This window comes from Micromonospora sp. NPDC048947 (genome assembly GCF_040649495.1).
GTDB classification, from domain to species: domain Bacteria; phylum Actinomycetota; class Actinomycetes; order Mycobacteriales; family Micromonosporaceae; genus Micromonospora; species Micromonospora alfalfae.
In genome coordinates, this window is sequence record NZ_JBEZFO010000015.1 from 111,696 (window position 1) to 193,670 (window position 81,975).

The window sequence follows — 81,975 nt, forward strand, 5'->3', positions numbered from 1 at the left end:
GAAGAAGAGCGGAGTGGTCGGGTCGTCGGCCAGCTCGGCGACCCGGCGGGCCAGGGTGCGGCCGAGCGTCTCGGCCGCGTACGCGTCGCCGGCCACCTGGTCACCGGTGGCGAAAAGCGACTCGGCCCGCTCCCGCATCCGAGCCAGCGCCGCCCGCGAGGTGGTGAGGTGTGCGCGTTCGGCGGCCAGGTCCGCGTCGAGGTCGGTTTCGGTGCTGAGCTGGGTGTCGAGGTCAAGTGCGGGCATGCTGACGTCCCATCGTTCACATCTGCTGCGCGCTCGCGTGTCCGGGGGCGGATGGCCGGCCGCCCGGCGCGAAGACGTCCGTTCCGGTGCAGCTCACCTCGGCCGTCAAGCGGGCTGCAACCCTACGCCCCCCAACCCGACGTATCCAGCGAATTACCGACGCGACCACCTGTCCGAGACGGCGTGTTGCCTGGCCGGCTTTCGCCGGGCGATCACGCCCCGCCATGCCCCGCCACGCGCCGTGCCGTGCCGTGAGGGCTGCGTCTCCGGTTGATCGACTCGGCTTTCAGGAAGTCGCGGTGTCTGGGTTGGTGAGACGCCGCGGTTTCCAGGAAGTCGAGTCGATCACCGGGAGCTGCCCGCTCGCCGTGCCCCGCTTGCCCGTCCGCCCAGGCCGTCCGCCGAGGCCGTCCGCTAAGGCCGCCCGCTAAGGCCGTCCGCCGAGGCCGTCCGCCAAGCCCGCGCTGGCCGCGCGGTCGGGCCGCGCCGCGGGGGTGATGGCAGGTTGGGGTGGGCTGGCGGGATCATGGGCATATGACCGAGGCCCGCTCCGAATCGCGCCGGATGACGATCAGCGACCCCCAGGTGATGCGGGCGATGGCCCATCCGGCCCGGATAGCGATCATGGAGTACCTGAACAGCCGCGAGAGTGGTGGGACTGCCACCGAGTGTGCCGAGATCGTCGGGCTGTCGCCGAGCGCAACCAGTTACCACCTGCGGGCGCTGGCGAAGTTCGGTCTGGTTGAGCAGGCGCCGAGTCGGGGGGACGCGCGCGAGCGGTTGTGGCGTGTGCCGAGTGTGAGTGTGCTGGTCGAGGCGGGTCGTGATGCCGGGCCTGAGGCGCGTGCGGCCGAGCAGGCGCTGGTGGAGGCGCATGCGGTCCGGGCCATGGAGCGGACCCGGGACTGGTTGCGCCGCGCCGGGGACGAGCCGGCCGAGTGGTACGACACGGCCCTGTTCAGCGACACGCTGCTGCTCCTCACCGCCGAGGAGTTGGTCGAGTTGAACGAGGCGGTGCTGGCGCTGCTCCGGCCGTATCACCCGCGGCGACGGCAGGGTGAACCGCCGGAGGGGGCGCGCACTGTCGCTGTGCAGTACCGGACGGTGCCGCTGGCATAGCCAGGCTTGCATGAAGTAGTTGTGAAGGATTATTTTCGAAGTATGTCTTTCACAACTGACGAGTCGCGCTGGTCCGACGTCTGGCTCGCCGCCGCCGCTCGAGGCATCACGATCTGCGGCGACTTCCTCGCCGCGACCGCCCTGGCGCTGGCGCTACAGGGTGCCGGCGCCGGCGGGCTGGCCGTGTCGGGGCTGCTGCTGGCCGCCACCCTGCCCCTTGTGGTCCTCGCCCCACTCGCGGGCAGACTCGCCGACCGGACTGACAGCCGTACCCTGCTGGTGACCATCGGGTTCGGGCAGGCCGCAATCTGCGCGCTGCTCGCCGTCGTCGAGCAACCGGTGCTGGTGGTGGGCCTCGTCGCCCTGCTGGCCTGCGGGCTCGCGGTCACCCAACCCTGTCTCGCCGCGCTGCTGCCGGCGATGGTCCGTCCGGCCGACCTGCCGCGGGCCAGCGCGATCAGCCAGACCGCTGTCTCGCTCGGTGCGCTCGGAGGCCCGGTGCTGGCCGGCCTGCTGGTGGGACAGTTCGGCACGCGCGTACCGCTGCTCCTCGATGCCGCGACCTACCTGGCGCTCGTGGTCGCGGGCCTGCTGCTGCGGACCCGACGCGGCGGCCGGTCCCCCGCCGCCGTGAGCAGCGAGGCCGCCGCCAGCCCGACCACGGCGGTGAGCGGCCCGGCCGTTTCGGGCGGCGTGGCAACCCCTGGGGGTACGGAGATCGGCTGGCGACTGCGCCGCGATCCGCTGATGCTCGTCATGGTGGTGAGTACCGCTGTGGTGATCGCGGCGATCGGCGGCATCAACGTGATCGAGGTCTTCTTCATCAGGGAGACGTTGGAGGGTTCGGCGACCACGTACGGCCTGGTGAGTGCCGCGTGGATGGCCGGCATGCTGCCGGGAACCTGGCTCGCCGTACGACTTGCCAGGCGGCTTGACGACGACGGCGCGTTGGTACGGGGAGTGCTTGCCACTCTGGCCGTGTGCAGCCTGATGGTGTTGCTGGCGTCGATGGTGCCGGCGGCGGGTGTGCTGGTGCCGCTCTGGTTGGTGGGTGGTGCCGCCAACGGTGGCGAGAACGTCTTCGCCAACCTGCTCACCGCTCGGCGGGTACCGGAGGCGATGCGCGCCCGGGCGTACGCCAGCTACGGCGCGGCGGTGCAGGGCGGCTCGATGGCGGGCTTTCTGATCGGCGGGGCGTTGCTCGCTGTCGTTCCGCCTCGGCCGCTGATCGCCGGTGTCGGTGTGGTCGGGCTGCTGGTGGTGCTGGTCTTCGTGCCATTCGTGACCGGGGCGGCACGACGGTCGTCAAGTGCGGGCTTGGCCACTCCGGGCCGACCCGCCGAGCCGGAGCCAGCCGCCGGGGATACGGTCGGGCCATGGCTGAGCGCATCGCACGCCCGCGGGTCGGGCACATCCAGTTCCTGAACTGCCTGCCGATCTACTGGGGTCTGATGCGCTCCGGTGCACTGCTCGACGTCGACCTGCACAAGGACTCGCCGGACCGGTTGAGCGCGGCGCTGGTCGCCGGCGACCTCGACATCGGCCCGATCACGCTGTTGGAGTATCTGAAGCACGCCGACGAGCTGCTGCTCCTGCCGGACCTGGCGGTGGGCAGCGACGGGCCGGTGCTCTCCGTCAACATGGTCTCCACCCGGCCGCTCGGCGAGCTGGACGGCGCGCGGGTGGCGCTCGGCTCCACCTCGCGGACCGGGGTCATGCTGGCTCAGCTGCTGCTCGCCGAGCAGTACAACGTGCGGCCCGAGTACTTCCGCTGCCCGCCGGATCTGACCCAGATGCTGTTGGAGGCCGACGCCGCCGTGCTGATCGGGGACGTGGCGCTGCGGGCGTACTACGAGGCGCCGCGGAAGGGCCTCACTGTCACCGACCTCGGGCAGGCGTGGCGGGAGTGGACGGGGCTGCCGATGGTCTTCGCCGTCTGGGCGGTCCGCCGCGACTTCGCCGCCGCCCATCCGGGCCTGGTGAAGGAGGTGCACGAGGCCTTCCTGCGCTCCCGGGATCTCTGCCTGGCCGAGTTGGACCAGGTCGCCGAGGCGGCTGCCCGCTGGGAGACCTTCGACGCGGAGACGCTTGCCACGTACTTCCGAACCCTCGACTTCTCCCTCGGCGACCGGCAGGTCGCCGGGCTGCGCGAGTGGGCTCGGCGGGCCGCCGCCATCGGCGAGGCCCCGGCGCTGCCGGAGGGCGGCCCGGAGTTCTTCGCCGGCTGACCGCTGCCAAGCGGGCCCGGCGAAGCGCCGAGCCGCCAGATCTCGGTTCGGAGCCCCCGGGTCGGTGCGGCCGGCGTCAGCCTGAGCGACTCAGGTGCCGGGGCGGAGCAGCGCCTCGGTGATCTTCTCGCAGTTCTTCATGCCGTAGTCGTAGCCCATGTTGATCGGGTACTTGACCATCACGCCCATCGTCCAGGTGTCGCCGATGGCCAGGCAGTTGATGTGCATCTCCTGCTCCCTGGTCCGGTCGATCCACCCGTTCTTGATGGCGATCTTCTTCTGCTCGGCGGCCGGGAAGGCCTTGCGGATACCGAAGTCACCGGCACCGCGAACCAGTTTCATCTCGTTGAGCAGCCACTTGGTCCACTTCGGCCCGGCGGCGGTGCCGGTGACGATGCAGTTGCCCATCCGGGCGGTGTCCCGGGGGGAGAGCGCCGTCCGGCTCCAGCCGCGGTCGGGGGCGACACTGCTGTCGGTCAGTTTGCACATGGAGATGAGCCGCTTGATCGAGGCGTCCCGGTCGACCTGGTTGTAGAACTGTTCGGCCCGGGTGTTGTCGCTGTCCCGGATGATCCGCGTCGCGTCGGCGAGCTTCGCGTCGCTCGGCGTCTGGCCGGCATCGGCGGCGCGACGCAGGTAGTCGGCAACGATCCAGGCCTTGATCATCGAGGCGGTCGTGCTGGTCTCGCCCATGTTCTTCGAACCGATGATCTTTCCGGTTCGGCGGTCGAGGACGCTCCAGGAGTACCAGCCCTCGATGTCCAGATCGAGGTTCTTGGCCACGAAGGGCAGCGGCTCCAGCGACGGGCTGGGGCTCGGTGACGGCGAGGACGGCTGGCGGGCGCTGCGGTCGGTGCCGGCGCCGGTGGGGCGGTCGCTGGTGCCGGAGCCGGCGTCACCCCACTTGGCCGCTGCGGACGACTCGAACGGCGACCCGGGTAGTAGCCGCAACGACACCAGGACCAGCCCGACGAGGATGACCGCGACGGCGATCAGCCGAATCGGGGAGGTCTCGCCGCCGCGATCGACCCGACGGTTGCCGGCCATCAGAGCTTCCCGACCGGCTGCTGCGGCACCTTGAGCGCGGCGCCCGGCTGCGGGGTGACCAGCTGGGTGGCCACACTGGCGCAGACCTTCGCGCCGTAGTCCAGACCGGTTCTGATCGGGTAGCGCAGCATCACCGCGAGGCTCCACTTGCTGGTGACGGCGAGGCAGTTGACGTGCCAGTTGCCGTCGCCATAGATCGGGGTCCAGCCGTTCTTGATGCTGACCGGGCCCTGGGCGGTGATCGACTTCGGTAGACCGTCGATGATCCCCCAGCGGCCACCACCGTACGAGGCCTTCTGGTCCTTGGCCGCGGTGGTGCCCTTGACCTTGCTCATCTGGTCAAGCACCCACTTGGTCCACTTCGGGCCGGCAGCCTTACCGTCGGCGATGCAGTCGCCGACCCGGACCGCGTCCCGGGGAGACATGCGGGTATAGCTCCAGAAGCCGGTGTACGGCTGCGTGTTGCCGCGCTTGGTGTCGGTCAGCCCGCAGATCTTGATCGCCCGTTGGATCACCGCGTCCGGAACGCTGCTCGACGAGGGCTTGTAGGAGCCACCCGCGGCAGCGTGGACCTTGTTGGCGGCTTTGTCGTTGCTGTCGACGATGGCGAGTCGAGCCGCCTCCTTCATCGCTGCGGGCGGTTCCCTGTCGCCGAGCTGTCGCAGGTAGTCGGAGACGATCCACGCCTTGATCATCGATTCGGTGGAGCTGGTCGCGGTCATGTTCGACGACCCGGAGATCTTGCCCGTCTTGCGATCCATCAGGGCCCATGAGAAGAACTCACCCTTGAAGCTCACCGACACCGGGCCGGCCGCCAGGGTGGGCGGCGGTGGTGGGGCGGGCGCGGGCGCGGCGACGGTCGACGTACCTCCGCCGCCGCCTCCGCCGCTGTCGTCACTGGCGAGTCGGGCGTACGCGGTGGGGACCAGTAGGACGCCGCCGAGCACGACTGCCGTGATGGCGAGCACCAGGGTCACGCGAGATCGCATGAGTGGGTGAACTCCAGGTGTCAGGGCCGGGGGGACCGGCTTGTCGTCGGGACGAATCGGATGCGATCGCCGGGGCCGGGGGAGGTGGCCTCAGTAGATATGTCGATGTCGGCAGCCCGATCGGTTGTCCGGCAGAAGTCTACGTCCGGACCGGCGGACCGCCAGGGTTCGACACTAGGCAACCTGCGATAAAGGCGGGATATGGGGCCGGTATGAGGTTTTTGCAGGGATTCACCTTTGTTTCGTGGCCTAGGTCACGACGAGATGACGGTGTCCAAGTAGCGCAAAGCGCTCATGCGCTCACAGATGGGATGCGCGGATTCCTGTTACACCCCCTGGTGCAACGCGGCGCAAGCTGTAACACTTAGCCTCATGTATGGCAACGACTTCTCCGCCCCGAACGGCGCCACCGACGAGGCATCCGGCGGCCTGCTGGGCGAGGTCGAGGCCGCCGAGGCCGAGCTGCGGGCAGCGGCCGCGCGCGGGCGGCGTGGCGGGCCCGCGCCGGACGAGGACCTGGCGGCGTACTTCGCCGAGGTCGTCGACGCCGAGCAGAAGATCGAGCCCCGCGACTGGATGCCCGACGCGTACCGGCGGACGCTGATCCGGCAGATCGCCCAGCACGCCCACTCCGAGATCATCGGCATGCAGCCGGAGGGCAACTGGATCAGTCGGGCGCCGTCGCTCAAGCGCAAGGCGATCCTGCTGGCCAAGGTGCAGGACGAGGCGGGTCACGGCCTCTACCTCTACGCCGCCGCCGAGACCCTCGGCATCAGCCGCGACGAGCTGGTCCAACTGCTGCTCGACGGCCGCCAGAAGTACAGCTCGATCTTCAACTACCCCACCCTCAGCTGGGCCGACGTTGGCGCCATCGGGTGGTTGGTGGACGGTGCGGCGATCGTCAACCAGGTGCCGCTCTGCCGCTGCTCGTACGGCCCGTACGCCCGCGCGATGATCCGGGTCTGCAAGGAGGAGTCGTTCCACCAGCGGCAGGGCTACGAGATCCTGCACACCCTGGCGCACGGCACCCCCGCCCAGCAGGCGATGGCCCAGGACTCCGTGGACCGTTGGTGGTACCCGTCGCTGGCCATGTTCGGCCCGCCGGACGGCGACTCCACGCACTCCGCCCAGTCGATGGCCTGGAAGATCAAGCGCTTCTCGAACGACGATCTGCGTCAACGCTTCGTCGACATGTGCGTCCAGCAGGCCGAGATCCTCGGGCTGCGCATCCCCGACGCCGACCTGCGCTGGAACGACGAGCGGCAGGCGTACGACTACACCCAGCCGGACTATGACGAGCTGATGCAGGTGATCTCCGGCGACGGGCCGTGCAACAGGGAGCGGATGGCCCACCGCCGGGCCGCGCACGCCGACGGCGCCTGGGTACGCGAGGCCGCCGCGGCATACGCCGCGAAGCGGGCGGGACAGAAGGAGACGGTGGCCGCGTGAGCGAGCGTAGCGAGCAAGCCCAGCAACCAGGCATGACGAGTCATTCGCCGTTGTGGGAGGTCTTCGTTCGGGCCCGGCGTGGGCTGTCGCACACGCACGTCGGCAGCCTGCACGCCCCCGACGCCGAGCTTGCCCTGCGCAACGCCCGCGACCTCTACACCCGCCGCCAAGAGGGTGTGTCGATCTGGGTGGTGCCGGCCGGCGCGATCACCGCGTCCAGCCCGGACGAGAAGGACGCCTTCTTCGACCCGGCCGCCGACAAGGTCTACCGCCATCCCACCTTCTACGAGGTGCCGGACGGGGTGGCCCACCTGTGAACGGGCCCTTCGACTTCACCCTCTCCCTCGCCGACGACGCGTTGATCGCGGCCCAGCGGCTGGCCGAGTGGACCACCCGCGCGCCGGAGATGGAAGAGGACATCGCGCTGGCCAACATCGCCCTCGACCAGCTCGGCGCGGCGCGCCTGCTGCTGTCGTACGCGGGCGAGCTGGAGGGCGCCGGCCGCGACGAGGACGCGCTGGCGTACCTGCGCGACGACCGCGAGTTCCGCAACGTGCTCCTGGTCGAGCTGCCCAACGACGACTTCGCGGTGACGATGGCGAAGCTGTTCTTCCTGGCGGCGTACCAACTGCCGCTGTACACGGCGCTGGCCGGCTGTGCGGACGAGCGGTTGGCCGCGATCGGCGCGAAGGCGCGCAAGGAGTCGGCGTACCACCTGGACCATGGCGCGCTGTGGGTGAAGCGGCTCGGTGACGGCACCGAGGAGTCGCATCGTCGGATGCAGGCGGCCGTCGACCAGGTGTGGCCGTACACCCACGAGTTGTTCGTCGCGGACCCGGCGGCGCCGGTCGACCCGGCCACCCTGCGGCCGGCGTTCGACGAGGTCGTCGGGCCGGTGCTGGCCGAGGCGACGCTCACCCAGCCGGGTGGTGCCTGGGCCCCCGCCGGTGGGCGGGCCGGTGTGCACACCGAGCACCTGGCCTACCTGCTCGCCGAGATGCAGGTGCTGCACCGAGCCCACCCCGGAGCGAAGTGGTGAGCGCGAGGAGCGCGAGCCCCACCATCGCGAACGCCACCGGCAGGGCGAGCGCACGGCAGGCCGCCGCGAGCGTCGTGGACCCGGAGATCCGGGTCATCACCATCGACGAGCTGGGCATCCTGCGCGCGGTCGACGAGGATCCGGCCAGTGGGCGGGTCACCGTCACCATCACCCCGACCTACACCGGCTGCCCGGCGATGGACGTGATCCGGGCCGACATCCGCCGCGCGCTCGCCGCTGCCGGCCACCCGGACGCGGAGGTCCGGACCGTCTACAGCCCACCGTGGAGCACCGACTGGATCTCCGAGGATGGGCGGGCCAAGCTCGCCGCCGCCGGGATCGCCCCGCCGGCCCCGGTGCGCACCACTGGCGTCGTGTCACTGACGCTCGCGGTCCGCTGCCCGCAGTGCGGCTCGCCGGAGACCGAGCAGGTCAGCCGGTTCGGCTCCACCGCCTGCAAGGCACTGTGGCGGTGCCGTTCCTGCTCCGAACCCTTCGACCACCTGAAGGCGCTGTGACTGTCACCATTACCCGCCCGGTTCGCCGCCGGCCGGTCTTCCACCCGTTGTCCGTAGCCGCCGTCGACCGGCTCACCGACGACTCCGTGGCGGTCACCTTCGCCGTACCCGAGGAACTGCGGGAAACCTTCGCGTTCCGCGCGGGCCAGCACCTCACAGTGCGGCGAGCCGCGGAGGACGGCGCCGACGTGCGCCGGTCGTACTCGATCTGCTCCACCCCCGACGACCTGGCCCGGCACGGCCGGTTGCGGATCGGGGTGCGGGAGATCCCCGGCGGCGCGTTCTCGGCGTTCGCCTGCGGGGCGCTGCGCGGCGGCGACACCGTCGAGGTGCTACCGCCGCTGGGCACCTTCACCACGGCGTTCGCGCCGGACCGGGTGCGGCACTACGGCGCTGTCGTCGCCGGCTCCGGCATCACGCCGGTGCTCGGGCTGGTAGCGACCGCCCTGGCCGTCGAACCGGCCAGCACCTTCACACTGGTGTACGGCAACCGCACGGCGAACACTGTGATGTTCGCCGAGGAGTTGGCCGACCTGAAGGACAGCTACCCCACCCGGTTGCACCTGGTGCACGTCCTCTCCCGGGAACAGGGCGAGTCGCCGCTGCTCTCCGGTCGGATCGACGCCGAGCGGCTGGGCCGGTTGCTGGGCACCATCGTGCCGGGCGACCTGATCGAGGAGTGGTTCCTCTGCGGCCCGTACGGCATGGTGGTCGACGTCCGGGACGTGCTCACCGCACGCGGGCTGCCCGAGTCGGCGGTGCACACCGAGTTGTTCCACGTCGACACGCCGCCGGAGCCGGTGCGCCGACCCGTCGACCAGGCGGGCGCCGGGGCCGAGGTGACCATCGTGCTGGACGGCCGGTCGTCGAGCTTCACGATGGGTCGCGAGGAACGGGTGCTGGACGCCGCGCTCAAGGTGCGGGGTGAGCTGCCGTACGCCTGCAAGGGTGGCGTCTGCTCGACCTGCAAGGCGAAGGTCGTCGACGGCGCTGTCACGATGGCCCGCAACTACGCGTTGGAGCCCGACGAACTGGCCGCCGGCTACGTGCTGACCTGCCAGTCCAGCCCGACCACCGACAAGCTCACCGTCGACTACGACGCATGACGACGCCGAACGACAGGGAGTTCGTCGAGCGGTTCGCCGAGGTCACCGGGGGACGGCGGCCGACCTACTACGTGCGGCGGCTGCCGAGACGGTGCGTTGCCCTGGATCACCCCGCCTTCCGAAAGGTCTGCCAGACCGCGCCCAGTGAGCCCAGCGTCAGTCGTTGGCGGACGGGACGGGAAGTCGCGCAGATCTTGGACAGTTTCCGTCAGCGCGGAACGGAAAGTGTCCAAGATCTGGCCGCCGGACAGCTCGCCGCGTCGGAGTGCCGCTTGGGGTGCGCGTCACGGGAGACAGAGCGGAATGCCAGCCCCTGATCGGGCGACGTAGGCTCGGGGTGTGACGGTGAGCCGGGAGATCGACGACATCCTGCAGCGTGGCGCTGACGGCGGGCGGATCACGCCCGAGGAGGCGCTGCTGCTCTACACCGAGGCGCCCTTCCACGCGTTGGGCGAGGCGGCGGACGCGGTGCGTCGGCGGCGCTACCCGGACAACGTCGTCACCTACCTGATCGACCGCAACATCAACTACACGAACGTCTGCGTGACGGCGTGCAAGTTCTGCGCGTTCTACCGGGCGCCCAAGCACACGGAAGGGTGGACCCACCCGACCGAGGAGATTCTGCGCCGCTGCGGCGAGGCGGTCGAGCTGGGCGCCACCCAGGTGATGCTCCAGGGCGGGCACCACCCGGACTACGGCGTGGAGTACTACGAGGAGCTGTTCTCCTCGGTCAAGCAGGCGTACCCGCAGTTGGTCATCCACTCGATCGGCCCCAGCGAGATCCTGCACATGGCCAAGGTCTCCGGGGTGAGCCTGGACGAGGCCATCGCCCGGATCAAGACCGCCGGGCTGGACTCGATCGCCGGCGCCGGCGCGGAGATGCTGCCCGAGCGGCCCCGCAAGGCGATCGCCCCGCTCAAGGAGTCGGGCGAGCGCTGGCTGGAGGTCATGGAGCTGGCCCACCGGCAGGGCATCGAGTCGACCGCCACCATGATGATGGGCACCGGCGAGACGCACGCCGAGCGGATCGAGCACCTGCGCATGATCCGTGACGTGCAGGACCGCACCCGCGGTTTCCGGTCCTTCATTCCGTGGACGTACCAGCCGGAGAACAACCACCTCAAGGGCCGCACCCAGGCGACCACCCTGGAATACCTGCGGCTGGTCGCGGTGGCCCGGCTCTTCTTCGAGACCGTGCCGCACCTGCAGGCGTCCTGGTTGACCACCGGCAAGGACGTAGGGCAGCTCGCGCTGCACATGGGCGTGGACGACCTCGGCTCGATCATGCTGGAGGAGAACGTCATCTCCTCCGCCGGTGCCCGGCACCGCTCCAACCTGCACGAGCTGATCGGCATGATCCGCTCGGCGGACCGGATCCCGGCGCAGCGCGACACCCTCTACAACCGGCTCGCCGTGCACCACACGCCGGCCGACGACCCGACCGATGAGCGGGTGGTCTCGCACTTCTCCTCGATCGCGCTGCTCGGCGGCGGCGCGGGTCGATCCCTGCCCCTGGTGGACGTCAGCTGACTGTCGGCACCCGGCCGTTCGGCTGATCGACGCTCATGCTCCCGCCGGATCACCCCGGCGGTACGGGTGGTCCCCGCCGCCGCAGCGTCAGCCTCTCCGGTGCGGGGCTGGTGGAGATGATCGTCGGCGGCTAGCGTCCCGGCTCATATCCGTCGCCACCGTCGACGGACGAGGCTGTCCTCCATCGGCCCGCTGCGGGTCGTTCATATAACGCACGGCAGTACGGGCGGGATGGGTGACCATCCCGCCCGTACTGTCTGCCCAGCTCGGACCGGACGGATGAAAACGGCTCCGCCTGCTGGCGTGGCAGATCGGCCTCCGATAACGTCCGCTCGTTCCGCAACCATTCTTTCTTCCCTACCCCCGGGGGACTGATGACAGCGTTCCACCGCTCGACGCTGGTACGCGCCAGTGTCGTGGCGCTGCTCGCGGCCGGCGGCATCGCCGCCGTGGCCGCTCCAGTGCTGGCGGCCGAGGAGGCCGACCTGGCCCTGGTGCCGCTCAGCTACAACCTGGCCAAGGGTGTGACGGAGGCCAAGAGCAAGCCGTTCAAGTTCTCGGTCGACAACACCCGGAGCAAGGAAGACGCCAAGGGTGTCAGTTACACAGTGGACACCGGCAAGCTGAAGACGAACAAGGTACGGGTCGTGGTGCCCGACGGTTGCCGGGTGAACGGCAAGAAGTTCACCTGCCGCCTCGGCGACCTGGCCGCCGGCACCAGCGAGGACTTCGGTATCCCGATCTTCTCCACCGGTGGCAAGGGCGACGCCGGCACTCTGGTGGTCACCATCCGCTCGGCCACCGAGGACCCGAACGAGGACGACAACAAGGTCGAGCACGACATCACCGTCACCGAGCCCGGATACGACCTCACCAGTTGGGTGCAGGACGTCAACGCGAACGTCGTGGTGAACGGCGTCAACGGCGACGACCCCGACCTTCGGCCGGTGCGGCCGGGCGAGACGGTGCCGGTCGACTGGGCGGTCTACAACGACGGCAGCCGCAAGGCCACCGGCCTCGCCTACGTGTTGACCCTCCCGGCGGGCGTCACCTTCGACACCCTGCCGGACACATGCACCACGCAGACCTTCGGCGTCGCTCAGGCGCTCTGCCAGGACGACGGCGCGGTGATCCGGCCCGGTGACTACTACACCGCGGACATCAAGGTGACAGTCGGCAAGGACGTCACCGAGCCCGTGCTGCGGGTCGGCGAGCTGGTGGCGCACGGCCTGGACGTGGCAGCCGGCAGGCCCGAGGAGCAGCCGCGGCGGGCCAACACCGCCCAGCGGAAGGCTTTCACCGAGATCGACGAGGGCGACAACCAGGCGATCTTCGACGTCTTCGTCGACCTGGCCGTCGACCCGACGCCGACGCCGACGCCCACTGTCACCCCGACCGAGTCACCGACGCCGACGCCGACTGTCACGCCGACGGAGTCACCGACGCCGACGCCGACTGTCACGCCGACGGAGTCACCGACGCCGACGCCGACTGTCACGCCGACGGAGTCGCCGACGCCGACGCCGACTGTCACTCCGACGGAGACGCCGACCCCGACGGAGACGCCGACGCCGACGCCGACTGTCACGCCGACCGAGTCGCCGACGCCGACTGTGACCCCGACCGAGACGCCGACGTTCACGCCGACCCCGACGCCGACTGTCACTCCGACCGAGACGCCCACCGTCACCCCGACCCCGACGGAGAAGCCCACGCCGACGCCGACCGCGACGGAGACGCCGACGGCCACGCCGACCGCGACGCCGACGGCCACGCCGACCGCGACGGGCACGCCGACGCCGATCCCCAGCGGTACGGCGACGCCGGGCACTACCGCCTCGCCGGGTGCCGGTGGTGGCTCCGCCGGTGGTGGCCCGGGCGGTGGCGGCCTGCCGGTGACCGGTGTGCAGGTCGGGCTGATCGGCGGCATCGGCGTGATCATCCTGCTGGTGGGTGGGGCGCTGCTGGTGCTCACCCGTCGCCGCAAGGTGGTCCTGGTCTCGCCGACCGACGAGACGTCGACCGACTGACACCGGTGCCCTGACCGGCGGCGCGCAGACGAGGCGCGCCAGCGACGGGTGCGATGGCGAAAGGCGTCCTGACCGAGTTGTCACTGACGCGGGCACGACGCGAGGGCGGGGTGGGCGACCACCCCGCCCTTTCGCGTACCGGGTGTGTGCCGCCCACCCAGCGAACGAGGGTTGGCGGGCGGCTGGCAGAGTGAGGGGGTGAGCCGTACCCCGCAGGGCCAGCGCGCCAGTCTGGACAAGCAGCCGCACGAGGTCGCCGCGATGTTCGACGGCGTGGCAGAGCGTTACGACCTGACCAACACGGTGATCTCGCTGGGACAGGATCGTTCCTGGCGGCGGGCGACCCGGGCGGCGCTCGGGCTGCGGCCGGGTGAGCGGGTCCTGGACGTGGGGGCGGGCACCGGCGTCTCGACGCGCGAGCTGGCCCAGTCCGGGGCGTACGCGGTCGGGGTCGACCTGTCGCTGGGCATGCTGCACACCGGCAAGCGGGCCCGGCCCGAGGTGCCGCTGCTGGCTGGGGACGCGCTGCGGCTGCCGTTCGCCGACGCCAGCTTCGACGCGGTGACCATCTCGTTTGCGCTGCGCAACGTCAACGACACCGACGCGGCGCTGCGTGAGTTGGCCCGGGTGACCCGGCCGGGCGGCCGGCTGGTGGTCTGCGAGTTCAGCACCCCGGTCAATCCGGTCTTCCGGACGGTCTACCTGTCGTACCTGATGCGGTCGCTGCCGGCGGTGGCCCGGACCGTGTCGAGCAACCCCGAGGCGTACGTGTACCTCGCCGAGTCGGTAAGGGCCTGGCCGGCGCAGTCCGCGCTGGCCGGCCGGGTGGCGGCGGCCGGGTGGGGGCGCGTGGCGTGGCGCAACCTGACCGGTGGCGTGGTGGCCCTGCACCGGGGGATCCGCGAGTAGCGGGATACCGCACCCGCCCGGTACGGACATTATTCAGGTTTCGTTAATATCGGACTTTAGTCCACTTTGCCCGTACGCTCGATCGCATGACCGGAGCAGACCCGGCGGACCCGGTGGCCGCCACCGACGACGACGCGGCCGAACTCATCTCCCAGTTGCGCGAGTTGGCCGGTGCCGACCCGGTGGAGGTCCGGCAGGTGGTCGCCGAGGTGTTGGCGGCTCTGGACCGGGCGGCGGGTGGGGCGCTCCGCGAGCATCTACCGGAGACAATTCGGGTCGATGCGGGCCTGGACGCCTCCAGCCCGGCGTGACAGCTGACCGCTGTGGACGGTGGTGAGCTGTCACATCGGCGAGTTAGGTACCCCTGATCCTGCGCTGGTATGACGCCGGTCATACACTCGTCCCGTCTGGCTTGTGAAGCATTTCACGAGCGTGCGGGAGGAGGCGCGAAATGACCGCGGTGGAACACGATGCCGACGTCATTGTCGTGGGCACCGGTCCCGGTGGGTCAGCGACCGCGTACCACCTGGCCCGGCACGGCGTACGGGTGCTGTTGTTGGAGAAGACCGAGTTCCCCCGGGAAAAGGTCTGCGGCGACGGGTTGACCCCGCGCGCGGTGCGTCAGCTCGTCCGGATGGGCGTGGACACCTCGCCCGAGGCTGGCTGGCTGCACAACCGCGGTCTGCGGGTCATCGGCGGCGGGGTGCGCCTCGAACTGGACTGGCCGGAGCTGGCCAGCTTCCCCAACTACGGTCTGGTGCGCACGCGCCTGGACTTCGACGACCTGCTCGCCCAGCGGGCGGTGGCCGCCGGCGCGAAACTGCGGACCAGCGTCAACGTGCTGGGCCCGGTGCTCGACGACGACGGCCGCGTCACCGGCGTCGAGGCGGAGGTCGGGCCGGGCAAGGAGCCCACCACCTTCCACGCCCCGCTGGTCGTCGCCGCGGACGGCGTCTCCGGCCGGTTCCCGCTCGCGCTCGGGCTGGCCAAGCGGGAGGACCGGCCGATCGGTGTGGCCGTCCGCCGCTACTACCGTTCGCCGGCCAAGCACGAGGACAACTACCTGGAGTCCTGGCTGGAGCTGCGCAGCAAGGACAGCGGTGACAACCTGCTGCCCGGGTACGGCTGGATCTTCGGCCTCGGTGACGGGCGGGTCAACGTCGGGCTCGGCGTGCTCAACTCGTCCTCGGCGTTCGGCAAGACCAACTACCGCCGGCTGCTCACCGACTGGCTCGCCAACACCCCGGAAGACTGGGGGATGACCGACGAGACCAACGCCGACGGCCCGATCCTCGGTGCCGCGTTGCCGATGGGCTTCAACCGGGTGCCCCATTACACCCGGGGCGTGCTGCTGGTCGGCGACTCGGGCGGCATGGTCAACCCGTTCAACGGTGAGGGCATCGCGTACGCGATGGAGTCCGGCGAACTGGCCGCGGAGGTCATGGTCCAGGCCCTCGCCCGCCCGGCCGGCCCGGAACGCGAGCGCGCGCTGCTGGCGTACCCGAACGAGCTGAAGGCGCGGCTCGGCGGCTACTACCGGCTGGGCGGCATCTTCGTGAAACTGATCGGCCGCCCCGAGATCATGCGGATCGCCACCAAACACGGCATGCCGCACCCGACGCTGATGCGTTTCGTGCTCAAGCTGTTGGCCAATCTGACCGACCCGCGCGGCGGGGACGCGATGGATCGGGTCATCAACGCGATGACGAAGGCCGCCCCGGCCGTCTAGGTAGGACGGCATCGGCGCTGGTCACGGCGCCGATGCCGACAAAGATCGACCCCCGCCGACTGCCACTGCGAGGGACGTGAATAGTGTGATTTTCGTCAAGCACCGAGGGCAGGGAAGGACGAGCAGGAGAAAACGATGTCGCTCTCGCCTTACGCACCGATCATCGGGCTGTTCGCCCTCGCCGCGGCGTTCTCGCTGTTTTCCGTTGGCGCCGCCCGCTTCGCCGGTCCCCGTCGCTACAACAAGGCCAAACTCGAGGCTTACGAGTGCGGCATCGAGCCCAGCCCGCAGCCGGTCGGCGGCGGGCGGTTCCCGATCAAGTTCTACCTGACGGCGATGCTCTTCATCGTCTTCGACATCGAGATCATCTTCCTCTACCCCTGGGCGGTCTCGTTCGACGCTCTGCCGATCTTCGGCTTCGTGGAGATGGTCCTGTTCATCGTCGCGGTCTTCGTTGCGTACGCCTACGTGTGGCGGCGCGGCGGCCTGGACTGGGACTGAGGAAGGAACGTCAGATGGGCATCGAGGAGAAGCTTCCCGCCGGCGTCCTGCTCACCTCGGTGGAGAAGCTGGTCAACTGGTCTCGGAAGTCGTCCGTGTGGGGCGCGACCTTCGGCCTGGCCTGCTGCGCCATCGAGATGATGGCCGCCGGTGGTCCGCACTACGACATGGGCCGCTGGGGCATGGAGGTCTTCCGGGCGTCCCCCCGGCAGGCCGATTTGATGATCGTGGCCGGCCGGGTGAGTCAGAAGATGGCACCGGTGCTGCGCCAGATCTACGACCAGATGGCCGAGCCGCGCTGGGTGCTCTCGATGGGCGTCTGCGCCAGCAGCGGCGGCATGTTCAACAACTACGCGATCGTGCAGGGCGTCGACCACGTGGTGCCTGTCGACATGTACCTGCCCGGCTGCCCGCCCCGGCCGGAGATGCTCATCGACGCGATCCTCAAGCTCCGCGAGAAGATCATGTATGAGCCGCTGGGCCCGAACGGCCGCAAGATGCTCGCGGCCCGCCAGGAGCGCGGCGACGTTCCGATCGTGCCCTACGGCTCGATGCCCTCCTCGTACCGCAGCGACAAGTCCCGGCGCGCCGAGTGGACCCGGGCGGTCCGTGAGGGCCGCGAGGAGCAGCTGCGCATCGAGAACTGGATGAACGCTCAGAACCACCTCCACCCGCAGGTAGGCCCGAAATGACGTCACCCACGGACAAGCCAAACGACGGCGGCGTACCGCTGCCGGTGGTGCCGGCCGGCGCCACCAGTGGTGCCCCCGCCGAGTTCCCGCCGGCCAGCCCGGCCGGTCGCGGAATGTTCGGCAACCAGGGCACCGGCGACGTGTCCGGCTACGGCGGCCTGGTCCGCCAGCGCCAGCCCATCGAGGAGGCGTCCCGGCCGTACGGGGGCTACTTCGACGAGGTCCGCGACGCGCTGGAGGAGGCGTACCCGGCCTTCAACGACGCGATCGAGAAGGTTGTCGTCGACCGGGGTGAGCTGACCCTGCACGTACGCCCGGAGCGGATCGCCGAGGTGTGCCAGGTGATGCGGGACGACCTGGCGCTGCGGTTCGAGTTGTGCTCCTCGGTGTCCGGTGCGGACTACCTGGGCGCCGACGAGCGCCGGTTGCACGTGGTCTACCTGCTCACCTCGATGACGTACCGGCGGCGGGTCCGGCTGGAGGCCGCGGTCTCCGTCGAGGCCCCGCACCTGCCCAGCGTGACCGCCATCTACCCGACGGCGGACTGGCAGGAGCGCGAGGCGTACGACATGTTCGGCATCGTCTTCGACGGCCACCCCAACCTGACCCGGATCCTCATGCCGGACGACTGGGAGGGCCACCCGCAGCGGAAGGACTACCCGCTCGGCGGCGTCCCCGTCGAGTACAAGGGCGCGGAGATCCAGCCGCCGAACGAGCGGAGGTCGTACCAGTGAGCGCGAGGAGTGCAGCGGAGCGGAGCCCCGCAGTCGCGATCGGAGGGCCGGCACTGTGACGACGTCGAACTACGCCAGCGAGCGCGAAACCGACGAGGGTCGGGTCTTCACCGTCACCGGTGGGGACTGGGACACGATCGTCTCGGGCACCGACCCGATCAACGACGAGCGGATCGTGGTCAACATGGGTCCGCAGCACCCGTCCACGCACGGGGTGCTGCGGCTGGTCCTGGAGCTGGAGGGCGAGACGGTCCGCGAGGCCCGCTCGGTCATCGGCTACCTGCACACCGGCATCGAGAAGAACCTCGAATACCGCAACTGGGTCCAGGGCTCGACGTTCGTGACCCGGATGGACTACCTCGCCCCGATCTTCAACGAGACGGCGTACGCCCTCGCTGTCGAGAAGCTGCTCGGCATCACCGACGACATTACCGAGCGGGCCACCACCATCCGCGTGCTGATGATGGAGCTCAACCGGATCTCGTCGCACCTGGTCTGGCTGGCCACCACCGGCATGGAGCTGGGCGCGATCTCGATCATGCTGTACGGCTTCCGCGAGCGGGAGTACATCCTCGACATCTTCGAGACCATCACCGGCCTGCGGATGAACCACGCGTACGTGCGGCCGGGCGGTGTGGCACAGGACGTGCCGGACGACGCGATCGTCAAGATCCGCGAGTTCCTGAAGATGATGCCGAAGAAGCTCAAGGAGTACGAGGACCTCCTCTCCGGCCAGCCGATCTGGACCGAGCGGACGAAGAACGTGGCGGTGCTTGACGTCACCGGTTGCGTGGCGCTCGGCATCACCGGCCCGGTGCTGCGCTCCGCCGGCCTCGCCTGGGACCTGCGCAAGACCATGCCGTACTGCGGCTACGAGACGTACGAGTTCGACGTGCCGACCCACCCCGACGGTGACGTGTGGGGTCGCTACCAGGTCCGGCTCGCCGAGATCCGGGAGTCGATGAAGCTGGTCGAGCAGGCACTGGACCGGCTTCGTCCGGGCCCGGTGATGGTCGCCGACCGCAAGATCGCCTGGCCGGCGCAGCTCGCCATCGGCGTGGACGGCATGGGCAACTCGCTGGAGCACGTCGCGAAGATTATGGGTCAGTCGATGGAGTCGCTGATCCACCACTTCAAGCTGGTGACCGAGGGCTTCCGGGTCCCGCCCGGCCAGGTGTACGTCGCCATCGAGGCGCCCCGCGGCGAGCTGGGCGTCCACGCGGTCTCCGACGGTGGCACCCGGCCCTACCGGGTGCACTACCGGGAGCCGAGCTTCGTCAACCTGCAGGCCCTCCCGGCGATGGCCGAGGGCGGTCTGATCGCCGACGTGATCGCCGGCGGCGCCTCGTTGGACCCGGTGATGGGTGGGTGTGACAGGTGAGCGCGAGGAGTGAGCTTGCGAGCCTCGCAGTCGCGAACGGAAGGCGGCTCTGATGACGACGACTTTCACTGACGAGACCCGGGAGCGGGCGCGCGACATCATCGCCCGTTACCCGGCGGACCGGTCCCGCTCGGCGTTGCTGCCGCTGCTGCACCTGGTCCAGGCCGAGGAGGGGTACGTCTCCCCGGCCGGGGTCGCGTTCTGCGCCGAGGTGCTGGGGCTGAACAAGGCCCAGGTCGGCGCGGTGGCCACCTTCTACACGATGTACAAGCGCAAGCCGACCGGTGACTTCCTGGTCAGCGTCTGCACCAACACGATGTGCAACGTGCTCGGTGGCCAGGAGGTCTACGACACCCTCGCCGAGCACCTGGGCGTCGGGCACGACGAGACCACGGCGGACGGCACGATCACGCTGGAGCACGCCGAGTGCCTGGCGGCCTGCGACTACGGCCCGGTGATGACCGTCAACTACGACTTCTTCGACGGTGTGGACGCCTCCACCGCTGTCGGTGTGGTCGACGAGTTGCGGGCCGGCGGTCGGCCGATGCCGACCCGGGGTGCCCGGCTCTGCACGCTCAAGGAGATGGCGGTGCAGCTCGCCGGTTTCGCCGACGAGCGCGACGGCGCGGTCGCCGACGGCGGGCCGGGTGAGCCCACCCTGCGCGGGCTGCGGTTGGCCCAGCAGCACGGCGTCTCGGTGCCGGGCTTCGACCCGAACACCCCGATCCGCAGCAAGGCCGAGGCCGACAAGGCCGCCGCCGAGGCGAAAGCGAAGGCGGAGGCCGCCAAGCCGGCGCCCGTCGAGGCCAGCGCGGCCCCGGTCAAGGGCAGCGACGGGGCGTCCGCCCCGACGGGGGCGGCCGCAGTCGCCGAGCCGGCGAAGCCGGCAGGGGCCACTGAGCCGGCGAAGCCGGCAGACGCCACCGGCGGCACCACGCGGGACGTCAAGGCACCGGACGACAAGTCGCCGCAGGTGCGTACCGCCGAGACCCGGCAGCCGGACGCGGGCACGGCAGCGCCGGACGCCAGTGGCACGAAGGTCCCGACGGACGCCACCGGCACCGCGCCCGAGGCTGGCGACGCACGGGCGGCCGAGGCCGCCGGCGTGGCGGCCAACCCGCCGGCCGGCGACGGCAAGCCCGCCGGCGACGAGGCCGGGGCGCAGGAGCGCAACCTCACCGAAGCGAAGGCTGGGACGGACGCCGACGGCGCCGGACCGGCGGACGCGAACGAAACGGGGGCCCAGAAGTGACCACTCCCCGCCCGGAGACGCTGGCCAAGCTGACGCCGGTGCTGACCAAGCGCTGGCTGTCGCCGGACGCCTGGCGCATCGGCACGTACGAGCAGTTGGACGGCTACGCCGCGCTGCGCAAGGCACTCAAGGCCCACCCGGACGACCTGATCCAGCTGATCAAGGATTCCGGGCTGCGGGGCCGAGGCGGCGCCGGCTTCCCCACCGGCCTCAAGTGGGGCTTCATTCCCCAGGGCGACGGCAAGCCGCACTACCTGGTGGTCAACGCCGACGAGGGCGAGCCGGGCACCTGCAAGGACCTGCCGCTGATGACCCACGACCCGCACGCGCTGGTCGAGGGCGTCATCATCGCGTCGTACGCGATCCGGGCCGCCCGCGCCTACATCTACATCCGGGGCGAGGCGGTGCACGCCGCGCGTCGGCTGCGCAACGCGGTCCAGGAGGCGTACGACAAGGGTTACCTGGGCCGGAACATCCTGCGCAGCGGCTACGACCTGGAGCTGGTGGTGCACTCCGGCGCCGGGGCGTACATCTGCGGCGAGGAGACGGCGCTGCTTGACTCGCTGGAGGGGTTCCGGGGTCAGCCCCGGCTGCGCCCGCCGTTCCCGGCCACCCACGGCCTGTACGCGAGCCCGACTGTGGTGAACAACGTCGGCACCATCGCCAGCGTGCCGCCGATCGTGCTCGGTGGGGCCGACTGGTGGAAGAGCATGGGCACCGAGAAGTCCTCCGGGCCGATGATCTACTCGCTCTCCGGCCGGGTCGTCAACCCGGGCCAGTACGAGTGCTCGATGGGTGTCACGCTGCGCGAGCTGCTGGAGCTGGCCGGTGGCATGCAGCCCGGCCACAACCTGCGGTTCTGGACCCCGGGCGGCTCGTCCACCCCGCTGCTCGCCGCCGAGCACCTGGACGTGCCACTGGACTTCGAGGGGGTGGCGGCGGCCGGCTCGATCCTGGGCACCACTGCCACCCAGATCTTCTCCGACCAGGACTGCCCGGTCTACGCGACGTACCGGTGGCTGGAGTTCTACCACCACGAGTCGTGCGGCAAGTGCACCCCGTGCCGTGAGGGCAACTACTGGATGGTCCGGGTCTACCGGCGGATCCTCGCCGGTCAGGGCACCCACGAAGACCTGGACACCCTGCTGGACACCTGCGACAACATCCTCGGCCGCTCGTTCTGCGGCCTGGGTGACGGCGCGACCAGCTCGGTGACCTCCTCGCTGCAGTACTTCAAGCAGGACTACCTCGACTACATCGAGGGTCGGACCGCACCGAAGCTGTCGGAGAAGACCCTGGTAGGGGCGCACTGATGAGCGCGAGGAACGAGCTTGCGAGTCCCGCAGTCGCGAATGGAAGGCGACTCTGATGACCGACGTAGCCAAGCAGACCGAGACCGTCACCCTCACCATCGACGGCGTCGAGGTCACCGCCCCCAAGGGGACGCTGCTGATCCGGGTCGCCGAGCAGATGGGCACCGAGATCCCCCGGTTCTGCGACCACCCGCTGCTGGCCCCGGCTGGCGCGTGCCGGCAGTGCCTGGTCGAGGTGGAGGGGCAGCGCAAGCCGGTCGCCTCCTGCACCCAGACCGTCGCCGACGGCATGGTCGTGCGTACCCAGATCACCTCCCCGGTCGCCAAGAAGGCGCAGGAGGGGGTGATGGAGCTGCTGCTGCTCAACCACCCGCTGGACTGCCCGATGTGTGACAAGGGCGGCGAGTGCCCGCTCCAGAACCAGGCGATGTCCACCGGCCGCACCGACTCGCGCTTCCACGAGCACAAGCGGGAGTACGAGAAGCCGATGGCGATCAGCAGCCAGGTGCTGCTGGACCGCGAGCGTTGCGTGCTCTGCCAGCGGTGCACCCGGTTCTCCGAGGAGATCGCCGGCGACAAGTTCATCGACCTGATGGGCCGGTCGTCCGCCGAGGAGATCAACATCTACCGGGACGACGCGTACGGCGCAGAGTCCGGGGAGGACAGCGGCGACGTTCCGTTCAACTCCTACTTCTCCGGCAACACCGTGCAGATCTGCCCGGTGGGTGCGCTGACCGGTGCCCAGTACCGCTTCCGCGCCCGCCCGTTCGACCTGGTCTCCAGCCCGAGCGTCTGCGAGCACTGCTCGGCGGGCTGCGGGCAGCGCACCGACTGGCGGCGCGGCAAGGTGCTGCGCCGGCTGGCCGGCGACGAGCCGCAGGTCAACGAGGAGTGGAACTGCGACAAGGGTCGCTGGGGCTTCCAGTACACCCGGGCCGCCGACCGGCTGACCACTCCGCTGGTCCGCGACGAGCACACCGGTGAGCTGCGCGAGGCGTCCTGGAGCGAGGCGCTCACCGTCGCCGCCGAGGGGCTGCACATCGCTCGGGAGAGCGGGCAGGGCACTGCCGTGCTCACCGGCGGTCGGCTGACAGTCGAGGACGCGTACGCCTACGCCAAGTTCGCCCGGGTCGCGTTGAACACCAACGACATCGACTTCCGGGCCCGGCCGGTCTCCCGCGAGGAGGCCGACTTCCTGGCCAGCTCGGTCGCCGGGGTCACCGACGTCACCTACACCGACGTGGAGAACGCGCCGGCTGTGGTGCTGGTGGGCCTGGAGCCCGAGGAGGAGTGCCCGATCCTCTTCCTGCGGCTGCGCAAGGCGTACCTGAAGAAGACCCTTACGGTGTACGCGCTGGCGCCCTTCGCCACCCGCGGCCTGGAGAAGCTCGGTGCCAAGCTGGCCCGGGTGGTGCCGGGCGAGGAGGCCAGCGTGCTCGCCGAGCACGCCACCGTCAGCGAAGCGCTGAGCGCACCGGGCGCGATCCTGATCGTCGGCGAGCGGTTGGCCTCCGTGCCGGGTGGGCTCTCCGCCGCTGCCGACGTGGCCCGGCGTACCGGCGCGAAGCTGGCCTGGGTGCCGCGGCGCGCGGGTGACCGCGGCGCGGTGGACGCCGGCTGCCTGCCCAACCTGCTCCCCGGTGGACGCCTGGTGACCGAGCCGGCCGCCAGGGCCGAGCTGGGTGAGGCGTGGGACATCCCGGCCGGGGTGATCCCGAGCCAGGCCGGTCGGGACACCGACGGCATCCTGACCGCGGCCGCCAACGGGCAGCTCGGCGCGCTGGTCGTCGGCGGTGTCGACCCGGCCGACCTGGCCGACCCGCGCCTGGCCGAGTCCGCCCTGGACGCGGTGCCGTTCCTGGTCAGCCTCGAACTGCGCGCCAGCGCGGTGACCCGGCGGGCGAACGTGGTCCTGCCGGTCGCCCCGGTGGCCGAGAAGGCCGGAAGCTTCCTGGACTGGGAGGGCCGGCTGCGCCCGTTCGAGGCGGTGCTGAACACCGCGGCGATGACCGACGGCCGGGTGCTCGACGCGCTGGCCGCCCTGCTCGACGTGCGCCTCGGCACGGCCGACGTGCTGAGCGTGCGTCGTGAGCTGGGCACGCTGCCGGCGACGCGGATGTCCCGCCCGTCCGCGCCGTCTGTCGCACCGGGCCGGGTGCCGCAGCCGAACGCCGGGGAGGCCGTGCTGGCCACCTGGCACCAGCTGGTGGACCTCGGCACCCTGACCGAGGGCGACGAGAACCTCGCCGGGACCGCCCGTCCGCCGGTGGTCCGGCTGGGTAAGGGCACCGCCGAGGCGCTCGGTGTGGTCGACGGTGACGCGGTCACTGTCGGCACCGACCGCGGGGCGCTGACCCTGCCGGCGGAACTCACCGAGATGCCGGACGGCGTGGTCTGGCTGCCGACCAACTCACCCGGCTCGACCGTGCGGCGCAACCTCGGGGCGACGTCCGGCGCGGTCGTCCGGATCTCCGTCCCCGCACCGAGTACGGCCATCCCGGCCGGACGCGTGGCGGCCGACGAGACCGGTCTCCCGGGTCCGCTCCTCAACTCCGGGGGTAACCAGTGAGCGCGAGGAGTGAACGAGCGCAGCGAGTGAGCCCCGCAGTCGCGAACGAAAGGTGGGCACTGTGAGTCCCCTCCTCGCCCAGGATCCGACGCTGGCCGACTTTGGCCGGGATCCGTGGTGGTTGGTTCTCGGCAAGATTGTCTTCGCGTTCGCCTTCGGTCTGCTGGCCACCCTGCTCGGCGTCTGGTTCGAGCGGCGCGTGGTGGGTTACATGCAGGTGCGGCCCGGCCCCAACCAGGTCGGCCCGTTCGGCCTGCTGCAGACCCTCGCCGACGGCCTGAAGATGGCCTTCAAGGAGGACATCCTCCCGAAGGCGGCCGACAAGGTCGTCTACTTCTTCGCCCCGACCATCTCGGTGATCTGCGCGGTCACCGCCCTGTCGGTGGTGCCGTTCGGCCCGATGGTGAGCATCTTCGGTCACCACACGCCGTTGCAGGTCACCGATGTGCCGGTGGCGGTGCTGCTGCTGCTCGCCTGCTCCTCGATGGGTGTTTACGGCATCGTGCTGGGTGGCTGGGCCTCCGGCTCGACGTACCCGCTGCTGGGTGGTCTTCGGTCGAGCGCCCAGATGATCTCCTACGAGGTCGCCATGGGGCTCAGCATCGTCGCGGTCTTCATGACCGCCGGCACGATGAGCACCAGCGGAATCGTCGCCGCTCAGGGCGACGGCACCCAGCTGACCGTCTTCGGCCAGACCATCCCGGCGCCGGGCTGGTACGCGATCCTGCTGCTGCCGAGCTTCATCATCTTCTTCATCGCCACGGTGGGTGAGACCAACCGGGCGCCGTTCGACCTGCCCGAGGCCGAGTCCGAGCTGGTCGCCGGCTTCATGACCGAGTACAGCTCGCTGAAGTTCGCGCTCTTCATGCTCAGCGAGTACGTCGCGATGGTGACCATGTCCGCGGTCACCACCACGCTGTTCCTGGGCGGATGGCGAGCACCTTGGCCGATCACCATCTGGGAGGGCGCCAACTCCGGTTGGTGGCCGATGCTCTGGTTCTTCGGCAAGGTGATCGCGCTGGTCTTCGTCTTCGTGTGGTTGCGTGGCACGCTGCCCCGGCTGCGGTACGACCAGTTCATGCGGCTCGGCTGGAAGGTGCTGCTGCCGATCAACCTGGTCTGGATCCTTGTCCTGTCGGGCCTGCGCTCCATCGAGGACTGGGACACCCGCGGCAAGGTGATCGCCGTCGGCATCCCGGCCGGCATCCTGCTGATCGCCACGATCTTCTGGCCCAGCCGGCGCCCGAAGCCGAAGCCGACGACGCAGGAACAGGTCGACAACCGGCCGCACGGGAGCTTCCCGCTGCCACCGATGGATCTTCAGGTACCACCGAGCCCGCGCATCACGCGCGTGGTCGCCGAGCGGGAGCCGGCCAACATCGTTGCCGGCTCGGACTCCAGGGAGGTGTGACGTGGGCGCGATCACCGGAACGTTCAAGGGATTCGGTGTCACCTTCTCGCACATGTTCAGGAAGGTCGTCACGACCGACTACCCGTTCAAGCCGCCGGTGTCGGCGCCGCGCTACCACGGGCGGCACATCCTCAACCGGCACCCGGACGGCCTGGAGAAGTGCATCGGCTGCGAGCTGTGCGCCTGGGCCTGCCCGGCGGACGCGATCTACGTCGAGGGTGGCGACAACACCGACGAGCAGCGCTTCTCGCCGGGTGAGCGGTACGCCAGCACCTACCAGATCAACTACGCCCGCTGCATCTTCTGCGGGTTGTGCATCGAGGCCTGCCCGACCCGGTCGCTCACCATGAGCAACGAGTACGAGCTGGCGCGGGACAACCGGCAGGACCTGATCTTCACCAAGGAGCAGTTGCTCGCGCCGTTGCTGGAGGGCATGGAGCAGCCTCCGCACCCGATGCGGCTGGGTGACAGCGAGAAGGACTACTACGTCGGCGCGCTGGACAACCCGGGCACCTCAGCCGGTGCGGAGACGTCCCCGATGGGCCCCGGCCGCTACCAGGTCGAGGAGCACCCCGGCGTGACGTTCCCGGGCGCCGAGCAGGCCGCCCAGCGCGTGGCGGCCGGCAAGGGAGAGGGAGCATGACCACGTCTACGGTGCTCGCCGCGGCGGGTTCGGTCTCCACCGGCGAGGCGGTCACCTTCTGGATCCTCGCCCCGCTCGCGCTGATCGGCGGGATCGGGATGGTGGCCGCGCGCAACGCGGTGCACTCGGCGCTGTGGCTGGTGCTGACCATGCTCTGCCTGGGCGTGTTCTACGTGCTCCAGGCCGGTCCGTTCATCGGCATGGTGCAGATCATCGTCTACACCGGCGCGATCATGATGCTGTTCCTCTTCGTGCTGATGCTGGTCGGTCGGGACTCCACGGACTCGCTGATCGAGACGCTGCGCGGCCAGCGCGTCGCCGCGATCGTGCTCGGCCTGGGCTTCGCCGGCCTGGTCGGCACCGGCCTCTACCAGGCGCTGGACCGGGCCAACACGGCCGGTCTGGAGCAGGTCAACGCCGAGGGGAACGTGCAGGGCATCGCCCGGCTGCTGTTCACCAAGTACGTCTTCGCGTTCGAGCTGACCTCGGCACTGCTGATCACCGCGGCGGTCGGTGCCATGGTGCTGGCCCACGTCGAGCGGCGTAAGCAGGACAAGGTCGACCAGGTGTCGACGATGAAGGCGCGCTTCGCCCCGGGCAACTACCCCGGCCCGAAGCCGGGGCCCGGCGTCTTCGCGACCTCCTCCTCGGTGGCCACCCCGGCCCGGCTGCCCGACGGCCGCCTGACCGACCGCAGCACCCCGGCGATCCTTCCGCAGCGCGAGCTGACCGCCGAGGAGACCTCGCTGAAGGGGACGGACAAGTAATGGGAACGTTCTTCTCGGTCGAGCCGACCTACTACCTCGTGCTCGCCGCGGTGCTGTTCACCATCGGCGCCGCCGGGGTGCTGATCCGGCGCAACGCGATAGTGCTGTTCATGTGCGTGGAGCTGATGCTCAACGCGGCCAACCTGACGCTGGTCACCTTCAGCCGGATCAACGGTGACCTCAACGGCCAGATCATGGCGTTCTTCGTGATGGTGGTGGCGGCGGCCGAGGTCGTGGTCGGGCTCGCGATCATCATGTCCATCTTCCGGACGCGACGCTCGGCGAGTGTCGACGACGCCAACCTGCTCAAGTACTAGAGGGGTCCACCGGTGGAAGAGACTGTGGAATACGCCCAGGCCACGGGGCTACTCGGGGGCGTCTGGCTGCTGGTGGCGATCCCGCTGGTCAGCGCGGCCATCCTGCTGCTGCTCGGCCGCCGGGCCGACCGCTGGGGGCACTGGTTGGGCGTCGCCGCCATCGGCGCCGCGTTCGTGCTCGGCCTGAGCTTCTTCTTCCAGCTGCGTGGCCTGGAGAACAAGTCGGTCGAGCTGAGCCTCTGGGACTTCATCGCTGTCGGTGATCTGCGCGTCGACTTCGGCCTGCTCTTCGACCCGCTGGCCGCGGTCTTCGTCCTGCTGATCACCGGGGTGGGTTTCCTGATCCACCTGTACGCGGTGGAGTACATGTCGCACGACGCGGGCCGTCGTCGGTTCTTCGCGTACTTCAACCTGTTCGTCGCGGCGATGCTGCTGCTGGTGCTCGGCAACAACTACGTGATGCTGTACTTCGGCTGGGAGGGCGTCGGTCTGGCGTCGTACCTGCTGATCTCCTTCTGGACCGACCGGCCGAGCGCGGCCACCGCCGGTAAGAAGGCGTTTCTGATGAACCGGGTCGGCGACGCCGGCCTGGCCATCGGGATCTTCATCATGTTCGCCGCACTGGGCACCACCCAGTACGACGAGGTGTTCAACGGTGTCGGCGCGCTGACCGGCACCACGGTGCTGGTCCTCGGCCTGTTGCTGCTGCTCGGTGCGGCCGGCAAGTCCGGTCAGTTCCCGCTCCAGGCATGGTTGCCGGACGCGATGGAGGGCCCGACCCCGGTGTCGGCGCTCATCCACGCCGCCACGATGGTCACCGCTGGCGTCTACCTGATCGCCCGGTCCAACCCGATCTTCTCGGCCAACTCGACGCTGCAACTCGTGGTGGTCAGCGTCGGTGCGCTCACCCTGCTGATCGGCTGCATCATCGGCGCGGCCAAGGACGACATCAAGCGGGTGCTGGCCTGGTCGACGGTGAGCCAGATCGGCTACATGTTCCTCGGTGTCGGCCTCGGCGGCGCGGCCTACGCGCTGGCCATCGTGCACCTGCTGGCGCACGGCTTCTTCAAGGCCAACATGTTCCTCGGCGCCGGCTCGGTCATGCACGGAATGAAGGACCAGGTCGACATCCGCCGCTTCGGTGGACTGTCCAAGTACATGAAGATCACCTGGTTGACCTTCATGATGGGCTGGCTGGCCATCATCGGCATGTTCCCCTTCTCCGGCTTCTTCTCGAAGGAGCCGATCATCGTGGCCGCCTTCGAGCGGGAGGACTGGACCGCCTGGCTCTTCGGCGGTGCGGCACTGCTCGGCGCCGGGCTCACCGCGTTCTACATGACGCGGCTGTTCGTGCTCACGTTCCACGGGCCGCAGCGGTGGACCGAGGACATCGAGCACCCGCACGAGTCGCCGAAGCTGATGACCATCCCGCTGATCCTGCTGGCCGTCGGGTCGGTCGGCGCCGGCTTCCTGCTCGCCACGTCCGTTCCGGACTGGCTGACGGAGACCGCCGGGCTTGGCGGCGAGCACGCGGAGCACGCGGCGGTCCTCTCGCACACCGTGATCACCATCCTGTCGCTGCTGGTGACAGTGCTCGGTGCCGGGCTCGCCTGGTTCCTCTTCCGGGCCGGCACGGCCACCGTGCCGCAGCCGGCCGGGGTGCTGGTCACCGCCGCCCGGCGCAACCTCTACACCGACACGGTCAACGAGGCGGTCTTCGAGAAGCCGGGCATCTTCCTCACCCGGGCGCTGGTGTACCTCGACAACCGGGGCATCGACGGGCTCGTCAACGGGCTCGCCGCCGCGGTCGGCGGGGGCTCGGGCCGCCTCCGCCGGATGCAGACCGGCTTTGTCCGCTCGTACGCCACCTCGATCCTGGCCGGCGCGCTGCTGGTGATGGCGGCGTTCCTGGCGGTGCAGGCGGGGTGGTTGGCGTGATCGACCTCAATACGCCCGCCCCCGCCGGCGGACCACGCATCCACGACGGAGGTAAGGCCGCATAATGTCCAACTTCCCGTTCCTCTCGGTGCTCACCGTGGCGCCGCTGGTGGGCGCCCTGGTGGTGGCCTTCCTGCCGCGCCACCGCCCGGAGCTGGCCAAGCAGGTGGCGTTCGCCTGGTCGCTGCTCGTGCTGGTGCTCTCGGTGGTGATGTGGGTCAGCTTCAACGCCGGTGGTGACCGGTTCCAGTTCCGCGAGTCGTACTCGTGGATTCCGAACTGGGGGGTCAGCTTCACCTTCGCGGCCGACGGCATCGCGCTGGTGATGCTGATGCTGATCGCGGTGCTGGTGCCGCTGGTGATCCTGGCGTCCTGGCACGACGCCGAGTCGTCGAAGCGGTCGGTGCCCGTCTACTTCGCGCTGCTGCTGGTCCTCGAGTGCACGATGATCGGCGTCTTCGCGGCCGCCGACGTGTTCCTGTTCTACGTGTTCTTCGAGGTCATGCTGGTGCCGATGTACTTCCTCATCGGCAGCTACGGCGGCCACCAGCGGCAGTACGCGGCGGTGAAGTTCTTCCTCTACTCGCTCGTCGGCGGTCTGTTCATGCTGGCCGCGGTGATCGGCCTGTGGGTGGTCGGCGGAAAGACCTTCGACTGGCAGGCGCTGTCGCAGGTCGACATCAGCACCGGCACCGAGCGGTGGCTGTTCCTCGGCTTCTTCCTCGCGTTCGCCATCAAGGCGCCGTTCTTCCCGTTCCACACCTGGTTGCCCGACGCCGGTGGCGCTGCCCCGGCGGGCGCGGCGGCGCTGCTGGTCGGCGTGCTGGACAAGGTCGGCACGTTCGGCATCCTGCGCTACTGCCTGCCGCTGTTCCCCGAGGCGTCGAAGTGGTTCGCGCCGTGGGCGCTGGCCCTGGGCGTGATCGGCATCGTCTACGCCGCGCTGCTGGCGGTCGGCCAGAACGACCTCAAGCGGCTGGTGTCGTACACCTCGATCGCGCACTTCGGCTTCATCGGCGTGGGCATCTTCGCGTTCACCACCCAGGCCGGCACCGGCGCGGTGCTCTACATGCTCAACCACGGGCTGGCCACCGGCCTGCTCTTCCTGGTGGTGGGCATGCTGATCTCCCGGCGGGGCTCGTCGCTGATCAGCGACTTCGGTGGTGCCGGCAAGCTGGTCCCGTTGCTCGCCGGGGTGCTCTTCTTCGCCGGTCTCGCCTCGCTCGCGCTGCCCGGCACGGCGCCGTTCATCTCCGAGTTCCTGGTGCTGATCGGCACCTTCACCGTGAACAAGCCGGTAGCGGTCATCGCCACGCTCGGCATCATCCTGGCCGCCGCGTACGTGCTGTGGATGGTGCAGCGCACCACCCAGGGCACCCTCAACCCGGCGCTGACCGAGGTCGACGGCATGCGCCGCGACCTCAACCTGCGCGAGAAGGTGGTCGTCGCCCCGCTGATCGCGCTGATCGTGCTGCTCGGCTTCTTCCCCAAGCCGGTCACTGACGTGATCAACCCCGCCGTCCAGGCGACAATGGACGACATCGGCAGAACCGACCCGGCACCGTCCGTGGGCGGCACCGTCCAGGAGGCGGCTCGGTGAGCGCGAGGAGTGAGCTTGCGAGCCCCGCAGTCGCGAACGAAAGGTCGGCACCGTGACCGAGTTGAAGCTGCCGTCGATCGACTACGCGGCGATCTCTCCGATCCTGATCATGCTGGGCACGGCGTTGCTCGGCGTGCTGGTCGAGGCCCTGGTGCCTCGTCGCTGGCGGCACGTGGTGCAGTTGACGCTGGCGCTGCTCGCGGTGCTCGCGGCACTGACCATGGTGGTCCTCAGCGCCGATGAGCGGATCATCACCGCGGGCCAGGCGCTCGCGATCGACGGGCCGACGCTCTTCCTCCAGGGCGCGATCCTGGTGCTGGCCGCGATGGCGCTGCTGCTGATCGGTGACCGCTCGGTCGAGCGGGGCGGGGCGTTCGTCGCCCAGGCCGCGGTGACCGCGGAGTCGGCCGACGACCGGCGGCAGGCCGAGGGGCGCAACGGCCTCACCGAGGTCTACCCGCTGACCACGTTCGCTATCGGCGGCATGCTGATCTTCGTGGCGGCGAACGACCTGCTGACCATGTTCATCGCACTCGAGGTCTTCTCCCTGCCGCTCTACCTGCTCTGCGCGCTGGCCCGTCGCCGGCGTCTGCTGAGCCAGGAGGCGGCGATGAAGTACTTCCTGCTCGGCGCGTACGCCTCAGCGTTCTTCCTGTTCGGTGTGGCTTTGATCTACGGCTTCACCGCCGGCATCCCGGGCCGCCAGTCCGGCGTCGACTTCGCCACCATCCACGCGGCGGTGGGCGAGTCGCCGGCCAGCCCGGTGCTGCTCTTCGCCGGCATGGCGCTGCTCGCCATCGGTCTGCTCTTCAAGGCCGCGGCGGCCCCGTTCCACGTCTGGACCCCGGACGTCTACCAGGGCGCTCCGACCCCGGTCACCGGGTTCATGGCGGCCTGCACCAAGGTCGCCGCGTTCGGTGCCCTGCTGCGCGTCTTCCAGGTCGCGTTCGCCGACGCCAACTGGGACTTCACGCCGGTCCTCGGCGCGGTGGCGGTGCTGACCATGCTGGTGGGTGCGGTGCTCGCGGTCACCCAGACCGACATCAAGCGGCTGCTCGCGTACTCCTCGATCGCCAACGCCGGCTACCTGCTGGTCGGTGTGTTGGCGCCGAGCCGCGACGGGCTGGCCGGCACGATGTTCTACCTGGTCGCGTACGGCTTCTCGGTGCTCGCCGCGTTCGCCGTGGTGACGTTGGTACGCGACGACGACGGCGAGGCCACCCACCTGTCCCGCTGGGCCGGGCTGGGCCGTCGGTCGCCGTTCTTCGCCGCGCTGTTCACGTTCATTCTGCTCGCATTCGCCGGTATTCCGCTGACCAGCGGCTTCACCAGCAAGTTCGCCATCTTCGGGCCGGCGCTGGAGGGTGGCCAGGCATGGCTGGTGATCGCAGGTGTGCTGACCAGCATGATCCTCGCGTTCCCGTACCTGCGAGTCGTGGTGATGATGTGGCTCTCCGAGCCGGGCGAGTCGACCCCGACCGTCACGGTGCCCGGTGGGCTCACCTCCGCCGCGCTGATGATCGGTGTGCTGGCGACCCTGGTGTTGGGTGTCGCACCGGCGCCGCTGCTCGATCTGGCTGCCGGAGCCGCCGAATTTGTTCGATGACCGAAGGATAGATCACCGGGGGTCGGCGCGTGTTCACGTGCCGGCCCCCGGTGCGTATCCCCGGGCCGGAGCAGGTCGAACGGGTGTGGCATGGTTGATAGCGTGGTGAAACCGGCGGGCGAGCGTTCAGGTGCCTCCGGCTCCGGCGGTCGGCGGGGTCGGGCGAGCACGAGTCAGTTCGGCGCGCTTGGCCTCCATCTCGCCGATCCCCGTGTCGAGGCGTCAGTGCTGGGGCTTCTGGACACGGTCGAGGTCGAGTTGCGGGCCAGCGTGTCCAGTGCCGACCCGTTCGTCACCGAGGCCGCCCGGCACCTCGTCGAGGCCGGCGGTAAGCGGTTCCGGCCGTTGCTGGTGGCGCTCGGCGCCCAGTTCGGTGACCCGACCGGTGCGCAGGTGGTCCCGGCCGCAGTGGTGATGGAGCTCACTCACCTCGCGACCCTCTACCACGACGACGTGATGGACGAGGCCGCCGTCCGTCGGGGCGCCCCGAGCGCGAACTCCCGGTGGACCAACTCGGTCGCCATCCTGGTCGGCGACTACCTCTTCGCCCGCGCGGCGGACATCGCCGCCGACCTGGGCACCGAGGCGGTCCGGTTGCAGGCGCGCACCTTCGCCCGGCTGGTGCACGGCCAGATCGCGGAGACGGTCGGGCCGCGCGCCGACGACGACCCGGTGGCCCACTACCTGCACGTGATCGCCGAGAAGACCGGCTCGCTGATCGCCACGTCCGCCCGGTTCGGCGGCATGTTCGGTGGCGCCGCCCCGGAGTACGTGGAGGCCCTCGCCGGGTACGGCGAGACGATCGGTGTCGCCTTCCAGCTCTCCGACGACCTGCTGGACATCGCCTCCGAGTCGGTGCAGTCGGGCAAGACCCCCGGCACCGACCTGCGCGAGGGTGTCCCAACCCTGCCGGTGCTCTACGCCCGCGAGGCGGACGACTCCGACGCGTCGTCGGTGCGGTTGCGGGAGATCCTGGCGACCGGCCCGCTGACCGACGACGTGCTGCACGCCGAGGCGTTGGGGCTGCTGCGGGAGAGCCCGGCGCTCAAGCGGGCCCGGGAGACGGTGCGCAGCTACGCCGAGGAGGCCCGCGCGCAGCTCGCCCCGCTGCCGCACGGCCCGTCCCGCAGCGCACTTGAGTCGCTCTGCGACTACATCGCCGACCGCACCAGCTGATCCACGCCCCGGCCCGCTGCGGCGGCGGCGGCGCGGGTCAACAGTCGGCTGCCGACGAGCATGAGGGCGGCGGCGAGCAGCATCGCCACGGCCGCGATGGCCCACATCGCCGGGTAGCCGAGGTGCGCGGCGAGTGGGCCCAGGCTCAGCGGGCCGAGACAGCCGCCCGCGTAGACCCCGGTCTGCGTGATCGACGTGGCGGCGGCCGGTGACTGCGGGTGGAGCCGGACCACCGCGAAGTTCATCAGCCCGGGCCAGGCCCAGCCCAGACCGAAGCCGAGCACCACGCCGACCACCAACGGCACCGGGCCGGTCAACGCGAGCAGGCCCAACCCGACCGCGCCGACGAGCAGCATCGCGGCGATGACTGCGACGTGGCCGGTGTCGCGGCGGTCGGCCAACCAGCCGACGCCCACTCGCGCCGCCACGCAGACCGCGCTGCCCAGGGTCAGGGTGAGGCCGGCGAGACCCGGCGACAGACCCCGGGCCGCTGCGGAGTCCACCAGGAAGGTGCCCAACGAGTTGGCCGCGCCCGAGGCCAACGTCGCCGCCGCACCGACCACCACCAGCGCCGCCGTCGCCCGCCCGGCGCGCCCGGCTCCGGCCCGCCGAGCGGGACCGGGCAACTGCCGGGGTACGGCGGCCAGCGTCGTCAGCGCGGCCACGGCGGCGGCCACGAACGCCCAGCGCCACCCGGCGGTGAGCGCGATGGTGGGCACCGCAACCCCGGCCAGCAGGGTGGAGACCGGGATGGCGGCCTGCTTGACACCGAACGACAGTCCCTGCCGCCGGGCCGGAACGTGCTGGGCCAGCGCGGCGTTGCTGGCCAACTGGCCGAGCGCGTTCGCGGCGGCGCTGAGCGCCAGCAGGCCCACCAGCACCGGGTACGACCGGGCGATGGCGGCCACGGCGAGCATCGATCCGGCGGCCAGCAGGATGCCGCAGCGGGCCACCAGAGCCGGACCGTACCGCTCGACCAGCCGCCCGGAGGGCACCGAGGCCAGCGCGCTGACCCCGAAGTAGACGGAGACGGCCAGGCCCAGGCCGGCCGGCGAGAAGCCGAGGTCAGTGCCCATCTGCACGGCGAGACCGCCGAGCAGGAAGACGGGGAGTACGCAGGCCACCGTGGTGACGACTGCGCCGGCGCTGGCCCGGACCGGGCGGGGTTGGTCAACGGCCGGATCGGGGGTGTTGGAGGTGTCGGTCATCGTTCGGCAAACCTACGCGAGCCCCGCTCACAGCACTCCTGGTGACCGGCGGGGCACAAGCTGTGGATGGTGATCTGGCATCCTCGACCCGAACAGGCATTTCGCACCGGGCCTGTTTTTCATATGGTGTAAGTCCCCGGCGGCGGAGGTGGTTGTGCGCGACCCCTTGGCAGAACCTTCGGACCTGATTCGCAGCGTGTCCCGAGCGCTACGGGTGCTGGAGTCGGTCGGTCGCGCCCCGAAGGGCCTGACCGTCAAGCAGATCGCCCGGCGCTGCGAGCTGACCGTGGCCACCACCTACCACCTGGTCCGCACCCTCGCCTACGAGGGCTACGTGATCCGTCGCGAGGACGGCACGTACATAGTGGGGTTGGAGGTGGCCGACCGGTACCGGGAGCTGGTGACGGCGTTCCGAGGCCCGCCGGCGGTCGGTGAGACGCTGCGGCGGGCCGCCGTGGACACCGGCTACAGCCACTACCTCGGCCGGTTCGTCGGCGGTCAGGTGGCCCTCACCGCTGTCGCCGAGGGGCACCGCTCGCCCTACCTGGAGGATCTGGTCCCCGGCTTCGACGAGGGGGCGCACGCCACAGCGCTCGGCAAGTCGTTGCTCGCCACCCTGACGTCCGACCAGCGCTACCGCTACCTGCGCGAGTACGGCATGCGCCCGTTCACCTCCGCCACGCTGACCACCACCGAGAGTTTCGAGGCCGACCTGGCGGCCGGCGACCGGCGCGGCATGCAACTGGAGATGGGGCAGTTCCGCCAGGGGGTGGCCTGCGCCGCGGTGCTCGTCGCACCGGACAAGGACATGGAACGCCGCGTCGTGCTGGCCTGCGCGTTGCCGGCCAGCGAGATGATGACCTCCGCCCGGGTGGTACGCGCCAAGCTGCTCACAGTGGCCCGCGGCGTGGCCGACGGCATCGCCACCGACAACTGACCGCCGAGAGGCCCTCTCCCGGGCTGGGAGAGGGCCTCTCGGGGCGGTCGAGCGCCGGACCGCCGGAGCAACGTCAGCGGCCGATTCGCCGCGGGTGCTGTGTCAGCTGCCCACCGGGCCGCCGTCGAGGCGCCAGGTGACCACCACGCCCGGCTTGGCGTAGTCACCGTCCGGCCAGTTCGAGGCCGGGTTCTCCACCGAGGCCCCGGTGATCTCGCCCGGGTGCTGCACGGCGACGAAGACCGAGCGGTTGTCTTCGGTGATGAACGGGCCGCAGGTCTCCGCGCCGAGCGGCACTGTGAGGAACTGCTTGAGGTGACCCCGCTCCGGACCCTCCACGGCGGTGGCGAACAGGCCGTCGTTGCTGCCCAGCGCATTGCCGTCGGTGGAGATCCAGAGGTTGCCGGTGGCGTCGAAGGCGACGTTGTCCGGGCAGGAGATCGGGGAGACCTTGGTCTTGTCGTACCCGGCGAAGAAGGTCGACGGGTCGGTCGGGTCGCCGCAGACGATCGGCAGCGACCAGGCGAAGGTCTCCGAGGTGTTGTCGTTGCGGTCCTCGACCAGCTCCAGGATCTGCCCGTGCTTGTTGGCGGTGCGGGGGTTGGCCTCGTCGGCCTTCGGGTTGCTGCCGACGCCCCGGTTGGTGTTGTTGGTCAGCGCCACGTACACCTTGCCGGTGAGCAGGCTCGGCTCGACGTCCTCGGGGCGGTCCATCTTGGTCGCGCCGACCTTGTCACCGGCGAGCCGGGTGAAGGTGAGCACGTCAGCGGCGGTCATCCCGTCGACGAACGACCGGTTGCCGCTGACCAGCCTGATCCAGCGACCCCGACCGTTGAACGCGCCGTCGGTGGGGAGCTTGCCGGTGCCGTCGATCTCGGCGGCGCTGCTCTGGTCGAGCTTCGCCACGTAGAGCGTGCCGGACTCCAGCAGGGTGAGGTTGTGCTTCCGGGCAGCCCAGGAGTTGCCAGCCATGAACTTCTTGTCCGAGACGAACTTGTAGAGGTAGTCGAACCGCTCGTCGTCGCCCATGTACGCGACCACGTGGCCGTCCTTCGCGACGATCACGTTGGCGCCCTCGTGCTTGAACCGGCCCATCGCGGTGTGCTTGCGAGGGCGGCTCTCCGGGTCGAACGGGTCGATCTCGACGACCCAGCCGAACCGGTGCGCCTCGTTGGGGTGCTTCGCCAGGTCGAAGCGCTCGTCCGCGCGCTCCCACCTGCGGCTGCCGCTGGGGTAGCGGCTTGCGGTGCTGATGCCGTAACGGTCCAGCTTCGGCTTCAGCTCGGCCGGGGCGGCGTCTGCGCCGACGAAGTACTGGTTGAAGTTCTCCTCGCCGGAGAGCACAGTGCCCCACGGGGTCACGCCACCGGCGCAGTTGTTCAGAGTGCCGACGACGGTGCGGCCCCTGGGGTCGGCGGCGGTCTTCAGCCAGGCCGAGCCGGCGGCCGGGCCGGTCAGGTCGAACTTGGTGCTCAGGGCGGTGACCCGCCGGTTGTACGGCCGCGGGCCCTTGCCGACCGGCTTCCACTGCCCGGTGCCCGCGACCCGCTCAAGCTCCACCACCGACATGCCGTGCGCGGCCATGGCGGTGCGCAGCTGCTCCACCGAGAGCCCGTCCAGGCCGGGGAAGCCCGGGAACATCAGGTCCTCGTTCGTGTACTCGTGGTTGACCACGAGCAGCGCCCGCTTGCCCTGCTTGTCCAGCGGCAGCACGCCCACGAAGTCGTTGTTGTAACCGAACTGCCTGGACTGCGCGGCGGCGGTCTGGTGGTGCAGGTTGAACTCCGGCGCGCCCGGCAGCACCGGGTCGCCCCACTTGATCACCACGGCGTGGTCGTAGCCGTTCGGCACGACCAGGGTGTCCAGCTTGTTCGGTGGGATCGGCTTGAAGGTCAGCGCGCCGCTGCCGACCCCGGTGCCGGGACGACCGAACCCGAAGTTCTCCGGGACGTCCGGGGCGGTCGGGGTGGCCATGGCCGGGGCCGCCCCGGCGAGCGCGCCGGCTGCCGCGCCGCCGAAACCGAGCACCAGCGCGCCGACCGCGCCGGCCCGGACCACGCCACGCCGCGACACCTCGGCCTTCACCACGTCACCGAAGTACGCGTTGTCGGAGGTGTTCGGTACCGGGTGGTCACACGCGTTTCCGCACCGGTACAGGCAGGTCATGGCATCACGGGTGCCATGGCGGGTGCCGTTCAACAGGGGGAGCAGCCGGGGGCGGTCGCTCATGGGGGAGGCCTCCAGAGAAGTCGGTGGCACGACAGGCGGCGTACCAGCCGGACGCTAGGAGGACGCGGTGAGCGCTCGTCGGCCGCGATGTGAACCAGGCGTGAACACCTTCGTCGATGGCAACCGACACGCAACCGGTCTGACCTCGGGCTGAACCGATCGGCGTGACAGCACGTATTCCCGAGCGGACGCACCGCCGGACGCGCGCCGGAAGCGAGGGAGACCGCCATCAGCGACCACGACGCCCAACTGCTGCGCGCGCTGCACGACGAGCACGCGGAGGCGCTGTACGCCCACGCCCTGCGGCTGGTCAACGGGGACCGGCAGCGGGCCGAGGACCTGGTGCAGGAGACGCTCCTGCGGGCCTGGCGACATCCGGAGTCACTCGACCCGAATCGCGGATCGGTGCGGTCCTGGCTGTTCACCACCGCCCGCAACCTTGCCATTGACGCCTGGCGGCGGCGATCCACCCGGGTCGGCGAGGTGTTCACCGACGACCTGCCCGAACCGCCCGACGCGATCGACGAGGCCGAACGGGCGGTGGAGGCGTGGACCGTCGCCGAGGCCCTGAACCGGCTCAGCCCGACCCACCGGGAGGTGCTGGTCGAGTGTTTCTACCAGGGGCGGTCGGTTGCCGAAGCGGCGTCCCGCCTGGGCGTACCGCCAGGGACCGTGAAATCCCGCACCCACTACGCGCTGCGGTCTCTACGGTTGGTCCTGGCCGAGATGGGGGTGACGGGATGACCCGGTGCGAGTTCGCGTACGACGACGGCGCGTACGTGCTGGGCGCCCTGGCCCCCGCCGAGCGGGCGGCCTACGAGCGGCACCTCGGCGGTTGCGCCTCGTGTCGGGAGGCGGTCGCCGAGATCGCCGTCCTGCCCGGCCTGCTCGGGCGCCTCGACCCGGCGGGGTTGGAGCAGATCCTGCCGCCGCCGGCCCCGCCCCGGGTGCCCGCGTTGCTCGACGAGGCCCGCCAGCGCCGTCGTCGGGAACGCGCCGCGGACCGACGACGGTACGCACTGACCACACTGGCCGCCGCCGGACTGGCGCTGCTGGTCGGTGTGGGCACCGCCGTGGCGCTGCCTCGACCGGTGGGCCCGCCCGGCAACCCGGCCCCGCAGGTGTCGATGGTGGCCATGCGACCGGTGGCCGCCGCCGGGCCGGTGCACGCCGACCTCGGGCTGACCGGCACCAAGTGGGGCACCGAGGTGAAAATGCGGTGCGGGTACGACGCGCGGGCGAGCTACGGCAAGGCCTACCCGTTCCGGCTGGTGGCGCGCGGTCCGAACGGCGCCACCGAGCAGATCGGCTCCTGGCTGGCGGCACCCGGCGACGACCTCAGCTTCACCGGCGCGACGAGGTTCACCGACGCCGAACTGGTCAGCGTGGAGCTGCAAAAGGCCGACGGCACGCCCCTACTGACCTACGCCGTCCCCTAACCCCGGTGCACCCCACCCGGTCCTCCGCGATCTTGCACTTTCTGCCTTGGCAAAAGGGGCATGGCAGGCGTATCGACGACCGAAACTGCAAGATCGCGGGGTCAGGGGGTGGGGGCAGGGGGCAGGGGGCGGGGGCAGGGGTCAGGGGGTGGGGAGAGGGACGGGGACGTTGGTGGGTTGGTGGGACTGGCGGGTGCGGCGGGAGGTTCGGACGGCGTCGGCGGTGAAGACGATCAGGGCCAGCCAGACCAACGCGAAGCCGGCCAGCCGGGCCGGCGGCATCGGCTCGTGGAAGATCAGCACCCCGCAGCCGAGTTGAAGGATCGGCGCCAGGTACTGGACCATGCCGAGGCTGCTCAGGGGCAGCCGGTTGGCAGCCCCGGCGAACAGCAGCAGCGGAATCGCGGTGGCAGCGCCGGCCAGCACCAGCAGCGCGGTGTGCCCGGCCGAGACATGCCCGAAGGTCAGGTCGCCCTTCGCCGTCAGCCAGCCCAGGTAGCCCAGCGCCGGCAACGCCAGCACCGCCGACTCGACGAACAGCCCCTCCGCCGCCGGCAGCCCGAGCCGCTTCTTCACCAGGCCGTAGCCGGCGAAGCTGAACGCCAGGGTCAACGCCAGCCAGGGCAGCCGGCCGTAGTCCACAGCGAGCACCGCCACCGCCGACGCGCCGATCCCCAGCGCCACCCACTGCGCCGGGCGTAGCCGCTCCCGCAGCACCGTCACCCCGAGCAGCACCACGACCAGCGGGTTGATGAAGTAGCCGAGCGCTGTCTCCACCACCCGGTCGGAGTTGACCCCGTAGATGTAGGTGCCCCAGTTGACAGCGATCAGCGCGGCGGCGGCGACGATCCCCGCCACCGCCCAGGGGCGGCGCAGTAGCGCCCGCAGGAAGCCGACGTTGCGCAGCGCCGTCAGCAGCAGGGCCACGAAGAGCACCGACCAGACGATCCGGTGGGCCAGGATCTCCAGCGGGCCGGCGGGTCGCAGCAGCTTCAGGTAGAGCGGAAAGAAACCCCAGAGCAGGTACGCGCCGAGTCCGTAGAGGTATCCCAGGCGGAGTGGCGTCACGCTTCTACCGTAAGGGGCGTAGTGCTGCTTTGTTCCTTTCCGGTGATCGGGGTCACCGGGGGTCGTCGGTCCAGCTGCATCCACCGCTGCGGCGCGTCCAGCGGGGTGAAGCCCACCCCCGCGTACACCTGGTGCGCGTCGTTGGTGCAGAGCAGGATCCGGCGTACGCCCAGCTCGGCCAGGTGGTCACGGACCGCGCCGGCCAGCCATCCGCCGAGCCCGCGACCCCGGGCGGGCCGGTCGACGTACACATCGCAGAGCCAGGCGAAGGTGGCACCGTCCGTGACGACCCGGGCCACAGCGACCTGGCGGCCGTCCTCCGGCCGGTAGATGCCGAACGGAAGTGAGCCGGCGAACGACCGCTCGATGGTCTCCCGGTCTCGTCCGAGAGCCCAGTACGCGTCGGTGGACAACCAGTGGTGCACCAGATCCAGGTCGATCCGCGCCGGATCGGTGCTGAGCAGGTGGCCGTCGGGGCAGGTCAGCGAGAACATGCAGCGACGCTAACCGCCGAGGTGGGCAGTCCGGCCGCCACATTCCCGAACTCTGGTCATCGGCCCGCCGGGGCCCCGGCCGAGGTCGGCGCCCCGGACGGACCGGGTCGGTGCTGGCTGGTCGGCGGTCAGTCCCGGTCGAGGACCGCGCCGAGGATCCAGGTCACGATGCTCACGAAGAGCGCGCCGAGCACGGCCGCCGGCCAGAAACCGTCCACCGAGAACGGCAGCCCGGCCTGGTCGGCGATCCAGCTGGTGAGCAGGAAGAGCAGCCCGTTCACCACCAGGGCGATGAGACCCAGGGTCAGCAGGTAGAAGCCACAACCGACGGTCTTGATGATCGGCTGGAGAACCGCATTGACCACGCCGAAGATCACCGCCACCAGGAGCAGCGTGGTCACCGTCTCGGTGGCCGAGTTCGAATCCAGGGAGATGCCCGGGATGAGGAGCGTGGCCAGCCAGAAAGCGAGAGCTGTGCTGGCCAGCCGAATCAGCAGACCCTTCAGAAAACCCATGGCGGGGATCGTGCCACGGACACCGCACCGACGTAACCCGCCAGCTGGCCGTCCCGGTGGATCAGCCGCGCGTCGGCGGCCCGATCAGTTGCGCCTCGATCGGAGTGGGGGAGAGCAGTGCCCAACGCAGCGCCCGCCGGTTGACCACCGCCACCATGTCCTCCCGGATCCGGGTCAGCCACTCGGCCGAGCCGCCCAGCCCCAGCGCGGCTCCGGCCAGGGTGGCCTCGGCGGAGGAGAGTGGCTGAAGCAACGCCAGGTCGGCGCGGCTCAACGCGTCCACATCGGCCGGGGTCAGCTCGTCGCGTACCACAAGGGTGGCCCGCCACGGCGGACCCGGCGCGGCCTCGGCCGCCACCGGCCCGGCGTCGACGATCAGAAGCAACGGACGCAGCGCGGTGCCCACCCCGTCGGCGACCGCCCGACCGGGAGGGAGCAGCGGGATCGTGCCGCCCGGCGCGCCAACCCCTCGGATGAACGGTTCCCAGGCGCGTGGCCGGGCGGTCTGCACCACCACCAGGGCGCCGAGTGCCAGGGCGCGCAGGGCCACCAGCTGGGCCGCCCGTACCCCGCCGACCAGCAGGACGCGGGTGCTCTCCGGCCGGAACAGTCGCACGGTTACGGCGCGGCCGTGCCGGTTGGTGCCGACCATCATTCCCGCGTCGCCCACTGACAGCTCCCAGTCGTCCACGGCCGGGCCGGGTCGCGCCCCGGCCGCCGGTGGGCGGGGCTGCGCCCCGGGCGCCGCCAGCGCCAACGGCAGCGTGGCGGCCAGCCCGCTCAGGTGGGCGCCGTCGAGTCGTCGTAGCTTTCCGCCAAGGTCGGTCACCAGGCGGACCAGCGCCTCGCTGGCAGCCGCCAACTCGGCCGCCGTTCCGGCGGCCAGGCGTACGGTCAGCTCCGTCGGCACTTCGCCGGCCGCCGCCGGACCCGACGACGTCGACATCGTCGGCGACGGGCCTGAGCAGATCGACACCGTCGTGGCCGTCGCCGGCAGCGCGAGCAGCCGGGGCACCAGCCGACGTCCAGCCGCAGCGCCCGCGTCGGGCCAGTGGAGCAGGCGGAAGGTGGCCTGGACGATAGTGCCGGACCGGATCGCCGGCCAGGACTCCCGGACCGGCTCGCCCTCGTGGTGGGCCAGCTCGCCCAGGACGCGCAGCGCCGCCGGTACCCCGAGCGGCCGCGCGGCCAACGGCCCGAGCCGGCGGACGATCCGGCGGACCGTGCCGGAGAGGACCCGGCGCAGGTCCTCCTCGGACCAACCGTTCATCCGCAGCACCCGGACCGCCACCACCGCCCGCTCGCGCCCGGCGAGCCGCCCGTCGGTGAGCTGCCGGTACGACGTGCCGACGGTGCCACCGGCGCTCGGCACCGGTGCCGGCGCACCGGCGAGCAGCAGTTGGGCCAGCAGCGGGGGTTGGTCCGGACTGGTCGGGGGGAGCAACGCGGCCGGGGCGGGGATCGCCTGGGACACGTCGCCCAGCAGGTCGCCGGGGTCGCCGAGCTCCAGGAGCGCGACCATGCCGGTGGTGTCCTCCAGGACGGCCGCCGGCCCGCCGGTCAACTCGGTCGAGCGGACCACGGTGCCCGGGGAGACCAGGTCGAGTAGTTCGGCCGCAACGGCCGGCCCGGTCAACCCCCGCCGACGGCTGAGGTGCCCGATGGCGGTGCCCAGCCACTCGAACAGCCACCGCCCCCGCACCGGCACCCAGGCGGCGGCCACCAGCAGCACGGCCACCAGCACGGCCGCCGCGACGACCGGTGCGGGTCGGCCGAGGGCGACGAGCACGAGCGCCGCCGCGACCTGTGCGGTGACCAGTTGGCCGGCTCGTACTCCGGCAGCAGCACGACGGCTGAGTGCGACCCAGTGGGCCGTCGACGAACGGCGACGGGGGGTGCGCTGATCGGCAGGCCCCGGACTGCGGTCGGTGGATCGGCCGGGCCCGCCCACCAGTGGGAAGGCACCTGCCTCGGACCCGACCGGGGTCGGTGGGTGCGGCCCTCCGGTGGTGATCGCCGGCACCGTGCCTCCTCGACCAGTGGGGACCGGGTCGGGCGGCCGGCCGCCCGCCGGCGGCCCGTCACGCGCCGCGACGTGGCTGCGGCACATCGTAAGCGACCGATGGCCGCCTCGGTTGTCCACAGGGGAAGCCGGCGGGGTAGCAGAACCGCTACGAGGTCGCTACCGTCAGCCACGAAGTCCTTCGCTGACCCGGGTCTCAGTGCTCGACGACCGGGCCAAGCGACGACGCGTCGCCCCGGGGGTGGGCGCGTCGACGGCCAGGTGCGATCCGAGAGACGAGGTGACGTCCGGATGTCCCAAACCAAGGCAGAAGCAGCGGTGATGCAGCAGACTGCCGCGAAGTTCGAGCAGGTGGACCAGTCGTTGCAGTCCATGCTGACCGGCCTGCTGGCCGAGCTGGAGGTGTTGCAGCAGGCCTGGCGTGGCGCTGGTGGCCGGTCGTTCGAGCAGGTCAAGCAGCAGTGGTCACAGGACCAGGCGGCGCTGCACCGCGCGCTGCGCGAGACCGCCGGTGCGATCCGCACCGCCGGTCGGCAGTACCACGCGTCCGACGACGAGGTGGCCAGCCGGGTGGCCGGCACCAACCGCGGCGGCATCCAGTTGCCGCTCTGATCCCGCTGGGGAGGGAATCCGATGGACCATGGTGTGCTGGTCGTCAACTTCGCCGCGCTGCAGCAGGCCGGCGCTGACATTCAGAAGGCGTTGAACACCCTCGACGCGCAACTCGGCCAACTCGAACGCGACGCCGCCCCTCTGGTGGCGAGCTGGACGGGCGACGCGCGGCAGGCCTACGAGCAGCGGCAGGCGCGGTGGCGTTCGGCCTCGCAGGACCTGCAGGGGATGTTGCGTGACATCAGGTTGGCGGTGAACGACTCCGCCACCGACTACCTGGACACCGAGAAGAAGAACACCGGGCTGTTCCAGTGAGCGATGTGGGCCGGGAGCGCTGACCGTGTCCGGGCCAGCGCCCCGCCCGCAGCCGGTCCACGGTCAGGGCCGCACGCGGGCGGGCTCAGGCCGCACGTCGGCGGCCTCAGGCCGTGCGCAGGTGGGCTCAGGCCGGGTCGGCCGGGCGCCAGCGTCGACGGGCGCCCCGGGGCGCCAGCAGGGCGAGCAGCGCCACTGTGACCGCTGTCATGCCGGCCACCGCGCCGATCAGCAGGGCTCGGTCCCGTGCGGCGGCCCGGCGGGCCTGACGGGCGAGCTGCGCCGGGTCGGCCCGATCGTCGGCGAGCGCTGCGACCGGCCGCGCGCCGGCCGCACGGCCGCCACCGGTCTCGGTGACCGCCCGGTAGGGGTTCAACACTCCGGCGCCGTACCCGCCGCCCCGGCCCGCGCCCGGAGCTGGATCGGCGGTGGCGATGATCCGCTCCGCCACCTGGGCGGCGGTCAGCTCCGGCCGGTATTCCCGCAGCAACGCGGCGGTGGCGGCCACGAAGGGCGCCGCGTAGCTGGTGCCTTCGACCCGATGGTGGCCGGCACCGGGCGCGGCGGTCAGCACCTCGCTGCCCGGAGCCACGAGGTCGACGTACGGGCCGGTCTGCGAGAACGTCGCCCGCCCGCCGTCCGCCCCGATCGCACCCACGCCGAGCACCCCGTCGTAGCCGGCGGGGAACGGTCGGGGGTCCCCGCTGTCGTGCAGGTTGCCGGCGGCGGCCACCAGCACCACGTCCCGGTCGACCGCGTACCGCACTGCCGAACGGACCTCGGGGTCGTCCGCGTACAGCACCACGGACAGGTTCACCACGTCGGCGTCATTGTCGACGGCCCACCGGATGGCCCGGGCGAACTCGTCGGCGCTGACCGTACGCCCCGACTCCCGCCCCTGCACCACCTGCTGCTCACTCACCCGCACCGGCAGGATTCGGGCACCCGGTGCCAGGCCGCGGAACGCGACGTCAGGGCGGGGTGCCGCGGCGATGATGCTCGCCACACCGGTGCCGTGCCCGGCGCAGTCCCGGCCGCCGTCCCCGCCGGGGTCGAGCAGGTCGGTGCCGGCCAGCACCCGCCCAGCCAGCTGCGGGTGCACCCGGTCCACCCCGGAGTCGACCACCGCGACTGTCACCCCGGCACCGGTGGCCAGGGGCGCGAGCCGCGCCGGGTCGTACCGTTGCTGTGGCCAGGGCCTGGCCGCGACCGGCCGGACGGGGGCGAGTGCTGTCGCGCAGGCCGGCGCCGCCCGGAGCCCGGCGGTGGCGGCGACTGTCGGAAGGGCCGGTACGGTCAACAGGCCGACGGCCAGACCTGCGAGGACCGGGCGCGCGATCGATTGGGACATCGACACCCTCCGTATCGTATCGGCTCCGGAACGGGATGTTATCGCCTCCTCCGGTCCCCGGCTGGCCGCCGCCGGCCAGCCATTGTGATCTTGGTACCACCTTGTAGGTTGTACGCGATACCTGTGGCCTGTTCTCGGAAGGGGAGGTGGCCGTGACCGCATGGGAGCCGGCCACGGAGGCCGAGGTGGCGATGCGCGACGCGCTGCGCGCCAACGACCAGGAGCTCTACTTCCGGCTCCTGTCCCGCACCGATGTGCTGCTGCCGGTCTCCGCGCCGACGCAGCCCGGCCAGCCACCCGCCGGATGGGGCACCTGGACCACCGGCGGCCGGACCCACGTCCTGGCCTTCACCTCCGCCGCCGCCCTGCGAGCCTGCCTCGGCGATCACGCCGGCAGCAACCGACGCATCCCGTTCGCCGATCTCGCGGCCAGTTGGCCCAACCACGAGTGGTGGCTCGCCGTCAATCCGGGTCTGCCGGTCGAGGGTTACCTGCCGGCGTGGTTCGTGTCGCAGCTCTCCCGAGGCGACGTGCGACTGCCCGGCCGTGCCATGGGTGCCCGCGCCCGCCTGGAGCGGGCCGAGACGTTGGCGCGCACCCGGCCCGGCGCGCCACTGCGGGACGCCGCCCCAGCCGCCGGATCGCCTCCCGTGACGGGGGCGGCCCCGTCCGCGCCCGAGAGCGTTCCGCTCGCACCCCGAAGGCCCGCGCGTAGCCCGGGCCCTCGGGTGGGTGCCCCGCCGGTGCCGGGTCCGGCGCCCCGGCCACCCGCCTCCGCTGAGCCGCCGGTGCCGGGTTGGGCACCCCGGCCACCCGCTTCCGCTGAGCCGCCGCGCCGACCTGGCGAGGAGGACCTGCCCGCCGCCGGTCAGCGGCACCCGACCGAACCGCCCCGGCCCGCCCCGGGCAACGGAGCACTGCCCCGCACCGGCCGGCCGTCCCGGTTCACCCCGTTGGCGACCGCCGGCCCCACCGCCGACCAGGCCGGGCCGGGCGTGGGCTGGCCGACAGGGACCCGGCCGGGCGACGTCGACGGCCCCGCCCCGGGTAACGGCAACGGTGGCCCCCAGGCCACCCCTCGGCGCTCCTTCTTCGACCCCAGCCCGGCCCGCGACCCGGCCGCGAGCGGAGGACGCCCCGCGGACCGGGCGGCCCCGCCGACCCGGTTCGGGCGAGGCAGCCAGCCCTTCCCTCGCCGCCGCCCAGCCGACGCGCCGGCCGACGAGACCGCGACGCGGGCCTTTCCGATGGCGGCGGACCCGGCCGCCACCCAGCCGATACGACGGCCGGAGGGCGGCCTCGGCGCGTCCCGTGGGATGGACGCGCCGCCATCCGGCGAGGAGATCACCCAGCCGCTGCCGCCGCGCCGGCACAACCCGCTGGCCGAGGAGCCCACCCGCGCGTTCCGGGTGACCGGTGAGCCTCCCCTGACCGGTGCGCGTGGGCGGCCGTCGGCGGAGGAGACGCAGGCGATTCCTCAGGACCGGCCGGGCCGGTTCGAGCCGACGGAGGATCTGCCGGTGTCCGTCGCGGAACCGGTCTCCGGGCCGCCCGCGCCGCGCCGTGGCTTCACGCCCATCGTCATCGAGGGCACCATCATCGAGTCCCGCGACCTCACCGACCCGATCGAGAGCAGCGCGCCGGTCGACGCGCCCCGGCGGCCCAGCCCCGCCGAGGCCGCCCCGCCGTTCGGTTCGACGTCCCCCGGTCCGGGCCTGTTCGGCCCGTCGTCGCCCAGCCCCGCCGAGGCCGCCCCGCCACCGTACGGCTCGACGTCCTCCGACCCGGGCCTGTTCGGTCCGTCGTCCTTCGGTTCCAGCCCATCCGGGCCCGCGTCGTTCAGCCCCGGTCAGTCCGCCCCGGGCCCGTCCGCCCCGCACCCCGTGACTCCGACCGAGGTCGGCGCCCTCGGCGGTGGCCTGGGCGATCAGCGAACCGACGACAGTGGCGACGCCCCGCACCGCGCCGACAGTGCTGTTTCGTCGACCGGACCGGCCGTTACGGACCAGGCCGGCGGCGCGAGCGTGATCGCTGACGACGGTCCGCACCCGCCGGCGGACGAGCCGCCGCCGGTCGAGTTCGAGCCGGCCAACACGGTCGAGGAGGACCTGCTCAGCGCCGCCGGGTCGGGCAGCACCGACACGTTCCTGTCCACCCTGCTGCTGGCCCGGGTGCTACTGCCGGCGGCACCGGACTCGGTGCGGGGGAGCCGCCCCGGGGATCCCGGCTTCGTCTGGCGTACCGGGCAGCTCGACGGCGAGACGTACGTGGTGGTCTACACGTCGTCGGAGCGCCTTGCCGACCATGTCGAGGGGGACGTCGACACGGTCCGGGTGAAGTTCGCCCAACTGATCCGGCGCTGGCCCGACGAGGACTGGTCGTTCGCCGTCAACCCGGGCACGCCGGTGGGTGCCAAGTTGCCGGGCGAGCAGATCGTCGCGTTGGCCAACTGGGCTGCCGAGGTGGGGCTCGGGGACGACCTGGAAGTGGACCAGGCGGAAGCGCCGGCCGTTGCCGAACCCGCCGCCCGTCCCCGGTACGCCCCCGCAGCGGTCGACCCGACCCGGCCGACGGTCATGCAGAAGGCGATCGCCCCCAGCCAGCTCGCGTACTACCTGGATCGTGGGTACGACCGGGTGTCCGGGTTCGTGCACCGGGCCGGTGAGCTGTCCCACCTGACCACACCGGCTCAGCTGCACGGCGCGCTGGGCCTCAGCTACCCCGGCTCGCCGTTCGCACCGGACGCCGAGGAGATCTACGTGCTGCGCTGGCCGGCGCACCGGCCGAGCCTCTACCGCATCCCGTACGGCGGTCAGAACGAGCCGGCGATGCGGGCCATGGAGGGCTGGGTCATCGAACGCCCGCCGTTCCGGGGCAACGGCTTCGCCCCGGGTGAGAGCAGCGATGTGGTGGCGGAGTTCAAGGTGGACAGCGCGCGGCTGCCGCACGGCGCCCAGCTCTGGCGCATCGGCGCGGACGGCGGCGAGCGGGTGGTCGCGGAGCTGGACACCGACTCGGTCACCTGGCGACGGGTCGGGGAGGCGTGATGCGCGACGGTTACGTGGCCCGTTGGCAGGGCCGGGAGTACCAGGCCAGCCCGGATGGCGACGACATCCGCCTCTACCAGCCCGAGCCGGGCGAGGGTTTCGAGGAGGTCCGCGCGGGCCGCTACGTCCGGGTGCTGCCGGCGAGCGAGATCGAGGACCTGGCGTACGTGCGGACCACCTGCACCTGGAAGGGGCAGCCGTTCATAGTGCTCGGCGAGCACGACGCCTGGCTGCGGGTGGAGTACACAGGTGGCCGGTGGCCGGTGGCCGAGGCGATGCGGCTGGAGGTCTTCGACTTCGGCGTCTACCAGGGTTGGGCGCCCGCTGCCGAGGTCACCGACCTGCGGGAGCAGCGGGTCTGACCGGTCAGGTCTTCGCCCACCGCAGGATCTCGCCGAGCACCAGCTCCGGTGCCTCCAGGTGCGGGAAGTGCCCCACCCCGTCGAGCAGTCGCCACTCGTAGGGGGCGACGACGTACCGGCCGGAACCCAGGGCGGTGCGGGGCAGGGAGGCGGTGTCCAGGGCGCCGTGCAGTTGCAGCGTCGGGGTGGACAGTGGCTTCTGCATCAGGCGGACGAACCGGTAGCCGTGCAGTCGCAGCAGCGAGCGGAACGCCCACCGGTAACCCTCCAGCGCGCAGAACGCGGCCTGCGGGATGCACATCGCCTCCCGGCACCGCTCGGCGTACGCCTCGAAGTCCGGCCCGTGCACCCACTGTGGGCCGCCCCAGCGGCGCATTATCTCGCCGACGGCCGCTGCGCCATCGCGGGTCAGGACGTGCTCGTAGCGGGGTAGCTGGAACTTCAACGCCGGGGTGGAGGCGGTGAACTGCCCGCGCGGGTCGGCGAAGATGGCGGCGCGCAGTCGCAGCGGGTGCGGTGCCCCCAGCACCACGAGTCGGCGGACCAGTGACGGGTGGAACGAGGCCACCGTCCAGGCCACCATGCCACCGAGGCCGCTGCCGACGATCGTCGCGGACCGTTCACCGAGCGCACGGATCAGCCCGGCGATGTCGGCGGCGAGGGTGTAGCCGTCGTACCCCCGGGGTGGTTTGTCGCTGGCCCCGTAGCCGCGCAGATCGACGGCGACCGCCCGGAAGCCGGCGTCGGCGACCGCCGGCAGCATCTGGTGCCAGGCCCACCAGTGCTCCGGGAAGCCGTGCAGGAACAGCACCATCGGCCCGGTGCCGCCCTCGACCACGTGGAACCGGCTGCCGTTGGCGCCGACGAAACGGTGCGTCCACGGCCCCTCGGTGAGGACACAGGACTCGTCGACGGCCCCGCCGCGCTGGTCGGTCATGGCAGACAGCCTAGGACCCGGTTGCCGCAGGCGACCCTGGCGGTCGCGTTGAACAGGGGAAAGCCCCGGGTTGCCCCGGACCGGGACCAGGGGAACCGGCTCGACCAACTCGGTCCGGGTCACCGGGGAGGTGGCGCAGAAAGGGCGACGCCCGGGCAGGTGACCTGCCCGGGCGTCGCTGGTTGGTGCGGGATCAGTGGTCAGCTGATCCGGATCTTCATCGAGGTGCCGTCCTGCTCCAGAACCTTGATCTTGACACCGGTCGCGGGGAGCTTGACGCCGTGGTTCGGCAGCTCCTCGTAGAAGTACTTCTTGGTGTCGTCGAACAGCGGCTCAGCGGCCTGGCCACGGATGTACTGCGGCTGGCTGTTGAGGTGCAGGGTGAACGAGTCGGCCTTGTTCAGGCTGAACGGCGCGTCGTACATCTGGACGCGGGCCCGCCACGGTGCCCCGGTCAGGTTGTAGATCGGGCGCGGGTGCGCGTCGATGTACAGGTTGCGACCCTCACCGGGGTGACCACCCGGGTTGGTCGGGGAGGCCGGGGCGGTGTTGTTGTCGGAGAACCGGGTGTTCCAGTACGAGATGAGCAGGCCCTCCTGGTACGCGTAGTGGTCCACCCAGTCCGGGCGGGTGTTCGCGTAGCCGAAGAAGTACGGGCCGGTCTTCAGGTACTTGTCGTACGAGACGTACGACCGGTTGCCGGCGATGTAGAAGTTGTCGAACAGTTGGGTGTAGGTCGCCCCGACCACCTCGAACTTCTCCAGGTTCCAGCCGGCGTCGGTCTCGGCGCCGTCGCTGAACACGGTCTGGCCGTCGGCGGTCACGGTGATCGCGTCACCGAAGAAGCCGCCCTCGGAGACGCCACCGTCGGTGACGTAGTGCAGGCGAACCTGCGCCGACTTGCCGGCGACCGAGGTCAGCGGGATGTTGATGTCCGCCCAGGCGCCGTTGCTGCTGCCGGCGAGGGCCGGGCGACCGGCACCGTCCACGCCGATCGGCTTGCCGTTGACAGTGCCGTCCAGGTCGGTCCAGGACTGACCGCCGTCTGTCGACGCCTCGAAGTAGAGGTAGTCGTAACCCGCTTCGATGCTGTACTTGCCCTTGAGCGACAGCGCCGCCGCGGACTTGCCGGTGAGGTCGAACGTCCTCGTCATCTTGCTGTCGAGGTTGTCCTCGTTACCGGAGAAGTACTGCTTGGAGCCTTCGAACGGCGGACCGTAGTTGAAGGTGTATTCCCTCTGGGGCAGCACGACCACGACGGCCTGTGCTTCCTTCGAGTTGTATTCCTGTGGGCCGAGCTTCAGCGTCTGCTTCTGCCCCGCCACGACCACCTCGTAGTCGAGCCAACCGAGCTGGAACTTGTTCCACGCGCCGAGGTCGCCGCCCCGGTCGCCGATGCCGGCGTCGTTCTTGGCGCCGAGCCGGCTCTGGGCCATCAGGGTCCAGTGCTCGTTGCTGTTGTCCGCGGGGCCGTAGTCGTCCGGCAGGCCCAGGTCGTGGCCGTACTCGTGGTAGAAGACGCTGCGACCGCCGTTTTCCGGCTGGATCGTGTAGTCGCGGATCCAGACGCCGGTGTTGCCGATCTGGGTGCCGCCGATCGGGAAGTTCGGCGGGCCCACGGGCGAGCTGTTGAACGCCGACCAACGGTGGCTCCAGATCGCGTCCTCACCCTGCTGCGGGTCACCGTCGGCCTGGTCGCCGCCGGAGTGGACGATCTGGAAGTGGTCGATGTAGCCGTCCGACTCGTTGAAGTCGCCGTCACCGTCGTAGTCGAAACGGTCCCACTGGTCGAAGGACTTCATCTCGGCGGCGATCTGGGCGTCCGTCCGGCCCTTGGCCTTCTGGTCGGCGACCCACTGGTTGGCGGCGTCGCGGATCAGCGCCCAGGTGTTCGAGCAGACGTTGTCGGCGCAGACGGCGGGGTCGTTGGCCGGGTCGTCCGAGTCGTCCGCGATCGGGTCGTCGGAGCGCCCGTAGCGGGCCTCGTTGTACTTGACCTTGACCCAGTCGGTCACCTCACCGTCGACGGTGTAACGACCCGAGGACTGTGCCTCGTAGTACTGCTTGAGCGACTCGTCGCCCGGGTTGGTGCCGAAGTAGAGCTGGCGGAAGTGCTCCGGGCTGAAGTCCGGCTGCCAGATGGTGGAGTTGTCCACGGCCCGGTTGGGCTCGGGGATCTTGTTGTGCAACGGACCGTCGAACGTCGCCGGTCCGGCGATGTCCGGGTTCATGTCCTTGTCCGGGAAGGACGGGTGGCGCTCGTCGCCGAACTCGGCCAGAATCACGAAGATCTTGTCGGTCCGCTCACGCTTGAGCTCGACGTACTGATCCCTGGTCTCCTGGCCGCCGCCGGCGGCGGAGCGCGCCTTGGCGTTGGTGCCCGTCTTGCCGACCTGGCCGACCTTGACGACAGTGCTGCCGTTGCGCTCGATCGGCTTGCTGCGCCCGCTCAGCACGTCGGCGAGACCCTGCTCACGCAGCTCGCGGCGCTTGTCCTCGAGCTTGTCGGGGAGCTCATCCTTCAGTGCCTGTGGTTCGGCAGCGGCCGGTGCTGCTGCCGGCAGTTTGGGCTGAGGCGCCGCCGAGGCGGACGGGCCGAAAGCCAGGCCTGTCGCCGTCAGTGAGAGCCCGAGCAGACCCACTGCGACTTTGCGCACGTGGTACCTCCGGTGTGAGGGAACCGGCCCAACGGGGGTACGGGCCGGTGGGAGATCGATCCCACTAGTGGGACCATTGGTGAACATAGTTACTGGCGGGACGGGTGGGAAGACGAACGCGTCGATTTGTTGCAAGATTTTGTTGGGAACGCTTTTCACCGTCACACCCCGCCGGTTCATCAGCCACGCTGACCAGCGTGGACCCGGACGCGAACGTATACAACGACATTTTTCGATCAAGTTGATCGCACATACGACAGTGGGGCCGGCAGCGTCTCCGCCACCGGCCCCACAGTCAGTTGTCGATCCGCGAAACAGTTACTTCTTCGCCGGGGTCACGTAGATCATGGCCGACGAGTTGTCCCCGGCAGCCTTCTTGATCGTCAGCGAGACGCCGTAGTTCACGCCCTGGTCGCCGGGGTTACCGGTGCCCAGCACGATCGCGCCGCCGCCCAGGGTCACGCCGTAGAACTCCGGCGCGGGGCTGCCGTCCGGGTTGGTCACCCGGGTGGTGTACGGCGCGTTGTCGCGCGACGGCAGGACCACCGACGCGTCGCTGTCCCGGGCGTAGGCAGCGCCGTCGCGCATCTCGATGCCCGGGTAGTAGCCCTTGGCGTCGGTGAACGCCTTCACCGGCGGCAGCCCCTTGAACTTCGTGCAGTAGGCGCTGTACGGCTCGTCGGCCGCCTCCAGGCACTCGGTGAACGGGTACGTCCGCTGCAACGTGAAGGCCGCGTTCGACGACTGCGGACGGCTCGGCAGGTTGTCCGTCACCGACGGGTCCTTCACGGCCGCCTCACCGGTGCGCCGCAACGGGTCGAAGTGCGAGTCGACGATGAGCAACCCGCCCTTCGCGCCGTAGCTGGGCAGCGCGGTCATCTGCCCGGTGACGTGGTTGACGTCGCCGAGCGCGGTGTCGCGGTACCAGACCAGCATGCCCGGAGCGTTGTAGGAGATCCGGTCGACCTTCCACGCCTCGTGCGAGTAGATGGTGTCGTAGGCGTACTTCAGGCCCTTGTCGAAGCCGTCGAAGTTGCGCCACTCCGCCAGGTAGTACTGGGCGTGCACCTCGGTGCCGCTGGAGACCTTCCAACCCCCACCGGTGGTGTCGACGAAGGTGCCGCCGGTGGCCGTCCAGCCGTTGGTGCCGCCCTCGACGTCGTCACTCCAGGTGGTGGCGCCGCCGCCGGTGACCGAGAAGTCGTCGACGAACCAGTTGCGCTCCTCGAACGCCTCGTCGGTGGCCAGCCGCAGCCGAACCTGCACTGTCGTCCCGGCGTACGCCGACAGGTCGACGTAGTCGTGCCGCCAGCCGTCGGTGCTGCCGGTCAGGCCGTACTTCTTGCCGCCGAAGTCGTTCATGCGGCCGTTCGGGTCCGGGTAGCCGTCCGGCGTGGTGACCACCGTGCCGCCCTCGTCGTACACCTTCTGCTCGGTCCAGGTCGTACCGCCGTCGGTGGAGAGCTCGACGAACCCGTAGTCCCAGTCCTCCTCGATGATGTAGTTGTTCCACATCCAGAACTTCGAGTCGGCCGCCGCGGGCACGTCGACCGAGCGGCTCAGCTTGACGTCGGCCCACTCCTGGTCGTTGTTGCTGTGCCACATCTTGGTGCCGCTGTGCGGGGTGGCCAGCGTCGTCACCTTGTCCGGCAGGTCGACCTTGATGCCGTCCTCGGAGTCGATCGGGGTGCGCGACGTCTGGCCGAGCTTCACCTCGCGCGGGTTCGACCCGGGGCGGATGGTCAGCGGGTCGGCCCAACCGAGCACCCACTTGTCCCAGATGCCCATGTGCGTCGGCAGCGCCTGGAAGATCTCACCGGAGTGCGAGCCCGAGGCCATCAGGTCCCAGAAGTCCACGTCGGAGTCGGCGTTGCCGGACGTGTCGTAGAGGTCCGGCAGGCCCAGGTCGTGGCCGAACTCGTGGGCGAAGACGCCGACGCCGGCGTCTTCCGGCTGCACGATGTAGTTCGACGCCTTCAGGTTGGTGCCCGGGATGGTGTAACCACCGGCGACAGTGGAGGAGTGCGCCCACACGGCGTACACGCCCTCCGCGCCGCCGCCACGGGACTTGCCCTGACCGGCGTGCACCAGCACCAGGTGGTCGATCACGCCGTCCGGCTCGAAGACGTTGCCGTCACCGTCACGGTCGGCCTGGTCCTCGATGTCGTAGTCGGCCCACGGGAAGTTCGGGTCCTTCGCGACGAGCGCGTCGATCGCGTCGGTCGCCAGGCGGCCCGCGCCGGCCGGGTTGTCCGGGTGGCCGTTCATCGACTGCTCACGGCCGGGAACCCACGCGCCGGTCTCGTCCTGGAAGCAGCGGTTGGCCGCGTACCAGCCCTCCGAGTGCGGCACCGTGATCCACGGGCTGGCTTGCCCGTCCACCGTGTACGCGTTCTTGGACATCTCCAGGTACATGTTGTGCATGGTGCGGCCGGACAGGTCGATGCCCTTCTTGCCGTCCGGGCCCTTCAGGTCGGTGCGGACCCGCTCGGTGATGCCCTTCTTGCTGTAGAGCATCTTGTTGTAGTGCTGCGGCGAGAAGTCCGGCACCCACATCGAGTTGTTGTCCTCGTGGGGCAGGCGCGCCGGGTCCGGGATTTTGTTGTGCTTCGGGCCGTTCTGGACGGTGCCGGGGACGCAGGTGCGGTCCTCGAACACCGTCTTGGGGACCATCACGCCGGTGAAGTCGTCGTTGGCCTTGTCGTTGAACTCCACCAGCAGCGTCAGCAGCTTCGCCGTCTGGGTGGTCGGCGCCTTCTTGAACTTGCGGGGGTTCTGACCCGTCTTCAGCGACTTGGCCTCGTCCTTGGCCAGCTGCCGTGCGGTCACCGGGTTGCCCCGGGCGTGCTTGCGGTCGAACGCGCGCGCGGACTCCGCGGCAGGGGTGTAGATGCCACCCTTGCCCTTCACCTCACGGCCGGTGGTGTCCGGCTGCACCTCGGGCTCGGCGTAGTTGATGTAGTGCTCGTCGGCGCCGATCACCGCCTGGGGGGTGCCGGACGGCGACTGGGCTGCCGCGCTGCCACTCACGGTCAGTGACGTGGCCGCGAGGGCGATGGCGGGCAGCGCGACGAGTAGTCGTCGCCGCGCCCTGGACTGCGGTTTGTGGTTCATGCCGCTCCGTTTCTCGGGCATGGGGAGGAGGACGTTGGCGTGGCCGACCATCGAAGCGATGTGTGTCGAACTCTTCCAACCTGCGTGAACCTAAAGCACAACCGGCCGAAAGGACAGAGGTGATCTACGCCTGTGCCCGTTCAGCTTCTCCAGACTCCCCCGACCGACCGATGTGACAGTGGTGAGGCGGCGCGGACCGTACCCGTAAGACATGACGGAGGGTGGCGGTCCGTGCGGACCGCCACCCTCCAATGAGTACGCCTACCGTCAGTCCTCGTCGGACTTCGTACCGCTCATCCCCGAAGAGATCAGGTCCATCACCGAGGAGTCCTGCAACGTGGTCACGTCGCCCAGCGACCGGTTCTCCGCCACGTCCCGCAGCAGCCGGCGCATGATCTTGCCGGAGCGGGTCTTCGGCAGCTCCGGCACCAGCATGATCTGCCGCGGCTTGGCGATCGGGCCCAGCGTCTTCGACACGTGGTTGCGCAGGTCGGCGATGAGCTGCTCGCCCGCCTCGCCGGCGATGTCAGTGCTGCCGCGCGGAATGGCGAACGCGACGATCGCCTGACCGGTGGTCGGGTCGGTCGCGCCGACGACAGCCGCCTCGGCCACCGACGGGTGCGACACCAACGCCGACTCCACCTCGGTGGTCGAGATGTTGTGCCCGGACACCAACATCACGTCGTCCACCCGGCCGAGCAGCCAGATGTGCCCGTCGTCGTCCTTCTTCGCACCGTCGCCGGCGAAGTACATGCCCTGGAAACGCGACCAGTACGTGTCGATGAACCTGTCGTCGTCACCCCAGATGGTGCGCAGCATCGACGGCCACGGCTCGCGCAGCACCAGATAGCCACCACCACCGTTCGGCACCGACTGGCCCTGGTCGTCCACCACGTCGGCCACGATGCCCGGCAGCGGCGTCATCGCCGAACCCGGCTTGGCCGCGGTCACCCCCGGCAACGGCGAGATCATGATGGCGCCCGTCTCGGTCTGCCACCAGGTGTCCACCACCGGCAGCTCGCCCCGGCCGACGTGCTGCCGGTACCACATCCAGGCCTCCGGGTTGATCGGCTCGCCGACGCTACCCAACAGGCGCAGCGACGACAGGTCGAAGCCCGCCGGGATGTCGTCGCCCCACTTCATCATCGTCCGGATCAGGGTGGGAGCGGTGTACAGGATGCTCACCCCGTACTTGTCGATGATCTCCCAGAACCGGCCCTTGTGCGGCGTGTCCGGGGTGCCCTCGTACATCACCTGGGTGGCGCCGTTGGAGAGCGGGCCGTACACGATGTAGGAGTGCCCGGTGACCCAGCCGATGTCGGCAGTGCACCAGTAGACGTCCGTCTCCGGCTTCAGGTCGAACACCGCGTGCGTCGTGTACGACGCCTGGGTGAGGTAGCCGCCGGTGGTGTGCAGAATGCCCTTCGGGCGGGCCGTGGTGCCGCTGGTGTACAGGATGAACAGCGGGTGCTCGGCGTCGAACGGCTGCGCGGTGTGCTCGGCCGACGCGGTCTCCACCGTCTCGTGCCACCAGTGGTCCTTCTCCGACCACGCCACGTCCTCGCCGGTGCGGCGCACCACGAGCACGTGCTCCACCGACGGGGAGTTCGCCACCGCCTCGTCCACAGTGGGCTTCAACGCCGACGGCTTGCCCCGCCGGTAACCACCATCAGCGGTGATCACCACCTTGGCGCTGGCGTCCTGGATCCGGTTGCTCAACGAGTCGGCGGAGAAGCCACCGAAGACCACACTGTGCGCGGCCCCGATCCGGGCGCACGCCAACATGGCCACCGCCGCCTCCGGGATCATCGGCAGGTAGATCGCCACCCGGTCGCCGGCGGTCACCCCCAGGTCGGTGAGCGCGTTCGCCGCCCGGCAGGTCAGCTCGTGCAGGTCCGCGTACGTGATGGTGCGGGTGTCGCCCGGCTCGCCCTCCCAGTGGATCGCGACCTTGTCGCCCCGGCCCGCCTCGACGTGCCGGTCCAGGCAGTTGTACGCGACGTTGAGCTGCCCACCCACGAACCACTTCGCGAACGGCGGGTTCGACCAGTCGAGCACCTCATCCCACTTCTTCGACCAGGCCAGCCGATCGGCCTGCTTCGCCCAGAAGGCCAGCCGGTCGGCCTCAGCCTCGGCGTACGCATCGATGGTGACGTTGGCGTGCGCGGCGAGTTCGGCCGGCGGGGGGAACTGGCGCGTCTCGTTCAGCAGATTGGCCAATGCCTCGCTCATGCCGTGACTCCTCATCCTCGGGGTGACCTGGGTCTCGATGGCACGAGGGTAGTCGCGGGGCCTGCAACCGGCCACGGCTGCCCACTGCGTCGCGCCGAGTGGCCCCCGCCGCGCGCCCGGCGGCCCGTCCCTGCGCGGAGTGCCTCGATCGACACGAGCCGTGCCGGCGTGCGCGGGCTCGAGCGCCTTGATCGACACGAGCCGGGTCGGCGTGCGTGGGCCCGAGCGCGTTGATCGACACGGGTTCACGAAAATCGCGGTGTCCAGGCCAGGCGGACACTGCGATTTCCATGAACCCGTGTTGACCTTGCCGCGACTGCCGCGCCGGCTCGGTTGTGTGGCCGCGCCGGCTCGGTTGTAACCGCGCCGGGTCGGTTGGGCGGCGGCGCCGGGTCGGGGGAGGTGCCGCGCCGGGTGGGTGGTCCGGGTCGCGTTGCGGGCGGGTGCGGCCCGCCGCGCCGGGCCCTGTCGTTAGCGTGGCGGGGTGACCACCGACCCGCTCGCGCCCCTGCTCGCGCTCGCCGACATCGCCGCCGCCGTCGAGCAGGCTCGCGCGCGGTTCGACCAGGCGCTCGGGCACCGGGCGCTGCGCCGGCACGGTGGACAGGTTGCCGCCGAGGTCAGCCTCCGTTCCGCGGTGGCCAGTGCGGCCCTTGAGGGGGCCGGGCACGAGCGTGAGGCGGTCCGGGCCGGCACCGTCACCGACCCGGTGCTCCAGGGGGCGCTGCGGGTCGCCGGAGCGCTGCCGGGCCTGAGCGAGCTGTGGCCGAAGGCGCCCCGCCAGGCGCTCGCGAAACTGCACGTGCTCGCCGCACGGGACCTGGTGTCGGAAGCCGAGCTGGGCCGCCCGGTCGCCGACCCGGTGGTCGCCACCCGGCTGGATGGGCTGGCTGGCCTCGTCGCCGGCGGCACGAAGGTCTCCCCGTTGGTGCTCGCCGCTGTCGTACACGGGGAGTTGCTGAACCTGCGCCCCTTCGCCGGGCCTTCCGGCGTGGTGGCCCGTGGGGCGGCCCGGCTGGTGCTGCTCGCCAGCGGCCTCGACCCGCGTGGCCTGCTCCCCGTCGACGTGGGGCACCGCGAGCGGGAGCCCGAGTACGTCGGCGCGGCCGGTGCCTTCGCCACCGGCACCCCGGACGGGCTGCGCTCCTGGCTACGCCACTACATGGCCGCCGTCGAGGTCGGCACCGACCAGCTCACCGCCATCGGAGACGAGATCCTCGCCGCAGCCTGAGCGTCCATCGGTTCCACCGGCCCGTCCGCGCGGTGTCGATCATGGAGTTGTGGTGCCCCGCAAAAGGTGCCAATTGGCCGAAGGCGCCCACCACAAGCCCATGATCGACCTGGACGGGGTGGGGCCGGGTGGAGTCAGGCGGTGGTGGCGGCTCGGGTTCGGCGGTGCCGGCCGTACCAGGCGATGCCGATGGCCACGCCCACCCCGACCCCCAGTGCCGCAGCGGCCACCGGAACCGCAGGACGTTCCCGCAGCCGCCGGCCCAGCGGGATCGGGTGCCGGAACTCCAGCACCGGCCACGCGTTCTCCGACGCCAGCTTGCGCAGCTGCCGGTCCGGGTTGACCACACTCGGGTGGCCGACGCACTCCAGCAACGGGCGATCGCTGTACGAGTCGGAGTAGGCGTACGAATCAGCCAGGTCGTAGTCCCGGGCGGCGGCCAACTCGCTGACCGCCTCGACCTTGCTCGGGCCGGCCGCGTAGAACTCGACCTCGCCGCTGTACCGGCCGTCCCGCACCGTCATCCGGGTGGCGATCACGTCGGTCACCCCGAGCAGCTCGCCGATCGGCCGGACCATCTCCTCACCGGACGCCGACACCAGCACCACGTCCCGCCCGGCCGCCTGGTGCTCCTCGATCAGGGCGGCGGCCTCGGCGTACACGTAGGGGTTGATCAGCTCGTGCAGCGTCTCCGCGACGATCTGGCGGACCTGCTCCACCTGCCAGCCCTTGCAGAGCGCAGCCAGGTAGTCCCGTGTTCGGGCCATGGTCTGCTCGTCGGTGCCGCCCAGCCGGAACATCAGCTGCGCGTACGCCGACTTGACCACGTCACGCCGGGTGATCAGCCCATCCCGGTAGAACGGCCGACCGAACGCCAGGGCGCTCGACTTGGCGATGACGGTCTTGTCCAGATCGAAGAAAGCGGCACTTCGGCCCACGGCGCGAAAGTCTAGCCGGATGGTCTATCGTCGGCGGGTGCCCGGGGTCATGCCACCCCTCAGACCTGCGGGCTCTCCGCTCCGCGTGATCACGCTCACACTCTGCGAGGAGATTTTCGCAGTGAGTGGAGGCAGCACCACTCGACGTGACGGGCCCGCTCAGGCAGACTTGTCCGTACGACGAGCTTTCACATCCTCGAAACAGGCAGACCCTCAGCGGTTGCACCCCCCGTGACCGCTGAGTGGTTCGGCTCGACCCCCCCGGAGCCGAACCTCCGACGACCCCCGTCTCCCCCCGACGGGGGTCGTCCCTTTCCGGGGAGCGCTTCCGGCCAGGTGAGGCGCGTCTGCGGGCCCGGCCGGTCGAGGCGACGGGCAGAAAGTCAGCGAACGGCAGCGCAGGTCAGCCGGGCCTTCGGCGTAGTGCTCGGGCCTGTGCGTGTAAAGGTGCCGAGCGCGCCAGCGCCGCCGCAGCGGTCGGAGGTCCGCCTGCTGTTCCCGGCCGTTCCGATTTGTCACGCCGGCGGGGACGCTCCATGGACTGAGTCCTCCGGTGGAAGCTTAGTTGCGCGTACCAGGATCTGTGCTTGAGAGCCTCGACGGCCTGACGGAGAGAGCCTGAAGCCTTCGACCCAGATCCACTCGTCGCTCGGCGGGCGGTTAGCCACCAGCCGTACCCCGGTTACCCACAACCGCACCGGCCCGTCTGATGGCAAAAGACGATCGACCGCGTCGATGTCCAGCACCGCGCCGAGTCGTACCCGAATGTCAAACACCGAATCTCCTCGCCGTTGGCGCCGAGTTTTTGAGAGGCGGCGCGCTGTCGGTCGTGTGTTGCTGGATCTGGAGGCCGGCGATCTGGGCGAAGACTTCCCGCCGTGCCAGGGCCTTGCCGGTAGCCAGGTCGATGGAGTAGCCGGTCAGCCACACCCAGCCGTGGTACGTCGGCTTGTCGCAAACCGAGGTCACCCGCAACCACAGAGCCCGATCACCGCCGAACTGCACCGACGCCCGAGCGTCAATCAGCACCAGGTCACCCGGAACGGGGACACCCGGCCGGCGAGGCGTGGCTGTGCGAGGCACCGGGGCGGGTGGGCCATTCACGGGCCGCCGTTCGGGTCGCGGTCTCACGCCAGCACTCACCCCGGGCCAGCCTCAGCACGTCGCCGCGCGACCGGAACCCGCGCAATCCGGGCGCGGACGCCGCCCGAAAGCATGAGTCCACTCCGCACCACGCCCGATTGCCCGACCGCCGTACGGGCGAGGGCGTACTTCCAGCCCGCGCCCGAGCAGGATTGGCAGTTGGTCGATGCTTTGAGCCCCGTCATGCAGACAGGTTGTGGCACATACCGCCCAGCTACCCGGAAAATCCTTCCGGGGTCGGAGCCGGCCGAGGGGAGACGGTGAACCAATGCGCGGAAGAACCAACAACCTGACCATCGGCGAACGCGTCGCCTGGTACCGCTACCGACGCGGCCTGTCCCAGGAAGTCCTTGCCGGACTCATCGGCCGCACCGCCGACTGGTTGGGCAAGATCGAGAACAACCGGATCGAGCTGGACCGGCTCTCCGTCATCAAGTCCCTCGCCGAAGTCCTGGACGTGTCCCTCGGCGACCTGCTCGGCGAACCCTCGCTGCTCGACTGGACCGGCGACAGCGGCACCACGACCGTCCCCGCCCTACGCGCCGCTCTGATGAACTACCGCGCCCTCGGCCCGTTCAGCGGCGGCACGGAGAACGAGCCATCCAGCGTCGCCGTACTCAGGAAGGAGGTAGGCGCCCTCTGGGACGCCTACCAAGACTCCCGATTCGCGTACGTCACCGGCCGTCTGCCCGAGCTGCTGCGCCGCGCCCAGGCCGCCGCCGATTACTACGACGGCGACGACCAGGACCAGGCTCGTCGGCTCCTCGGCCTGGCATATCAACTCGCGGCCACCCAACTCACCAAGCTTGGAGAGAGCGACCTCGCCTGGATTGCCGCCGACCGCGGCTTGACCGCCGTCCGCCCCACCGGCGACCCGCTCATAACCGGCTCCCTCTTCCGCTCCGTCGGACATGCCCTGCACGCCACCGGGCGCTACACCGAAGCTGTACGCCTCACCGAGGACGCCGCCGGCTACCTTGAGCCCCACCTCAAGCACGCCACACCAGCGCTGCTCTCCGTCTACGGGACCCTCTTCCTGTCCGGCTCCATGGCCGCCGCCCGATCCAACGACGCCGTCACCACCCGCACCTTTCTCGCCACCGCCGATCAAGTCGCCGGTCAGCTCGGGGCAGACGCCAACCACCTCTGGACCGCGTTCGGCCCGACCAACGTCGTGATCCATCGCGTTGCCACCGCGGCCGAACTGGGCGATCTGCAGGTCGCCATCGACCTCGGCCCGCGCGTCGACACCGCCGGGCTGCCGATGGAGCGCCGAGTGCGGCACGCCCTCGAAGTCGCCCGCGCCTACAGCGCCTGGAACCGCGTCGATGATGCCCAGGCCGTCATCCTTGACGCCGAACAGATGGCACCCGAGCAGGTCCGGCATCACTTCCTCAGCCGCCAACTCGCCCTGACCTGGATCCGCCGGCAACGGGGCAAGCCCTCGGCCGAACTGGTCGGCCTGGCCCAGCGGCTCAGGGTGCTCGACTGAACCCGGTCGAACTAGGCTGCGCTGGTGCCGGCCAACGAGATGCCACCAGTGGCAACCCCACGCGTCGCTGCTGGTGCTCTCTTCTTCGACGACGAAGGCCGCGTGCTCCTCGTACGGCCCAGCTACAAGAAGCACTGGGACATCCCCGGCGGCTACGTCGAACCCGGCGAGTCACCACGTACGGCGTGTTTGCGCGAGATCGAAGAGGAGTTGGGCTTAACCACGGCCGTCGGCCCCATGCTCGTCGTTGACTGGGCGCCGGCCGAGCACGAAGGAGACAAACTCCTCTTCATTTTCGACGCCGGAACTCTCACTAGGGAGCAAGTGCAGGCCATTCACTTTGCGGATGGTGAACTCACCGACTGGCGCTACGTGACCGCAGACGACCTGGAACATTACGGACCGCCTCGACTCACTCGCAGAATTCGCACAGCGATCGCATCCCGCAACAGCGGCAACGCCACCTATGCGGAGCACGGCAAGGCTCTTTAGCCCAGATTCTCTGTACGTCTTCAAGGCGGCCCTGAAGGGGCCGCACTCGCTGCCGCAGGGTGAGCGTCCGTCGCTCCGACTCCGGCCACGCAACGCGACCGGCTGCTGGCGCGGAAGCGGGAAGCCCAAGGGGCCGCCGCAGGACGACAGGGACGTGGAGGGGAGGAGGTGGGCCGGCAGCCGGCCGGCCGCGCGGCCACGAGCCCGCGCGGCGTAGGGAAGCGCACGCTCGCCGCGTCGGCGAACTGACGGCGGTCGCGGGGGCGCGGTTACTGCGCCTCCGGCGGGGCGCTCCGGCTCCAGGATGGCCAGGGCTGCATTCGGCGCGTCACGGTCCGTGGGCGGTTGCGGTGGGGAGCCATCCCGCCTGCCATCGACCCCGCACGAGCCGAGCAGACCACCGCCCGACCCGCCAGCGTCCGTACGGGCGTCAAGGTCCGCTTGACGTGGCGGGCCGGGCGGCGGACCGCTCCCCGGGAGGGCGGGTCGATTGCAGGCGGGATGGCGAGATGGACTGCATGTCACCAATTACTGCGAATCGCGGCTTGAATTAGAGCTCTCTGAGCGATCCAACGGACTAGACTAATATCATGCTGCAGCATCTTTGCCTCGGCACTATTCGGCAGTAGCAATTCTCCGCGTTTCGGGCCGCCGTCCTCCTTGGCGTGAACGATCCGGCAGCGAATCTGATAAACACGCGAAGCAACCTGGCTGGTCAGGGAGCCAGCGTTGGACTTCTCGTCCAAGACGAGATGACCGACGCCCTTAAGTGCATTCTTTTTGGTAAGGAACTCCCTGCGATCGTCTGACTGCTCCAAAAAGGAGCGCAGGTCGTTGCTGTCTATGCAGGAATCCACGGTCGCTTTCAGTTGCTCTTCTTCGTACTGCAATGCGCGCGCTTCGGCGTTTAGGAATGTCACTAAGGTGGCCACTTGATTTCCGTTGTTTGGATCGAAGGCCGGGTCTCTCAACCTACGTTGAAAGCGTCGAACGGTCTCGCTGCGTGCGTAGGTGGGGAAGTAGAACTCAAGCACCTGATAGAAGGCCAAATACTGGAGCAGGGGCATGCCACTCGCGGATCGCCCGTAAGCATATAAAGATGCGGCCTCGACGGAATAGAAGTTTCGCGGCACTGTCGGTGCCTTGAGGGTTTCAGACGGCCTCTCTCTCGCATCGCTCCGAATTCGCTGACGCCTGCTTTCGGACAGGGAGAGTGGAAGGTCGTAGAGCAAGTCCATCTCAAAGAATAACGCGGCCGAGAATTCTTCAAGCAGTTTCACTGATGCGTCATACGACAAAGCCGAATTGAGTCGCACCTTGAGGGAGTAACCTAGGCGCGTGCCTTCCGTCGCCCCGAGTCCGGCGCTCGCTGGCGAGATTTCCGCACTCGCGACTATCCCGTTGGAGGTACAGGTGATTGCAAGCGCATCTTCGGCGAGGGAGGCGCTCTTCAATTCATCAGGTGCGTCGTCGTGTCGGGCTTTTCGATGAAGCATTTGAAGCGTCGATTTCAGGGCATAGCGTGGCTGCACCATTGCTTCGATAACATTAGTGGAGCGGTCTAGTGCTGCGGCGAAATTCTTAAGGAGCACCAGGCTTTCGAAGTTGCTGCTCGCCCAGTCGCCGGCCCACGATCTGCTGATGCTAAATGTCTTGCGATCCTTGCCGCCGCCGGGCAGGGATATATGCAAATACCATTGGGTAGCCCTTTCTGTGACGTCGCCATTCGAACGCATCGTCACATACGATCTCCACTCTACCGGAATTGATGCGTTTGCAGCACGTTCAGCCAGTTGTACCAGATCGGCCGGCTTTTCGGCTGAGTAATTCTTTGCTGCTTCAGGGTCGCCAGTCTCTAGTAGGTCTTCCTCAATGCCCTCTTCCTCGTCCATCCCGGCAGCTTATTGGCGGTTGTCCGTGTTTTCTAGATCCCGGCAGGGAGGATGTCGGATGAGCTGCACAGAAGTTGTAAGCGAGGCGCCAGCCAGCGAGGCAGCAAAAGGCAGCGCGAGCCTCAATGCGGGCCAACGCGGGACGTGAACCGACGACGCCCTGCACCTGCTCGTCGACGAGGGCCGCCACCAGCTGCCAGCGGCCGGTAGCTTGTGTCCGCATCCCCCAGACGGGGGTCGTCCCTTTCCATGGGAGCGCGCCGCCGCAGCGGCTACTTCGCACTATGAGTCCCCGTCCGCGCGATGAAAGCTAGATTCGTCGATGAGTGGAACGGCTCGGATGCTCTCCGCTCAACCTAGTCGCGGACCGCGCGACGGCCGCCTGCCGTGTAATTTGCCAAACGGGACGAGCTGGGGAGGGAACAGGTGGCTGCTGGCGGTTTCTCGTCGAAGCGCTTGACTCGGCTGCGAGGGCTGCTTGATCGCCACGTCGAGTCCGGCTTCGTCCCGGGCACGGTGGTCGTCCTGGCCCGGCACGGCGAGGTGCACATCGAGGCGACGGGTCAGCTCGCGTTCGAGGGCCCAGGGTCGCAGACGCCGATGGCGGCCGACACGATCTGTCGCCTGGGCTCGATGTCGAAGCCGATCGTCGCCGCGTGTGCGATGACCCTCGTCGAGGACTGCACAGTCCGCCTCGACGACCCGGTCGACGATCTCCTGCCGGAGTTGGCGGATATGACGGTGCTCGCCGATCCGCACGGTTCGCTGGGCGACACCGTCAGGGCGGAACGCCCGATAACACTGCGGGACGTCCTGGACGGCACCCTTGGCACCGGCATGGTCCCCGCCGAGCCGGGAACGGTGCCGATCGCCGACGCGCTGGACGCACTCGAGTATCGGTCGCCGGACGAGTGGATCCGCCAGCTCGGTGACCTTCCGCTCGTGCACCAGCCAGGTGGGCGCTGGATGTACGACACCGCCGCCAACGTGACAGGTGTGCTCATCGCCAGGGCCACCGGCATGTCCTTCGGCGACGCCATCCGTGAGCGGGTCTGCAAGCCACTGGGAATGGCCGACACCGCCTTCAACGTGGGTAGCGAGAGCATCGACCGGTTCGCGACGGCGTACGAGCAGGACAACGCCGCCACCGGCGAGCCGGTTGTCGAAGACGCCCCCGACGGGCGGTTCAGTCGACCGCGGATGTTCGAGTCCGGTGGCGGCGGTCTCGTCTCGACCGCCCAGGACTACCTCGCGTTCGCCTCGGCTCTGCTCGCTGGCGGCGCCCACGGCGGCGAGCGGGTGCTGTCGCGGCCGGCGGTGTCGCTGATGACCAGCGACCAGTTGACCCCGACGCAGAAGGCCGTCTCCGGGTTCTGGCCCGGCTACTTCGACGCCATCGGCTGGGGTTTCGGAATGTCGGTCCGGACCCGCCGTACGCACCTCGGGCCCTCGGTCGGCAGTTACGGATGGCCCGGCTTCTACGGCACCGCCTGGTACAACGATCCCGCCGAGGACCTGACGACGATCGTGTTCATGCAGCGGGCGCACGCGGGCGACCAGCGGCTGCCGATGTGGCATGACTTCTGGACCACCGTCTACCAGGCGATCGACGACTGACCGCAACGCTCGATCTCCCGGTGGGCGGCACCCGCCCTCGGCCGCGCGGTAATCCTCTGGTCCTCAGCGACACAAGCCACTGTGAGAGTCGCCGAGGCAATGGGGGTTCGGGTGGGTCCACCGAAGACGCGGGACGAGGGCTGGTTCACCAGCCTCTACGCCACCGAGTACGAGCACATAGTGCGATACGGCCTGCGCCGGCTCGCTGACCGGGATGCCTCGGCGGAGCTTGCCCAGGAGGTCTTCGTCGTCGCCTGGCGTCGCCGCGCCGAGGTGCCGGAGCGCAGCCTGCCCTGGCTGTACGGGGTGGCCCGGCGCCTCCTCGCCAACCACTGGCGGTCGCGGCGGGCCGCACCGGACCTCCTCCCGATCACCGAAGTCGACCTCGAGCGACTGGCCGGATCGTCGGGTGCCGACACGGGCGTCGGGGTCGCCGACATCTGGACCGCCCTGGCCACCCTCAACGATCTCGACCAGGAAATCCTCCGGCTGGTCGGCTGGGAGGAGCTGACGGTGTCCGAGGCGGCCAAGGTTCTCGGTTGCACCGGGGCGACCGCCGCAGTGCGCCTGCATCGCGCCCGCCGTCGTCTTGCCGAAGCGATGTCGGCCCGGCTCGCGCAGACCCGACGTCGACCGGTGTTGGCGACCATTCGAGAGGATCTGTGATGTTCGGAGCAGTGCGCACCCGTACTCTTCTGGGCCCGGCCGACCCGGCCCGGAACGCCACCGTCGAGTCGCCGCTGGTCTCGGCACGCGAACTGATCGACCGCGCCGACGCTACCGAAACGGTCGCCGGGCGTCGTCGCGTACGTCCGAACCGCCGGCTGGTCCTGGCGGCCGGGACACTGGCGGTCGCGGCCGGTGCCGTGGCGGTGCTCCAGCCGTTCGGTGCGGCCACACCGGACACCCCGGGCTCGGCGACGGGCACGGTACTCGTGCCGGTCGCGTACCAGTTCGACGCGGATCCGCCGGCCGCCGGTCCGCAGCTACGCAGGCTGGCTGACAAGATCAAAGATGCGGCGTACGACCACCAGCGCGGACGCTACATGTACCACCACACGAAGGTGTGGGGTGATCCGGTGATGACCTCGGCCGACGGTCGCCACCTCGTCGCCTTCGCCGGCGAGACGAAGGTCTGGCAGGCCGCCGACGGGACCGGTAGCCAGGTCAACACCCAACTGGAGCCGCAGTACCCCGATCAGGAGTCACGGACCTACTGGCAGCGCAGACTCGATTCGCCGCCAGCGGCCGGCAGCACCCCCGCTCCCAACGGGTATCCGCTGCCGCCCATGGACCTCAGCCCACCGACGGCTGTCCCGTCCGAGCTGCGGGAACTGTTGAAGGTTGAGTACGGTCCCGCCGCGGCGAGCAAGGAGGTCAGCACGCTCTATGGCCGGTACGTCGTACCGCGTGCGACCCGAGCGGCGGTCCTGCGGGTCCTCGCCGACGTGCCCGGGTTCCGTTGGCGGGGGCAGGTCACGGACCGCGCCGGCCGACCTGGAGTCGCCGTCACCTTCGACGACAGCGAACACGACGCGCAATCTCTGCTGGTCTTCGATCCGAGGACGGGCGAACTGCTCGCTCACGAGCGGTTGACGTTGTCGCCCGTGCGGATCAGCTCGTACCAGGTGATCCTCGACGCCGCCTGGACCGACCGGGTCGGCTGATCGCCGACGTTCGGGGCCGCTCCTTCCGGGAGCGGCCCCGCTGTCTTTCCCGCAGCGGCAGTAGCTGCGGAGTTGCCCGCGCTCGTAGCAGATCAACTGATCGAGTGGGGGTTTTCCACAGCCCACCAGGTTGTCCACAGGTGACGACATCGGGACGGCTCGTGGGGCGGATTCCGAGCAGGGTCGGCGGCATACCAGAGCCCGACCGCTGGAGGCCGCGATGCCACCCCGTACAACGGTTCCGCCGATCCGCCGGCTCCCGCTGGTCGTCACCGGCGACGACGATCTGCTCGATGATGTGCTCCGGCTCGCCGCCGTCGGCGGGACCGAGGTGGAGCTCGCCCGCGATCCAGCGGCCGCCCGCACCCGGTGGCTTCCCGCGCCCCTGGTGTTGCTCGGCGCCGATCAGGCGCAGGCCTGCCTACGCGCCCGGTTGCCGCAACGGCCACGGCTGGTGCTGCTCGGCCGCGCCGGTCAGCTCGACCCCGGCTGGCAGATCGCCGAGCTGATCGGGGCCGAGCACGTCGCCACGCTGCCGGCCGCGGAGCCGTGGCTGGTGGACCGGTTCGCCGAACACGACCCGGACCGTCCGGTCGGCGTCGGCGCCCGGGTCGTCGCGGTCTTCGGTGGCCGGGGCGGTGCGGGCGCGAGTGTGCTCGCCGGTGGTCTTGCGGTGACCGCCGCCCGGGCCCGGCTGCGCACCCTCCTGGTCGACGCCGACCCGCTCGGTGGTGGCCTCGACCTCGTGTTGGGCTGGGAGCAGTTGGAAGGCCTGCGCTGGCCGTCCCTCACCAGCGCCGACGGGCGGGTGGACGCCCCGGCGCTGGTGCAGGCCCTGCCCAGCCGGGGTGATCTCGTGGTGCTCTCCTGGGACCGCGGCGAGATGCTGCCGTTGCCGGCGACGGCCATGGCGGCGACAGTCGATGCGGCCCGGCGCGGGCGGGACTTCGTGGTGATCGACCTACCCCGACAGCTGGACGACGCGGCAGTGGTGGCGCTGCAAGCCGCCGACCAGGCGTTCGTCGTCGTGCCGGCCGAGTTGCGTGCCACCGCTGCGGCCACTCGGGTGGTGGCCGCTGCCGCCCCGCACTGCGCTGCGCTCGCTGTGGTGGTGCGCGGGCCTGCGCCGGGGCGGTTGCGGGCGTCCGAGGTGGCACGCGCGCTGGGTCTCCCACTGGCCGGCACGCTGCGCCCCGAGCCGGGGCTCTGCCGTGGGCTGGAGCGGGGCGAGGCGCCGGCAGCCGGGGGCAAGGGCCCACTGGCCGCCCTCTGCCAACGGATCGTCAGCGACCTCACCGGCGTGCCTGCTGCGGGTGCGGCATGACCGTCGGGCCGGAGGACGGCACCCTCGCCGCCCGGGTGCGGCAGCGGATCGCCGCCGCCACCACCCCGGTCACCGCGGCGGCCATCGTCTCCGCGGTACGGGCCGAGCCCGCCGCCGCAGTGCTCGGTGACACCGCCATGCTGCGGATCGCCGACCGGGTGCGCGACGACCTCGTGGGCGCCGGGCCGTTGGCGTCGCTGCTCGCCGACCCGGAGGTCACCGACGTCCTCGTCAACGGCGCCCGGGTCTGGGTCGACCGCGGGTCGGGGCTGCACCAGGTCGCCGTCCCGGTGGGCTCGGTGGAGGACGTCCGCCGGTTGGCGCAGCGGCTGATCGCCAGCGCGGGGCGGCGGCTCGACGACGGCTCCCCGTACGCGGACGCGCGGCTTCCCGACGGCACCCGACTGCACGCCGTGCTGCCGCCGGTGGCGACCGACGGCCCCTACCTGTCGCTGCGGACCTTCCGGCACCGGCCGTTCACCCTCGACGAGTTGGTGCGCCATGGGACCGTGCCGCGACCGCTGGCACCACTGCTCGCCGCAGTCGTGGCGGCCCGACTGGCGTACCTGGTGACCGGGGGCACCGGGTCGGGCAAGACGACACTGCTCAACACCCTGCTGGGGATGGTGCCGGCCACCGAACGGATCGTGCTGGTGGAGGACGCCGCCGAGCTGCGTCCGGGGCATCCGCACGTGGTGGGGCTCCAGGCACGTACCGCCAATGTGGAGGGCACGGGCGTGGTCAGCCTGGCGGACCTGGTCCGGCAGGCGTTGCGGATGCGCCCGGACCGGCTGGTGGTCGGGGAGTGCCGGGGCGGTGAGGTGGTCGACCTGCTGGCCGCGCTCAACACCGGCCATGACGGGGGTGCCGGCACCCTGCACGCCAACACACCGTTGGACGTGCCGGCCCGGTTGGAGGCCCTGGGCATGTTGGGTGGGCTGCCCCGCGCCGCGCTGCACGCCCAGGTGGCCGCCGCGTTGCAGGTGTTGTTCCAGGTGCGACGCGGCGACCGTGGTCGGGTCCTGGAGTCGGTCTGCCTGCTGCTGCCCGAGGGGCCCGATCGGATGGTGACAGTGGTGCCCGCCTGGGTACGCGGCAGTGGGCTCGGTCTCGCCGCCCGTGCCCTCGGGGCGCTGCTGCGCGAGCGTGGGGTGGCGGTCCCGCCCATCCTCAGCGAGCCCTGGCCCGGATCGGCGGGTCCGGCATGACCACCGAGACGATTCTGGTGGCGGCGCTGCTCCTGGTCGCCGCCGCCCTGGTGGCGTGGCCCGTGCAGAGCATTCGGGCCCGTCGACGTCGCGTGCTGGCACCGGGACGGAGGGGCGGCGGCGCCGATCCGGATGACGCCCTGGTGCGGTGGATCAGGGAGCTCGGTCGCACGCCGGACGGGCCGGTCGACGGCGCTGGCGCCGCCCCGACCAGCGGCCATGCGGTCGGCATCGCGTTCGAGTCGGCACCTACCGCGGGTGCCAACGGAAGACGGACGGCACTCGGTTGGCCCGACCGGGACGTCACAGGCAGCCCGAGGTGGCCGGGAGCGGCAGGCGGGTTCACGCGTCCGGAGGGCCCGACGCGCCCGCCGGCCCGTCGGGATCTCCGACGCCCGACCGGCACCACCCGCCCCGAACTGGCCCCCACCATGCTCGACGCCGAACAACGGCCTGGCACCTCGGCGGCCACGACCACGATCGGCGTCAACGGTGTGGACGTGACCGGTCGGAACGACGTCGCCGGTCCGGCAACCGCAGACGGGCACGGCGACCTGGACGCTGGCTGTCGGGGCGCGTCCGCCGGGGCGGCGTCCGACGGGTGCGCGATCGCCGATTGCCGCGCTCACGGGCGCGTCGGCGCGACCGCCAGAAGGCGAGGTACGCCTGCGTCGTTGCGCATCTCGCGATCGACGGCCCGCGTGCTGCCGGTGGCCGGTCTGCTCGGCGGCGGTGTGGGTGCAGTGGTCGGGGGTCCGGTGGCCGCTGTCGCGATGGCCGGGTACGGCACGCTGGCCGTGCGCGCTGCCCTGCGCTGGCGAGTGAACCTGAGCGCCGAGCGGGACAGGCGACGTGGGCTGGACCAGCTCTGCGGCCTCGCGGCGGACCTGCGAGCCGGCCTGCCCGTGCCACACGCGTTCGATGTCGCGGACCTTGAGCGTGGAAGGGCGGACCGCCTACATCAGTTGACCTCGGCGGCGGTGCGATTGGCCGACCGGACCGGCGCGCCGCTGGCGGAGCTCGTCGAGCGGATCGAGGCGGACGCCCGGGCGACCGACAGGGGCCTGGCCGCGGCGGCAGCCCAGGCGGCGGGTGCGCGGGCCACGGCCTGGCTACTCGCGGCGCTGCCGATTGGCGGGATCGGGCTCGGGTACGGGATCGGCGTCGACCCCGTGACGGTGCTCCTGCACAGCACCGTCGGTGGAGCCTGCGCTGTCGTCGCGGTCGCCCTGCAGATCGTGGGCCTCCTCTGGGCAGAACGGCTGGGCGCGACACCGGGGCGGGCCGGATGACGGCCCGGAACCCGGCCGGCCACCTCAGCTCGGCGGGCCACCCCAGCTCGACGAGTCGGCGACGGCCGGACGTGATCCGGCTCGTGGCGGTGTTGGCCGGGCTCGCCGTGGCCATCGTCGTCGAGGGTTGGCTCGGGCTGCTCGGCGCTCTCCCGGCCGCGTTCCTGCTCGATGTCCTGCTGCGGCGGATCGAGTCGCCCGCCGTGCGTAGGCGGCGGCAGCAGGAGGCTGCTGATCTGCCGCTCGCCGCCGACCTGCTGGCGGCGGCGATGCGGGCGGGCGCGCCGGTGGATCGCTCGGTGTTGGCCGTCGCTGAGGCACTGGACGGGCCGCTCGCCGGCCGGTTGGCCCGGGTTGGCCGCACGCTGCTGCTTGGTGGTGGCCCAGCGGAGGCATGGTCCGCGCTGAACGGCGTGCCCGGCGCTGAGCGCCTGACCGCGGCGGCGTTGCGCTCGGCAAACAGTGGTGCCGCCCTGGCCGGCGCACTGACCCGGCTCGCCGACGACCTGCGCGCCGACCGGGCCACCGCCGCCGAGGCATCGGCCCGTCGGGCGGGTGTGCTCATCGTCCTGCCGCTGGGGCTCTGCTTCCTGCCGGCGTTCATTCTCGCCGGCCTCGTGCCGGTGATCGTCGCCGTTCTCGGCGATGTGCTCTGACCCATCGAGAAGGGAAACAGTCATGCGCAAACTCATCGCTCGCCTGCGCGGCGATGCCGGAATGAACACGGCCGAGTACGCCGTGGGCACCCTCGCCGCGGTCGCCTTCGCCGGGATCCTGTTGAAGGTGCTGACCTCCGGCAACGTCCAGTCGGCGCTGACCGCCGTCATCGACCGGGCGCTGAAGTGATCGCGCGCCGGCGGGCCGGCCGCGAGTCAGGGTCGAGCGTTCCCGGGTTGGCGGCACGCGCCGGGCGGAGACTTCCCGTCCTCGTCCGGGCTGCTGGCGGGGACCGGGGTTCCTTCACCGCCGAACTGGCGGCCGGCCTGCCGGCGCTGCTCCTGCTCCTGCTGGCCGGCCTGACCGCCGTCAACGCCGTCACCGCGCAGGCGGGCTGTCTGCACGCCGCTCGGGAGGCGGCGCTCGCCGCCGCCCGGGGCGCGGATGGCAGCGCGGTAGGTGGCCGGGCGGCGCCCCAGGGGGCGGCGGTGTCGGTGTCCGTCGACGGCGACCGGGCGCAGGCGACGGTACGGGCACCCGTCCGGGCCCTGGGCGGCCGGCTGCCGCGGATCACAGTGGTCGCCACCGCCGTCGCCGCCGTCGAACCGGGCACTCACGAGGGGAGTTGGTAGTGCCACGAACTGACGATCCGTCACACCGCCCCGGTCACCCACCGGCCGCCGGAGGGCTCGTTGGTGGCCGGTCGGACCGGCAGCGAGGCGGCGCGACGGTTCTGCTGCTGGCGATGGGGCTCGTCCTCGTGGTGTTCGGGACGTTCGGCGCCGCCATCGTCGCCGCCGGAATGGCAAGCCAGCGAGCGGCCGTAGCAGCCGACCTCGGCGCGCTGGCCGGGGCCGTCCGGGCGCTCGACGGCGACGCTGTGGCCTGCGCGTCCGCGTCCGACCTCGCCGGTCGTAACGATGGTCGGCTGGTCGGCTGTCACCTCGACGGGCTGGACGTGCTGGTGACAGTCGAGGTGGCGTTCACGCCACTACCCGGCCTGACCCGGGTGGCCGTAGCGAGCGCCCGCGCCGGCCCGGTGCGGGGCTGACCCTCACTGGCCGGTGCCTGCTCGAGGAGACGGGAACCGGGGTGGGATTGGTGGGTGCTGTGGAGCTGAATCGGTGACGACATCGAGGGTGATGCGTTTGCGACATCAGCTCAAAAGGGGGACCGGAGCCGTCAGGGGCCGAGTCGCCAGTGGCCTCTCGCCTGAGGAGGGTCCAACGGCCCCGCCGGCCGGGGCGCGCGGTCCAACGGCCTCCCGCCCGGGAGCGCGGCCCGACGGCCTGCCAGCCGGGCGCGGCCAGAGCAGAGCGCGGTCCAACGGCCTGCCGGCCGGGACTGGTCGAGGTCCAGGTCCCGGCCGGCAGCCGAGGATCGGGTGGCCGCGACGGCGACCGCCGAGGGTCACCGCAGAGCCCTGGTCCGGGCCGGGTGTGTCAGCGGGCCTGGAGCGCGTCGAGGGCGACGGCCATCGCGATGACCAGGCGGCGGTCGATCTGTGGGTTCTGCACCTCGACGACGTACTTGTCGCGCAGGCCCCACTTCTTGACCACGGTGAAGACCGGCTGGCCCCCCGCGGTGAAGTCGAAGTGGTACGGCAGCCAGGACAGCGAGTCGACGAATCGACGCAGCAGCGCCACCGGCATGCTGCGCTCCTGGCCCGTCACCTGCGGCAGGCCGGCCTGCTCGACGTGCCAGGTGGAGCGCAGCAGCGACTGGGCGAAGTCCTTGCGGAACAGGCCGATCGGGTTGCCGGCCGCGTCGGTGACGTCGTACGTGGCACCCAGGTCGATGCGCTGGCGGGCCTTGAAGCCGAGCAGGGGCTGCTGCTTGGAGTCATCCGTGTAGATGGTCACCTGCTCCTTGAAGGCGAGCCGCTTCTGCTGCGCGAACGCCAGCAGCTCACCCTCGGTGCCGTCGGGGGCGACCGCCCGGACCTCGTACTGGTTGACCATCATGCGCAGTCGCTGGCGGATGTGGAACTGGTGCTGGCCCTGCAAGTTGTCGAGCTGCATGTGTACTCCTCTGGGGGTTGGTGCGCCGGAGTCTCGCACAGCCCGACAACCGTCGCGCCCCCTGCTGTCCATGATCAGTTGCGGCTGGGTAGCCGTCGAGCCCGTTGGACGACTACCCAGCACGGAGTGATCACCGGTGCCCTTGCAGGATCACTCCCGGCGACCTCAGCGACTGTCGACGGAGGTCACGGTCCGCAGCGACCAGGTGTTGAGCACCTGGTGAATGCCGCGCAGCCGCTCGTTGATCTGTTCCAGCCGTTCCGCCTGGGCCAGGGCGGCCAATGCCGACCCCAGCGCGATCTGCTGGTCGAGGGTGAGATTGTCCTGGTCGATGGTGTAGAGCAGGTCGACGGTCTCGGCGATGGTGTCGGCCACAGCTTCTCCTCGGGCACGGGGGGCGATCAGCAACATGGGCATCGATGGAAGCGCTCCCACACCATTGTGCCCCGTGCCATGCCGATTCATGCAAGCCGCTCAGTGCGGCAGGTTCGTCAACACCACGTCCAGCACCCGGATCGCGTCCGGCTTGGAGAGGGGATTGTTGCCGTTGCCGCATTTCGGTGACTGCACGCAGGACGGGCATCCGGTCTCGCAGCCGCACTCGGCTATCGCGTCCCGGGTGGCCCGCAGCCACGCCGACGCCGTCCCGTACGCCCGCTCGGCGAACCCGGCGCCACCCGGATGCCCGTCGTAGACGAAGACGGTCGGCGCCTCGGTGTCCGGGTGCACGGCGGTGGAGAGCCCGCCGATGTCCCACCGGTCGCACGTCGCCATCAGCGGCAGCAGGCCGATCGCGGCGTGTTCGGCGGCGTGCAGCGCACCCGGCACGTCGGCCGGCTGGACCCCGGCGGCGGCCAGCGACTGCGGTGACAGGGTGAACCAGACCGCCACAGTGCGCAGCTCCCGGGTGGGCAGGTCCAGCGGCCGGGTGTCGATCACCTCCCCGGTGGCGATTCGCCGCCGCTGGTACGACACCACCTGGCTTGTCACATCCACCTCGCCGAGGAACATGCCGACCGGCCCGGCGTCCACGTAGGAGCGCACCGACACCACTGACAGGTCGGTGACGTCGCGGGCGTGGGTGGACCAGTCCGGCTCCTCGGCGCGTACCAGCGCGCAACCGTCGACCAGGTCGAGCTGGTCGACCACGTACGAGACGCCCTGGTGCAGATAGACAGCGCCGGAGTGCAGCAGGAAGTGCGACGAGCCGCCGTCGACAGTGCCGAGCAGCCGGCCGGTCGACGACTCCACCACGGCGACCGGAGCGCCACCCTCGCCGCGCAGGTCCACCTCGGGCCGCTCCCGGTGCCGCCAGTACCAACCGGTGGGCCGCTGCCGCAGCGCCCCGGCCGCGACCAACTGGTCGACCGCCTCCTTCGCCCCCTCGCCGAAGAGCGCCAGGTCGGCCGGGGTGAGCGGTGCCTCCACCGCGGCGCAGGCCAGTTGCGGTGCCAGCACGTACGGGTTGGCCGGGTCGAGCACCGTCGCCTCCACCGGCGCGCCGAAGATCGCCTCCGGGTGGTGCACCAGGTAGGTGTCCAGTGGGTCGTCCCGGGCCACCAGCACCGCGAGGGCCTCCTGCCCGGAACGCCCGGCGCGGCCCGCCTGCTGCCACAGCGACGCCCTGGTGCCCGGATAGCCGCAGATCAGCACCGCGTCGAGCCCGACCAGGTCCACGCCCAGCTCCAGCGCGTTGGTGGAGGCCAGGCCGAGCAGGTCGCCGTGCAGCAGGGCCCGTTCCAGCTCTCGTCGCTCCTCCCGCAGGTAACCGCCCCGGTAGGCGGCCACCCGGTCGCCGAGCCCCGGAACGGCGTCGTCCAGCGCTCGACGCGCGTTGGCGGCCACCACCTCGGCACCCTTGCGGGAGCGGACGAACGCGAGGGTGCGTACCCCCTCGGCGACAGTGTCGGCGAGCAGGTCCGCGGTCTCGCGCAGCGCCGACCGACGGACCTGGTGAAGCTCGTCGTGCTCGCCGGTCGCCTGCGGCGGCACCAGCGAAGCGGCCGACGGGTCGGGTGGCAGCAGCGGCGGTTCCCAGAGCGCGAAGGTCACCCCGCCACGGGGGGAGGCGTCCTCGGTGACCGCTGTCACCGGCAGGCCGGTCAGCCGTCCGGCCGCGGTGGCCGGGTCGCCGGAGGTGGCCGAGGCGAGCACGAACACCGGGGTGGCCCCGAATCTGGCGCACTGCCGACGCAGCCGACGCAGCACGTGCGCGACGTGCGAGCCGAACACGCCCCGGTAGGTGTGGCACTCGTCGATCACCACGTACGCGAGTCGGCGCAGGAAGCCGGACCACTGGGCGTGCCCGGGCAGGATGCCGTGGTGCAGCATGTCCGGGTTGGTCAGCACGAACCGGGAGTGCCGCCGGATCCACTCCCGCTCGGTGCGCGGAGTGTCCCCGTCGTAGCAGGCGGGGCGTACACCCTCCAGCTCCAGCGCGGCGACGGCGCGCAACTGGTCCGCGGCGAGCGCCTTGGTCGGCGCCAGGTAGAGCACTGTGGCCCGGGGGTCGGCGAGCAGTGTGGCAAGGGCGGGCAGCTGGTACGCCAGTGACTTGCCGGACGCGGTGCCGGTGGCGACGACCACGTGCTGGCCCTCGTACGCAAGGTTGGCCGCCTGGGCCTGGTGCTGCCAGGGCGCGACCACGCCGCGTCCTGTGAACGCCGCGCGCAACTCCGCAGGTGCCCACGACGGCCACGGCGCGGGCACACCGGCGCGGGCCGGCACCCGCTCGACGTGGGTGACCGGGTCGGCGGCACCCCGGGCGCGTAGCCGGCGCAGTAGGTCGGCCGGCGCTGGCCCAGGGCCGGGACCAGCGGATACGGTGGCCGCGGACGACGACTCCAGGTCGTGGCGCGGCGTGCCGCGCGCGGAGCTGAAGTCGTTGGAGGTCACGCCCTGCACTCTCGCACTGGTGTTCGGAGATGAAAAGTCGGACACCGGGGTAAGGGGAAGCCTCCGCTGGCGTCCGCAGGCCGTCCCGGCGGTAGTGGTTAGATGCCCACGAGAGTTTACGGCTCTGGCGAGGAGGACCGATGGAGCTGTCACTGGCGACCCGCACCGTGGGCGAGCACACGGTGCTCGAGGTCGGTGGTGAGGTGGACGTCTACACCGCGCCCCGGCTCCGTGAGCGACTCCTCGAACTGATCGACGGTGGCGCCCGTCACGTCGTGGTCGACCTCGGTCGGGTGGACTTCCTCGACTCCACCGGGCTGGGCGTGCTGGTCGGCGCGCTCAAGCGGCTCCGCTCGACCGGCGGTTCGTTCGCGCTGGTCTGCGACAAGGAACCGCTGCTCAAGATCTTCCGGATCACCGCGCTGGACCAGGTGTTTCCGCTGCACCCGACGGTCGACGCGGCGATCAGCGCTGACTCGGCGGGCGCCGGCGCGTGATGGCCACAGTCAAGCTCTCCTTCTCGCCCGCTCCGGTGCACGTGCGCACCGCCCGCCTGGTCGGCGTCGCCGTCGCCCGGCGGGCCGGGGTGCGGGAGGAACTGCTGGACGAGGTGCGCCTGGCCATCGGTGAGGCGTGCACGCGCGCGGTGGCCCTGCACCGGCAGTACGGCCTGGCCGACCCGGTGCTGGTGGAGATGTCCGACGGTGGCTCGTACGCCGTGCGGGTGGTGGACCGGGCGCCGATCGAGGCGGGTATCGGTCTGACCGCGCTGCCACCGGACGAGCTGGCCAACGAGTCGCTGACCGATGAGGCGCTGACCACCGGCGTCGGCTTCGCACTGCTCGCCGGTTTCGTCGAGGATCTCCAGGTGCGCCCGGTCGACGAGGGCATCGGCACCGAGGTACGGATGGTGTGGCCGGTCGGCCGCTGACCAGTTTCGCTGCGTAGGCCGCGTCCCCTGCTGGGGATGCGGCCTTCTTTGCATGGATGGGGCCCTATATCAGATTTCGTTTCATAACACAGCGACGAAGATCATCGCGACACGGTGCCACCTGGGTGTGACCTCCAACACTGCGGAGGGCTACAGTACCCGGGTTGTCAGCAAGTGACCTATCCCGCAGCCAGCGGGTATGGGTGTTCATCGCTGGTCCGCTGGTGGGTTGGCGCGCGCTTGCGAGTCCGCATCCAGGCGTCGGTCAGTGCGTCTCCACTCACCGGCGCGATTGTTCGGTAACAGGAGGACACAGATGTCCGAGACCTTGGCCGCCGACGGCGGCGGGCTTTCCCTTACCGGAAGCAATGTCACCTACGTCGTCATCGCCGCGGTTGTCGCGCTGGTGGCACTCGGTTTCGCTGCCGCCCTGACAAAAACGGTGCTGGCCGCTGGTAAGGGTACCGAGAAAATGCAGGAGATCTCGGGGGCCGTCCAGGAGGGCGCCTCGGCCTACCTGCTCCGGCAATTCCGCACCCTGGCGATCTTCGTCGTCATCGCCGTCGTGCTGCTCTTCCTGCTTCCGGTGCACGACACCGATGGCAGTGAAGTCGCTGTGAAGATCGGCCGCTCACTCTTCTTCGTGGTGGGCGCCCTGTTCAGCGCGTTCATCGGCGGCGCCGGCATGTGGCTGGCCACCAGGGCCAACCTGCGCGTGGCCGCCGCCGCGAGGGAGCGGGCAGGCGGCCGCGAGGCGGCCATGAAGATCGCGTTCCGAACCGGGGGGGTCGTCGGCTTCTTCACCGTCGGCCTCGGCCTCTTCGGTGCCGCGCTGGTCGTCCTGCTCTACCGGGGTGACGCGCCGACCGTGCTGGAGGGCTTCGGCTTCGGCGCCGCGCTGCTCGCGATGTTCATGCGGGTCGGCGGTGGCATCTTCACCAAGGCCGCCGACGTCGGCGCCGACCTTGTCGGCAAGGTCGAGCAGGGCATCCCCGAGGATGACCCACGCAACGCCGCCACCATCGCCGACAACGTGGGCGACAACGTCGGTGACTGCGCCGGCATGGCCGCCGACCTGTTCGAGTCGTACGCGGTGACGCTGGTCGCCGCGCTGATCCTCGGCCGCGCCGCGTTCGGCGAGGAGGGCCTGGTCTTCCCGCTGATCATCTCCACCATCGGCGTGCTGATCGCTATCGTCGGTGTCTTCATCACCCGGCTGCGCGCGTCCGACCGTAACGCCCTGACCGCGATCAACCGGGCCTTCTACCTGTCGGCGGTGCTCTCCGCTGTGCTGGTGGCGATCGCCGCCTACGCGTACCTGCCGGCGACCTTCGGCGAGTTCGACAGCGGGCTCACCGACGCGCCCGGCAACCCCCGGCTGGTCGCCATCGGCGCGGTGGTCATCGGCATCGTGCTGGCCGCCGCGATCCAGGCGCTGACCGGCTACTTCACCGAGACCAACCGGCGCCCGGTGCAGGACATCGGCAAGAGCTCGCAGACCGGTGCGGCGACGGTGATCCTGGCCGGCATCAGCATCGGCCTGGAGTCGGCTGTCTACTCGGCCCTGCTGATCGGCGCCGGCGTCTTCGGGGCGTTCCTGCTCGGCGGCAGCTCCATCACGCTGTCGCTGTTCGCTGTGGCGCTGGCCGGCACCGGCCTGCTCACCACCGTCGGCGTGATCGTCGCGATGGACACCTTCGGGCCGATCTCCGACAACGCGCAGGGCATCGCCGAGATGTCCGGTGACCTCGACGAGCACGGCGCTCGCACGCTGACCGAGCTGGACGCGGTCGGCAACACCACCAAGGCGATCACCAAGGGCATCGCGATCGCCACGGCGGTGCTCGCCGCGACCGCGCTGTTCGGCTCGTACACCGACTCGCTCCGCAGCGCGTACGCGACGGCTGGCGTGGGCGACGTCGGGACGGAGATCCTCAACTCGCTGAACGTGGCGAACCCGCGCAACCTGGTCGGCCTGATCATCGGCGCGGCGGTGGTCTTCCTCTTCTCCGGGCTGGCCATCAACGCGGTGTCCCGCTCGGCCGGTGCCGTGGTGATGGAGGTCCGCCGGCAGTTCCGTGAGCTGCCCGGCATCATGGACGGCACCCAGCGCCCGGAGTACGGCAAGGTCGTCGACATCTGCACCAGGGACGCACAGCGCGAGCTGATGACCCCCGGTCTGCTCGCCATCCTGGCGCCGATCGCTGTCGGCTTCGGCCTCGGGCCCGGCGCGCTCGCTGCGTACCTGGCCGGTGCGATCGGTGCCGGCACCCTGATGGCGGTGTTCCTGTCCAACTCCGGTGGGGCCTGGGACAACGCCAAGAAGCTGGTCGAGGACGGCGCGTACGGGGGCAAGGGCTCCGAGGCGCACGCCGCCACTGTCATCGGCGACACCGTCGGTGACCCGTTCAAGGACACCGCCGGCCCGGCGATCAACCCGCTGATCAAGGTGATGAACCTGGTCTCGCTGCTGATCGCGCCCGCGGTGGTGGCCTGGAGCGTGGGCGACGACCGCAACGTCGGCCTGCGGGTCGGCATCGCGCTGGTCGCGACGCTGATCATCGTGGCGTCGGTGGTGTTCAGCAAGCGCAAGGGCATCGCGATGTCCGACTCGGACGTCGATGGCAACACCGGCGCGGGCAGCACCGATCACCGCCCGGAGACGGTCAACGCCTGATCCAGGAACGGCCCGGGGTCCCCGCGGGACCGGATGGTCCGGAAGCTCTCCGGCCGACGCGCAACGCGCTCGCAACGTCCCGGCAAAGATGATGATCTTTACATGAATCTCTCGAGGTG

General features: G+C 70.5%; 69 protein-coding genes and 2 pseudogenes (1 of these 71 cut by a window edge). 51 read left to right on the top strand and 20 right to left on the bottom strand.

Features of this window, described 5'->3' with window-relative positions; genetic code table 11:
- On the bottom strand, nt 1–246 hold the beginning of the coding sequence (locus AB0B98_RS21825) for an AAA family ATPase (protein ID WP_357364837.1). The gene continues 2,001 nt to the left of window position 1, outside the view; 246 of the gene's 2,247 nt are visible here — the first part of the coding sequence; it begins with the start codon at nt 244–246; the stop codon falls past the left edge of the window.
- Between the two features lie 534 nt (nt 247–780).
- On the opposite strand from AB0B98_RS21825, the gene AB0B98_RS21830 reads away from it, so the two are divergent.
- The 3 genes from AB0B98_RS21830 to AB0B98_RS21840 are packed head-to-tail and all read left to right on the top strand — an operon-like array spanning nt 781 to nt 3,593.
- Nucleotides 781–1,365, top strand: a complete 585-nt coding sequence (locus AB0B98_RS21830; RefSeq protein ID WP_357364839.1) for a winged helix-turn-helix domain-containing protein — start codon at nt 781–783, stop codon at nt 1,363–1,365.
- Nucleotides 1,366–1,407: 42 nt separating this feature from the next.
- Nucleotides 1,408–2,790, top strand: coding sequence for an MFS transporter (locus AB0B98_RS21835; protein WP_357364841.1), 1,383 nt, complete (start codon nt 1,408–1,410; stop codon nt 2,788–2,790).
- Complete coding sequence (locus AB0B98_RS21840) at nt 2,742–3,593, top strand: menaquinone biosynthesis protein (RefSeq protein ID WP_357364843.1); 852 nt, start codon at nt 2,742–2,744, stop codon at nt 3,591–3,593. The genes AB0B98_RS21835 and AB0B98_RS21840 overlap by 49 nt, the downstream gene beginning before the upstream one ends.
- A 90-nt stretch (nt 3,594–3,683) precedes the next feature.
- Here the strand turns inward: AB0B98_RS21840 and AB0B98_RS21845 are convergent, their stop codons facing one another.
- Both AB0B98_RS21845 and AB0B98_RS21850 read right to left on the bottom strand, forming a co-directional pair.
- Complete coding sequence (locus tag AB0B98_RS21845; RefSeq protein WP_357364845.1) at nt 3,684–4,640, bottom strand: hypothetical protein; 957 nt, start codon at nt 4,638–4,640, stop codon at nt 3,684–3,686.
- Nucleotides 4,640–5,629: a hypothetical protein gene (locus AB0B98_RS21850; protein WP_357364847.1), complete on the bottom strand. Its 990-nt coding sequence runs from the start codon at nt 5,627–5,629 to the stop codon at nt 4,640–4,642. Before AB0B98_RS21850 ends, AB0B98_RS21845 begins: the two co-directional genes overlap by 1 nt.
- A gap of 372 nt (nt 5,630–6,001) precedes the next feature.
- Here AB0B98_RS21850 and paaA point away from each other — a divergent pair, with 372 nt between their 5' ends.
- From paaA to AB0B98_RS21975, 25 genes and pseudogenes are all read left to right on the top strand, one after another.
- Nucleotides 6,002–7,078: a 1,2-phenylacetyl-CoA epoxidase subunit PaaA gene (gene paaA, locus AB0B98_RS21855; protein ID WP_238668732.1), complete on the top strand. Its 1,077-nt coding sequence runs from the start codon at nt 6,002–6,004 to the stop codon at nt 7,076–7,078.
- A gap of 32 nt (nt 7,079–7,110) precedes the next feature.
- Nucleotides 7,111–7,395, top strand: a complete 285-nt coding sequence (gene paaB / locus AB0B98_RS21860) for a 1,2-phenylacetyl-CoA epoxidase subunit PaaB (protein WP_238668904.1) — start codon at nt 7,111–7,113, stop codon at nt 7,393–7,395.
- Nucleotides 7,392–8,117 (top strand): 1,2-phenylacetyl-CoA epoxidase subunit PaaC, encoded by a 726-nt coding sequence (gene paaC / locus AB0B98_RS21865; protein ID WP_238668733.1) that lies wholly within the window; start codon nt 7,392–7,394, stop codon nt 8,115–8,117. The genes paaB and paaC overlap by 4 nt, the downstream gene beginning before the upstream one ends.
- A gap of 23 nt (nt 8,118–8,140) precedes the next feature.
- A complete protein-coding gene (gene paaD, locus AB0B98_RS21870; protein WP_357364920.1) occupies nt 8,141–8,635 on the top strand; it encodes a 1,2-phenylacetyl-CoA epoxidase subunit PaaD in 495 nt (164 codons plus the stop codon).
- Nucleotides 8,632–9,741: a 1,2-phenylacetyl-CoA epoxidase subunit PaaE gene (paaE, locus tag AB0B98_RS21875; protein ID WP_238668735.1), complete on the top strand. Its 1,110-nt coding sequence runs from the start codon at nt 8,632–8,634 to the stop codon at nt 9,739–9,741. Before paaD ends, paaE begins: the two co-directional genes overlap by 4 nt.
- A gap of 339 nt (nt 9,742–10,080) precedes the next feature.
- Nucleotides 10,081–11,271, top strand: coding sequence for a cyclic dehypoxanthinyl futalosine synthase (gene mqnC, locus AB0B98_RS21880; protein WP_357364849.1), 1,191 nt, complete (start codon nt 10,081–10,083; stop codon nt 11,269–11,271).
- A 374-nt stretch (nt 11,272–11,645) separates the two neighbouring features.
- Nucleotides 11,646–12,701 (top strand): annotated as a pseudogene (locus AB0B98_RS21885) (cell wall anchor protein); the annotation flags it as partial.
- A 798-nt stretch (nt 12,702–13,499) separates the two neighbouring features.
- Nucleotides 13,500–14,210: a demethylmenaquinone methyltransferase gene (locus AB0B98_RS21890; RefSeq protein WP_196920656.1), complete on the top strand. Its 711-nt coding sequence runs from the start codon at nt 13,500–13,502 to the stop codon at nt 14,208–14,210.
- Between the two features lie 86 nt (nt 14,211–14,296).
- On the top strand, nt 14,297–14,521 hold the full coding sequence (locus AB0B98_RS21895; protein ID WP_091395588.1) for a hypothetical protein: 225 nt from the start codon (nt 14,297–14,299) through the stop codon (nt 14,519–14,521).
- A 140-nt stretch (nt 14,522–14,661) separates the two neighbouring features.
- Nucleotides 14,662–15,939, top strand: coding sequence for a geranylgeranyl reductase family protein (locus AB0B98_RS21900; protein WP_357364851.1), 1,278 nt, complete (start codon nt 14,662–14,664; stop codon nt 15,937–15,939).
- Between the two features lie 135 nt (nt 15,940–16,074).
- On the top strand, nt 16,075–16,440 hold the full coding sequence (locus AB0B98_RS21905) for an NADH-quinone oxidoreductase subunit A (protein ID WP_007454588.1): 366 nt from the start codon (nt 16,075–16,077) through the stop codon (nt 16,438–16,440).
- A 14-nt stretch (nt 16,441–16,454) separates the two neighbouring features.
- The gene (locus tag AB0B98_RS21910) at nt 16,455–17,132 is read left to right on the top strand and encodes an NADH-quinone oxidoreductase subunit B (protein ID WP_238668742.1); all 678 of its coding nucleotides are present in this window, start codon (nt 16,455–16,457) and stop codon (nt 17,130–17,132) included.
- Nucleotides 17,129–17,866 carry an NADH-quinone oxidoreductase subunit C gene (locus tag AB0B98_RS21915; RefSeq protein ID WP_112620361.1) on the top strand — a complete coding sequence of 246 codons (738 nt, stop codon included), beginning with the start codon at nt 17,129–17,131 and terminating at the stop codon, nt 17,864–17,866. The genes AB0B98_RS21910 and AB0B98_RS21915 overlap by 4 nt, the downstream gene beginning before the upstream one ends.
- Nucleotides 17,867–17,921: 55 nt before the next feature.
- Nucleotides 17,922–19,247: an NADH-quinone oxidoreductase subunit D gene (locus tag AB0B98_RS21920; RefSeq protein WP_238668744.1), complete on the top strand. Its 1,326-nt coding sequence runs from the start codon at nt 17,922–17,924 to the stop codon at nt 19,245–19,247.
- A 52-nt stretch (nt 19,248–19,299) separates the two neighbouring features.
- Nucleotides 19,300–20,064 (top strand): annotated as a pseudogene (nuoE, locus tag AB0B98_RS21925) (NADH-quinone oxidoreductase subunit NuoE); the annotation flags it as partial.
- Between the two features lie 431 nt (nt 20,065–20,495).
- On the top strand, nt 20,496–21,812 hold the full coding sequence (gene nuoF / locus AB0B98_RS21930; protein WP_238668747.1) for an NADH-quinone oxidoreductase subunit NuoF: 1,317 nt from the start codon (nt 20,496–20,498) through the stop codon (nt 21,810–21,812).
- Nucleotides 21,813–21,867: 55 nt separating this feature from the next.
- On the top strand, nt 21,868–24,381 hold the full coding sequence (locus AB0B98_RS21935) for an NADH-quinone oxidoreductase subunit G (RefSeq protein ID WP_357364853.1): 2,514 nt from the start codon (nt 21,868–21,870) through the stop codon (nt 24,379–24,381).
- Nucleotides 24,382–24,442: 61 nt separating this feature from the next.
- A complete protein-coding gene (nuoH, locus tag AB0B98_RS21940; RefSeq protein WP_238668750.1) occupies nt 24,443–25,792 on the top strand; it encodes an NADH-quinone oxidoreductase subunit NuoH in 1,350 nt (449 codons plus the stop codon).
- A gap of 1 nt (nt 25,793) precedes the next feature.
- On the top strand, nt 25,794–26,435 hold the full coding sequence (gene nuoI, locus AB0B98_RS21945; protein WP_357364856.1) for an NADH-quinone oxidoreductase subunit NuoI: 642 nt from the start codon (nt 25,794–25,796) through the stop codon (nt 26,433–26,435).
- Entirely contained in the window at nt 26,432–27,202 is a 771-nt protein-coding gene (locus AB0B98_RS21950; protein WP_357364858.1) for an NADH-quinone oxidoreductase subunit J, read from the top strand. The genes nuoI and AB0B98_RS21950 overlap by 4 nt, the downstream gene beginning before the upstream one ends.
- A complete protein-coding gene (gene nuoK / locus AB0B98_RS21955; protein WP_088951135.1) occupies nt 27,202–27,519 on the top strand; it encodes an NADH-quinone oxidoreductase subunit NuoK in 318 nt (105 codons plus the stop codon). Before AB0B98_RS21950 ends, nuoK begins: the two co-directional genes overlap by 1 nt.
- Before the next feature lie 12 nt (nt 27,520–27,531).
- Nucleotides 27,532–29,457, top strand: a complete 1,926-nt coding sequence (nuoL, locus tag AB0B98_RS21960; RefSeq protein ID WP_357364860.1) for an NADH-quinone oxidoreductase subunit L — start codon at nt 27,532–27,534, stop codon at nt 29,455–29,457.
- A gap of 64 nt (nt 29,458–29,521) precedes the next feature.
- Nucleotides 29,522–31,057, top strand: a complete 1,536-nt coding sequence (locus AB0B98_RS21965; protein WP_357364862.1) for an NADH-quinone oxidoreductase subunit M — start codon at nt 29,522–29,524, stop codon at nt 31,055–31,057.
- A gap of 52 nt (nt 31,058–31,109) precedes the next feature.
- Nucleotides 31,110–32,663: an NADH-quinone oxidoreductase subunit NuoN gene (gene nuoN / locus AB0B98_RS21970; protein ID WP_357364864.1), complete on the top strand. Its 1,554-nt coding sequence runs from the start codon at nt 31,110–31,112 to the stop codon at nt 32,661–32,663.
- A 90-nt stretch (nt 32,664–32,753) separates the two neighbouring features.
- Nucleotides 32,754–33,839, top strand: coding sequence for a polyprenyl synthetase family protein (locus tag AB0B98_RS21975; protein WP_238668759.1), 1,086 nt, complete (start codon nt 32,754–32,756; stop codon nt 33,837–33,839).
- Here the strand turns inward: AB0B98_RS21975 and AB0B98_RS21980 are convergent.
- Nucleotides 33,815–35,047, bottom strand: coding sequence for an MFS transporter (locus AB0B98_RS21980; protein WP_357364866.1), 1,233 nt, complete (start codon nt 35,045–35,047; stop codon nt 33,815–33,817). The genes AB0B98_RS21975 and AB0B98_RS21980 overlap by 25 nt on opposite strands.
- A gap of 154 nt (nt 35,048–35,201) precedes the next feature.
- On the opposite strand from AB0B98_RS21980, the gene AB0B98_RS21985 reads away from it, so the two are divergent.
- The gene (locus tag AB0B98_RS21985; RefSeq protein ID WP_357364867.1) at nt 35,202–35,984 is read left to right on the top strand and encodes an IclR family transcriptional regulator C-terminal domain-containing protein; all 783 of its coding nucleotides are present in this window, start codon (nt 35,202–35,204) and stop codon (nt 35,982–35,984) included.
- Between the two features lie 102 nt (nt 35,985–36,086).
- Here the strand turns inward: AB0B98_RS21985 and AB0B98_RS21990 are convergent, their stop codons facing one another.
- Nucleotides 36,087–38,213 (bottom strand): PhoX family phosphatase, encoded by a 2,127-nt coding sequence (locus tag AB0B98_RS21990; RefSeq protein WP_357364869.1) that lies wholly within the window; start codon nt 38,211–38,213, stop codon nt 36,087–36,089.
- Nucleotides 38,214–38,462: 249 nt separating this feature from the next.
- Here AB0B98_RS21990 and AB0B98_RS21995 point away from each other — a divergent pair, with 249 nt between their 5' ends.
- Nucleotides 38,463–38,957: a sigma-70 family RNA polymerase sigma factor gene (locus AB0B98_RS21995; RefSeq protein WP_357364922.1), complete on the top strand. Its 495-nt coding sequence runs from the start codon at nt 38,463–38,465 to the stop codon at nt 38,955–38,957.
- A complete protein-coding gene (locus tag AB0B98_RS22000; RefSeq protein ID WP_238668766.1) occupies nt 38,954–39,652 on the top strand; it encodes a zf-HC2 domain-containing protein in 699 nt (232 codons plus the stop codon). Before AB0B98_RS21995 ends, AB0B98_RS22000 begins: the two co-directional genes overlap by 4 nt.
- 141 nt (nt 39,653–39,793) lie before the next feature.
- Here the strand turns inward: AB0B98_RS22000 and rarD are convergent, their stop codons facing one another.
- The 4 genes from rarD to eccE all read right to left on the bottom strand — a co-directional run bounded on the left by rarD (nt 39,794) and on the right by eccE (nt 43,752).
- On the bottom strand, nt 39,794–40,720 hold the full coding sequence (rarD, locus tag AB0B98_RS22005) for an EamA family transporter RarD (protein WP_357364871.1): 927 nt from the start codon (nt 40,718–40,720) through the stop codon (nt 39,794–39,796).
- Complete coding sequence (locus AB0B98_RS22010; protein WP_238668769.1) at nt 40,717–41,214, bottom strand: GNAT family N-acetyltransferase; 498 nt, start codon at nt 41,212–41,214, stop codon at nt 40,717–40,719. Before AB0B98_RS22010 ends, rarD begins: the two co-directional genes overlap by 4 nt.
- A gap of 128 nt (nt 41,215–41,342) precedes the next feature.
- On the bottom strand, nt 41,343–41,729 hold the full coding sequence (locus tag AB0B98_RS22015) for a phage holin family protein (protein WP_091395522.1): 387 nt from the start codon (nt 41,727–41,729) through the stop codon (nt 41,343–41,345).
- A 61-nt stretch (nt 41,730–41,790) separates the two neighbouring features.
- Nucleotides 41,791–43,752: a type VII secretion protein EccE gene (eccE, locus tag AB0B98_RS22020; protein ID WP_357364874.1), complete on the bottom strand. Its 1,962-nt coding sequence runs from the start codon at nt 43,750–43,752 to the stop codon at nt 41,791–41,793.
- A 291-nt stretch (nt 43,753–44,043) separates the two neighbouring features.
- On the opposite strand from eccE, the gene AB0B98_RS22025 reads away from it, so the two are divergent.
- Together AB0B98_RS22025 and AB0B98_RS22030 are read left to right on the top strand one after the other, a co-directional pair.
- Complete coding sequence (locus AB0B98_RS22025; RefSeq protein WP_091395516.1) at nt 44,044–44,364, top strand: WXG100 family type VII secretion target; 321 nt, start codon at nt 44,044–44,046, stop codon at nt 44,362–44,364.
- 21 nt (nt 44,365–44,385) lie between these two features.
- Complete coding sequence (locus AB0B98_RS22030) at nt 44,386–44,679, top strand: WXG100 family type VII secretion target (RefSeq protein ID WP_238668772.1); 294 nt, start codon at nt 44,386–44,388, stop codon at nt 44,677–44,679.
- Between the two features lie 127 nt (nt 44,680–44,806).
- Here AB0B98_RS22030 and mycP read toward each other — a convergent pair whose 3' ends face one another.
- Entirely contained in the window at nt 44,807–46,030 is a 1,224-nt protein-coding gene (gene mycP, locus AB0B98_RS22035) for a type VII secretion-associated serine protease mycosin (protein ID WP_357364876.1), read from the bottom strand.
- Between the two features lie 152 nt (nt 46,031–46,182).
- On the opposite strand from mycP, the gene AB0B98_RS22040 reads away from it, so the two are divergent.
- Both AB0B98_RS22040 and AB0B98_RS22045 read left to right on the top strand, forming a co-directional pair.
- Nucleotides 46,183–49,077, top strand: coding sequence for an SseB family protein (locus AB0B98_RS22040; RefSeq protein WP_357364878.1), 2,895 nt, complete (start codon nt 46,183–46,185; stop codon nt 49,075–49,077).
- Entirely contained in the window at nt 49,074–49,439 is a 366-nt protein-coding gene (locus AB0B98_RS22045) for a hypothetical protein (protein WP_030334177.1), read from the top strand. Before AB0B98_RS22040 ends, AB0B98_RS22045 begins: the two co-directional genes overlap by 4 nt.
- Nucleotides 49,440–49,443: 4 nt before the next feature.
- On the opposite strand, the gene AB0B98_RS22050 is transcribed toward AB0B98_RS22045, so the two are convergent.
- From AB0B98_RS22050 to acs, 4 genes are all read right to left on the bottom strand, one after another.
- Entirely contained in the window at nt 49,444–50,376 is a 933-nt protein-coding gene (locus AB0B98_RS22050; protein ID WP_357364880.1) for an alpha/beta hydrolase, read from the bottom strand.
- A 200-nt stretch (nt 50,377–50,576) separates the two neighbouring features.
- Entirely contained in the window at nt 50,577–53,018 is a 2,442-nt protein-coding gene (locus AB0B98_RS22055; RefSeq protein ID WP_357364924.1) for an immune inhibitor A domain-containing protein, read from the bottom strand.
- A 333-nt stretch (nt 53,019–53,351) separates the two neighbouring features.
- Nucleotides 53,352–56,147: an immune inhibitor A domain-containing protein gene (locus AB0B98_RS22060; RefSeq protein WP_357364882.1), complete on the bottom strand. Its 2,796-nt coding sequence runs from the start codon at nt 56,145–56,147 to the stop codon at nt 53,352–53,354.
- A 267-nt stretch (nt 56,148–56,414) separates the two neighbouring features.
- Complete coding sequence (gene acs / locus AB0B98_RS22065; protein WP_238668778.1) at nt 56,415–58,379, bottom strand: acetate--CoA ligase; 1,965 nt, start codon at nt 58,377–58,379, stop codon at nt 56,415–56,417.
- A gap of 484 nt (nt 58,380–58,863) precedes the next feature.
- Here acs and AB0B98_RS22070 point away from each other — a divergent pair, with 484 nt between their 5' ends.
- Nucleotides 58,864–59,610, top strand: a complete 747-nt coding sequence (locus tag AB0B98_RS22070) for an oxidoreductase (protein ID WP_091395499.1) — start codon at nt 58,864–58,866, stop codon at nt 59,608–59,610.
- Nucleotides 59,611–59,744: 134 nt separating this feature from the next.
- On the opposite strand, the gene AB0B98_RS22075 is transcribed toward AB0B98_RS22070, so the two are convergent.
- Both AB0B98_RS22075 and AB0B98_RS22080 read right to left on the bottom strand, forming a co-directional pair.
- Nucleotides 59,745–60,548: an HAD-IB family hydrolase gene (locus AB0B98_RS22075; protein WP_030486293.1), complete on the bottom strand. Its 804-nt coding sequence runs from the start codon at nt 60,546–60,548 to the stop codon at nt 59,745–59,747.
- A 768-nt stretch (nt 60,549–61,316) separates the two neighbouring features.
- Entirely contained in the window at nt 61,317–61,577 is a 261-nt protein-coding gene (locus AB0B98_RS22080; protein WP_357364885.1) for a hypothetical protein, read from the bottom strand.
- Between the two features lie 382 nt (nt 61,578–61,959).
- Between AB0B98_RS22080 and AB0B98_RS22085 the strand changes: the two genes are divergently transcribed.
- Nucleotides 61,960–63,183 carry a helix-turn-helix domain-containing protein gene (locus AB0B98_RS22085; protein ID WP_357364887.1) on the top strand — a complete coding sequence of 408 codons (1,224 nt, stop codon included), beginning with the start codon at nt 61,960–61,962 and terminating at the stop codon, nt 63,181–63,183.
- A gap of 24 nt (nt 63,184–63,207) precedes the next feature.
- Nucleotides 63,208–63,675, top strand: coding sequence for an NUDIX hydrolase (locus AB0B98_RS22090; RefSeq protein WP_357267354.1), 468 nt, complete (start codon nt 63,208–63,210; stop codon nt 63,673–63,675).
- A 521-nt stretch (nt 63,676–64,196) separates the two neighbouring features.
- Here the strand turns inward: AB0B98_RS22090 and AB0B98_RS22095 are convergent.
- Complete coding sequence (locus AB0B98_RS22095) at nt 64,197–65,567, bottom strand: hypothetical protein (protein ID WP_357364889.1); 1,371 nt, start codon at nt 65,565–65,567, stop codon at nt 64,197–64,199.
- A gap of 426 nt (nt 65,568–65,993) precedes the next feature.
- Here AB0B98_RS22095 and AB0B98_RS22100 point away from each other — a divergent pair, with 426 nt between their 5' ends.
- The 10 genes from AB0B98_RS22100 (at nt 65,994) to AB0B98_RS22145 (ending at nt 74,383) form a co-directional block, all read left to right on the top strand.
- A complete protein-coding gene (locus AB0B98_RS22100) occupies nt 65,994–67,184 on the top strand; it encodes a serine hydrolase domain-containing protein (protein WP_357364891.1) in 1,191 nt (396 codons plus the stop codon).
- 111 nt (nt 67,185–67,295) lie between these two features.
- Nucleotides 67,296–67,850, top strand: coding sequence for a sigma-70 family RNA polymerase sigma factor (locus AB0B98_RS22105; protein WP_357364893.1), 555 nt, complete (start codon nt 67,296–67,298; stop codon nt 67,848–67,850).
- Entirely contained in the window at nt 67,850–68,851 is a 1,002-nt protein-coding gene (locus AB0B98_RS22110) for a CU044_5270 family protein (protein ID WP_357364895.1), read from the top strand. Before AB0B98_RS22105 ends, AB0B98_RS22110 begins: the two co-directional genes overlap by 1 nt.
- 220 nt (nt 68,852–69,071) lie before the next feature.
- Nucleotides 69,072–70,175, top strand: coding sequence for a septum site-determining protein Ssd (gene ssd / locus AB0B98_RS22115; protein ID WP_357364897.1), 1,104 nt, complete (start codon nt 69,072–69,074; stop codon nt 70,173–70,175).
- A complete protein-coding gene (locus AB0B98_RS22120; RefSeq protein ID WP_357364898.1) occupies nt 70,172–71,383 on the top strand; it encodes a TadA family conjugal transfer-associated ATPase in 1,212 nt (403 codons plus the stop codon). Before ssd ends, AB0B98_RS22120 begins: the two co-directional genes overlap by 4 nt.
- A complete protein-coding gene (locus AB0B98_RS22125; protein ID WP_357364900.1) occupies nt 71,380–72,675 on the top strand; it encodes a hypothetical protein in 1,296 nt (431 codons plus the stop codon). The genes AB0B98_RS22120 and AB0B98_RS22125 overlap by 4 nt, the downstream gene beginning before the upstream one ends.
- Nucleotides 72,672–73,331 carry a type II secretion system F family protein gene (locus AB0B98_RS22130; RefSeq protein WP_357364902.1) on the top strand — a complete coding sequence of 220 codons (660 nt, stop codon included), beginning with the start codon at nt 72,672–72,674 and terminating at the stop codon, nt 73,329–73,331. Before AB0B98_RS22125 ends, AB0B98_RS22130 begins: the two co-directional genes overlap by 4 nt.
- 22 nt (nt 73,332–73,353) lie before the next feature.
- Entirely contained in the window at nt 73,354–73,521 is a 168-nt protein-coding gene (locus AB0B98_RS22135) for a DUF4244 domain-containing protein (RefSeq protein ID WP_081883916.1), read from the top strand.
- Nucleotides 73,522–73,568: 47 nt separating this feature from the next.
- A complete protein-coding gene (locus AB0B98_RS22140; protein WP_357364904.1) occupies nt 73,569–73,964 on the top strand; it encodes a TadE family type IV pilus minor pilin in 396 nt (131 codons plus the stop codon).
- Complete coding sequence (locus AB0B98_RS22145; protein ID WP_357267328.1) at nt 73,964–74,383, top strand: Rv3654c family TadE-like protein; 420 nt, start codon at nt 73,964–73,966, stop codon at nt 74,381–74,383. The genes AB0B98_RS22140 and AB0B98_RS22145 overlap by 1 nt, the downstream gene beginning before the upstream one ends.
- A 391-nt stretch (nt 74,384–74,774) precedes the next feature.
- Here the strand turns inward: AB0B98_RS22145 and AB0B98_RS22150 are convergent, their stop codons facing one another.
- From AB0B98_RS22150 to AB0B98_RS22160, 3 genes are all read right to left on the bottom strand, one after another.
- The gene (locus AB0B98_RS22150) at nt 74,775–75,353 is read right to left on the bottom strand and encodes a hypothetical protein (protein ID WP_238668797.1); all 579 of its coding nucleotides are present in this window, start codon (nt 75,351–75,353) and stop codon (nt 74,775–74,777) included.
- Between the two features lie 165 nt (nt 75,354–75,518).
- Complete coding sequence (locus AB0B98_RS22155) at nt 75,519–75,728, bottom strand: hypothetical protein (RefSeq protein ID WP_238668798.1); 210 nt, start codon at nt 75,726–75,728, stop codon at nt 75,519–75,521.
- 99 nt (nt 75,729–75,827) lie between these two features.
- Nucleotides 75,828–78,248: a DEAD/DEAH box helicase gene (locus AB0B98_RS22160; RefSeq protein ID WP_357364906.1), complete on the bottom strand. Its 2,421-nt coding sequence runs from the start codon at nt 78,246–78,248 to the stop codon at nt 75,828–75,830.
- A gap of 140 nt (nt 78,249–78,388) precedes the next feature.
- Between AB0B98_RS22160 and AB0B98_RS22165 the strand changes: the two genes are divergently transcribed.
- The 3 genes from AB0B98_RS22165 to AB0B98_RS22175 all read left to right on the top strand — a co-directional run bounded on the left by AB0B98_RS22165 (nt 78,389) and on the right by AB0B98_RS22175 (nt 81,856).
- Nucleotides 78,389–78,745: an STAS domain-containing protein gene (locus tag AB0B98_RS22165; RefSeq protein WP_357267322.1), complete on the top strand. Its 357-nt coding sequence runs from the start codon at nt 78,389–78,391 to the stop codon at nt 78,743–78,745.
- A complete protein-coding gene (locus AB0B98_RS22170; protein WP_238668803.1) occupies nt 78,742–79,179 on the top strand; it encodes an ATP-binding protein in 438 nt (145 codons plus the stop codon). Before AB0B98_RS22165 ends, AB0B98_RS22170 begins: the two co-directional genes overlap by 4 nt.
- A 316-nt stretch (nt 79,180–79,495) precedes the next feature.
- Nucleotides 79,496–81,856: a sodium-translocating pyrophosphatase gene (locus tag AB0B98_RS22175; RefSeq protein WP_357364908.1), complete on the top strand. Its 2,361-nt coding sequence runs from the start codon at nt 79,496–79,498 to the stop codon at nt 81,854–81,856.
- Nucleotides 81,857–81,975 lie beyond the last annotated feature (119 nt).

Bases quoted from the DNA above. Each gene is read 5' to 3' on its own strand.
- AB0B98_RS21830 (WP_357364839.1), top strand. From the start codon at position 781: ATGACCGAGGCCCGCTCCGAATCGCGCCGGATGACGATCAGCGACCCC.
- AB0B98_RS21835 (WP_357364841.1), top strand. From the start codon at position 1,408: ATGTCTTTCACAACTGACGAGTCGCGCTGGTCCGACGTCTGGCTCGCC.
- AB0B98_RS21840 (WP_357364843.1), top strand. From the start codon at position 2,742: ATGGCTGAGCGCATCGCACGCCCGCGGGTCGGGCACATCCAGTTCCTG.
- AB0B98_RS21845 (WP_357364845.1), bottom strand. From the start codon at position 4,640: ATGGCCGGCAACCGTCGGGTCGATCGCGGCGGCGAGACCTCCCCGATT.
- AB0B98_RS21850 (WP_357364847.1), bottom strand. From the start codon at position 5,629: ATGCGATCTCGCGTGACCCTGGTGCTCGCCATCACGGCAGTCGTGCTC.
- paaA (WP_238668732.1), top strand. From the start codon at position 6,002: ATGTATGGCAACGACTTCTCCGCCCCGAACGGCGCCACCGACGAGGCA.
- paaB (WP_238668904.1), top strand. From the start codon at position 7,111: ATGACGAGTCATTCGCCGTTGTGGGAGGTCTTCGTTCGGGCCCGGCGT.
- AB0B98_RS21895 (WP_091395588.1), top strand. From the start codon at position 14,297: ATGACCGGAGCAGACCCGGCGGACCCGGTGGCCGCCACCGACGACGAC.
- AB0B98_RS21900 (WP_357364851.1), top strand. From the start codon at position 14,662: ATGACCGCGGTGGAACACGATGCCGACGTCATTGTCGTGGGCACCGGT.
- AB0B98_RS21905 (WP_007454588.1), top strand. From the start codon at position 16,075: ATGTCGCTCTCGCCTTACGCACCGATCATCGGGCTGTTCGCCCTCGCC.
- AB0B98_RS21910 (WP_238668742.1), top strand. From the start codon at position 16,455: ATGGGCATCGAGGAGAAGCTTCCCGCCGGCGTCCTGCTCACCTCGGTG.
- AB0B98_RS21915 (WP_112620361.1), top strand. From the start codon at position 17,129: ATGACGTCACCCACGGACAAGCCAAACGACGGCGGCGTACCGCTGCCG.
- AB0B98_RS21935 (WP_357364853.1), top strand. From the start codon at position 21,868: ATGACCGACGTAGCCAAGCAGACCGAGACCGTCACCCTCACCATCGAC.
- AB0B98_RS21950 (WP_357364858.1), top strand. From the start codon at position 26,432: ATGACCACGTCTACGGTGCTCGCCGCGGCGGGTTCGGTCTCCACCGGC.
- nuoK (WP_088951135.1), top strand. From the start codon at position 27,202: ATGGGAACGTTCTTCTCGGTCGAGCCGACCTACTACCTCGTGCTCGCC.
- AB0B98_RS21965 (WP_357364862.1), top strand. From the start codon at position 29,522: ATGTCCAACTTCCCGTTCCTCTCGGTGCTCACCGTGGCGCCGCTGGTG.
- AB0B98_RS21975 (WP_238668759.1), top strand. From the start codon at position 32,754: ATGGTTGATAGCGTGGTGAAACCGGCGGGCGAGCGTTCAGGTGCCTCC.
- AB0B98_RS21980 (WP_357364866.1), bottom strand. From the start codon at position 35,047: ATGACCGACACCTCCAACACCCCCGATCCGGCCGTTGACCAACCCCGC.
- AB0B98_RS21990 (WP_357364869.1), bottom strand. From the start codon at position 38,213: ATGAGCGACCGCCCCCGGCTGCTCCCCCTGTTGAACGGCACCCGCCAT.
- AB0B98_RS22000 (WP_238668766.1), top strand. From the start codon at position 38,954: ATGACCCGGTGCGAGTTCGCGTACGACGACGGCGCGTACGTGCTGGGC.
- AB0B98_RS22010 (WP_238668769.1), bottom strand. From the start codon at position 41,214: ATGTTCTCGCTGACCTGCCCCGACGGCCACCTGCTCAGCACCGATCCG.
- AB0B98_RS22015 (WP_091395522.1), bottom strand. From the start codon at position 41,729: ATGGGTTTTCTGAAGGGTCTGCTGATTCGGCTGGCCAGCACAGCTCTC.
- AB0B98_RS22025 (WP_091395516.1), top strand. From the start codon at position 44,044: ATGTCCCAAACCAAGGCAGAAGCAGCGGTGATGCAGCAGACTGCCGCG.
- AB0B98_RS22030 (WP_238668772.1), top strand. From the start codon at position 44,386: ATGGACCATGGTGTGCTGGTCGTCAACTTCGCCGCGCTGCAGCAGGCC.
- mycP (WP_357364876.1), bottom strand. From the start codon at position 46,030: ATGTCCCAATCGATCGCGCGCCCGGTCCTCGCAGGTCTGGCCGTCGGC.
- AB0B98_RS22050 (WP_357364880.1), bottom strand. From the start codon at position 50,376: ATGACCGACCAGCGCGGCGGGGCCGTCGACGAGTCCTGTGTCCTCACC.
- AB0B98_RS22060 (WP_357364882.1), bottom strand. From the start codon at position 56,147: ATGAACCACAAACCGCAGTCCAGGGCGCGGCGACGACTACTCGTCGCG.
- acs (WP_238668778.1), bottom strand. From the start codon at position 58,379: ATGAGCGAGGCATTGGCCAATCTGCTGAACGAGACGCGCCAGTTCCCC.
- AB0B98_RS22085 (WP_357364887.1), top strand. From the start codon at position 61,960: ATGCGCGGAAGAACCAACAACCTGACCATCGGCGAACGCGTCGCCTGG.
- AB0B98_RS22095 (WP_357364889.1), bottom strand. From the start codon at position 65,567: ATGGACGAGGAAGAGGGCATTGAGGAAGACCTACTAGAGACTGGCGAC.
- AB0B98_RS22110 (WP_357364895.1), top strand. From the start codon at position 67,850: ATGTTCGGAGCAGTGCGCACCCGTACTCTTCTGGGCCCGGCCGACCCG.
- ssd (WP_357364897.1), top strand. From the start codon at position 69,072: ATGCCACCCCGTACAACGGTTCCGCCGATCCGCCGGCTCCCGCTGGTC.
- AB0B98_RS22120 (WP_357364898.1), top strand. From the start codon at position 70,172: ATGACCGTCGGGCCGGAGGACGGCACCCTCGCCGCCCGGGTGCGGCAG.
- AB0B98_RS22125 (WP_357364900.1), top strand. From the start codon at position 71,380: ATGACCACCGAGACGATTCTGGTGGCGGCGCTGCTCCTGGTCGCCGCC.
- AB0B98_RS22130 (WP_357364902.1), top strand. From the start codon at position 72,672: ATGACGGCCCGGAACCCGGCCGGCCACCTCAGCTCGGCGGGCCACCCC.
- AB0B98_RS22135 (WP_081883916.1), top strand. From the start codon at position 73,354: ATGCGCAAACTCATCGCTCGCCTGCGCGGCGATGCCGGAATGAACACG.
- AB0B98_RS22150 (WP_238668797.1), bottom strand. From the start codon at position 75,353: ATGCAGCTCGACAACTTGCAGGGCCAGCACCAGTTCCACATCCGCCAG.
- AB0B98_RS22165 (WP_357267322.1), top strand. From the start codon at position 78,389: ATGGAGCTGTCACTGGCGACCCGCACCGTGGGCGAGCACACGGTGCTC.
- AB0B98_RS22175 (WP_357364908.1), top strand. From the start codon at position 79,496: ATGTCCGAGACCTTGGCCGCCGACGGCGGCGGGCTTTCCCTTACCGGA.